Below are 106,679 nucleotides of genomic sequence, written 5' to 3'. Positions count from 1 at the left end.
CCTTCTGGGATGTGCTGGATGTTCTGGTTCCTTCCGTGGCCTTGGGGCAGGCCATCGGGCGCTGGGGGAATTTCTTCAATTCAGAGGCCTTCGGGGTTCCAACGGATCTGCCGTGGAAGCTGTTCATCCAGGCGCAGAGCCGCCCGGTGATCTACGGCACATTGGAGTTCTTCCACCCGACGTTCCTCTACGAATCGATCTGGAACCTGCTGCTCTTCGGACTGCTGGTGCTGCTCTTTCGCCGCGGACTGAAAGCTCCAGGGATGCTCCCATCTGGGGCCATGAGTTGTGTGTATTTGGTGGGGTACAGCCTCGGCCGCGTCTGGATCGAAGGTCTGCGCATTGATCCCCTCTGCATCGGATCGCTTCCACCGGCATGCGATGGGGGAATCCGCATTGCACAGTTGATGAGTTGCACCTTGGTGGCGCTGGGCATGATCGGGCTTTGGTGGCTATACGGACGAAAGCAACCCTTGCCTGATCCATCAGGCCAACGCAGTTGAGTCACGTTGTCAGTTTCGTCGGAGCAGGCCCGGGTGCTCCAGACCTGCTCACCCTTCGCGCGGCTGAACGTCTGAACAAGGCCGATGTGCTGGTCTGGACGGATTCCCTGGTCTGTCCTGCCATCGCAGATCTGGCTCCGGCTTCTTGCGAAAGGATCCGTACCAGCACGACCACGCTCGAAGACCTGATCCCGTTGCTGATCGATCGACAGCGCCAAGGCAAACGGGTGGTGCGGCTCCATGACGGAGACACGGCGCTCTACAGCGCCATTAACGAGCAGATCTGCGCCTTGAGTGACGCCGAAATCCCTGTGGAAGTGATCCCTGGGATCAGCGCTTATCAAGCAGCAGCCGCCGGACTTGCCAGCGAACTCACCCTTCCAGGCGTGGTGCAGACCATTGTTCTCAGTCGCGCTGGAGGTCGCACCGGCGTGCCGGAACGGGAACAGCTGGATCGGCTGGCAGCCCTGCGCGCCAGCCTTTGCATCTATCTAAGTGCACGACACGTTGAAGAGGTGCAAACCACTCTTCTGCAGCACTACCCCGCCGACACGCCCGTCGCCATCGGACATCGAGTGAGCTGGCCCGATCAGATGCTGACCGTGGTCCCTCTCAGGGAGATGGCTGCTGTTAGCCGGGAACGCAATCTGATTCGAACAACGCTCTACGTGGTGAGTCCGGCCCTCGCCGGTGGTCCTCAGCGCTCACGTCTTTACTCGCCTGACCATGACCATCTCTTCCGTCCGATGGCCCAATAGGCAGTGGTTTAAGATCGATTTGTGCGGGCGATTAGCACAGTGGTAGCGCACTTCCTTCACACGGAAGGGGTCACTGGTTCGAATCCAGTATCGCCCATGTTTTTTGGTGGCATTTAGCCACACACAGTGTTCACCAAGTGCTGACTGCACTGTGGAATGGGCTTAGGTTCAGACCTGAATTAGGTCGACCTACCCATTGATGAACGAGCCGAGTCTTGTGGACGACCAAGGCAAAGCCACGGGGCTGGTCGAAGCAGGACGACAATTGGCCGAAGCACGAGCTGCGGCGGGCCTGACCCAGAACCAGCTCGCCAGCCAGATGCACATGGGCGAAGAGCAACTGGCGGCACTGGAACGCGGCGATCAAGCCGAACTGCCTGAACCCGTGTTCATCAAGGCCATGGTGCGCCGGCTCAGCTCCCACCTGGGTTTGGATGCTGATGCCATGGTTCAGGCCCTCGGCCCGCTCAACACCAGCGAGCCCAAACGGCCAGATCCCAGGGCAACAACGCGGGGCATCACTCCACAACTCCAGAGAGCAGTCAATCCGCTTCCCCTTGTGGCCCTCGCCGGGCTTGCTGGGCTTGGGTTTGTTGTGTGGAGCAACGCCTCCGAGTTCAAACGCTTCGCCCAGAGCTTGAGACCTGCCAATCCAACCCTCGAGCCAAGCGAAGCCAATCTCGAGCCAAGCGAAGCCAATCTCGAGCCAAGCGAAGCCAATCTCGAGGTGGCCGAGGTTTCAGATGAAAGCGATGCCCTCATCGTTCCGGCGCCACCGACTGCAGAACTGGGGCTCACAATCAGCAGCAGGGAACCCAGCTGGATCGCCTTACGGCGTGAGGGAATTGTGGAATTCGAAGGACTCCTGAACGGCGAACGCAGGGTTGAGAATCCTGAACTGGTGGAGATCTACGCCGGCCGGCCTGATCTGGTTCAGCTGAGTTCACCCAACGCCGAGACACGAACCCTGGGCGCTGTTAATGACATCCGCTGGATCCCCCTCAACCCTGAACGCTGACGCGCAGCTCCACCCCGACCGCCTCTTTCACCACCTCAGCGCAGCTCTCCAAGCTCCACTGTTCAAGGCTGACGTTCTGATTGATCCGCTCAGGGACGATCTCCAGATCCAGAGTTCCATTCACCGCGTGAATGCGCAGTGCTGAGATCACAGGCTCAGGCCTGCGATCCAATGCCGCGGCCAAGCGCAGCAGCAGGGCCATCTGCTGAACACAACGGCGGTTGTCTCGGGTGGCCACAAGCTGCCAGGACTCATGGCGTTTCTTCGGCAGGCTGCGGCGGTGATAGCGAGCAATCGCCGCCACCATCAGATGCTCCGCCTCGGAATAACCCAGCAGCTCACCATGACGAATCAAGTACCAGGTGTGCTTGTGGTAAGCGCTGATGTTGATGTGCTGGCCACAGGAATGGAGCATGGCTGCAGCCCAAAGCAGTTCGCGCCCTTCGCCACTGTCGTCATGCATCACGCCTCGCGTGGCGTCGTAGAGGCTGAGGGCATGGCTGGCGACCCGTTCAGCCCTGCTCTGGTTCACCGCAAAGCGCTGCACCTGATGGATCACGGTGCGTTGCCTGATGCTGCTTTGAAAGCTGAAGCGGTCTTCCAGAAGACCCTGACGAAGCATCCAATCAACGATCAGACCCTCCCTGAGCGCCCGCTCACTGAGCACGAAATCCTCCACCCCCAGCATCTTCATGGTGGTTTGCAGGATCAGCGCGCCGGGAACAATGATTTCGGCCCGACGATCATTGATGGACGCCAACTCCCGTCGCTGAGCAGGGGTCATCGTGATCAACCGATCAACCACCTTGTCCAGGCACTGCCGTGTGACGCGGTAGCCATGCAATTTGCGGGGTGGGCGCTCCTCCTCACTCGCGGCAAGGGAGCCAATGGCCATCGCTGTGCCACTGGTGGCCACCAAAACTGGGATTTCACCGGGTTTAATCCTGCGACGGACTTTGTCGACCGCAGGTTCAAGAGACCCCTGAATGAAGGCCCGCAGGAACGATCGCCGTTGGGGGGGCATCGGATCATCCCGAACAAAGTCCCGCTGAAGTCGCACAGCCCCCACACGGGTGCTGGTCAGGGCGCGGGCATCACGACCATCGGCCAGGATCAGTTCCGTGGAGCCACCGCCGATGTCGAGCAGAAGATGCGGACGATCTCCAAACGGCATTCCTGAGAGGACGCCCAGGTAGATCAGCCGGGCCTCCTCAGGGCCACTGACCAAATCCACCTCCATCCCCAGATCGTCAAGGATGGTCTGGAGGAAATCGCGACCATTGGGTGCTTCCCGAACGGCACTCGTTGCCGCTGTGACGATCTGCTCAACCCGGTGACTGGCGGCGAGATCTCGGAACTGGCGAAGGGTTTCCAGCCCCCGTTGCATCGCCGCCTCGGTCAGCTCACCGGTCTCAGGATCACGCTCCCCCAGACGCGTGGTGGCCTTTTCGGCCTGGATGATCCGAAACGTGCGCAGTTTCGGATCAACGGCTGCCACTAGAAGGTGAAAGGAATTGGTCCCGATATCGATGGCGGCGATCCGACGCAGATCGGCGTTCACTGCCTGAGGCACACCGTTGGTCTGTTCCGTTGGCTGGGCTGGGGCCTTGGCATCCAGCATCAACGTCAGAGCGGCAATGAAATCCACTCTGCCACTGATGGCCGGGGCCATCAGACCCTGACTAGGGTTCTTCAAATCCCGTTGATTGTGATCAGCAGCTCTGCCCGTCTTCAGCCCTGGATCGAACTGCTCCGCTGGAACAAACCCACCGGCCGGCTGATCCTGCTGATCCCAGCAGGCTGGGCCCTCTGGCTGAATCCAACCGCTCCCCCCAGTCTTGTGCTGATCCTGCAGATTCTGCTGGGGGGGCTGGCGGTGAGCGGAGCGGGTTGCATCGCCAATGATCTCTGGGACCAGCGCTTCGACGGCAAGGTGGAACGCACAAAACGTCGGCCTCTAGCCCGGGGTGCTCTGCAGCGAGGCCCAGCCTTCGCTCTGCTGCTGACCCTGTTGGGCCTCAGCCTGGCTGTCGTGCTGAGTCTTCCAGCCGACAGCCTCAGGCTCTGTCTCGCCTTGGCCTGCACGGCCGTGCTGCCGATCCTCGGCTATCCATCAGCAAAGCGGTGGTTCGCCTTCCCCCAGGTGATCTTGGCGCTGTGCTGGGGCTTCGCAGTGCTGATCCCATGGGCCGCTGCAACGGCCTCCTTGAGCTGGAGTCCTGTCCTGGTGTGCAGTTGGGTGGCAACCGTGGTGTGGACCTTCGGCTTCGACACCGTCTATGCCATGGCCGACCGACGTGACGATGCAAGCCTCGGCCTGCGCAGCAGCGCCCTGAGCCTCGGATCCAGTGTGGTGCCTGTGGTGCGGGGCTGCTACCTCGTGACAGCCATCACCCTTGCCATGGCGGCCTGGTCGGCTCAGATCCCGGCTCCGTTCTGGCTTCTCTGGTTGCTTGCCACCGTCTTCATGCAGCTCAGCTGCAACCCGTTGAACCAACAGGATGCACCCATGAGCACCTACGGGAAGCATTTTGCCCAGCAAGTGCAGGCGGGAACGCTGCTCTGGCTCGGCCTAGTTCTGGCCAGGGGATGGGGAGCCTGATGCGGATCACCCCGGCTCCACCGCTCAAAACTGGAGACCGTGTGGCCTGTGTGGCCGCCAGCTCAGCCCTGCAGGACGACATCAAGCTGCAGGAGGGCATTGCGGTTCTGCAGAGCTGGGGCCTCGATGTTCAGCCCCAGACCTTGGCCAGCCGACGTTGGGGCTACTTCGCTGGGGGCGATGACACGCGCCATGCCGATCTGCATCCGGCCGAACCCGCAGCCCTGCTGGCCTGTGCCCGCGGTGGATGGGGGGCTGCTCGACTGCTGGAGCAGCCCATCCGCTGGCAGAGCGGCTGGCTGCTGGGCTTTTCCGACGTGACAGCTCTGCTCTGGGCCCGCCAGGCAGCAGGGTTCGCAGGGGGCATCCATGGCCCCTTGCTCACAACGCTTGCGGAGGAGCCGCATTGGAGCCGTGACCGTTTGCGCAACCTGCTCTTCGGCAACGCCGTCCCTGACCTGCAAGGTCGTAGTGGCGGCGGCGGTGTGGGGAGCGGTCCTCTGCTTGTGGCCAATCTGACCGTGGCCACCCACCTGTTGGGCAGCCCTTTCGTGCCCCCCCTCAAAGGAGCCGTTCTGGTGCTGGAGGACGTGGGCGAAGCCCCCTACCGCCTTGATCGGATGCTCACTCAATGGAGGCTGAATGGCAGTTTGCAGGGGTTGGCGGGTCTGGCGTTTGGCAATTTCGAGGGATGCGCCGACGAAACCAGAGACGCCTCCGAATGCTTCAACCTTGAGCAGGTTCTTGAAGAACGCACGGCCGATCTCGGCATTCCCAGAGTGATGGACCTGCCCGTTGGTCACCGATCCGGCAACGCAGCCCTACCCATGGGGGCGATGGCACGCCTCGACGGGCAGAGCGGCAGGCTCAGCCTGCTGACCTGAGGGCGAGAACCGCTTCCGCAACGGTGAGGTCAAACGGTGTGGTGACCTTGATGTTGGCCGGGCCGGCATCCAAGACCTGCACAGGCCAACCCAGACGCTCATACAACGACGCATCGTCGGTGACCGTCCAGCCCTGGGCAACCGCCTCAGCGTGGCCGCGACGCAGCTGATCAACAGCAAAGCCCTGCGGCGTCTGCGCCGCCCAGAGCTCCGATCGATCCGGCGTATCGCGAATCACACCGTCGGATCCCACACGCTTGATCGTGTCGCTCACCGGCGTTGCAGCAATCAGCGCCGTGCCGTCCTCCACCACAGCTGCACAGCGATCAAACAACTTCGGTTCAGCCAGACAACGGGCGCCGTCATGAATCAAGACGTGGCGAGCCTGCTCAGGCAACCCGGCCAGACCACACAGAACCGACTCCTGCCGCGTGCTGCCGCCCTGGATCCAGTGCACCGGCTTGCTGGGCTCATCCAGCACCGCAAGGATGGCCTCTCGATCAACCTCCTGGCCAACGATCCCGATCCATTCAATCCGCTCAGACCGCAGGGCCGCCTCAATGGTCCAGGCAATGACGGGGCGTCCGGCCAACGGCAGCAGCAGCTTGTTGCGATCCGCACCCATACGCCGACCGCTTCCCGCCGCAGCAATCAACAGATGCACAAGCGACTCCTGCCCCGGACAGGCTTAAACGACCTCCATACAATCAGCTCGCACCATAGAAGGCGGCGCTGCATGCGAGTTCTTGCCCTGAGCCCGGGTTCGCTCGAAGAGCAGCTGGACCGCCTACCGGCTCTGGCCGATACCTGTCAGAAACTCAACGCCACCCTGCAGGTGGCCTGTGACCCCCAGCAGGCAGCCCCATGGAAGCTTCTGCCGTGCCTGGAGAAGCTGGTGCCATTCAGCTTCAAGGCCAACCCCACGCTGGCGGATTGGGCCAACCTGCTCGGCTGCGTGCGCGAACCCGACTTTCAGATCTGCATCAACTTCGCTGAAGGGCAACAGGTGAACCTGATGCTGTCGATGAGCCACATCCCCAAACGCTTGGCCGTTGAGGGATTTGCCTGCACCGACCAGGTCAGCTTTGGCCCCGGCTGGAGGCCCCAGCGTCTCAACCCTTTTCTCCAGGCCCTGGGGCTTGAACTCGAGGCCGATCAGTTCCGCCTGCCCCTGGCGGCAGAGGCTCTTGAGGAAGCCCGTGAAGCACTGCCTAGCGGTGACGGCCCCCTTCTGCTGCTGTCTCCATCCGGCCAGGGGGATGACTGGCCTGCCGCGGAGTGGCACAAGCTGCCTGAGACGATCAAAAGCCGCCTGCCAGCGCTGCGCAGCATGGTGCTGCCAACGGGGCTCAGCCTGACCAAGCGGGCGGCCTTGGTGGCCAATGCCGATGTGGTTCTCAGCAGCTGCCCGGTATCCCAGCGCCTGGCGACCTACTGCGGCACCCCCCTGGTTGCCCTCGGAGCCGAGGCCGAAGACCTTCCGGAGCGCCAGGAGATCCGCTGCCTCGGCCGCTCGCAGGAGCTCGCCACGCTGCAGAGCAGTGATGTGCTGACGGCTCTCGGTTTCTGAGGAGACGTCCGATGAGGCGGCGCCGAGCCAGGGGACAGCTGAAGCTGATCACGGCCCCATGGCGGGGGCCCATCAGTGCCCTCAGTGCTGTGATCTTCGCGGGTGCCCTCGGTTATCGGATCACGGAGGGATGGGACTGGGGCGATTGCCTCTGGATGGTGCTGATCACCATCAGCACCATCGGTTTTGGAGAAGTCGCCCCGCTTTCACCACCAGGCCGCCTGGTCACCGTCTTGATCGTGGTGGGTGGCTTGGTGGTTGTGCAACTGGCCATCCAACGCGTTCTCGGGCTGAAGGAGTCGGGATATTTCCGCAGACTGCGGGAGTTCCGCTTTCTCCGCATGCTGGAAGGCCTTCACGACCACGTGATTCTTTGCGGCTACGGCCGGATCGGACAGGAGATTGCAGCCCAACTGCAACGGGACGCGGTGCCCCTCGTGGTGATCGAAACCGATCCAGAACGAAAGGCCGTGGCAGACGAGAATGGCTTCTGGGTGCTTCAGGCCGATGCAACCCTCGATGAAACCCTGCTGGACGCAGGTCTGGAACGCTGCTGCAGCCTCGTGGCCGCCCTACCCAGCGATGCCTCAAATCTGTACGTGATCCTCAGCGCCAAGGATTTACGACCGGATTGCCGCTTGATTGCCCGCGCCAACAGTGATGAGGCTGCGTCTAAATTGCGGCTGGCCGGCGCCACTGTGGTGGTCAGTCCCTACGTAGCCGGTGGACGGGTGATGGCGGCTTCGGCGCTGCGACCACTGGCCCTCAACTTCATGGATTTGCTGGCGGGCTCCGACTATGAAATCGAGGAATTCCAGCTGAGTCAGAACCCCCTGCTTCTCAAGGAGATCGAAGGAAAAAGCCTGTCTGAACTTGAGCTGGGCCGTCGCAGTGGAGCCATTGTGCTGGCGATCAGGGACAACGGAAAGCTGATCGCCAATCCAGGCGGCGCCACCCAGATGGCAGCGGGGCAGCTCCTGATCGTGCTGGGGAGCAAGACCCAACTCACCACCTTTCAGAGGTTGCTCGGTGAGGCGGTCGACACGATTGAAAGCATGCCGGGTTGAGCGGGATGTCGATGGCTCCGTACGATCCTGCGATCAACGGTGCCCTCATGTCTCCCAGCGCTTCTCTTGCCGGACAGACCGCCCTGGTGACGGGAGGAGGGCGTGGCATCGGCCGTGCCATCGCTCTCGCCCTGGGTGAAGCGGGTGCAGAAGTGGTTGTGAACTACTCCAGCTCCGCCGCGGCAGCAGATGAAGTGGTCGCTGCCATCACCACGGCAGGGGGCAAGGCCTACGCCCTGCAAGCCAGTGTTTCGGTCGAGACCGAGGTGGATGGCCTCATCAAGACAGTGTTGGAGCGCAGCGGCCGTCTTGATGTTCTGGTCAACAATGCCGGCATCACCCGTGACGGCCTGCTGATGCGGATGAAAACCGACGATTGGCAATCGGTAATCGACCTCAACCTGAGTGGTGTGTTCCTCTGCACGCGAGCGGTGTCACGCCCAATGCTGAAGCAGAAGAGCGGTCGGATCATCAACATCACCTCCGTCGTGGGGCTGATGGGCAATGCGGGACAGGCCAACTACGCCGCCGCCAAAGCCGGCGTCATCGGTCTCACCCGCAGCACCGCCAAAGAGCTTGCCAGCCGTGGCATCACCGTGAACGCCGTGGCTCCGGGTTTCATCGCCACGGACATGACCAAAGACCTCGATGCGGAGGCCATCCTCAAAGACATCCCTCTGGGGACCTTTGGCACCCAGGAGCAGGTGGCCGGCGCTGTGCGCTTCCTTGCGGCCGACCCAGCAGCGGCCTACATCACAGGCCAGGTGCTGCAGGTGGATGGCGGCATGGTGATGGCCTGAGCCCCAGGATCAGGAATCAAGGGGTTGCGCCAATTCATCCCGCAGGCGGCGGATGCGCTGGAGCAGGCGTAACCGTCGGCTGCGGGCAGTGGCGGTGAGAAAGATGCGCAGGGGCACGTAAACCAAGGCCATCGAACCGGCCAGGCCTGCCATCAGAACAAAGAAGAGTGCTCCGGATTCACCCATTACCGGACCCTAATCAGTTCATTTGGGGGCGGCATCCAGGCAGCCTCCAACCATTCGGCTTTCCCCACCACATCGCCTCTCCACGAGCACCACATCGCTATGGGACAGTGACCAACGGCGTGCCCGCGACTATGGCCAAACTCCTTTCCTTCTCTGACGAATCCCGCAGCGCCCTCGAGCGGGGTGTAGATGCACTCGCCGATGCGGTGCGCGTCACGATCGGCCCGCGCGGTCGCAACGTCGTGCTCGAAAAGAAATTCGGCGCACCCGACATCGTCAATGACGGCGACTCAATCGCCCGTGAAATCGAACTGGACGACCCGTTCGAAAACCTTGGCGCCAAGCTGATGCAGCAGGTGGCCTCGAAGACCAAAGACAAAGCCGGAGACGGCACCACGACGGCAACCGTGTTGGCTCAGGCCATGGTGCGGGAAGGTCTGCGCAACACCGCTGCTGGAGCGAGTCCTGTGGAACTCCGCCGAGGCATGGAGAAGGCCGCTGCACATATCGTGGCGGGCCTGAGCGAGCGGAGCCAGGCCATCGCCGGCGATGCCATTCGTCAGGTAGCCACCGTGAGCTCCGGGGGTGATGAAGAAGTCGGTCGGATGATTGCGGAGGCGATGGACAAGGTGAGCACCGATGGGGTGATCACGGTTGAGGAATCGAAGTCTCTGGCAACGGAACTGGAAATCACCGAAGGCATGGCCTTCGACCGGGGCTACAGCTCCCCCTACTTCGTCACGGATGCTGACCGTCAGGTCTGTGAATTCGACAATCCTCTGATCCTGCTGACGGACCGCAAGATCAGCACGATCACCGATCTTGTCCCCGTGCTGGAAACCGTTCAGAAGAGCGGCTCTCCCCTGCTCATCCTTTCTGAAGAAGTGGAAGGTGAGGCCCTGGCCACCCTGGTGATGAACAAGAGCCGTGGGGTTCTGCAAGTGGCCGCTGTTCGCGCACCCTCCTTCGGCGAACGTCGCAAGGCAGCCCTGGCCGACATCGCCATCCTCACGGGCGGAACGCTGATCAGCGAAGACAAGGCGATGACCCTCGACAAAGTGACCCTCGAGGATCTCGGCAAAGCACGCCGCGTCACCATCAGCAAGGAGAACACCACGATCGTCGCCAACGACGACCATCGCCAGGCAGTGAGCGAGCGCGTCAGCGCGATCCGACGTGAACTGGAGGCCACTGAATCCGACTACGACAGGGAAAAGCTCCAGGAGCGGATCGCCAAACTGGCCGGCGGCGTGGCTGTGATCAAGGTCGGTGCACCGACGGAAACGGAACTGAAGAACCGCAAACTGCGGATCGAGGATGCCCTGAATGCCACCCGTGCCGCCGTCGAGGAGGGTATCGTTGCGGGAGGCGGCAGCACCTTGCTGCAACTCGCCGACAGCCTTGACGCCCTGGCTTCATCCCTGAACGGTGACCAGCGCACCGGCGTGGAGATCGTGCAGCGGGCACTGACGGCGCCGATTCATCAGATCGCCACCAATGCCGGTCAGAACGGTGACGTTGTGATCGCGGGCATGCGCAGCAGCGGCCAGGGATTCAATGCCCTAAGTGGTGTCTATGAAGACCTCATGGCTGCTGGCATCGTTGATGCCGCCAAGGTGGTGCGCTTGGCCGTGCAGGATTCAATTTCGATCGCTTCTCTCCTGATCACCACTGAAGTTGTGATTGCCGACAAGCCGGAACCCCCTGCACCGGCTCCCGCCGGAGACGGAGACCCCATGGGTGGCATGGGCGGAATGGGTGGCATGGGCATGCCCGGAATGGGCGGCATGGGCATGCCCGGGATGATGTGATCAGCTGACCATTCCCTGGCGATAGGCGGTCACTTGGAGATCCACCCCAGTGATCGCCGTCCCCACCACAACGGTGTCGGCTCCGGCCTGTAGTGCCAAACGTGCATCCGCTGGAGAAGCAATTCCCCCCTCACAGATCAGACGAACCGAGCTGGGAAGCTCAGCGCGAAGTTGGGGAAGCAGATCAAACGCAGGGGGGTGCTGCTGCGCGGTGTCTTCCGTGTAGCCGTAGAGCGTGGTCCCAACCCAGTCACAGCCCAGTTCTGCTGCCCGCACACCATTCGCGAGCGAATCCACATCAGCCATCAGCGGAGCCCTCAGCTCATCACGGCTGCGCTGGATTAACGCGGCCAAATCCTGACCTTCAGGCCGCGGACGGGCTGTGGCATCGATCGCGATCACGTCGGCCCCCGCCGACCAGACAGCCTGAATTTCTTTCCAGCCCGGGGTGATGTACACCGAGCTTTCCGGGAACGTGCATTTCCAGAGGCCGATGATCAAGGCATCCTGACAACGCCGACGCACGGCACCGATGTGTTCAGGGCTTTCCAAGCGCACACCCACAGCCCCATTGCGCAGGGAGGCATCCGCCATGGCAGCGATCACATCGGGATCGCGCATCGGCGAACCCTGGGGGGCCTGCACCGAAACGATCAGCCCCTGATCCAGGGATTCAGGGTTGGGAATCATGGTGATCAGGACGCCTTGGGGAAAGCGTCATCCTCGCGGCGGGGGAGCCAACGCCGCAGCGAACGGGGCGTGCTAATCGGTGGGGCCGGCACAGGAACAGCAGGGAAGCTGCGTTGAAGCGGCGTTTCTTCAGCTGCGATCTCATCCTGTTCGACGATCGTTTCTTCTTCAGCGACCAACCCGTTCTCCATCACCTCGCTCTCAGTCAAAAGGTCGTCTTCAGCCACAATCTGGACCTCTTCTTCAACGACCATCTCGTCCTCAGCAGCCACCTCGTCCTGAACAACCACCTCGTTTTCAACCAAAACATCGTCTTCAGGAGCAATCTCTTCCTCGATGACAGACATCGGCGCAGAACTGAACCCATGCTTCGAAGCTGAAGGCTCCGGCAAGCTCAGATCAAGCTCAGCTGCTCCTTCAAAGCCGTAACGGTGAACCCACTGACTGATCAGACCCACCAGCAAGGCCTCATCACCAGAGGTTCTGGCCTCCTGGATCTGAAGGGCCAGAGCGTTCTGTCGGGGTGACGGCTGCTGGAACGGAGAAGAAAGCACGGATTCAGGAAAGTTTGCGGTTGAGCAGAGGCCGAATCGCAAGAAACAGCGCGATGGTGAGGAGCAGAAGGATCAGCAGGCAACTGGTGCCGGTGACATCCCCATAGGGGGCCTCCAGCAGAACGGCCGAAAGATCCAATGGACCCTGGTAAGCGGCTCGAATGGGTTCTATCGCGAAGGTAAGGGGATTCAAGGCCGCAAGCCAGCCCAGCCAGGTCGGCATGAACGACAGCGGAGCCAAGGCCGTGCTGGCAAACAGCAACGGCAAGTTGGCCACGAAAATCACAGCGATTAACTCGATGTGCCCCGGCAAAGCGAAGGCCAGTCCGAGGCTGAGGGCCGTCACAGCAAAAACCAGCAGCAGCAACGTCACCAGAACCAGGGCCAGACCGCTGATGCCGGGCCATCCGTAACCGAGCAGAGCTGCCGTGGCCATGATGGCCAGGCTCTGCAACAGACTCAGCGCCGTGATGTAGATCACCGACGCCAGCACGATGGAACTGCGGCTTCGCAGCGGTGCCACCAGCAGCCGATTGAGGAAACCGAATTCGCGGTCAAACATCACCGGCAGGCCGGCATTCAAAGCACCGCTGAAGGCCGTGAAGACAATCACTCCGGCACCAAGAAAACGTCCGTAGCTCATGCCCCCTGGCAACAGACCCTCAGGGGCATTGGCGAACAGTGCACCAAAGAGAATCAACCAGATCAGGGGTTGCAGAACCCCGGCGATCAAGGTTGAAGGGCGACGCATCAACTGAAGAAACAAGCGCCGTGTGAGGGCCAACGTCTCCTGGCTGAGCTCGGCGAAAGCTCCGGATTGCTGCTGCTGAAGGGCAACAGATGCTGTTGGGGAAGTCATCGTTGGCACTCAACGCATGGATTGACGCTTTTCCTGTTTGACGTCGCGCTGGCCTGCGATGGCCAGTTCAGCGTCCATCAGGGTGCGTCCTGTGGCTTGAAGGTAGACATCATCCAGGCTGGGACGACTCTGGGCCAGGGCAAACACAGGCAAACCTGCAGCCTCGAGGGTCTGACGCAGCTGATCGATCACGGCCCCACCCTCAATCACAAGGTTGAGGGAAAACCCCTGGGAGCGGTTCACCACCACCTGACGCACCCCATCCAAGGGTTCGAGAAGGGCACGCACCTGGGTCGCCTCATCGGCACTGCTGAACTCTCGGATTCGCAAAGTCACGCGATCACCCCCAAGCCGTTGTTTGAGCTGGTCGGGGCTGCCTTCGGCAATCACACGACCGGCATCAATGATCGCCATCTGATCCGCAAGAGCCTCCACCTCTTCGAGGTAGTGACTGCTCAGCAGAACAGTGGTGCCCTCTTCAACCAGCTGACGCAGCAGCTGCCAGATGGCACTGCGGCTCTCGATATCCAGCCCCACCGTGGGTTCATCGAGCACGAGCAACCGGGGGCGGTGCAGCAGTCCGGCGGCTAGATCCAGACGCCGCCTCATGCCACCGGAGTAGGTACCGCAGCGGCGATCAATCCAGTCGCCCATGGCGAGGCGATCAATCAGATCAGCGATGCGGCTATCGCGATCATTCCGCGGCAAGTGATAGAGATCACCTTGCAATTGCAGCAGTTCCCGGCCACTCAGGATCTTGTCAATGGCCACCTCCTGGGCCACATAGCCCATGAGCTGGCGCACGTCTCGTGGCTGGGCCAGACCGTCAACACCGCCAACGACAACTGAGCCGCTGTCGGGGGCTAGCAGGGTGGCCAGGATGCGCATGGCCGTTGTTTTGCCGGCACCATTCGGTCCAAGAAGCCCGTAAAGGCACCCTTCCGGAACGGTGAGATCAAGCTCACGCAGGGCCGGTACCGCGCCGTAGGCCTTGGAGATCTTCCGCAGTTGAATCAACGCCATCAGGCACCGTCAGGGACTTGCTCGGCCAATTCAGTGAATCTAGAGAGTGCTCAATGCACCCCCGTTGGCAGGGAGAGAAGCTGAATCACCTGGTGGGTGAAGCCTGAGGCCAGATCCGTCCGGCTGAGAATCAGCAGCAGGCAGACACCAAAGAGATAAAGGATCGACCAACGGAACAGAGCCTTGGCATTCACAAGGCTGTCGGGATCCAGCGAAAGCCGATCGACGAGCTGCAGCAACCGAGCGTTGTAAGGAAGCAGCATCACGCCATAGAAGGCGCCACCTGAAGGCAAGGCAAACACGCCCAAACTACTGAGAAGAACGGTGATCCAGCCGTAGGTCTTGATCGCCCGTGCCGTCACCACAGGACCCTTCACCACGGGCAGCATGGGGATCCCGACAGCGCGATAGTCCTCACGCAACAACAGGGCCAAAGCCCAGAAATGGGCGGGCGTCCAAACCATCACCAGAGCGAACAGCCACCAGCCCCCGAGGCCAACATGGCCCGTGGCGGCAGCCGCCCCAACAAGGGGGGGGATGGCCCCGGCGACCCCACCGATGACGATGTTCTGGGACGTGCGCGGCTTGAGCAACGCTGTGTAGAGCAGCACGTAACTGCAGAGGCCGAGCAGGGACAACCCAGCAGCGAGACAGTTCACACCGCTCACCAGAAGCATCGCCGCCGCCAGGGTGCAGGCGATGGCGCCGATGAATGCACTGGTGGGCGACAGCCGACCGGAGGGGAGTGCGCGACCGCTGGTGCGGGCCATCCGGCCATCGAGATCCTGCTCCCACAAGCAGTTCAGAACCCCTGCAGCAGCGGAGGCAAGCGCGCCTCCCCCCAGGGTGCAGACGAGCCGAGGCGATGAGAGAGGCCAGCCTTCACTGAGAGCCATTCCACCGAGGGTGGTGGCCAGCAGCAGAGGGATGAGGCGGGGTTTGGCAACTTCCAGCCAGGCCGGAAGTTTCACCCGCTTGCGGGAGGGCACCACCTCCTCACGGGTCGGACGAACGGTTGCAGTGATTTCAGCCATGACAGGCCTCCAACGAGGTGTCGTCGAGGACGACGGAACGGGACGGTGAGGGGCGGTCGGGCGAGCGGACCAGAAGCGCCGACAACAGAGCGATCAACAGGGCCGCCACGAGCTGATGGGCAACGGTCACTACCGGTTGCGACAAGCCAAGACGAAGGGTGAAAACGCCAAGGGCCACCTGAATCAGCACCAGGAGCACGGCCCCACCCAGCCAGGGCCACTGCTGGCGCGCCCAACCACCCGCCAGGACTGCTGCCCCGGCGAAGCCGAGCACAACAACGACCACCGGCATCGCCGTCAGGCGATGGGAGAGAACCAGCTGGCAGGCCTCTCCTCCAGCCAGGCAACGCTGCCCTGCCCAGGCGGTGGCCATGCGACCTCCGAGCAGGCACTGCACGAACACCGACATCAGGCCAAGCGATGCCCCGATGCGCCACCAGAGCGGCGCGACGACGGCATTGGGATGAAGCAAGCGTTGGGTCAGCCCACTCAGAAGCGCCACAAGGGTGAGAGCGAGTGCCAGGTGGGCTGTCACCACACCGGAAGGCAGCAACCGGGTCACCGTCAGCGCACCCAAACCTCCCTGCATCGCCACCAGAGCCATCAGACCGACGGCCAGCCAGGGCAGCCATCGCGGCAGCTGACGCCGCTGAAGCGTCGTCGCCACGGCCATCACCACCAGGGCAATGCCGATGACGAATGCATCGAGGCGGTGAAACCATTCAAGGAACACCTGAACATTCATCTGGCGCCCCGGTAACAACGAGCCGAAGCACAGGGGCCAGTCCGGGCAAGCCAAGCCGGCCTCCATCACACGGGTTGCCCCACCGATCACTACCAAAGCGATCACGGCAACCACAAGGTGAGCCGATAACAACCCAAGACGTCGACGCAATGTCGACATTGAAGAAAGCATCATCGAACAAGCTCCATCCGATGCACCCAAAAGGGATTGCTTGGACCGTAGCGATGCAGAAGATGACGTCACGCTGTGTGGATGTCTGCAACACAAATGAGAAAAAAATCATCCCCTTTTCCTGACAGAAATAAGGCCTTAACAATCACTTCATGGAGAACCGCAGCCAGACCCATACGCTGTTGAAAACCTGGGATTGATCAGGTGCAGATCCCATCCGCCATTCTCACGTTGGTGATCGGGATGGTCCTTGCTCTGGGCGGTCTTTGGATCGGCCAGAACATCAACCTTCTCCCCATCGATGCGAGCGCCAACGCGCCGATTTACGACGAACTTTTTAAGGTTCTATTCACGATTGGCAGCATTCTGTTTATCGGGATCGTTGGTCTTCTCGTCTTCAGCTTGATTCGCTTTCGGCGACGCAACGGTCAGCTTGGCGACGGCGTGGCCATCGAGGGAAATCTGCCCCTTGAAATTTTCTGGACAGCTGTTCCTGCTGTTGTAGTGCTGTTTGTTGGCTTGTACAGCTACGACATTTACGACCGCATGGGTGGCATGGTGCCTCTGGCCCACGACCACATGGGAGAAGCCCATGAAGAACAGATCTGGGGAGGCATCAGTTCAGGCTCAATTGAATCAGCGGCAGCAACAAATGTTTTGCCCGTTGAAGTGACAGCCATGCAATTCGCTTTCCTCTTTCATTACCCAGAGGGAGACATCACATCAGGTGAGCTTCATGTTCCAGCCGACCGGCCTATCACCCTGCGGATGGAAGCAAAAGATGTGATTCACGCCTTCTGGGTTCCTGAATTTCGCTTGAAGCAGGACGTCATTCCAGGCCAGCCAACCCAGCTGAGCTTCACCCCCACACGCACCGGCCGTTATCCAATTGTGTGTGCCGAACTCTGTGGGCCCTACCACGGTGGAATGCGCTCCACCGTTGTGGTGGAAAGCCCGGAGGACTGGGATAGCTGGTACAGGGACAACGCCAAAGCCACACCTGAAGACGAAACGCTCACCATCGCGAACGCCTGACATGACCATCAGCTTGCCCCCGGAAACATCCAGCCCTCCACGGCTTCAACCCAGTAGCTGGTTGCGGTATTTCAGCTTCAGCGTTGATCACAAGGTGATCGGGCTGCAGTACCTCGTCTGCGGCTTTGTTTTTTATCTGATTGGCGGCGCGCTAGCCGGTGCCATTCGTACGGAACTCACCAGTCCCGTGTCCGACTTCATGGCACGAGATGTCTACAACCAGGTGCTGACCCTCCACGGCACGGTGATGATCTTTCTCTGGATCGTTCCCGTGGTGAATGGTGCTTTTGGGAACTATTTGATCCCCTTTTATGTGGGTGCTCGTGACATGGCCTTCCCACGCCTCAATGCCGTGGCGTTCTGGCTGATCCCACCAGCAGGTTTGATGCTGATCACCAGCTATTTCCTCACAGGAGCTGCGCAATCGGGCTGGACGGCCTATCCACCTCTCAGCATCACAACACCAGCAACTGGCCAGATCATCTGGATCCTGAGCGTGCTGCTCCTGGGCGGAAGTTCGATCTTCGGAGGCATCAACTTCATCGCAACCATTCTCAAACTGCGTCGCCCCGGTTTGAAATTGATGCAACTCCCCATGTATTGCTGGGCGATGCTGGGCACCAGCATTCTTGTAGTTCTCTCAACACCTGTTCTGGCGGGAACGTTGGTGTTACTGAGTTTCGATATCGTTGCCCATACAGGCTTCTTCAACCCCACCCTTGGGGGAAATGTGGTGGTTTACCAGCATCTGTTCTGGTTCTATTCCCACCCAGCCGTTTACATCATGGTCTTGCCGGCCTTCGGCTTGGTGAGCGAAATCCTGCCGGTTCATGCCCGCAAGCCGCTGTTTGGCTACGTGACGATGGTCTATTCGATTATGGCCATCGTTGTGTTGGGCCTGATTGTGTGGGCGCACCACATGTTCACCAGCGGGACACCTCCCTGGATGCGCCTGTTCTTCACCATTGCAACTGCATTCATCGCCGTTCCCACCGGAATCAAATTCTTCAACTGGTTGGCAACACTCTGGGGCGGACGCATCAGCCTCAACAGCGCCATGCTGTTTTCCTGCGGCTTCATTGTGAACTTCGTGCTCGGAGGCATCACAGGGGTCGCCTTGGCGCAGGTGCCATTCGACATTCATGTGCACGACACCTACTTCGTCGTCGCCCACTTCCACTACATCGTCTTCGGTGGATCGGTGTTCGTGATCTTCGCCTCGATCTACCACTGGTATCCCAAGTTCACCGGCCGGATGCTCAACGAAGATCTCGGCCGCCTGCACTGTGCCCTCACCTTCATCGGCTTCAACATGTGCTTCGGCCCTCAGCACTGGCTGGGCCTCAATGGGATGCCGCGACGCGTTGCTGAATACGACCCCCAATTCACCCTGATCAATCAGATCAGCTCCGTTGGAGCCCTGCTGATGGCCATCAGCACCCTGCCGTTCCTGTGGAATGTGATCCACAGCGCCCTCAGTGGCCCAGTCGCAGGCGACAACCCCTGGAAAGCACTGACGCCCGAATGGCTGACCAGTTCTCCGCCACCAGTCGAGAACTGGATTGGTGAGGCCCCTCTGGTGGAAGAGCCCTACGGCTACGGCGTCCCGCCGGACGAGCTGGACCTGACCGCTGCCAGCGGTCGTGATCTCTGGAGCAGCGGCAAATGACCACCACAGTTCCCACGAAGGATCAGGATCAGAACCACAGCCACGGGGAGCATGCCGAGCATCCCGATCACCGCATGTTCGGCCTGGCCACGTTTCTGGTGGCGGACGCCATGACCTTCGCTGGCTTCTTTGCGGCTTACCTCACCTTTAAAGCGGTGAACCCCCTCCCGGATGGAGCCATCTATGAACTGGAGCTGCCCCTGCCCATCCTCAACACCATTTTGCTCCTGGTGAGCAGTGCCACCTTCCACCGGGCCGGCCAGGCGATCCGACAGAACGACCACGGCCGCTGTCGACGCTGGCTGCTGATCACCGCAGGGCTCGGCCTGGCCTTTCTGGTGAGCCAAATGGTGGAGTACTTCACACTCCCCTTCGGCCTCACCGACAACCTTTATGCCAGCACCTTCTTTGCCGCCACGGGATTTCATGGTCTCCACGTGACCCTCGGTGCCCTGATGACCCTGATCGTCTGGTGGCAGGCGAGGCAGCCACAGGGCCGTGTGACTGCAGCCGACCACTTCCCACTGGAAGCAGCTGAGTTGTACTGGCACTTTGTAGATGGGATCTGGGTGATTCTTTTCGTGATCCTTTATCTGCTCTGATCCCTTGCCTTGATTGGCGAGCGTGGCCAGAATTCAGTTGAATCAACTCCTGAAATGCTGGTCGGCAAGGAACTGCTGGACAAGGCCAGATCGCTCAGCAATCGGCCGGAAGATGACATCGCCCGCGGCTGCGGCTATGTGGGCCCGAGTGGTCGTCTGCTCAAGAAGAGTTTTTATCGGGCCCTGGTGGAGGCCAAAGCGGCGGCCCAAGGATGGCAACTGCCGAAAAGCAGCAGCAGTTCCTCGGGCGGCAGCCGCGGTCGCCAGGCCGAATTCCGCACCCGTGTGCATGGCAACGGCAACCTGCTGATCGGCCACGCCTACACCCGTCGGCTCGGCCTGGAACCGGGCCAGGAGTTCAAGATCGAGCTTCAGCGGGACTCCGGAATGATCGTTCTTCAACAGATGGATCAAGACCAGCCATGAGCCGCCAGCCAGCTGGCTGACAGAGTCTCATTCTTGTATTGGCCATCGGCGTTTCCGGCATCGGCAGCAGTGGCATGCAACAGCCGCTCGGCATAGCGGGCCAGTTGATCGGCCTCCAGGTTCACAGTGTCCCCGACCGCCAGTTGTTTCAGGGTCGTCTCCTCCCAGGTGTGGGGGATGACGGCGAGGCTGAACGTCGTTCCATCGGCCGAACATTCGGCCACCGTGAGGCTGATTCCATCCACCGCGATGCTGGCCTTCTCACAGACGTAACGGCCGAATCGGGGATCCGACCAGCGGATCGACACGGCCCAGGAGTGAGGGAGGCTCTCCAGGTGGGTGACTTCACCGGTGGCATCCACGTGACCGCTCACCAGATGACCACCAAGGCGGTCGCTCAGCCGAAGCGCCGGCTCGAGGTTCACCGCTCCCCCACGGTCCGCCTTGCGTCCCAACGTGGTACGGCGCAGGGTCTCCTCACTCACATCGGCGCGGAAACCATCCGCCATCAGCTCTGCCGCCGTGAGGCAGACGCCATCCACAGCAACACTGTCGCCGAGGGCTAGGGGGGCAAAGGGAGCACAACCCCAAACCACCACCGCGCCGGCACGGCGCTCGATTCTTCCCACTGACTGCACCAGCCCCGTGAACATCGCTCGCAGCAGCTCTCTGGCCATAATCGGATAAAGCTGCGCCGCCGACATGGTCGAAATGAGCGTCGCCGGAATTGCCCTCGATGCCGCCAGCCGCACACCCATGGTGCTGCTGCGGGATCCCAGCGGTCGACGTCAGGTGCCGATCTGGATCGATCAGGCGCAAGCCCACAACATCATGGCCGGACTGCAGGGGGGAGCACCACCACGCCCCCTCAGTCATGACCTGATGGCAGCACTGTTGGTGGCTGGGGGGCTCGAACTGGAGCGCGTGATCGTCCACGCGATTGAGGACAGCACCTTTCATGCGGTGTTGAAGCTGCGACCCGATCTGGACGAAGCGGAGTTGGCCGAGAACGAAGTGCTGGAACTGATCGAAGTGGATGCCCGACCCAGCGATGCCATTGCCCTGGCGATCCGTACGGGCAGCGGCATCTGGATGCTGGAAGAGGTGGTGGCGGAAGCCTCGATTCCAGTGGATGCGGAGGCGGATGCTGAAGATCAAAGTGCCTTCAGCCGTTTCGTTGACGACCTCAGCCCTGCCGCCTTGGTGCGCCATTTGCGCAACGAAGACAGCGAGGCGCCCTCGGAGGAGTGAACACCCGCTCCTTCGGCAGCGGCCGCCCCGTCAGCCTGTTCACCCTCGGCACGATGCGCGCCCTGAACTCAGCGGCGCAGATGGCCGAGGTGCTGGATGCAGCAGCGGAAGCTGGGATCAATCATCTGGAAACCGCCCCGGCCTACGGACCTGCGGAACGATTTCTGGGAGAGGCCCTTCGCCAGAACAGCAGCACAGGATCAGACAACTGGGTGATCACCAGCAAACTGCTGCCAGTGCTGAGTTTCGAGGAGGGACAACGCCGCCTTGATCAGATTCTGGAGCGGCTGGGCTGTCCACAGCTCGACAACCTCGCCATCCATGGCATCAACCGGGAGGAGCATCTGGACTGGGCCCTGGGGGGCGATGGATCAAAGCTTCTGGACTGGGCCCTCAGCAGTGGCCGTGTCAGCCAGGTGGGCTTCAGCAGCCATGGCAGCAACCCGCTGATCGATCGGGCGCTGCGCAGCCAACGCTTCAGTTTCTGCAGCCTGCACCTGCATTGGCTGGATCCCCAGCGCCTGCCCCTGGCCCGTTGGGCCCTGGAACACGGCCTCGGTGTGATGGCGATCTCCCCTGCCGACAAAGGCGGTCGCCTGCAGGCTCCCAGCCCCACACTGATGGACGACTGCACCCCCTTTGTCCCCCTCGAGCTGGCCTACCGGTTCCTGCTGGCACAGGGCATCAGCACCCTGACCGTTGGTGCCGCAGTTGCAGGCGATCTTCAACTCGCCGCAACCCTGGCGCAGGCGGATGGCCCCCTCAGTCAGGCCGAGCAACAGGCTCTGATCACGGCAGAAAGGCGGCAGCAGGAACGGCTCGGCCAGGAGCATTGCAAACAGTGTCAGGCCTGCATTCCCTGTCCGAACGAGGTTCCGATCCCCGAACTCTTGCGCCTGCGCAATCTGGCCATCGGGCATGGGCTCAACGAATTTGCACAGGAGCGCTACAACCTCATCGGCCGTGCTGGCCACTGGTGGGAAGAGCACGATGCCTCCGACTGTGAACGCTGTGGGGCGTGCCTTCCCCGTTGCCCGCATCACTTGCCCATTCCTGATCTGTTGGCGGACACCCACCAACGCTTGAAGGCTTCACCGCGACGGCGGCTCTGGAGCTGAATCACGCCAGCGCTCTTCCAATCCACTCCGGTCTTCGGGCAACAGCGGGGGCAGCGACCAGCAACGCAACCAGGTGTCTGCGGACGGAAAGAGCAGAGGCCGCAGGCGCGCCGAAAGGGCGTTCTGATCCACGATCGCCCCTGACGATGCAATCGGCGCCCGCCATCCCTGCTGCACCAAGCGGCGACGCAGGGGATCCCGCCATCCCTGCTCAACCCAGCTCTGGGGAACCGGTTCACGACTGGCCTCTGGCCTGAGCAGAACAGTCCAGTGCAAGGGGGCACCGGAGGCAGGCAGGATCGCCCGAAGACGGGGGTCCCGCCCCAACAAAGCGATACAGCGGCTCAGCGGAAGCACCACCACCTTGGCCTCACCCTTGAGCAGCCAGTTGGTGACTTGACGATCGTCATAGGTGAGGGCCTGGCGACGCAACGCAGGCAAAGCCTGGCCTCCGCCCAAATGGTCCGCCAGGCTCATGACCAGGCGTGGGCTGGCAGGAAGCACCACACGCCCTGCCAAGGAGGAATCCAGCAACAGGGGCCACCCCTGCTGGGTCATGGCCGGGTCATCCCGCAACAGCATCACCCAGGGGCTGACGGCCAGCGGCAACACCCGATCCTGCAGGGCACCGAGGCTGGCCAGCAGAGCCTTGGCCTGACCATCCAACTGGCTGACGAGCGGTTCAGAGGCAATGGGCTGGAGCGTGTCCGCTGGATGGGAATCGAGCCATCCATCACCAATCACCAAAACATCGGCACGCGCCTGATCCGCCGGCGTCCAATCCTGCTGGGCTGGAGCCAGTGTTAGGCGCCAGGGCTTGGGCAAGGCATCAGCCCACGGTTTCGGCAAAACCCCAGCCGGAGCCATCAGGGTTGGGGCGGAAGTCGTCGGACGACAGCCCGCCAGCAGCGCGGTACCCGTCGCCCCGATCATCTGGAGCACATGGCGCCGGCTCAGGGGACCCAACCGCTCACTCCAGAGGTTCATGGGCTTGACGTTACGGGGCGACTGAGCAGCTGCTCCAGGGCATGCTCACAATCCAGCACCAGCTCGGCACAAGAGCATCCACGCAGCTGGGCAAGCAGCAAAAGAGCGCCCGCCCCCACCCCCTCTTTCACATAGCCGCGTTCGTAGTCCCGTAAGGGTTGATGGGTGCTGCCATGAAAACGCACCCCACAGGCCAGAACCGACAGTGCGGCAGCCAGGTGGCTCGCGGTGGCATCCACCAACCCGCCGAAAGGGGACTGACCTGCAGCATCCGCTCCCTCATCAGCGAGCCAGCCGGTGGTGCCGATCAACACCTGTGCCGCCAGGTGGTCCCGCTGAGCGGCCGGCAAAGCCTGCATCGCCAAAGCCAGAACAGCCAGCATCTGGCAACCGCCCCCCAGCAACAACGGTTGTCCCGTGGACACCGAACCCACCAACACCCCTGCAGTGAAGGCCTGAAAAGGGTCACCCAGAGCGGCCAGGATCTGTTCGGCCGAAGGATGCGCACCAAGGGAGGCCCGCTGAAGCCCTTCGATCACAAGCTCCTGCTTGAGCTGCTGCGGCGGATGAAGGGCGCTACCGCTGATCAGATGGCCCACCTCCACACCGAGGGCTGTCAACACCGCTTGAGCGGTTGTGGTGCCTCCTGGAACGCACTCCGCCACCACCAGGGGGCGTTTCAACCGCCTCCCCAGCCGTTCTCCCTGTCGCCACAACTGCTGCACCCGCGGCAATGGCATTGCCGCACCACTGGACAGACAAGCCGAGGGGCCTTGATCCAGGGGCTCAATGTCCAGGTGGGGAAAATCGGGTTTCTGGACCAAGCCGAGGGCCGCCACCTGCGGCGTCAAATTCAGACGTCGCGCCGCAACATGGCTGAGCAGAGCAGGGGAGACTCCAGCGGGCAGAGGCGGCAGAGGCCAACGACGCTTCCGGGCCGGCCCTTGGATCAGGAGCTCCGCATCAGCCAGGGCGGTGTAGCGCCGCGAAGCCACGGTTGAGCCAGCGGCGGAAATCCCCTCATGCTCGGCCGTTCGTGTGGCCGCCAGAACGAGCAACAGATCCAGGGGTTGAGCGCTGGAGGTCCAGGGACGCAGTGCCGCTGCATCCAGAACGCTTGCGCCGAGACGTCCCAGCTGCTGACAGCCCTCAGGAAACATCGAGGCTTCAGAGGGGATCGAGGGCAACGAGTCCATGCAGCAGCCTCGGGGGCTCCGGAATCGGTGATTTCAGGCGGGGAAAGATCCAATACGCCAACGCATGAAGGGACAGGACATAAATGACCTCCTGAACCACCACCAACAGCAGCGCCATCAACTGCACCTGGGTGAGATCTGGTGTGATCGGCAGATGCAGGGCCGCGATCAAGCGGTCCAGGAGAGCGGAACCGGCCCGGGTGATCACCACCCAGAGGTTTTCTCCCACCAGCAACGAGAGCACGAGAACCCGCACCAAGAACCCTGCAGTACCAAGAACGACGCCCCCTGACCAGCTCAGCCACCAGCTGATCCCCCGGCACCAGCTCCAGCCCAGCCAAAGCGACAAAAGCCCGTAGGGAAACAGCAGCAGCGGCCCACGCAAGGGGCCCATCAAGGCCGTGAGCAGCAGCACAGAGAGCAGGAGTCCCTCGACACCGGAACGGCTGCCGCGACGCAACTGCAGAAGAATCAGGGGCAGGGGGAGGGCCAGACGGAACAGCGCCCCACCCACCGGTAAGTAGTAGAGAGCCAACCAGATCAGCCCCGTCGCGGCCGCCAGATACGCCCCCTCAATCAGCCTCAGAGCCTGCTGGCGGCTCAACCGGGGGTTCGCGTCGGTCATGGTTCGACCCGCTCAATCCGTTCCACCGCGAATCCAACATCCGCCTCACGCAGAGCGCGGGTGACGGCTTCAGCAGGAGCGGCAGGGTCGGCTCCGGCCAAACGGATGGTGATCCGGTAAGGCTCCTGGGGCTGACGCTGGGATGACACCGTCTGCGGTTTCGGCTGCGGATCAGGCTCAGGAGCATCCGTTGCCTCAGGCAAGGAAACAGGTTCGGCCTCCGGCGTGGAGGGGCGCTCAGCAATGGGGCTGGCAACCGATGGGCTGACAACTCTTGGGCTGGTCTTCACAGCCGGCATGGGCTCAGCGGCTTGGGCGGGCCTGGCTTCAGGCACCGCGAAGGATCGCTCCAACTGCTCGGCGACCGGTGTACCGGCACAGGCCTGCAGGAGCCCCACAGGCAGCAGCCAAAGCAAACGGACCATCAATTGTCAGCCGGCTTGATCACCCGCACCGCACTGGCCCTGAGCCGACCGGTCTTGGTGGTGGCAGGAGGTTTCTTGGCGGCTGGTTTTTTGGCAGCTGGCTTCTTGGCCGCCGGTTTTTTCGCAGCGGTTTTACGACCGCCCTTCTTCGATGCTGCCTTGGCGACAAGAAGTTCCACCGCCTCCTCAAGGGTCACATCGTCAGCACCCTTGCCTTCCGGCAGGGAGGCATTCACCTTGCCCTGTTTGACGTACAGGCCGTAGGGGCCGTCATAGACCTGAATCGTTTCATCACTGCCCTCCGGCTTACCGAGATCCTTTAGGGCGGTGCGTCCACCCCGACCCCGTTTGGGCATGGCCAGCAGCTCGATGGCTCGGCTCAGCCCCACCGCCAGAACATCGTCATCCCCCTTGAGCGATCGGTAATCCTTATCGCCCTTGCCCTTGTCCCAGACGACATAGGGGCCAAAGCGACCCAGCCCCGCCTGAATGCGACCACCTTCGGGATGTTCGCCGAGAAGACGCGGCAAGCGGAGCAGTCCGAGGGCATCCTCCAGGGTGAGATCTTCGGGCTTCTGCCCCTTGGGCAGAGACGCGCGTTTGGGCTTGGGATTCTCATCACTCACCTGCCCCCGCTGCACATAAGGGCCGTACTGACCGGAGAGCAGGTAGACCAAATCCCCCGTTTCCGGATCCTCACCGATGGCTTCGGGGCCGTCGGCCTTCTGTTTGAGAATCAGTTCGGCCTGCTCTTCATCCAGATCAGCCGGAGTGATCTCCCGGGGCAAGGTGGCCTTGATCAGCTCTTCCTCACCGTCGTCGCTGACCCGTTTGGCCTCCAGGTAAGCGCCAAACCGGCCGATACGAACCACGGAGGACAAGCCCTCCAGATCGATGGTGCGGGATGCACCGGGATCGATGTCTCCCTCCCGCTGCTGCACCTGGTTTTCAAGACCCTCGTCACCCTTGTAGAAGCCCTCGAGGTACGGCAGCCACTGCACCTTGCCGTGGGAGATCTCATCAAGGGTGTTCTCCATCCGGGCGGTGAAGCTGGTGTCAACCAGTTCAGGGAAATGCTCCTCGAGCAGCGCCGTCACCGCAAAGGCGGTGAAGCTGGGGGTCAGGGCATTACCCAGCAGCGTGGCGTAGCCGCGATCCACGATCGTTCCAATGATCGAGGCGTAGGTCGACGGCCGGCCGATTCCTTCCTTTTCCAGCATCTTCACCAGCGATGCCTCACTGAAGCGTGCCGGGGGCTGGGTTTGATGGCCGAGGGGCTCAACGGTCTTCGGCTCCGGTGCATCGCCAACGCTCAACGCCGGCAGCAGCACTTCCTGACCCTCGAGGGCCGCGTCGGGATCATCACTGCCCTCCACGTAGGCGCGGAAGAAACCGGGGAAGTCGATGCGCTTGCCGCTGGCCCGGAAACTGGCCTCACCTGAGCTGAGATCTACCGACAGCATGGTGAGCCTGGCTTCAGCCATCTGGCTGGCCACGGTGCGCTTCCAAATCAGCTCGTAGACCGCCAGATCTCGCCCATCAAGTCCGGTCTCACCGGGGGTTCGGAAGCTTTCGCCCGATGGACGAATCGCTTCATGGGCCTCCTGGGCATTGCGGGCTTTGGTGCTGAACTGCCGCGGCCCTTTGCTCAGATACTCCTTGCCGTAGAGGGTCTCCACGCAGTTGCGGGATGCGTTGATCGCCTGATCCGACAAGTGAACCGAGTCGGTCCGCATGTAGGTGATGAAACCGCGTTCATAGAGCCCCTGGGCACAGCGCATGGTTTCCCGGGCTGAGAGGCGCAGCTTGCGATTCGCCTCCTGTTGGAGGGTGCTGGTGGTGAAGGGAGGCACCGGCTTGCGCACGGTGGGCTTCTCCTCCACCGCATCCACAGTCCAGGCGCTGGATCGCACGGATTCAGCCAACGCCTTGGCCTCGCTCTCGCTGAGCAGCCGCACAGCACTGCCCGCCTTCAGCCCGCCGGTGCTCTCGTCGAAATCGTTGCCGGTGGCGATTCGCTGGCCACCCACATGGGTGAGCTTGGCCTCAAAGGCACTGCCCGACTGTTCAAGCTGGGCCTTGAGGTCCCAGTAGCTGCCGCTGCGGAAGGCGCGGCGGGCCCGTTCCCGTTGAACCAGGAGACGAACCGCAACGGACTGCACCCGCCCGGCGGAGAGTCCCCAGGCCACCTTTTTCCAGAGGAGAGGGGACAGGGTGTACCCCACAAGGCGATCCAAAACGCGCCGGGTTTCCTGGGCATGGACCAGCTCCATGTCCAGATCGCGGGTCTGATCCAGGGCCTTGCCGATGGCCTCCTTGGTGATCTCGTGAAACACCATGCGCTTCACCGGCACCTTCGGCGCCAGCAGCTGGAGCAGATGCCAACTGATGCTTTCACCCTCCCGGTCTTCGTCCGTCGCCAACAGCAACTGATCAGCACCCTTGAGGGCGTCCTTGAGTTCGCGAACCGTTTTCTTCTTGTCCTTCGGGACTACGTAAAGCGGCTCGAAATCCGCTTCGATGTTCACACCGAGGTTGGCCCATTTCTGCCCCTTGGCTGATGCCGGAATCTCGCTGGCGTTGTTGGGAAGGTCACGGACATGCCCCATGGAGGCTTCGACCTTGAATCCCTTGGGAAGGAAGCCACGGATGGTCTTGGCCTTCGTGGGGCTCTCAACGATGACGAGGGTGTGCGCCACTAGCGGCAGGTAAACCGTTCCCCTTCTTTATCGCACCGAGCAGCGCTCTGCATGACCGTCGGCGCGTCAAGCGCCGCTACAGTCACCCCAGCTCAACGGTTCCAGGCTGCCATGCCCGACATGGGTGCTTTCCTTCTCGCCACCCAGGCCACGGCTGCCCCTGGTGAGCTGCTGAATCTCTCTCTCAACGCCTCCGCCGTACTGCCAGAAGGGGCAGTTCTGCTGGCGATGATCGCCACCCTCTTGGTGGACCTGGCCGGCGAAAAGGTCGCAACACGTTGGGTGCCGCCGATTTGCTATGCGGGCCTGGGCACCTCCCTGGTGCTACTCGCCCTGCAGTGGAACGCACCTCTGGAGCCCTCGTTCCTTGGAGCCTTCCTCGCCGACAACTTGGCAGTGGCGTTCCGGGCTGTGATTGCACTCTCCACGCTTCTGTCGCTGCTGATCAGCTGGCGTTACGCGGTGAAGAGCGGCACACCCGTTGGCGAGTACGCAGCCATCCTTCTCGCAGCAACACTCGGCGCCATGCTCCTCTGCGGGGCAACGGATCTGGTGAGTGTATTTATCTCGCTGGAGACGCTCTCCGTCGCCAGCTATCTGCTGTCGGGCTACATGAAGCGGGATGCCCGCAGCTCGGAAGCAGCACTCAAATATCTGCTCGTGGGATCGGCAGCCGCTGCTGTTTTCCTCTATGGCTCCTCCCTGCTGTACGGCCTAAGCGGCAGCACCAGCCTCGACACCATCGGCCTGGCTCTCCAAACCAGCACCACACCTCTGGCTGCTTTGGCCCTGGTGTTCGTCTTGGCCACCGTTGCATTCAAGATCGCAGCCGTTCCCTTCCACCAGTGGACGCCTGACGTCTACGAAGGCTCACCAACCCCTGTGGTGGCGTTCCTTTCAGTGGGTTCCAAAGCAGCCGGATTCGCTCTGGCTCTTCGCATCCTGGTGGGTTGCTTTGGTGCCTTCGACGATCAATGGAAATTGCTGTTCACCGTTCTGGCGGTGTTGAGCATGACCCTGGGCAACGTTGTTGCCCTCGCCCAGACCTCGATGAAGCGCATGCTGGCCTACAGCTCGATCGGCCAGGCCGGCTTCGTGATGATCGGCATGGTCTGCGGCACCGAGGACGGTTTCGCGGCCATGGTTCTGTACATGGCGGCCTACCTATTCATGAACCTGGGGGCCTTCGCCTGCATCATCCTCTTCTCGATCCGCACAGGAAGCGATCGAATCTCTGATTACGCCGGGCTTTACCAGAAGGATCCCCTGATCACCCTAGGCCTGAGTCTTTGCCTGCTTTCTCTGGGTGGCATTCCGCCAATGCTGGGTTTCTTCGGAAAGATCTACCTGTTCTTTGCCGGTTGGGCGAACCACGAATATCTGCTGGTAGTGGTTGGCCTGGTCACCTCCGTGGTGTCGATCTATTACTACATCTCCGTTATCAAGATGATGGTGGTGAAGGAGCCTCAGGAAGCCTCCGATGTGGTCAAGGCCTATCCGGACGTGAACTGGTCGTTGATGGGCATGCAGCCGCTTCGGGTTGCCCTGATTGGATGTGTAGCGATTACCGCAGTTGGCGGAATCCTTTCCAATCCCCTGTTCCAGTGGGCCAATACAGCTGTTGCAGGAACGCCATTGCTTCAGCAGGCCATAGCCCTGTCCAGCCTGAAGGGTCTTGGCTGAGGCTGTGCAGCAGCCGGTTGCTGAGCTCAAGGGGATCAGCAAGATCTATGGGTCTGGTGATCTCGAAGTCAAAGCCCTTGACCAACTGAATCTCACCGTCCAAGAGGGGGATTACCTGGCGGTGATGGGGGCCAGCGGCTCAGGCAAGAGCACGGCAATGAACATCCTTGGCTGCCTCGACCGGCCCACCAGCGGGACATACCGGCTCAATGGCATGGCCGTTGAACAGTTGGATGACGATGCCTTAGCCGACGTGCGCAACCGCTCGCTCGGATTTGTCTTTCAGCAGTTCCATCTGCTCGGCCACGCCAGCGCCATGGAGAACGTGATGCTCCCGATGATCTATGCGGGAGTGCCCAGAGAGGAACGGATCGAGCGGGCCCAATCGGCCCTGCGCCGCGTTGGTCTGGCGCAGCGTTTGGAGAACAAGCCCAATCAGCTCTCCGGAGGCCAGCAACAACGGGTGGCCATCGCCCGGGCCATCATCAACCGCCCCAGTCTGCTGCTGGCGGACGAACCCACAGGGGCCCTGGATTCCAACACCACCGCCGAAGTGCTGGAACTGTTTGATGAACTCCACCAACAGGGCATCACCCTGGTGATGGTGACCCATGAAGACGATGTGGCGGCCCGAGCTCAACGCATTGCTCGCTTCCAGGATGGTCGAGCGCTCACAGGATGCCCACAATGAGTGCAGTGCCCCTGCGCTAATGGAGGAGACCCCCAAGGCTCTTCGTGTTGCAGTCGTGGAGGATGACCCGCGCATCCAGCAGCTGATCAGTGCTGAGATCACCGATGAGGGGCACACCTGCATCCGCTTCGGATCCGCAGAAGACTTTCTCGACGAAGCCGGCTCTGATCGTTTCGATCTGCTGCTGCTGGACTTGATGCTGCCCGGCATGGACGGCTTGGCCTGCCTGAAACAGCTGCAGCTCCAGGCCGCTTCCCAGCCTGCGTTGAGGGTGGTCATCGTGACGGCTCTCAATGACGCCGACAAGAAACACGAAGCTCTGGCGAATGGAGCGGAGGCCTACGTGCTCAAGCCGGATCTGTTCGAACAGTTGCCACAACTGCTCCAGACCCGTTCGATGTTCTGACTTTCAGTCGCAACCGAACAATCGTGGTGGTTCCTTCCGATGAGGGCTTCTGGTGGAGCTCCAGCGTTCCTCCACACCCCCTCACCAGTTCGCGCGCCAAGGCGAGCCCCAAACCAGGGCCCTCCACCCTTTCGCCATCCCGTTCGGGCTTGCCCCGGACAAACGGCGCAGACCAGCGTTCCAGATCCTCCGAAGCCACAGGAGCGTCAAGGCTCTCGAAGCCGGCGTTGATGATTACCTGATCAAGCCATTTTCCATCGACGAATTAATGGCGCGCCTGCGGGCAATGCACCGCCGCGCTGAAACATTCTCAGGCCTCGTAGGCGGCCCAGACGTCAACGAAATTCTCAAGGTCGCCGACCTCAGCATGAACACGCGAACCCGGGATGTGATGCGGGGAGATCGTGCGATCCGACTGTCGGTGAAAGAATACGACCTGCTGAATTTCCTGATGCGGGGCGCAGGCCGCGTGCTTGAACGCCAGGAAATCATGCACGGTGTTTGGGGAGAAAATTTTTGTGGGGACGACAATCTTCTCGACGTCTATATCAGCTACCTGCGTCAAAAAGTCGAACTGGATGATGCGCCCACCCTCATCCACACCGTGCGCGGTGTTGGATTCATCCTCAGGGAACAGACGAACTGACGTCTCTGTTTCGCTCGACGTAGCTGTGGGCTAGGGCTGATCCCGTTCAAGGCTGCGCAACACCTGGCCCAGCAGCAGCGAAACAGGATCGTTGTTGGCACGCATCACGGCGGAAAGATCCAGATCCCCTGGATCAACGGCCTGCCAACCGGCCCGCAATGGTGTGCGCAACTCGAAATGCAGGTGTGGCCCTGTGCTGAGACCTGTGCTGCCGACGCGGCCAATCACCTCTCCCTGGCGCACCGGCTGACCGGGTCGCACATAGATCTCCGAGAGATGGCCATAGAGCGTGCGGCGCAAAGGCTGGGTGTGTTCCAGTTCGATGGCGACGCCATAGCCACCGGCAAGACCACTGCTTAAGACCTGCCCTGAAAGAGCAGCCACCACCGGCGTGCCCTCCGGTGCTGCAAAGTCCCGCCCGGCATGCATCAGCCAGCTCCCCAGGATCGGATGCAGACGCCAACCAAACCCACTGCTTTTAAAAGCGTCTCCAACCACCGGGAAGAGCAGTTGACGGTCACCATTGCCGGGGGCGGGCAGCGGACGGGGCGTGACCGCAAAGACGGATTCGAGCCGAAAGGTGCCGCCATCGCGGGCGAGAAGCGCTGACACGGGAACACGCAACGGTTGGCGGGAGGGGATCAAGCGAACCCGTGCTGAAGCCGGTGCCCCCGGCGAACGCCTGGCCACCCTGGAAGCGCAGTCCTGCCGGGACAGAGCACCGGTGCGACAGGCCTCCTCGAAACGGCTCCGTTCCATGGGAACCGCCACGCCACCGCCCCGGAGCAGCTTGCGCTCCTGGGACGTGATCACCCGTTGGCGAACCAGACCATCGAGCGACTGATCAAAACCCTGCGCAGCCGCGGCTGGAACCAACATCCAGATCAGCGCGAACCAAGCCAGCAAGGGACAAGACGGTTGTGCCAAGAAATCCTATGGATGGGACACCAACTCAGGGCCAGCGGCGCCAGGTTTCAGTCCTTGAACCCTGACGCAACCGCAGCCCTCCATCGCGTTCAAGGCCAGCAATTCTCCAAATCTGACCGTCTTGAGGATGGACGAGCTGATCGGACCAGAGCCGGGCCTGAACGCCATCGAGGCACCAGGCCCCATCGCCTCCGATGCCGTGACAGTGATCGAAGGCCAGCAAAACCTCCGCCGTCCACCGGATCGGATCCGCAGCCAGCTGCCCTTCAAGCCTTCTCAGGGCAATGGCATGGCCAGGAACTGCATTCCGCACATTCAGGCCCAGGCCGATGCGCAGCAAACGCAGCTGAGAGCCCCGCTGCACCACCCCTGGCAGAAGGCCCGCCAATTTGCGGCCGTTCACGAACAGGTCGTTGGGCCATTTGATCTGAACCGAAAGGCCCCGCTGCTCAAGCCGTTGCAGCACCGACAGGGCCAGCGCCAAGCCAAGCAAGCCGGCCTGACCAGACCCATGGCCCCGCCAGGGCAAGGCAGCACTGATCCAGACACCACCTGGCGGAGAAACCCAGGCGCGCCCCGACTGGCCGACTCCCCGGCGTTGGTGGGTGGCAATGACGGCGCGAGGCCCCATCAACGACGGCTGATCGCGCAACCAGGTCCCCAGCAGCTCCTCCGTGCTGCTGCACACAGGCACGTGTCGGATGGCCCAACAGCGTGCCGAGGCACCAGCGAGGCGGCGATACATCGCCACCAACCGGCCACCACCACGGTGTGGGCCTCGATATTGCGGCAGCCGTGGATCAGTCATCCATTGCATCCGCCAGACGCTCTGCAACCTCTACCAACTCATTCACCGGCCGCACCAGCGCCATGCGCAGCCACTGACGACCGCCGTCACCAAACCCAGACCCAGGGGTCAAGGCGACACCACTGCGCTGAAGCAGTTCCCTAGCGGCATCTTCATCACTCCACCCCCGACGATGGGCCGCATCAGGCAAGGGGAACCAGAGGTACATCGCCATCTCTGGACAAGGGACTGACCAACCGCGTGCCCTGAGGGTCTCAACCACTCGATCCCGTCGTTCGCGATAGGTCGGATGCAGTTGCCGCGGCCAATCGGGGAAGGATTGCAAGGCCTGGATCGCACCCTGCTGCAGTGCCAGGCTCTGGTTGAAATCGATGACGGCCTTGGCGCGACGCAGGGCGGCAATCAGCGGTGCAGCACCAACCGCGAAACCGAGCCTGAATCCCCCAAGGCACCAGCCCTTCGAGAGGGAAAAGAATTCAATGCCGCACTCCCTCCAGCTCGGAGCCTTCAGAAGAGCGGGAGGCTCTCCATCCAGGGCGAGATCCACATAGGGATTGTCGTGAGCGATCACCACGTCGTGCCGAGCCGCGATCGCCGTGATGCGATTGAGATCCTCCTGATCCCCCACCCGGGCTGAAGGGTTGTGGGGGTACCCCAAAACAAACAGCTTCAGTTGATCCCAGAGCTGGGGGCTGATGGTCGACAGATCCGGCCGCCAGTCGTTATCGGGGGAGAGGGCCAAGGCCTTGGTCCGGGCTCCTGCAAGGTGCAATCCACCGGTGTGGGACGGATAACAGGGGTCCAAATGCAGAGCAGCATCACCGGAATCAAGCAACGCCAGCGGCAGGTGGGCGGTTCCTTCCTGGGATCCCACCAACAACTGGACCTCATGATCAGGATCCACCGCGACGTCGAAGCGATGGCGACACCAGTCCGCGACTGCGGCATGGAAAGGCCTCAGTCCGGCCTGAAGGCAATAGGAGCTGCTGTCGAACGCCATGACCGCTGAGGCCATGGTGTCCAACAATGTCGTGGGCGGACGGAGATCAGACGATCCAATGGAGAGATCCACCAGACCCGGTCGCTCTAAAGAAGAGGCCTCGAGCCGATAAGCCTGCTTGGCAGCGTCAACACGGGCAAAAACAGCGTTGCCCAGCGAGGCAAGCCGCTTAGAGGTTGGCATCCAAGAAGGACTGCAGCTGCGGTTTGGCGATGGCACCTTCATGCCGCGCCACCACTTCACCGTTGCGGAAGAGGATGAGCGTGGGAATGCCCTGCACCTCATAGGCATCACGGGTCTGGGGATTGGCATCCACCTCAAGCTTGCCAACGCTGACACGATCGCCGTAATCACTGGCGACCCAATCCATCAAAGGGGCGATCAGTCGGCAGGGACCACACCAGGCAGCCCAGAAATCAACAAGGACCGTGCCGGAAGCCTTGAGGACTTCACGTTTAAAACCAGCATCGGTGAAATCGGCAACAGCTCCAGCCAAGGCACTCAAATGACTGAACCGATCCTATGGAAAGCCGGATGACTTTCCCCGCTTGTTCAGAGCTTGTCGATGGATCGCTTCAAGTCTTCGAGTTCGGCATCCACCTCTTCCACCTGCACGGGCTTCACGGCCTCAGAGGCCTCGGATGCGGGGAGAGCAACGGCTTCCGGGCCTCCCTTCAGCTGAGCACGCAACGCCTCGAGATCATCATCAACGCCGCCACCGCTTTCCAAAGCCGCGAACTGACTCTCCAGATCAGATCCAGCCAGCTCAGCCGCAGCCTGACCGGTGGCTTCCAGGGCCTCAACCTTTTCCTCCATCCGCTCGAAGGCCGCCATGGCGGAATCGGTGCCGATGCTGCCGACGGTGCTCTGCAACTGCTGCTGAGCCTTGGCCGCCTGGGCCCTGGCCTTGAGCATGTCCTTCTTGGTCTTGGCCTCAGCGATCTTTCCTTCGAGGGCTACCAGACTCTTCTTGAGCGACTCCACTTGGCCGTCTTGGGCCTGCACCTGGGCTGTCAGCGAGGTCGCCGTCTCCTGGAACGTCTTGCGACGGGTCAATGCTTCCCGAGCCAGGGATTCCTCACCCTTTTTCAGAGCCAACTCGGCACGCTCGTACCAGGTCTTGGATTGAGCTGCAGCCTGCTCAGCCTGGCTGGTCAGACGCTTCTGACTCGCAATCGCCAGGGCGACGGCCTGACGCAACTTGACCAGGTCCGCCTGCATGTCTGCGACGGATTGATCGAGGATCTTGGCTGGGTCCTCCATGCTGCTAACAGCAGCGTTGGCGTTGGCACGAACCAACCTGCTCAGCCGATCAAAGAAACCCATGACTTGGCCTTAGACGCGCTGAGATTAGCGAGGTTCCCGCAGCAGTTCTGCCTAAGATTGATTGATGGGCGTTGCACCTGAGTCACAACGTCGTCGCCTACCGGGCCTGGAGCTGCTCCAGTCAGCTGCACCAGCGCCAGCGGAACCCTTGCAAACCTGCCTGAACGCGCTGCAGAAAGAGTGGCGCAAGGATGACCACTTGGCGGCGCTTTGGCAGGACTGGCCGAGAGTTGCGGGAGCCCAACTGGCACCGCACTGCCGCCCCCTATCGCTGCAACGCGGGGTACTGACCGTGGGAGCAAGTCATCCCCAATGGCGCCAGGCTCTCCTTTACAACAAGCCTCAACTGATCAGCGCCCTGCATCAAGCCGGCCACGCGGTGCGTGATCTGCGCATTCAGCAACACCACCCCCTTCAATCAGCAGTATTGGAGAGCGAAGCCAGCATTTGGGCCCAGCATCCGAGCCGCACCGATGTGCATGGCATGGGGACATGCCCGGACTGCAGCAGACCAGCGCCCAACGGAGAAATCAAGCTCTGGGGGCAATGCGGTTTTTGCCATCGACAGACCTTGTCACGGTCTTAAGGCTCAGTACCGCTCCGGACGCGGCTCCCGCCAGTCGGCATCCACGCCATCGGCCTTGAGGTTTTGTGCCCGTTGCTCAAGGCGACTGCGGTCCAGACGCCACACGTCGTAGATCCCGATCTGGCCGAGGAGCAAAGGCTGTAGGTCGCTCCAGTGATCCCGAGCGGCCGTGCCGCGATCGATCAGCACCAGCACAGTGCTTGATGCACCAGGACTCCCGAGGGGGTATCCACTCCAGCCGCGTCGCTGTTCATGGGCCAGGCGATCCGCAATGTTGACCAACGCCCCATCGGATTGGCCTTCGTAGAGAATCACCTGCCCTGTGTAGAAGTGCAGCGAAGGCTTCATGGCGCCAACCATGACCATGGGCTCTCCACTGCGCTGTTGCAACAGCATCAGTGAGGACGCGTCGCGCACCGGTTGCTGACGCAGACGATCGGCGAGTTCGGCGATGGGGATCAGTGCCGTGAGATGAAATCCGAGCAGACAGCCCTGCAGGGCCAGCAAGGCCTGAGCGGCAGCACGGCGCTGAAGCAAGAGAACGGCTCCAAGGGCGGCGGCAGCGCTGAACCAGACCGCAGCCCACTTCAACAAACCACTGGCCAGCAAATCCACCGACAGCGTCGGCATCTCCGGATCGTCGATCAGGGGAACCCAAAGCGATCCCAGCCAAAACCCAGCGGCCAGGACCGCGATCAGCATCAGGCAGGCGCCCCAGGCCATCCGTTGCCAGCGCGATGAGCCCACCGTGGAGCTCACAGTGGCCTGGGCCACCAACAGAGCCGCCGCGGGGGTGGCGGGCAACCAATAACTGGGGAGCTTGGTGGCTGCGGTGGTGAACAGAAGCAGCACCGCCAACAGCCAGCAAGCTGCGAATTGATGCAACGAATGCTCAGGAGCGATCCGTGATTGGGGTACCCGCGCCAGCCCCAACAGCAGATAAGGCGTGAAGGGCAGGGCAGCCAAGAGCATCACCGGCCCGAAAAACCACCAGGGCTGGAGGTGATCGTTCACAACGGAGGTGAAGCGTTGAAGGTTGTGATAGCCGAAAAAGCTGTCCCAGAAGGGCTGTCCTTCCACCAGCAACTCCAGTGCGTACCAGGGAAGGCTGATCAGAGCGGTGAGCAGCAACCCGGGCAGCGGGCGCAGCCTCAGCCAAGGCTGAACGAGATCCCGTCGCAACGCTCCGAACATCAGCAGAGCGAGTCCTGACAGCACTACAGCGACAGGCCCCTTGGCCAGTACTGCAAATCCGAGGATCACCCAGGCCGGCCACCAGGCCACCTCTTGGGGGGCAGCAAAACGCCGCCACTGCAACAACAGGCTGAGACCCAGCAGGCCGCACAGCAGAGCATCACTCACTGCGGTGCGGCTCCAGACGAGCACCAGGGGCGAGAAGGCAAACGCCAGCGGCGCAATTAGTGCCGTTAAACGCGGACGCGCATCGCCGGAAAACGGCCAACGCAGCACGGTATCGGCGAGGCCAAGCATCAGCCCGACCGTGGCCAGGGCGGAAGGAAACCGTGCCGCCCAACTGCCGAGAGGATCCCAAACCTCGCGTCCGGGCAAGGCATAGCCGAACCCCATCAGCCAGTACACCAGGGGCGGTTTGTCGTAACGGGGCAAGCCGTTCACCCGAGGCGTCAGCCAGTCGCCGGTGTCAGCCATGGCCCGCCCGGCTGCGGCAAACAACGGCGGAGTTTCATCCACCACGCCGGTGGATCCCAAACGCCAGCAGGTGATGACGAGTCCCAGGGTCAGCACAAGCGCCAGAACCTGGCGTCGCTGGCGTCCTGAAACATTGACCGACAAGGGACCCTCAGCTCCTGGGGTTGATGCTGACATCTGCCATCAGTCCTGTTCGAACCCACGATTCAACTCGCTGACTGAAGACCTCACAGGAGGCATACTCCTCAGCCCAGCTGCGGCAGTAGGAACGCTCGATGCTGTCAACGCGACGAAGAGCCTCCGTGAGAGCAGCGACATCGTCGGGCGGCACCAACCAGCCTGTGCGCCCCGAACAGATCAGCTCCCCCGGTCCACCGCGGTCATAGGCGACTACCGGAACACCACAGGCGAGGGCTTCAACCACAACATTGCCGTAGGCCTCGTTCCATTTGGGTGTGTTGATCAGAGCGCGGCAGTGGCCCATCTCCTGCTGCAGCTCCTGGGTGGATAGAAATCCACGCCAGTCGATCGTGCCCTTGGGAACACTCGACTCCACCTGGCGCGCATAGGCGTCGTCCTCACGCAACCCCCAAACCAGAAGCTGTTCTCCCAACGCTGCTGCTGCTGCTGCTGCATCCTCCAGACCCTTTTCCGGAGCGATGCGGCCTGCCCAACCCAGGGGGCCATCGGTCGGGCGCTGAAAGGTGTAAATGCTGAGATCAAATCCGTTACCCACAACGTTGGCGGGGGAAGGGAGCTGGAAATCAGCGGCCTGGCGGTGCGTGTGAAAAGCAAGACGACGGGAATCCCAAGCGGCGACGGCTTCAATCACGTCACGCATAACCGCAGCCACATCCCCCATGCTCACGAGGTGAAAGAGCCTGGCGCTTACCTGCTGCGTTAGCCACAGGGGCAACCAGTCGTACCCACCGTTAATCACGGCGTCGGCGGACTGACCTACATCGAGCGCGGCTTCCCAGAGAGCCGGCAGAAGACCGTTGCGGGGAATTTCGACCGGCGCATGCTCGTCGGCGTGCTGCCAGCTGGGCTGGTTCACACCCTCCACCTCCAGCAACTCAACTCCGCTGCAGTCGGCGGGAAGCGTGGAGCCCTTGGCGGCCACAACCGTGAGCCTGTGGCCGCGCCGCACCAACCCCTGCACCAAGGATCGGAGGGTGAGCTCCACACCTCCACCCTCGCCACTGCCGAGGGCCCCGATGGGCGTGTTGACGATGACGAGATGAAGCGGTGACAGCGTCATGAAGAGGGGTCCGCAAGAGACAGTGGCTCCCAGAACCGTCGACGTTGACTCACAAAAATCACCGACACAAGCACCATCACGACACCGATCCACTGGAGCAGATCAAGGCGCTCTCCCAGCAACCACCCACCGGTGGCCAAGGCAAACACAGGGGTGAGAAATCCAAGGCTGCTGAAACTGGTGAGATCGCGCTGATTGGCGAACCAGAAGAACAATCCGTAGGCCAGGGCACTTCCAAGCAGGCTTGCGTACCCCATCCGCGCCCAGTCAGTTGCCGTCCAGCCCAAGCCGGCATCGGTGCGCTGCAGGGCATGAACCCCGAGCAGGGGAAGTCCCCCCAGCACCATGTGCCATGCCGTGACGCTGACCGGATCGCTGTGGCGTGATGCAAAGCGGATCAACACCGTCCCAGCCGCCATGGCGACGGCCGCCAGCAACATCCAGCCCTCACCGGGCTGAAACAACTGCTGCACCACCGGAGGATCAGCCAGCAACCACCAATGTCCCAACAGCTCAGCGGGCAGACCAATGCAGACGATCCCCGCCAAACCGATGGCCAAGCCCATCCAGCCGATGGGATTGATCGACTCCATGAACAGAGCGCGTGCCATCAGGGCCACCAACAGAGGTTGGCAATCAATCAGGACGGAACCGAGACCCGCGCCTGTGCCCTCCAAGCCCAGCGCCAGAAGGCCTTGAAACAAGGTGGCATCCACCACGGTGAACAGGAGGAACCAAAGTCGATCACGGGAATCGATCGCCAGGCCACGGCCGGTGCACTGACCCCAGAGCAAGAGAGCCAAACCGGCGGGCACGAGGCGCAAGCCAGCAACCAGCCAAGGCCCTGCGCTGGCAAGCAATGGCGCCATGGCGGTCATCGCCGTGCCCCAGAGCGCAAAGGGCAACACCATCAGAAACCAGAGTCGCAATGACGGCATGGATGGACGCTTGGGTGCTCTTTTTAAGATCTGGGGCGATGCAGATGCGCAACATGATCTGGCCCTTGCGGCGAAAATCCCGACGACGGATGGCGCGCATCGTTGTTGATGGCCCCATTACCGGTGCCACACGGAAGCGGGTGCTAAATGCGCTGAGGGAGGTGAAGCAGAGGGAATTTCCAGCACTGCTGCTGCGCATTGACAGCCCCGGCGGCACGGTTGGAGACAGCCAGGAAATTCATGCAGCCCTGCTGCGGCTCCGGGAACAGGGCTGTCGCGTGGTGGCCAGCTTCGGCAACATCTCCGCATCAGGGGGGGTCTACATCGGCGTAGCTGCCGAGAAAATCGTCGCCAATCCCGGAACGATCACCGGTTCCATCGGGGTGATCCTGCGAGGGAACGACCTCTCGCGGGTGTTCGAAAAGATCGGGATTCGCTTCGACACGGTGAAGAGCGGTCCGTTCAAGGACATCCTGTCCCCGGATCGTCCGCTGAGCGATGCCGAACGTGCATTGCTTCAGGAGCTGATCGACAGCAGCTACGGCCAATTCGTTGGTGTTGTGGCGCAGGGGCGAAATCTTGAGCTGGAAACGGTGAAGCGCTTCGCCGATGGACGGGTGTTCAGCGGAGAACAGGCACAGGCATTGGGCTTGGTGGATGAACTCGGCGACGAAGACCATGCCCGTCGTCTCGCAGCGCAGCTGGCCGACCTCGACACGGACGACATCCGTCCCGTCACTCTGGGCAAGCAACGCCGCAAGCTCAGTGGCTTGCTGCCGGGATCCCAGCTCTTGCATCAACTGCAGCAGCGCCTCTCGATTGAATTGATGGGAAGCGGCCAGGTGCTTTGGCTGTACCGCCCATGACCAGCTCACCCCTTGTTCTGAGAGGCCTGCGCGGGGCTACCACCTGCACAGAGAACAGCACGGAGGCCATCGAAGCGGCGGTCAGCGCGCTGATGGATGCCCTCGTCGATAGCAATGATCTGAGCTCCGACCATCTGGTGTCGGTGACCTTCTCGGTCACCGCCGATCTCGACGCCTGTTTTCCAGCTGCCATTGCCCGGCGGCGGCCCGGCTGGGACACGGTGGCCTTGCTGGATTGCCAGCAAATGGCTGTTCAAGGCGACCTCCCCCGCTGCATCCGTGTGCTGGCCCACGCCTGGATCCCGCAGGAGCAGCAACCTGTGCATCCCTACCAAGGCGACGCGCAGCGGCTGCGTCCAGACCGATCTGGTCACAACTGACAGATCAGCCTCCGACCCCTGAGATCACCGCCCCGTGGTTGGACTCAGGAGAATCCCATCATCAAGATTCTTCCTATGGCCCGTTCCACCATCAGACGCTTGCTTGCTGGAGCCGGCACCGCTGCAGCTCTGTTGCTTGGCTCAGCATTCAGCGGAGCTCCCGAGCAGATCGCACACGCCCAGGGCACACCAGGACTGATGGAATTCCGGTGGGACAACGATCGTGACTACCGGAAGCTGTATTACTACCAGACCTCCAGCATCGAGAACGACCGCTCGGAGTGGTATCTCACCCTGCGCGAAAAGGACCGCAAGACCGCGATTCTCAAACTCACCGTCACCGTGCCGGACTACTTCGACTCCAAGCTCAAGCCTCACCGCATGCGCATTTGCCGCACCAGCGTTGGCAGCATGATGAGCCGGACCAAGTGCCTCGAAGAGATCCCGTCGTTGATCGAAGTCAACAAAGACCAAACAGAAATCGTGGTCTTCCCCGACACGCCGCTGCCTTCAGACGGGGATTACTCGCTCCACATCAAGCTGTTTAACCCCCAGGGGAAGCGCATGTATCAGTTCAATGCCCTGGTGCAGGCCCCCGGTGATGTGCCGATGTCCGGCTACCGCGGCAGCTGGCTAATCGATGTGGACTGACTGATAAAATCCCAGATTCAGATCGGCCGGTAGCCAGGAGACGTCCATGACCAAGCGCACCCTCGGGGGAACAAACCGCAAGAGGAAGCGCGTTTCGGGTTTCCGAGTACGGATGCGCTCGCACACCGGCCGTCGCGTGATCCGCACGCGCCGCAAGCGCGGCCGCGCCCGCCTGGCCGCTTGATGGTGCGGCATGAATCCAGAGGATTTATCCCCTCCTCATAACTTCCAAACAGGATTGGTTGATGGTCCTTCCCGCCTCCATGAGATTGCGCGGGCATCGATGCTTCAACCGCTTGCACCGATCTTCCAAGCGCCAGCACGGAACCTTGATGGTCCTGCGAGTTGCAGCAGGGGACTCGAACTTGCTTCGCCGGGAGTTGCGGGGCATACAGGAGAGAACCTGCCGTTGCGCCCTGGTGATCAGCAACAAGGTGAGCAAGCGTTCTGTTAAGCGGAACCGGCTCAGACGGCTTCTGCATGACCACCTGCGTCGACGTTTTGAACAGCGAAACGACTTGGCGGGCCGGTGGTTGTTGATCAGCCTTCGCCCGGAAGCCGCGGAAGCCGAACCCACACAGTTGCTCGAAGAATGCGACAGTCTTCTGAGAAGCGCCGGACTGGATCCATGACCAGCATTCAGGAAGATGTCCACTACGACGGCGGCCCAGCCCGCGGGGATCTGATCTTCAACATCCTGCTTGGCTTCACGCTGGTCGGCCTTCCCTTCACCATCGGGGCCGTTGTTCGGGCCCTTTGGCTGCGCTTCCGCATCACCAGTCGTCGCATTTCGGTGACGGGTGGCTGGATGGGCAAAGACAAAACCCAGGTGGTGTATTCGCAGATCAGCGAGGTGCGCACCGTGCCCCGGGGCTTCGGTGCCTGGGGAGACATGGTGTTGGTGCTCAAGGACGGGGCCAGGCTCGAACTGCGCTCGATGCCTCGATTCCGGGAAGTGGAGGCCTACATCCTCGAACGCATCAGCACCCGTGCGGCCAAAGCCCAACAGAAAACCACTGAAGGTTTCGCCGCCTGAGTGCAGCTGTTCATGCACACTGGCCTCACAACGTCCCGCCCCCCCGTTTCTTCAACGTGATCGGATACATCTCCGACAACCTGCTGATTCCAATCCTGGACTTCTTCTATGGATTGGTTCCGAGCTATGGCCTGGCCATCGTCGCCCTCACCCTCGTGATCCGGATCGCGCTCTACCCCCTGAGCGCAGGATCAATTCGCAGCGCTCGGCGCATGCGCATTGCCCAACCGGTGATCCAGAAACGCCAGGCTGAGATCAGAAGCCGTTACGCCAACAATCCTCAGAAACTTCAGGAGGAGCTGGGCAATGTGATGAAGGAATTCGGCAGTCCCTTGGCGGGATGCCTGCCGCTGCTGGTGCAGATGCCGATCCTCTTTGCTCTGTTTGCAACCCTGCGGGGATCACCGTTCGCCGACGTCCCCTACACCTTGAACATGAAGGTGTTGCCTGCGGACCAGATCGCCGCCGTTGAACCCAAACCGTTCAACAGCGCCAGCCATTCCATCTTCATCGGTGAAACCGACCATGTGCCGGTGATCGCCAGCCTGCCGCGGGGTACAAAGATCGGCGTCGGTGACAGCGCCACTGTGAACCTTCACACGAAGGACGGCCGCGTTTTCAGCGACGTGCTCACGGATGTTGAAAACCCTGGACGCTTTGCCCCCACATGGGCAGTGACCAAGGGCGATGACATTGTCAGCGTCAGTGAGGACGGCACGATCACGGCCCTCGCCACTGGTGATGCCACCGTTGAAGCCAAGATTCCTGGCTTGGCAGCCCGCAGCGGCTTCCTGTTCATCAAGGCCCTGGGCCAGGTGGGCTTCTACGCCGATGGCGCCATCAACTGGGACATCGCCATTCTCGTTGCCGGATTCGGCATCACCTTGTTCATTTCCCAACTGCTGTCGGGCATGGGCATGCCTGCCAACCCTCAGCAGGCTACGGCCAACAAAATCACTCCGGTGATGATCACAGGGATGTTTTTGTTCTTCCCACTCCCTGCCGGCGTTCTGCTCTACATGCTGATCGCCAACATTTTCCAAGGGCTGCAGACTTTCATCCTCACCAAAGAGGCACTTCCCGACAATCTCCAGAAAATTCTGGACCAGCAAATGGCCCAGAAAACGGTGACGGTCTCCGCCACTTCAGGCGGCTCACGGCTGCCCTTTGAACCGAAGGGCAAGTGATCGAGGCACTGGAGCCTGTCCCCCTCCAGGAGCTCCGGGCCCTCGGCACCGCGAAAGTCTGGGACGTTGAGGGTGAGCTCTATGAGCTCCCCTCGCTCACACCCGTGCGAGGCCATGTCTCCGCAGAGCATCGCGGCAACGTCTTGGCGGTTGAGGGGAAGCTCAGCACGATCGTGACGCTCTGCTGCGATCGCTGCCTGAATCAGTTCAATCAGAGCCTCAGCTGCACGCCTGCGGAACTGATCTGGCTGGGAGAGGAGCAACCGACGGCCGACGAGCTGGAGCTGTCCGGAGAGGTTGCCGAGATGGAAGGCCTGGCGGATGTTCTCGATCCACGCGGTCAATTTGACCCCCAGCAATGGGCCTTCGAACAGCTCAACCTGCTGTTGCCTGTCGTTAACCACTGCGGTGACCACTGCCCAGGCCCACCAGGCCTCCAGCAGCAGCCTGTGACCTCAGACGCCAAGCCGAAGGACGTCGATCCCCGCTGGCAGGCCCTGCAACAGCTCCAGCAGCAGATCGACCAGCCATGAGCAGTGCAGCCTGGGGACACCAGCTCGACCTTCTGGTGCGTGCTCGCACACCTTTGATCTGGGTGCGCAGCAATGAGGAAGCTCGGGTGGAAAGCCTGCTCGGAGAGGCCGCTCAACGGCTTGCACGCCAGCTGGTCTGCTGGAATTTCATCGATGGCATCAGCGGGCCGGTGAATGCCGATGGCCAGGGAAGCCGTCAACCGATGGCCATGCTGCAGTGGCTCCAGCAACGGGATGCAGGCAGCCCAACCCTGCTGCTTGCCAAGGATTTTCATCGTTTCTGCGATGACCCCGGTGTGGCCCGGATGCTGCGCAATCTCGAGGCATCCCTGCGCAGCACCCCACACACCCTGGTGCTGTGTTGCGGGCAATGGACACCCCCCGGTGATCTGGAAGAGAGCCTGACGTTGCTGGATCTCCCCCTTCCCGACAACAACGACCTGCGCCGGCTGATCAGCAGCATCGGCACCAGCAGCGGCAGCCCCCTGCCAGCTCCTGTCCTGGATGAATTGGCTCAGGCCTGCAGCGGGCTCAGCGAGATGCGGGTGCGCCAGGTGGCCGCGCGGGCCCTGGCCCGCCGCGGCCAGTTGGGATCAGATGATCTGCAGGACGTTCTGGACGAAAAACGCCAGACGATTGCCCGCAGCGAGGTGCTGGAGTTCTGCCGCTGCGATGCGGGCACGGAAGCCATTGGAGGCCTCGACGGTCTCAAGACCTGGCTGAACCAACGGCACCGAGCCTTCTCGGAAGATGCACGCCGTTTCGGACTGCCTCTGCCCCGTGGCGTTTTGCTCGTGGGGCCTCAAGGCACAGGCAAATCACTCACCGCCAAGGCCATCGCCTGCAGTTGGTCGATGCCCCTGCTGCGGCTGGATGTGGGGCGTCTGTTTGCGGGCTTGGTGGGGGCCAGCGAGGCACGCACCCGCGAGATGATCCAACGGGCTGAAGCCATGGCCCCCTGCGTGCTCTGGATCGATGAGATCGACAAGGGCTTCGGGGGGGATGGCCGCAGTGACGGCGGCACCACCCAGCGGGTTCTGGCCAACGTGCTCACCTGGATGGCTGAGAAGCAGTCCCCGGTGTTCGTCGTGGCGACCGCCAACGGCGTTGAGAAGCTGCCACCTGAGCTGCTGCGCAAGGGACGTTTCGATGAGATCTTCATGCTCGATCTGCCCAGCAGCTCTGAGCGCCACAGCATTCTTGAGCTGCATCTGGAACGGAGACGCCCGGGGCTGAAGCTTCCCCTGGACACGGTGGTGAGCCGCAGTGAGGGCTTCTCCGGAGCAGAGCTGGAGCAGACCGTGATCGAAGCGATGCACTTGGCCTTCGCCGACAACCGTGAGTTGACGGAGCCGGATCTGATTGGAGCGGCCTCCCAGCTCATCCCCCTCTCCCGCACCGCAAGCGAACAGCTCGAGCGGCTAAAGCAGTGGGCTGCCGGCGGCCGCGCCCGCCCCGCCTCTGTTGCTGCAGGTAACGAAGCCTGACGCGGCGTAACGAACGCCAGCCTTGGGCAAGTCGCTGGCCGGCGCGCTCCCTACGGTCCCATCAACAGCAGGACCAATGTGGAGAGCCGCAACGACATCGCCACTCAGCTCTGCGTGGCCTGCCTTGGTGCCGGTGTGATCACGACCATGGCCGTGGCCCAGGGGCAAAGCCCCCTCACTGCCCTTGGCATCACCCTGTTCTCAGGCATTGCTGCGGTGATGGTTGGCCAAGTGCTCTGAAACGGACTGCCATAGGCTGCCGGCGCTGACGCCCCTGAAACCGTGCTCGATCAGCGCCTTGTGCGTGACAACCCCGAAACGATCGCCCAGCAACTGGGGCGTCGAGGTAAGGCAGTTGATCTCACCAAACTGCAGCTGATTGCCCAGCAGCAGCGCGATCTAGAGCAACAACGCAGCGGCCTGCAGGCGGAAGGCAACCGGATCGGCAAGGAGGTTGGCCAACGCATTAAGTCGGGCGCCGATCCCAAAGGCGACGAGGTCGCCGAACTCCGCCAGCAGGGCAATGCCATCAAGCAGAAGGTGGCGGTGCTGGAGGAGGAGGAAAAGCAGCTTTCCAGTGAGCTCAAGCAGCAGCTGCTGGGGTTCCCCAACCTGCCTTCAGAAGCCTGCCCGGATGGGCGGAGTGAAGACGACAACGTTGAAGTGCGCCGCTGGGGAACCCCCCGGGTTGATGACGGCCTCTACGAGCACTGGCAGATCGCCGAGAGGCTGCAGCTGTTCGACACCGAACGCTCCGTCCGCATTGCGCAGAGCCGTTTCGTCACGCTGATGGGGCAAGGGGCACGGCTGGAGCGTGCCCTGATCAATTTCATGCTCGACCTCCACACGAGCAAGGGTTACCGCGAGGTGCTGCCCCCGGTGCTGGTGAACAGCGCCAGCCTCACCGGATCAGGGCAGCTGCCCAAGTTCGCCGAGGAAAGCTTCCGGTGCGCGGAGGACGACCTCTGGCTAACTCCAACCGCTGAGGTGCCGGTGACCTCCCTGCACCGGGACGAAATCATCCCGGCAGACCAACTGCCCCTCCGTTATGCCGCCTACAGCCCCTGCTTCCGCCGTGAGGCCGGCAGCTACGGCCGCGACACCCGTGGCTTGATCCGCCTGCACCAGTTCAACAAGGTGGAGCTGTACTGGTTTGTGCACCCCGATCACTCCGACGAGGCGCACCAACGGATCACGGCCGATGCAGAAGCCGTGCTTCAGGCGCTGGAGCTTCCTTATCGGGTCTTGGACCTTTGCACCGCCGACCTCGGCTTTTCCGCCCGCCGGACCTACGACCTCGAGGTGTGGCTGCCGGGAGCAGGGGCTTACCGGGAAATCTCCAGTTGCAGCGTCTGTGGCGATTTTCAGGCACGACGGTCCTCAATCCGCACCAAAGAAGGCAAGGCCACGAAATTGGTGCACACCCTGAATGGAAGTGGCCTGGCCGTCGGCAGAACCATGGCGGCTCTGTTGGAGAACGGCCAACAGTCCGACGGCAGCGTCCTGCTGCCCAAAGCTCTGGTGCCCTACGTCGGCCGCGAGCGACTCCAGCCAGAATGACCCGACTGGATTCCTGATGGACATATGAACGTGTTGGCCGCCCTTTTGGTGCTAGCCCTGCTGATCGTGGTGCATGAGGCCGGCCATTTCCTCGCTGCGACACTCCAGGGAATTCACGTCAGCGGCTTTTCCATTGGCTTTGGCCCAGCCCTGATCAAGAAACAACGGCGTGGGGTGACCTACGCCCTGCGGCTGCTGCCCCTGGGTGGTTTCGTTGCCTTCCCCGACGACGACGAGGAGAGCACGATCCCTGCTGATGATCCGGATCTGCTGCGCAACCGGCCGATCCCCCAGCAGGCCTTGGTGGTTGCTGCAGGCGTGTTGGCCAACCTGGCCTTGGCACTGGTGGTGCTGTTCGCTCAGGCAGCGATTGTCGGCGTGCCCGCCGCGCCAGATCCCGGGGTCCTCGTGGTTCAGGTGCAACCGGGTGGTGCTGCCGCCCGCTCCGGGCTTCGTGCAGGCGACCAGATCCTCAGTCTGAATGACCAACCCCTCGCCGCAGGACAACGGGGCGTTGCCGCGATGGTGCGGGATGTGAAAGCAGCACCCGAGCAACCCATTCGTGTGGAGCGAAAGCGGGGCGACGCGACCTCAACCGTTGAACTGATCCCCGAGGATCAACAGGGCACAGGAAAAATCGGTGCCCAGCTGCAGGCCAACATCAGTGGGGAGATGCGCCCCGTGCACAATCCCGGTGAACTGGTGCTCACCACCGGCTCGCAATTCAGCCAAATGCTGGAGCAAACCGTGCGCGGCTACGCCGGGCTCCTGACCAACTTCCGAGCCACGGCAGGCCAGGTGAGTGGTCCCGTGAAGATCGTTGAGATGGGCGCTCAGCTCAGCCAGCAGGGGGGATCCGGGTTGGCGCTGTTCTCAGCCCTGATCTCAATCAATTTGGCCGTGCTCAATTCCCTGCCGCTGCCGCTGCTTGATGGCTGGCAGATGATGATGCTCGCGATTCAGTCCGTTCGGGGTCGTCCGGTGTCGGAACGGATCCAAATGGCCTTCGTGCAATCCGGTTTTCTTCTTCTGGTGGGGCTCACGCTTGTGCTGATCGTGCGTGACACCACACAACTGCCGGTGGTCCAGCAATTGATGGGTCGCTGAGCGGGCGAAGACGCCCGTGTATCGTTGACGATTCGTTCACTCGCTGCCCTCAGCTGCATGGCCAAGAAGTCGATGATCGCTCGCGATGTGAAGCGCAAGAAAACGGTTGAGCGCTATGCGGCCAAGCGCGCAGCACTGATGGCAGCCTTCAACGCAGCCGAAGATCCGATGGATCGCCTGGAGATCCATCGCAAGATTCAGGCTCTGCCTCGCAACAGCGCACGCATCCGTGTGCGCAACCGCTGCTGGGCCACCGGCAAACCCCGCGGCGTTTATCGCGATTTCGGTCTTTGCCGTAACCAGCTGCGTGAGCGCGCCCACAAAGGAGAGCTGCCCGGCGTGGTCAAGTCCAGCTGGTGATCAGCTCGTCGCCATAGCGTCGTGAGGGGAGGCTTGGCCTCCCCTTTCTTGTGAAGGGCAGCCATGAAATGTCAGACTTGGGATTGACAAAAGGACATAAGACGTCGTGCAAGGACAAACCCAGTCGATCTCCTTTGACGGACGCGAGATTCGACTGACCACCGGGCGCTTCGCCCCTCAGGCGGGAGGATCCGTCTTGGTGGAGTGTGGCGACACCGCCGTGCTTGTGACCGCAACCCGTTCGGGCGGTCGTGAAGGCATTGATTTTCTGCCGCTGATCTGCGACTACGAAGAGCGGCTTTATGCAGCCGGCCGCATTCCCGGCAGCTACATGCGTCGTGAGAGCCGCCCACCTGAACGCGCCACTCTCACCGCTCGACTGATTGACCGCCCCATGCGGCCGCTCTTCCCCAGCTGGCTGCGCGACGACCTGCAGGTGGTGGCCACCTGCCTGTCCCTCGATGAGCGGGTCCCCGCCGATGTTCTGGCGGTGACGGGCGCCTCGATTGCCACGCTTCTGGCGGGCATCCCCTTCAACGGCCCGATGGCAGCCGTTCGGGTGGGCCTGCTGGGCGATGACTTCGTCCTCAACCCGAGTTACCGGGAGATCGAACGGGGTGATCTGGACCTGGTGGTTGCCGGCACCCCCGACGGCGTGGTGATGGTCGAGGCCGGCGCCAACCAGCTGCCCGAGCAGGACGTGATCGAGGCGATCGATTTCGGTTACGAAGCCATTTGCGAACTAATCAAGGCTCAGGAACAACTGCTGAAGGATCTGGGCATCACTCAGGTGAAGCCGGAGAAACCGGACGAAGACAGCACCGTTCCCGCCTACCTGGAGAAGCAGTGCAGCAAAGCGATCAGCGCCGTCCTCAGCAAATTTGATCAGAGCAAGGACGAGCGGGACACAGCCCTGGAAACCGTGAAGGGCGAGGTGTCCGAGACCATCGCAGGTCTGAAGGAAGACCATGCCGTTCGCCAGGCTCTGGCCAGCAGCCCCAAACTCCTTGGCAACAGCTTCAAGGCGCTGACCAAGAAGCTGATGCGTCAGCAGATTCTCAAGGACGGCAAGCGTGTGGACGGACGCGGCCTCGACGAGGTGCGTCAGATCAGCGCCATGGCCGGCGTGCTGCCGCGCCGGGTGCATGGCTCCGGTCTGTTCCAGCGCGGACTCACCCAGGTGCTCTCCACCGCAACGCTGGGCACCCCCAGCGATGCCCAGGAGATGGACGATCTCCATCCCAACACCGAGAAGCTGTACCTGCACCACTACAACTTCCCTCCTTACTCCGTCGGTGAAACGCGGCCGATGCGCTCCCCCGGTCGTCGTGAGATCGGCCATGGCGCACTGGCCGAACGCGCCATTCTTCCGGTGCTTCCCGAGAAAGACACCTTCCCCTACGTAGTGCGTGTGGTGAGCGAAGTGCTCAGCTCCAATGGCTCCACCTCGATGGGTTCCGTCTGCGGCAGCACCCTGTCGCTGATGGATGCCGGTGTGCCGCTAAAGGCCCCGGTGAGTGGCGCTGCCATGGGTCTGATCAAAGAGGGCGATGAGGTGCGGATCCTCACCGACATCCAAGGCATCGAGGACTTCCTTGGTGATATGGACTTCAAGGTGGCCGGTAGCGAGAAGGGCATCACAGCCCTGCAGATGGACATGAAGATCACCGGCCTCTCGGTGAAGACGGTGGCCGAAGCCGTCAACCAGGCACGTCCGGCACGGCTCCACATCCTCGAAAAGATGCTCGAGGCGATTGACACCCCTCGGGACAACCTGTCTCCCCATGCCCCACGTCTGCTCAGCTTCCGCATTGATCCTGAGTTGATCGGCACCGTGATCGGCCCAGGTGGACGCACGATCAAAGGCATCACCGAGCGCACCAACACCAAGATCGACATCGAGGACGGCGGCATCGTGACCATCGCCTCCCACGATGGTGCTGCAGCTGAAGAAGCCCAGAAGATCATCGAAGGCCTGACCCGCAAGGTGAACGAGGGCGAGGTGTTCTCCGGCTCGATCACCCGGATCATCCCGATCGGCGCCTTCGTGGAGATCCTCCCTGGCAAGGAAGGCATGATCCACATCTCGCAGCTCTCCGAAGCTCGCGTTGAGAAGGTCGAAGACGTTGTGAAGGTGGGCGACGAGGTGACCGTGCGGGTGCGCGAAATCGACAACCGCGGCCGCATCAACCTCACCCTGAGAGGCGTGCCCCAGGCCGGCGACGCTGCCGATGTGGAGCCTCAGCCCACCCCGGTGGCACCGCTCAGCTGATCAGGCCTCAGACCTGAAAGCCGGGATCTATCTCGGCCATGGCCCGCGTCGCACGCTCTCCGAGCTCGGCGTGGGCTTTTCCGTGGCTGGCGATCAGACAGCCGGCCTGACGTACATCGCCGGTGTTGTAGGTGAGGTCGGCCTGATCCGCATGGGTGAAACGACCACCGGCCGCGAGCAGCACCGCCTCCGGAGCAGCCATGTCCCAATCCTTGGGAGCGCTCTTGCCGGAGAGGGAGACGTAAAGGTCGGTTTCGCCCCTCAGGATCGTGGCCACCTTGAAGCCAACGCTGCCGACGGCTTTGGAACCGCCGAGGTCAAGGGCATCAATGAGCTTGACCAAACGGTCGTCGCGGTGGCTACGGCTGGCCACCAGGATCAGGTCTGAAACCTCAGTTCTGTCGCTGAAGCGAACCGGCGACCGCTCACCCTGACGGTCTTCACACCAGGCACCCTCGCCAACGATGCCGATCCAAAGTTCATCGGCTTCCGGCAGGAGCACAACACCGATCACCGGCCGCTTGTCGCGCACGAGGGCCAGATGAACGGCGTATTCGCCTGTGCCCTGCAGAAAATCCTTGGTGCCATCCAGGGGATCGAGAATCCACAGCCACTCCGCCGACAGCGGTTGACCTTCCGTGAGCTGCTCCTTGGCGGTCTCCTCGCTCAGCAGAGTCCAGTTGGCCTTGGGGAACGCGGCGGACAGACCATCCAGCAACCACTTGTTCACAGCCAGATCAGCCGCAGACACCGGGCCCTCTCCGCCTTCATCAACACTCAAGGCCTTGGGGAAACCATGCGGGGGCTGCTCGCCGCGGGCATAGGCCCGCAGGATGTCGGCGGCTACCCAACTGAGGCGACGCAGTTCAGTCAGCAGAGCCTCCTTGTTCACGCCAGCGGGGAGGACGGCAGAGCTGGGCATCATGATCAACAGAGGCGCTCGCCATTGTGATGCAGCGGGATGAACCAAGCGGCGGCAGCCTTTATCTGGTGGGCACGCCCATTGGTCATCTGGGGGATCTGTCGCCACGAGCCCGCGACTTGCTCCGCAGCGTGGATGTGATCGCCTGTGAAGACACCCGCCACAGCGGACAGCTGCTCAGCAGCCTTGGAGCAGGCGGCCACAAACTGTCCTTTCATCAGCACAACACCCGCACCCGCGTGCCCCAAATGCTGAATCTGCTGGCGGAGGGGCAAAGCCTGGCGGTGATCAGTGATGCCGGGCTGCCGGGCATCAGCGACCCCGGGGAAGAGCTGGTGGCCGCCGCGCACCAGGCCGGCCATCCCGTGATCTGCATCCCTGGCCCTTGCGCCGCCACCACTGCTCTGGTAAGCAGCGGCCTGCCCAGCGGACGCTTTTGCTTCGAAGGATTTCTGCCGGCCAAAGGCAAGGAACGGCGGGCCCGCCTGGACGCCATCAGCCATGAACCCCGCACAACGGTGTTGTACGAAGCGCCGCACCGCCTGATCACATTGCTCGAGGAACTCCAGCACCACTGCGGAGGAGACCGTCCCCTGAAGGTGGCACGGGAACTGACCAAACGCCATGAAGAGCAGGTGGGGCCGACCGTGGATCGTGCCCTGCTGCACTTCCAGCAGCACCCTCCCCAAGGGGAATGCACGGTTGTGATTGGAGGAGCACCACTGGAAGATGCAAAAGAACCTGATGACGATGACCTGCTCAGGCAGCTTCAGGCGCTGCAGGACGCGGGTGCAAGTGCCAGCGACGCTGCGCGGCAATTGGCCCAGTCCACAGGGCTGTCCAAACGACGGTTGTATGCCCTTCTGCACCAGGGCACGTCAAACTGAGCCCGTCGACGGTTGTGCTGTGTTGATTCGCCTTCGTCTTCTGCTGATCAGCTTTGGCGGCAGCCTGCTGCTGCTGCTGCTGCTCTGCCTTGGAGCACAGAACCTTCAGGATCGCCACACGCTCCAACTCGGAGGGCAGCGTTCGGTGCCTCTTCCCACGGGTTTTCTCGTGGGCGTTGCTCTTGTGATCGGTGTGATCAGTGGCGGAACCGTAACGGCCGTCTTGCTTCCCGATCAGCGCGATCGCTTCGATTAAGAGCAATCAGCTGAGAATAATCAACTCCGGTGATCAGGTATCCAGCGCAATCAAGGTTCCGTCCAACACCAAGCGAGTGATGCCTCGAGCCAGCAGGTAGCTGCTGGTGCGCTGAAACACAGCCGTGTCGGGAACCTTGATCACCCGCTGACTCCGCCCGCACTGGCGCTTGGCCGCGCGAGGGCTGGCAAACAGGCACAACCCCTGGCGTTCCTGCTCGGCATCGTCAAGGAGGCCCAACTCGGGAAACTCCTTAAGAGGGCGCGCGTCCAGCTCAACCACCTTGTCAACCAGCATATAAGCGCTGTCGGGCAACAGGTCGACACTGAACGGTTGGGCTTGATTGAGCGGACGATCATTGAGGTCTCCCACGCCCAGAAGGGGAACAAGCTCCGTGAACGTTTCAACGCTGGCGTTGTCATCGTCTTCAGCGAGCTCCTCCTCAGAGTCTTCGCCGAAGTCATCCGCGTCATCCAGGGCCAGGCTGCTGTCGTCTTCCTTGAGGGAGTCAACCTCGTCAACCTCAGGTTGTTCAGCCTCCGTGACGGTTGAGGGAGGAGGGGAGACCAACCCTTTTTGCCGGCTGGCCTTCAGTGCGGCATAAGCGTCAGCGGGCAACAGCGCTTTCACCGTGCGACTCACAGTATTGGGACTGCAGCTAAAGGCCTCAGCCAAAGCAGCTGTTGACTCGCCGGCCTTGTAACGACCGACCAGATCCTGCTTCTCGCTGTCGCTGAGACGACGCGGGGCCATGGATGCCGATCAAGAGCTCATCACCTTAGGCGGCGCAAGGCTTCTAAAACCAGCCTGCCTTGAAGCAGCCTGCCAAGATGTGGACGCTTGCTCCCTTAGCTCAGCTGGATAGAGCAACTGCCTTCTAAGCAGTCGGTCGATGGTTCGAATCCATCAGGGGGCGTTACTAAAAGCCAAGCAGCAGCAGGGCTTCTCACACCGAGACGAGCCCTGCCAGCTTCCGTGCATTTTGAGGATGTTTGAGCATCTTCCGTGCTGTTTCCGTGCAATCTTCCGTGCAGCTCGGTAGTTTCCGTGCACGGGAGAGACGCACATGCCAAAGGAGCGCGCTGACGCACAGCCTTGGGAGGCGGCACTTAAGCGTGCGATCAAGACGCAGCACAAATGGGGCTATTCGGTACGACCTATGCGCGGGAAGGTGCAGGTCGAGCGGTATTGGAAAGACACCGGAAAACGCCAAGCCGCGACCTTGCCCATTGAGTGGCGGCGTGGCTGCGAGCGAGAAGTCCTCAATGCCCTGCACGGCATCAATGCCGCAATCGCCAAGGGGCTTTCGCTTAAGGACGCAGTGCGGCTGACTTTCGACCTCACCGCAGGGCCGAAGGTGCAAACGAACTGGCGGGAGATTTACAGCCGCTTCTACGACTTCAAAGTGCCGGCGAAGGTCAAGGAGACCACCTGGGAAAAGGAGTACGCACCTCGGCTGCTTTGGCTGATTGACGTACTAACTGGAGCAGACGTACCAAACAACGCCGAACTTGCTTTGGCCGCCATGCGCGCAGGGCGAAACGGGCAAGGCGATGCGCCGGGAAGTCGCAGCCGGAAGCTGCGTATCCAGTACGCCGTGCAGATGCTCAGGTTTGCGGTGTCGAAGTGCGGTGCTTCAGGTCGCTGGCTTCCCCCAGACGAAGACACCATCCGGGACTTAATAGGTGAGCCAGCACCCAACAGCAGCAAGGCCAGCCAATCGGGGCAAGCGTTAGCCCTGTCTGACGAACAGTTTTTGCGTTTGTTCGACTCGATTGCCAACGCACGCTGGAAGCTGGCAGTGGGGTTGATCGGTGTCTTCGGCCTGCGGGGGGTGGAACTGAAGTACGCCACCGCTCACCGCGACCACCTGCACGTCAACTACGGGAAACGGACTGCCAAAGGGTCAACAGAAGCAAGAGACGTACCAATCCTTGACCCCGCAGGGCGAGCAGGGCTTGGGCAACAGCTGCTGATGACACTGAGCAGCGGCATCACTGAACTGCCTCCATTGGGAAGCACCGATAAGGCCGCGTCGGGAGCCATTGACACTTTCCTGCGGCGAAACGACGTCTGGATGGAATACAAGTCAGACGCAAAGGCATTGGGGCAGCGGGTGAGCCTCTACAGCCTTCGCCATTGCTTTGCCGATCGATGCGCGATGGCCACGCCGCCAATCCCACCAAAAGCGGCTGCAGTAGCGATGGGGCACAGCCTGCAAGTTCACCTTCAGACGTACCAGCGGCAACACAGCCTGAAACTCGTGAAAGAAGCGTTTGAAACATCCAATACTTCTAAAGTAGCAATCTAGAAACTCAAACAAGCAGCGAATAGACAGCAAGCAGAACGAAATCGATGGTCTGATGTACTAGCCAAGAAAGTAACATTTTCACGGGACACTATGGATGGTGGTAAATAGCCCTGTGCGCGCAAATTCAGGGGCTACGTTGAACTGACTAGATCTTTAAAGCAGCATGTTCCTAACAGTCCCAAAGGGTGAAACCTGGTTGTCAACTCGACAAGCAGCCAGGGTGCTGGGAATCAGTGAATGGTCGCTACGGCGTTATGCAAACGCAGAATCAGGATTTCTCCTTGAAGGCAAACACTTCAAGAAAGGTCCTTACAGAACATCGAAGACTGCTTGGCACATGGAGGAGGTGAAAGAAGCCATGGAGCAACAGGGCTTTCCGTTCTTTTCTGAGCACAAATAGTTGGCATAAAAAAGGCCACCGTGCCCCTCGGTGACCTCCGGAAACAGATGTTGTCGTTCACCCCTTGATTCTAGATGGGTACTCCCTGCAAGCAGACTTCTGAAGTTGTCGATGTTCAGGCTTCTATTGTATTAGAAGAAGAGCCTCTCGAACTCACAGACATCGATGAGAAAGAAGCGCAACGGCACTTGGAGGCTGTTGGCTTTGGTGAAGACGACCCCTGCATCCTTGCTTGCTATGGCGACACCTCCCGGTACGTTCCGGCACGTGATCTGAAAAATGATCTGCCTTACGACTGGGACCAGGTAGTTGCCAAGTTCAACGGTGATCGTCGCTTCGACTTAGTACGCCACCACCTTCAAAATCCGAAGACTCCAAACCTCGGGTTCCTCTCTGCCATTGGTGGCACGAGTAAGCGCCGCGACACGATCACCGGTGTGGTGTGCATGTCGTATGAGATCGATGAGGGTCTCGATCTTGAGGGTCAAAAGGTTGCTTGGAAGAAAGCGAATCTGCCGACTCCAACCATTGGTGTCTTCACAGGAAACAAGTCCATCCACTGGAGTTGGGTCTTCAGAACACCGGTTTCTCTTACTGCTGCTGAGTTCTGTCGAGAGCGACTGAGCAAAGCGATTGAAGATGCCAACCCTGGTGTCCAAACCGATCACAACTTGCACAGCGCTGTTCAGGTACAGCGTCTTGCTGGCTCAGTGCATCCCAAAACCGGCCGCAGGGCTGAAATCATCCACCTGTCACCTCACACCTATGAGCTAGATGAGGTGCTGTCGTTCTTGCCTGAACTGGATGAACCAGTTGATGACGTCACTGACAGCGGTGGTGACTTCAGGCCAGCAGATGGTCCTGAACCTGATGACCATGAGCAGTTTCCCGACTTTTCAACCCTGCCCCCGGGTCATCTGATTCAGGCACTTGCTCCAAAGACGCTAGGTCTGTTGAAAGGCTTGGATCCTGACTCTGATGACCGTTGGCGTAAGTGCTGGCAACTAAGCAAGCACCTGCGTGCTGGTCGCCTGCACCTTGAGTCACTCGGTTGCACCGTTGTGGATGCCGACAGCATCGAAATGACGTTGATGTCGGATTTCATCCGCGCTAGCGGCATGAAAGGTGGTGATGTCGAAGCAGCTCTTGAAGAGCATTACCGGCCTGAACCTTGCGGCACGTCCGATTACTGCGACACCTATCTCAAACGGAAGTTGCGGGCGCACTTTGAACACGAAGGTTTGTGGCGTCATTCGTATGGCTGGCACAAGCGTTTAGTCCCCGCATCCAATCCAGCCGATTGGACCGCAAACATCGATGACTCGTTTTGGACGGTCTGCCGCATCAAGACCTGCGAGGTGGTCATTGAGAACGCCATTGGATTGAAAGGCGATCTGACCAATCAACCGTTGGCCCACAGTCGGGGGCGCTTTGTCCGTTACAACCCGGACCAGGGCTGTTGGTTGCACGTTTCGCGTGATGCGATGAAGCGTGAGGTCGCAGACCTGCTGCTCAAGTGCTTCTCGTACAACAAGGACGAGGAAAAGGTGTTTCGGTTCTCAACCGCATCACGGGTGAAGTCCTCGATTGAGTGGCTCGAAACCATGACTGCTGATGCAGAGATGGATCAAACCCCCGCCATTGCCTTCGCTAATGGCACCTACTTGATCGATAAGGGTGAGCTGGTTCCTCATAAGCCTGAGTACCGGCTCACTTATTCGATCCAAGGTGACTTCATTCCGGACTGTGTTGAGTGTCCGCCGCACCTGCATGACTTCATCGTCAGCAGCTTTGGCGATCACTACGTCGAACCGGTGCAGCAGTTGCTGCGCTACATGGTTGATCCGACGCTGCCTAACCGAAAGATCGTGATGGTCATCGGTCCATCTGGCAGCGGTAAAGGCGTCTTGGAACGACTGATTGAGAAGTTGTTCCCGCCTAGCTGCGTCAGCTCCATCACCAGCAGCATCAAAGAGATCAACTCACCGGAAAAGATCCGGCAGTACGTCTCGGGTAAGCAACTGGTCGCGTTCCCGGATGTGCAGGGTTTGCAAACCGGGGTGACCACCATCTATTCGATGGTTGATGGCGGCTTGATGGCTCAACGCAACCTATTTACCGATGACACCGAAGGCGTCGTCTTCACTGGTCGCGTCGTCATTTGCAGCAGCCAAGCGCCTCAGTTTGAGAACGCTGGTAGCGGCATGGCACGCAGGGCTTTGATCCTCGAAACTCAGCGACCTGCTGAAAAGCCGGATGCTGACTTGGATCAGAAGCTTGCTGGTGAACTTGGCTCAATCGTTAGTTGGGCGCTTCAGGCCAAACACGCTGATGTGAAGCGTGTGCTTGTCAGCGGTAACCAGACCTTTATCGACGCTCAACACAACGTTGAGGCCGACATGGATGTGGTTCGCCAATTCCTCGACAACTGCTGTGAGCCCTGCGGGGGCGATTACATGCCGAAGTTGGGGGTGCTGTACGAAACGTTCAAGCAATTCTGCGAGGACTTTGGATACACCAAGGTGCTCAACAGGAGGACGCTGCTGACTCGGATCAAACAGGCGTTACCCAACCTGCACACCCAACGTCGTTCCGTACCTGGCACCAACTCAACCAAGAAGGTGAACCCTCAGTTGTTTGGTTTCCGGATACGCCCAGAGGTTGATTGCGCTCGGTGGGAGAAACGCAATTACCGCGAAGGCAACTGGGCTGCTTTGGTCAGTCATAAGGCTGAAGCACCTACGCCTGAACAGGTGTTTGAGCACCAACGGCTACCCAACTAGTTGGTCATCGGTATCTAAGAGTGCCTTCCCTTTCGAAACTCTCAGCACCTCTCCTGTAATGGAGGGGCTACTGAACAGAACTCGATAGGTGTTCCCTGTTGCCAGCGATTTTGTGCGGGCATGAACGAACGCCTTGAATTCAGTTTGAAAGCAAGTTTCTCTGGCCCACTGGTCGGGGCCATTGTCACGTTCAACGCAGTACATCGCTCGAGTACAGAGGACCCGCAGCTTGATGAGGCTGCGAGTAGACGCTCTCTAACTACAAGCCAGCTTCGGGATCATGTCTTCAATTAGCGACCGGACATGTCCGGAATAGCCCGGACATTTACGACCATTTCGCTGAAAAGCCCTGCGGTGGCTGCCTCTGGACATACCGGACACTATTGACTCTCCTTTCTATGAGAAAGAAAAAGTGAAAGGGATAAGCAGCGGTTTAAGCACCACCGCCACCCAGGGTTGAACGAACACCGAAATGATGATGTCCGGGCTGTCCGGAACGTCCGGGCGTAGTTATTGCAGGGGATTTCGGCGACAATGGAATTGACTCGCGTGATGTCCGGGACACCTTTGACGCAAAAAGCCGTTCCAAAAGCCGCGTATCTCCACAGGGAAAAATCCCGCCGTAAGCGCTTGCTTCAATTATTGGGATTCCAATAGTTAAATGCCGGTAGAACAAGAGCAGCAGGGCTCAAATAACCATGGACAATTCACGCGAACTGGCGCGATTGCTGCGCAAAGCACAACAAGTGCATCTGGAGAAAACACGACCACCCTTGTGGGTGGCCACCGGAGTCTTTCGCGGTGAGGAAGTGCCAGAGCCACCGGATGGTGTGGAGACATTCCAACCGTGGATCGTTGTTCGAGTCGATGGCGATAGGCCAGCCAATGACAACGGCCAACCCATCGGCAAACTTTGCCCTCTTAGTTGAGGTTCTGACAAATTGTCAGAACTTCGACGAATCCCAAACATCCGATTTTCGGAGGGTTCGGACAAATTGTCAGAAATTCGACCAAAAATCCGTTATCGGTTTTCCGATATCGATTAGCGTGGCACACGCTAACTACTCAAGCAAAGGCAGCAGCGGCAGCTTCACGTTGAGCAGGCGTCACTTCGAGATAACGCTGCAGGGCTGACATCGATTTGTGCCCAGACAGGGCCATAAGCACCCTCAACGGCACGCCAGCATTGTGCGCCGAAGTTAAAGCCGAACGCCGAAAAGAGTGGCTAGAAACGCCTTCTAGGCCCGATTCAGCCGCGGCCCTTTCAAGGGCATCCATAAAGCTGCGCGTACTCAGGCAAGAACCTGCAAATCTGCCTGGCACGAGATGGTCACCAGCCGCAGGTTCACGACCCTGCCGCACCACCCAAGCACCTCTCCAGGAGCGCAGGGCTTCCCACAACGCTGGCGTAACTGGCACCGACCGACTCGCCAGCTTTCCTTTGGTGATTCCTTTCTGGAACGTAACGGCAGATTCCGAAACCATCCCCCAGGTGAGCTGCGTTGCCTCACCAATACGGCAGCCAGTACGGCGACAAATCTCGGCAACGATCTTGTGATGCTGCTCAGGCAGCTTTGAAATCAATAAATCGAGCTCGTCGGTGCTCAACACACGCGACTGCCCGTGTCGATTGGACTTCATTTTTTTAGTTTTAATTAGCCAAGAACGCAGTGCTGGTCTGCCACCGCGTCTTATTAGTATTTTACGCGGTGTTCATTCCTTGGGATCACAAGGAATGACGCATCTTTGCTGACTATTTCTTATGCAATTGGTCTATTAGATGACACTTACTGTTATTAGCTTTGCTGATTACTTAGGGGGGTGAGGTTCGGATTTCTGATGTTATCAGCGACCCCCAGAGAACCTTTTAAAATAGCACCAATTCTCGATAGGTTTAATGTAGCACAGCCGCTAGATAAAAACACTAGGTAGTATTTAAGAAAGCGCATCTGGTCGAGATGAGTACACCCTGGAACACAACAATGGATGAGTGGCTAGTCCTCTCACGTTGCAACCGGGTGGCAGAACAACTGTTCAGCAGAGATCGACATGCAGCAGATGAATTTGCAAGGCTTGCATATCAGCGCTGGATGCTCGAAGGTGTCACGCCTGAGCAACTACGGGACCGCAGGGCTCCTGGGATGAGCGACCAGCGCAGGCTTCGCAAATGGAAGCAGCTGAAATCCAAAGGTTTCCCTGGAGCGATGTCATGAGTGAGAATCAGCTCGTCAACAGATTTGACGCAATACCGCCGCACATCATCAAAGCCCTGACGCTTTGTGCCAATGGTTCCACTTGGGCTGATGCGGCAGCTGCTGTTGGTATCAAGGCACCATGCCTACGCAAGTGGTATCGAGACCGCAGGGCTGAAGAGTTCATCGAAACGTTGGTACGTGAAAACCTCAACGTCGCCAACAACTTGTTGACTTCAGCTGCACCACGCCTCGCGGACGAGCTGATCCAGATCGCGCTGGATCCCAATGTGAAGGCCTATGCCAGAACGCAGGCCATCAGCGAGAGCTTCAAGATCCTGCGCGAGAACGTCTTGGAGGCTGAGCAGCGGCGGCAGCTGCAAGAGATCCGGCAGACATTACAATCCCTCGAGGACAGCAAGACTGTCACTGTCTAAGGATTTGGTTTTGGTATCGCCTCTCAGATCAGGTGATAGTACGTAATGCGTATTGAGACTGTTTAGTTCAAGGCCAACGAATTAATTTTTTTCGCATAAGTTATATCCACTTTTAACTCTTTGTTTATCAGCTAGCTGAGGGTTATTGTTCGCCCACACCGCCATTGCAGGATTCGAGTTGAGGAAGTCCTCCCAGCACTTATCTTTTTTAGCAGCTGTCTTCGTTTGACCAAGCCTTGAAGGAAGATTTTCTTTGGCGTTTGTACTTTTGCTTTGTCCTGAAAATGCGGCTTCTATCTCGCTAAGATCCCGTTCCTCTCCTAAGGCAAGACCAGTTATAAGTGGCAACTCAGAGAGTAATCTTTTGACAGGCTTGCGATTAATGAAGAAGAAATTATGAGCAATCTTTTCTCCTTTTTTATTGTATCCAACGATTGTAAAATAACCCTCAAATTCTTTGCCTGCATCAGCTCCTGCAATTGCTCCACCAATTAGTCCGCCTAAGAGGCCTATAGGGCCGAGTAACACCGCTCCTCCTATTGCTCCTGCAGTGGCTCCGCCAAGGCCGCCTGCAACACCTTTGCCTGCGTTGTAATCAGATGCCTTGCCGACATTCCACTGTGATATCAGATCTATGGGTGTAAAACCTGCAGGGCTACTTACCCCCTTCCCGCTTACTGAGATCTGGCATTCCATGTCTCCGCATAGAGCGTCATAAGTTCCTGCTAATGCGCTTCCCGATCCAAGAAGAAGAAGGGTAGTGGCGGCAAGAATTTGTTTTTTCACTCGCTTAAGTCTTCTCTTGGTTGTTTGAGTATATAACAAGCAACCCTTCTGTCAAGTTTTGTTTCTTTGGTTTGATATTACGACCTGTTTGTGATCTTGGTTTTTACTTTACTGTGCTTTGAGATGCGACTTGATTGACATTTGTCGTTCGGGTTCTCAATTCCGATTTCTTGCCTTCCGTAAAACAGCTTGCGACCATCTCGGGCCAGCTCATATGCCCTGGAATTAGATCACCCTGCAGTCGTACATGTTTAGGAACATGCCCCAAGGGGCCCAGCTTATTTCAAGTGTTCCACGGACCTTACTCTGCTGTCTTCCCTAAGAGCAAGAACTTTATTCAAATCTTGACTGCCGTATCTGCAGAATAAGCGCCCAAATTCGCTGTCTCCCTCAATTATCACGTTTTCGTCGTCAACTTTATCTACTCTCCCGAATACAAGAGCTTTTTTGTTGTGATAGATCTTTTTAGCAGCTATTTCGTTTTCACTAAAAAGCTCGTGAATTGCATTGACGTTATAAACAGTTATCTCGGCGAGTGCTTTGGGGGTGTGAAACCCTGCAGCAAGTACCAAGAGGATCCCAGTTTTTTTGAGGATTTCACTGGTTTAACACGTCATCATGTGGTGGCTGTACTTTAATCAATGATCGTTAGGGCCTCTGTACTTGACGTAATGCTTGTTGCGACCGTTTGCCTGGCACAAATCCGTCATACGACCGGAAAGTATTTACTGAATAACATCCCAATGATCGCGGTTAACTAATGCAACACCTGTGATCTTGATCACAGGCTGCTGAGATCCAAATCATATCCATACAATACGAAAAGGCTGATGCTTAATTTGTTGATGTCTTCTGGTTAAATGAAATTCATTTCTTTGCTCATCTATATCTCTGTTCTCGCTTGGTTTGAATCGTTGCATCATTCCCAGGCTGTTGCTGACCAGTTATTGCTATCGGAAGAAAAACCTAGCAAGCCTGAGCAAATTGAGTTATCAAGCTGTTCCTGGGGAGCGGAAAAATGGCAGCGAGTTAGTAATAGTCTTGACTAATGAATGATAAAAGCTTTGGAGATGATTGTCGTTTGTTATGTCGCTGCTTAGTGCATGGCCGAATATGCACTCGCGTTTGCGACTGGCATTTGACGCAAAATTGATGACTCAATTGGAGCTTCAGATTCCTTGATCTAATTGCTAGCCGACTTCGCCGCAACTGGGTCATGTCCCACTGCTGGTGCATATCAGTGACCTTTGAGTAGACTAATGAACGTCTTGCTGCTGGCTGGCACGTCCACCTGCCTGAGCCAGGGCCTATGTGCTCAGCCCAGCGGAAGCGCTACCTACGTCTGGAACGGGAGCGGTTGCTGCCATCGGTCGTGATTCCGACTGATGAGCCTTTGGTGGAACGTCCAACTTGATTGACGTTTGAAAATCAGTCCATATCGAAGCGCTCGCCTGGATTGGCAAGCCTCTCTCGGATCCGCTTCACAGTGATCGACCCGATGCCTTTGACCTGCAGCAACTCTGCATCGGAAGCATCCCTGACCTTTTGGGGGCTGGTGTAGCCAGCGTCGATAAGACACCTGGCATGTTTTTTCGAGCCACCAATGTTGAAGCGAAGTTGCTCAGCGAAATAGTGCATGGGGAACTCGGGGAACAGGTCTGTGTACCTCTCCCAGACGCGTTGATGAGACTGCGACTGACGTGAGAAGTCTTGAAGATGATCAAGGGCCTCCATGACGTCATCGGTGCTTTCGACAATGCGCCGAAACCCCTTCAAAAATTCCAGGAGCTCTGCGTATTCAGGATCGTTTTCCCTGTAATGACCAAGCTGCGTCCAAATCAGCGAAGGCGCTGGAGGAATGAAACCCTGTGCTTCGTAGTCGATTTCGTGGAACCACATCCCATAGGCGCCGAAAGGATCCTCTGAGCTGCCAGCACCGGGCATCACCTTTGGCAATGGCTCACCTTGCGGGACGAGCAAACCGTGCTGCTCCAATACCGCCAAGGGAGTAGTGAGCTTGAAGGTTGCATGAAAGACCATCCCCTTGAGCGGGATCCCATCGAGCAGGGACTCTGCGTCCTTTTCAACCCAAGATTCGGCTTCATTTACTGCTGAATGGCTTACAGCTCGTGAGTTATTCGGAGAGGGACCAGCCTGCTGCTTGAAAAGCACTTTGGCGATAACAAAGGCAACCGCCAGGGCTGCCAACAGAAAGCCAAGAAGCTCCATCTCTGAAGAGCCCGACAGTCACCACAGTCTGGCCCTGGCAGCTTCGTGCAACTACGAAGAACAACGAGCAGGGCTGAGATCAATCTTCCGTGCAAACACGAAAAATTGGCTGAAATCGATTGCTGCAAAGCAGCGAGCAACTGCCTTCTAAGCAGTCGGTCGATGGTTCGAATCCATCAGGGGGCGTCCAGTTACACCAGGGCTTTTCAGCCAATCCTCACCCGCCACCCAGCGGGATTCCCTGCACCAGATCAACCGGTGCGGTTCTACCGCGAGGACACGGCCAGCAGCACCGTTTACATCGGCTCGAACATTGCGGCCAACCCGCACCTCGACTTCGAACAGACCAGGCGTCAGATCGAGATTGCGGCTGGCGGTGATCCAGAGCTGCTGCGTGCCTGGCTGGAGAGCAGCTTCGAGGGTGATGTAACCGGATCGTTCTTCGGTGATGCGATGTCTAGCCGGCGCAACCTGCTGGAGCTGAATGGCGGTGATCGGCCTGAGATCCCTACTGGGTCACGACTGCTGGTGAGCTTCGACTGGGGCATTGCGGCACCAAGCTGCGCCACGTTGTTCATCACCAATCACCCGCTGTTGCCAAGGGGCAGCCCGTTCGCGATTGATGAGTGCGATTTGGCGAAGGCGACCAGGGCTGGTGAACCGGACTGGAATGCAGGGTTAGAGGCTAGCAACCTGCAGCAGGCGCAGATTTTGCAGGAGTGGATCAGCCGTTGGGGGCTGGAGCCACAGGACTTGGGCTGGATCATGGATGACCTGCTGGAACCGGACTGGTCACGCGATGACCATCGGGGATGAGTTTCGGAAGGGGGGCATTCCGTTTAAGCGAGCGGGCAAGGCGCAGATGACAGAAGAGGCGGGTCTGGCGCGGTTGCGAACGATGTTGTGGGCGACTGATCGGGACGAAAGTCAGCCGTGGCTGAAGGCGAGTAGGCGCTGCAGAGCGTTCTGGGAGTTAACGCCGCTATTGGCGAGGGACACGAAGAAAAGGGAGCTGCTGGATCCCACAGCGATCACCCACAGCATTGATACCTGGCGATACGCCGTTAATTACTGCCAGAAGCCTTATTCAGTTGGTCGTGGTCCGAGGGTGTGGTGATGGATGTTGTTGTTAAGGAGGGAATTGTTGCTGGTGATTGTGTCCTCCTCAGTTGCGGAGACAGCGCCCAGCTATTGAAGGTCAGCGATGTGGATGGCTGTCAGATCCAACTTGATGGTGAGGTGACGAGTGTTGATGGTGAATGGTGCAAGGTGCGGGTGCAGCTGGAGAGCAAACACGGGATATTTGGGAGGCAGCCAATTACTACGGTGCTGACGACGCGGTTGAAGACAGTGGAGCTAACTGATCGGGTGCATGTATGGAATCAGCTGAAGGCGAAGAGTATTGATCGAGTGCGGCGGACTGGAACTGATGAATGTGAGTTTTGGGCACCGCTGTCCTGAGCCCCCCTACCCAGATGGGGGATGAACCCCGCTGAATAAATCACTCAGTTGGGGGAGTTGATTCCCAGCTGGAACGAAGCTTGCGCTTAGCGGATATGACTAGTCAACAAAGAAGCAGTGATTATTGATTTTTAGGCTCATACTGAGGGACTTCCCAAGAACCATTGAAATAGTCTTTAGTAGGTGAATAGATTCGGATTACGGCATTCCACCCTGGGAATATATTCAAGAAATTATCTTCATTTTCGGATCCGCCAAGATTGATTATGTATTCGCCGGGGTTGCTTTCCTTCGCAAATGCGCTGTTAATATTGTAATACTTACCCGTAGAAAAACCGTTTTCATCATAAACGGTGACGGACCAAAAAGAACCTTTCTCCATAGGCACATTTTTCATGATTAGCCTTTGTGGATCGGTCGATTCTGTAAGTTTTGGCATTGGATATACGGCCCCTTGCTTTGGAAGTCCCCCCCAGCCAATAGCGACTCCAAAGTTCCGCATTTCAGGGCTAATTTCTCCTTCCTTTCCAAAAATCATTTCGGATGTTATGCCCTCGGGCTGTCTTCTTTGATTATATTCAGCTCGAAGTGACAGTATTTCACTCCTATTGAATTCTTTGTCTTGCTCATAAACTCCTTGAGAAGCCTGAACTAGTTCTAATTTATCTTGAGCTTCTCTAGCATTTTTGAGATCGTTTTCATCCTGCATGTTGACCTGTGTTCTTACCATCGCGAAAGCATATCTACTTCCTGTCAGCTCTTGGGTTATCTGATAAGTGCCAGGCTTGTCACTAACAAGGGGTATCCAGTGCTCACCAGTAACAATTTCTAGTATTTGGTATCGAGTGATTTCGGGTAAATTAATTGTTGCAGGATTTTTAAGGTCTAGCACTGCAAATGAATAAAGAGTGTCAAAATTGGGTCTTAATATTGTCCTATCTGCAGGATCCATAGCAGATCTCTGATGCATGAACACTCCCACCCCTGTAGTGCATGTGCCCTTTGATATTTTCTTTATGTAATCTTTTAAAACATCCGTTGTTTCTGCTTTTGCATAATTGGATTTGTCGACACTAACCTTGTTTGAGGTGCTTGACAAATTCGTGATGCCTGGATCAGGGCAAGATGCTGAAGACGTCTTCTTGTGTGCGTTTACGTCAAGTGCTGATGACGCAACAATGAGACTTAGAGCGAATACAGCAAAGCCTTTGTGATGCATGAGACTTCATTCGTACATTTTTTAAATTAATGTATTTTGTTTTAGTAGTGATTAAAATATAGGTTTTTTTAATCCCATCGAATGGTTGTATTTGAGCATCTTCGCTATCTGCGCTGAAAGCCATACAAGACCCGCAAGGGAAAAGCAAGGGGCGTTGTTGTCGCTATCCATCTCCCGACAAAACATTCACCCCGTCAGCAATGGCGGGGTTTTTGCTGGGAAGTTGTTGTTTAGCGCCAACTAAAATTGAAGGGTCTATCAGGGACATTGAAGCCCGCAAAAAGGATGACCAAAACTGAAATTGAGTTATTGGCAAAAGCCTGTCAGGTGGCGGGAATTGATGCCAGCAAGATTGCTCCAGCTAACCCATTCGAGAAGTCTGGGAAGGTGGCTGACATGCTGCAGGTTGCAGTAGCTGAGATTGATCCAAAACAAGCTGCTGAGTGCTATTCCCTTCCTTGGTGAACTTACTTATCCTTGTATCATAGAGAGCGACAAGAGAAACCAAAGCCTCGGGGACGCCGAAATTTTATTTTTTACTATTATATTGGTCCAAGTTAATCAAGCCTTTGAGGCGATGAATTCCCTCCACGGCTAGGAGAGTAAATGTTCGGTCCAAGAGTAATTTTCCAGAGTACTTACCATGGTTATTGCTACTCAACAGAAACCCAATGCTTGAAGAAAATTGGGCCGTTGCCTCGCGATTAAGCAGCCATCAATAAGATGCCAATAATGAGGTTCCGCCGACTCCGTTCCATGCAATCGCTCGACCAACGTATGCAGCGTGTTGTAGTCCGGCGTCAGGAACTGGCACAGCGATGGGATGCTTTGCGGAACAACGATCTGTTCCAGCTGCTGGTCGTGACGTTGCCAGATTTGTTGCGGGCTGAGCGGTGCGGAGTGTTTGTGCTCGATCCCGATGCTGATGAGCTTTGGCTAGAGGCCGGCACGAAGGTTGTGCAACGACAGATCTGTGCTGACGTTGAGGGTTCGATGGTGGGTGAGTGCGTAAGCACCGGCAGCTGTGTCAACCGCTCAGGGCTGGAGATTTTGGAGGGAGCACACCAAAAAGTTGGTGAAGCTCTTTCTTACAAGGTGTCCACCGCGATCACTGTGCCTATCAACGGAGATGCGTTGGAGGTTGTCGGAGCGCTTCAAGTCTTGAACCGCATCGATGGAAAGCCCTTTTCTGCTGCTGACCAAACCCAACTGGAAGCGGTGGCCAATGCAATCCAGCCATCGGTGCAGGTCATGTACGCAAGTCGGGCACTGCAGCAGCGATCGCTCAAGCTTGATCACACCATCGAAGTGCTGCGTGATCGCCTCGAGGCGCTGCGTCCTGGCCACAGCTTCCGCACCTTTGAACCAGCACTTCTGGCCCATGAAGAAGGCTTCTTGCATCACCGCTGGAATGGTCGTTGCTATCCACCATTCATCGACTATCGAGCTACCGAGCACCTCACAAAGACTTGGGACACTCAGCCGAATGACGTGTTTTTAGCGACCCATCAGAAAGTTGGTACCCATCTGGCGAAAAAATTTCTGGTGGAACTGGTGCGAGCCAATGTTGAGCTGCCCGGCAGACATCCGATGGTGGATGGTGATATCGGTCACGGAGCGATGCCCTGGCCTGAGGTTCTGTTGTCCCAAGAGACCCCCGGCGATTGGCAACGGTTCCAGGCAGCCACCTCGGATTGCCCACGGCTTTGGTATCTGCATTGCGCCGTTGACGATTTGCCATGCCGACGCATTCATCCTCAAACGCGTTTCGTTGTGGCCATTCGCGATCCGCGAGCCGCGCTGGTTTCCCAGTACTTTTTCTGGGTGCGCCACCCACTTCTGCAAGTGGATCCCGAACTCGAACTGGATCGTTTCGCTGAGCTGTTTGTGCAGGGAGATCTCTACTTCGGTAGTTATTTCCGTCATATCCGCGGTTGGTTAACACCCGAACCCCGACTGCAGGCATCCCAGATCTGTGCGCTTCGTTATGAGGACATGGTGGAGCGCAAAGCTGAAACCGTTGAGCAGCTTCAGCAGTTCCTTTTCCCCTCAGCGACTTTGGAACCAGAGCGGGCTGCAGCAATTGCCGCTGGAACAGAGTTTCAGGCCATGAAACAAGGCATTACGGAGAATCCAGGCAGTTTTCATCTCAATCCCAAGCTGTATTTTCGAGCGGGAACCACAGACAATTGGCGTCAGCATCTGTCTCCTCGAGCCGAGGCGTTGGTGGCGACGGCCGCTCGGGAGCAGTGGGCAGGTATAGAGACGCATCCTCTGCTGGCAGGCTATCTCGAGGAGCTTTCTGATCTTTAGCGTGGGAGCCCCTTTGCTCAGCCGCTCAAACGGTTCGGTGCATCAGGTTGCTGATCCGGTGCTGCCATTGCGAAAGCTTCCAAGCTTTGACAATGCCTATGCAGGGCTACAAGCCGCTCAAACGGGCTGAGATCCAGCCCCAGGCGCATCACCGCGTCGAGCTGAGGGACCACGCAGGCGTCGGCCATTGTTGGTGAGGAATCGAGGCAAAAGGGTCCAGGCAACGACGCCAGCCAGGTGTTGAGGGAGTTGAGTGCATTGAGCTGATGCTGTCGAATGCCCGCATGGAGGGCAGGCTCCAGTGGCGCGGCAGCCGTTTGACCACCCGCCTCGATGATGGGTTTGCGCAAACGTGCCGGGAGAAGCAGTGGTTGCATTGAACTGTTGATTTGTTCAGCAATCGCACGGCAGATTCGTCGTTCGCGATGCGTGTTCGGCAGCAGGGAGTGCCCCTGTTCGGGGAAGGTCTCTTCCAGCGTCTCGAGGATCGCCAGTGTTTGAACCCAAGGCTCGCCATCAACCACCAGGGTTGGCAGCTCAGCTCGGGGATTGATGGTCCGGTACCAATCGCGATGTTGCTCGCCTCGATCCAAGGAGACAGGGGTGTAACTGAATGGCAGCTTTTTCAGTCGCAAACCAATCTGCAGACGTTGGGAGGCGCTGGAGCGCCAGCATCCATACAGCTCTAGGGATGGCATCAGGGAGATCGACGTTTCTAACTCAAGATGACGCTGGTTAGCCCTTTGTCCCCATCGTCTCTCGAACGAGCCAAGCGGAAGCGCTACCTACGGCTGGAACGGGAGCGGTTGCTGCCATCGGTCGTGATTCCGACTGATGAGCCTTTGGTGGAACGCTCAACATGATCGACGTTTGACGGTTCGCTATAGCCGATGACCCACATCATCCGAACTTGTAAGAAGTCAGTCACATGCAGCGATCTGGCGGATAGGAGACTTCTGTCGGTGTCGTGGCACACCAAGTACACAGGTCTTCACGGGTGATTTTTTTGGAATCAAAAAATGACCAAAAGAGGTGTTGCAGAACACGCTGGTTACCCCCATATTTGCTGTGCGCGGAAATGGGGAGTTCTTCCACACGCGACGACCTCGGAAGAGCGATCCGAGTGTTGGCAGAACCCCTGTCTCCTGCGTGAGCGATCGCGGGAGACACCGTTCTGTGCAACGGAATTCTGAAGACACTTGGTGTGTTCGTAGGGAAACTACGTAACACGGCGAACGTATGTTCACCGATGCCGCATCGCTCGGGAAGGACAGAGTTCTTCTCGCGGCCTCAGTAGCCTCCCTCCCTCAGGAGCCGTTAGGCCCTGGAGGGTGCTGCCTGTTTTAGAGCAGAGTCAGATATCAAAGCGTTGTTCGCCTAGAACCCCCAACGTGTCCGACATCAGCAACTGAGTTGCCAAAAAGAAACCCCGGAGACATCTCCGAGGTCAAAATCCTTATGGCTGATCCCCATCACCCAACCGGACAAGACAAATCTAGCCTCATTGGACTTATTTGTGCCACAAGGAACGTTTTATTGAATTGTGTAGTGAGACTCTTGGGTGACACCATATGTGGGGCTGGTCAGCACGTAGTAGCTGGGCCATATTTAGGTTTCCCCCATCACCCGGCCCGTTGTGCGAGTCACACGGGTTTTTTTGTGCTCTGAAGCGCTAGGGGTAGTGCTCCGAGCAGCTGTTGCGATCCAAAGACACGGTATGGATCCACGACCCTGTGGATAACTGAGGTCAAAAAGAAACCCCCGCCAAAGGCAGAGGTTTCGAAAACTCGCGGGGTTGTGTCCTTGTTTCCAACCCGCAAGGTTTTTCCTCACTGCCACAAACTAGCCACGCGCTTGATTCAAAGGCAAGCAAAAAGAAGAGCGCGCCTGCTTCAAACCCTGGGGACGATGTGAGTCACGAGGTCTGCGTTGATCCAGTTGATGACGCCGGTGTCGACATCAGCCACCTGGAACAAAATTGGAACCTTCGGGTTTCTGGCACCGCCATCGACCCAAATCACATCCGCCATGCGCCAGGCAACTTCCGTGTCGGTGACGATCACAGCCGTGGGCGCAGTTCTGCTGAGCAGGGTTCTGCTGAAGCGGGTCGGTTGACGGAAGGATCGTTATGTCAACGACAAAACGGCCCGAGTGGCAAGAGCTTCCCCGAGGGTGTTGTACCGAAAATTTCTCCCGTTCGACGATCAAGGCTGATGTCGGTAACCCCGTGGGACTCTCGGGTTCTCCAGCCCAACCATCTCCAGACCCCTTCTTTAAATGTGGCCGGGCTGGTTTCCTCGTAACCGGTGGAATCCCAAATTTGGGTGATTTGACCATTCACTTCATCGATATACAAAGTCGAACTGGCGGACGGGACTAGAGGGCTTTCGCAGCGGAGCTTCAACTTCTCGGCGTTGGCGGGACTAACAACAGTTGCAAGCACCGCAGCTGTAAGAACAGCAATGGACCTCATAGCTCGGGCACGGATGTGTAATGAGTCAACTTCATCTGACGTTGAAGCCGAAGGCAAGCGCGGTGTTCGCCGATCCGGCGACGTCCAGGATCGCCACCTGCGGCCGTCGCTTCGGCAAGTCTTATCTCTCGGTCGCCAAGGCGCTGCAACGGCGCTTGCATGATCAACCGGCATACTCCTCTTGTCAGTACATCTGTATTAGTGCAGAATGGCGGCTTCGTGCAACTACTGGAAACAACGAGCAGGGCTGAGATCAATCTTCCGTGCAGACACGAAAAATTGGCTGAGATCACCTGCTGCAAAGCAGCGAGCGACTGCCTTCTTAGCAGTCGGTCGATGGTTCGAATCCATCAGGGGGCGTCACCACTAAAAGCCTGTTCAGCACTGGCATCCCAAAGAAGACAAGCTCCTCTCGCAGGGGCCTTTTTCATGCCCAGCAGACCCCCTGGGGTCAGTCAATCAATGAGGCGCTGCTTAGTAAGCAATTTGAGGCCAATCAGGGCGCTGCCTGATCACCGCACCGGTGGCCGGCACCTAACCCAGCCGGTCTTCTGCATCGTTCCCCAGGCCTCGATGGCGTTGTGGCGAAGCATCCGTCGCTGGGTCATCGGCGCCGGGTGCAGGAGCAGAACCGACGGATGCGGCTGCAGGAGGTCAGCTAATGACTCCCACCGACGAACCACCGGTGCCAAAAAGAGCGCTGGGATGTTCAGCGGGTTGCTGCGAATCCGTTTTGGCGGAGATACATCAACCCTCGATGCTTCTGTGAGGGAATGGCATCGGCACCCATGAAAGCTGCTTCCAGACGCAATAAGGCGGCCTCTTTTTTGGCGGCGGTCTTATTCACTGGTGCAAATGCTGAACCGTTCCAATACAACGTGGTCATCACAGCTCCTGCAGAGTCCAAGCCCCCGTTCCATGGCTTGGATTGAGCTGCGCCCCACAGAAGCGAGGTGAACGTTTGGTAGCGGTCGCTACACGTACTTGATAGCCCTCCTGGCGGTCGCTGCGCAACTCTGGCCAGGGATTGCACACAAGGAGAGAAATGCAGCGACAGCAGTAGTCAACAATTGGTGCCAGATCACACTTCAATTGCCGCGAACCAAGGCCAGCGTTAAGTCAGTTCTCTGAACTGACCAAATGGATCACAAAAGCAAGAGCTGCCAAGACCTGAACACTCAATTGGCTGTCTACCAAGCATTCCGCAACGCTCATGGAGTCGCTGCGGTCTTACGACAGATGGCGAATGAACACTGCCCTGTTCAGAAGATGGTTATTCGCTAATCACCGCACGGGTGGCCGGCATCGGAGCCAGCACTCTTAAACCCTGCTGTAGCCGAGCTTGGTTTCAAAGATCTTGAGCGGAAGTCCAAACGACTCCATTAACTGGCGGCATTCATCACCAATCGTGCCGTAGACCTCAACGCTGAACCCATCTCCAAGCTCCACATGCTTTTGCAGATACTCCTGAACTGGAGGGTTAGAAACATGGGCACTGAACGCCTCATCGTTGGCGTAGACCTCTGACCACACGAATGCCTGGGGATCTTCTGGATCCTGATCAAAGGTGTGGTGAATCATTCCTGGCTCAGATGTCTGAACGGCCTCGTCGGTGACGCGGGCGAGCTCGAGGTACTGGTCAACACAACCTGGCTTGACGTGGATTCGCGCCAGCAACATGAACGGTGTGGACTTATCAAAGCTGGCCATCTGATCTCAAGCGATGGCTGAGTGTTCCATGGATTTAGGCAGGTGTCTGCTCACCTGATAGGAAGTGGGCAGCGCCTCCAGCGTGTCTTACCCCTTAAGACAGCGGGCATCATTGCTGTTTGCAAAGTCGGTGCTCTTGGATACGTCAGAACGAGCTGAGCTGAGCCATCACATGTATGTCGAGGCTTCATCCATGGCGAAATCAAACCTCATCGTTGAGACACCTCACGGCGCCTCGATCCAAAAGACCGAGGACGGCCAATTCATTGTTTGCGACGGTGAAAACAACTGCCGCATCACAAGAACTCTTTACTCGGCAGAACAAGAGCTAAGTGTTATGGAGACGGGGTTTTCGTTCCCTTACTCAACCGCCTTTCATCTAGCGAGGGTGGGTTGAGCCCTTGAAGTCGGAGGTCGAAACCTCCATTCAATCCCTGGTATGCGCGAGTTAACGCACAGGCGGCGGGCAGCGCCTCCAGCCCGTCTTCTGCATCGTCTGCCAAGCCTTAATCGCGTTGTGCCGCAGCAACCGCCGCTGGGTCATCGGGACGGGTGAGCGTGGCGGGATCCAGCTGAAGGTGCGGACCTCTACCCACTGCGCGTGGACCGTGGCCATGGAGAGTTTGAAGTGACAGAGCTTCTGATGCTGTTCGGAGTAGAGCCGACCCTCACCACCGGGCTTTTCTGGCGCTTCGTGAAAGCTGCGGTCCTTATTCGCCATGGAGCGAAGTCTGGCGAGCGGGGAACACTCACGGCAGATAGAAAAAGACCCACCTGGCAAAAGGAAGTGGGCTGGGCTCCTGAAGCGGGATGACCCAGTTCTCTCTCTTGGCTATCGGTGGAGATGAGACGAGTCGGCCAGATGTGGGGCGGACTACGGCTCGGGTGATCTGTTCCGACGGCTGGCCGGATCACCCTGTCTGCGATTAGCCAAGCGAAGCCACCCCCTGCACAGAGGTGACGACGCCGCTCTCAGAGGCTGCAAATCAACTGCGAGCGGTGCAATCGTGACCCTGGTACCAATGGCCTGACGCATCACTTGCTACTGAGGCGGGTTGGCCTGCGAGTTGGACCTGGTCATGAACCCCGTGCCTGCCGATCGCAGCTTGGTCACACAGGTGCATCAACTTGGAGTCGGCGAGGAGAGCTCAGCCTCTGGAGTTGAGAGCTGCACCAGGGGTCTTTCTTGCCGTAGCGGAGGGGAGGCTTAGGGCTGCCTCCTTCTCCCTGACAACTGTCAGAATTGCCACACGATGTTGGGTTGCAACCTCAGGCAGAAGCAGCTGCAGCAGGGGCAGCATTAAAGAAGCGCTGCAAGCTCTGGGCCCCCACCTGGAAGAAGGAAGTGGGCTGGGCACCTGAAGCTGGTTAAAACAGTTCTATTGCGAACTAGAACCACTCAAACCATGACTGAGACAACTGTTCTGGACTTCAAGCTCAGCAACACGTTTGAGGAATATCGCGCACATATGAATGCTCCTGAGCAGCAAGCGATGTTTGGCGAGATGGGGGTCAAGACCTTCTTTATTGGCGTCTGCAAGGACGACCCCCAAAGAGCGACAGTAATGTTTCAAGGACCCGAGGACGTCCTCTACAACATCTTCACGAACCCAGAGACCAAGCCAATTGTTGAAGCTTCGGGTCACGTCTATGAAGGCACCGTGATCACTCGTTGGCTTGCATAAGACCCTCAACTCCCCTGTGTCATTTGCCATAATTTTGCCTTAGTTGGGGGAAGCCCTCGGCCAGGTTTCGTTGTTCGAGGGCTTTTTTCTAGGCAAGCGAAGCCACCCTTTCGCTAGGTGACCTCGCCGCTCCCAAGTGCAAATCAACGCGAGCAATTCATTTTTAGCTATTGAATATCGGTAGCAATTGCATCAACCAATACAAATGCTTTGCAATATACATAGATTCAATAAATCGGCTCCATGAAACGCTTTCTATTCGTCGCAGCGAGTCTCCTGCTTGCTTTTACTGCAGAAGCGGAGGTGCGGGGATATGGAGCGCTAACTCTTGATTTCACGCGGGCAAGAAAGATGGGCCAGTCAATCGTAATTCCAGCCGAAAGGGATCAAAAACAAAAACTGCATGTGGCAGTTGTATGCGAGGGCAGAGTTTTTAACTCTACCGACGACGAAATGAAATGGGGTGAATGGAGGGAGCCAAATAACATTTTTGAATCTAGGATTGTAGCTGATGTATGTAATTTTATTTGAAATAAGCTAAATCACCCCGTCGCAAATCGGGGTCTTCGCGTCCCAGGCAAGCAAAAAGCGAATAAGCGTAAATACCTATTTAATTTTGTAATCAGTTGCTAAGCTTTACACGCTCTCTGTTTCGGATTGTTGAGGCTTTAATAGCTTCCTCGGCAATTTTCTCATGGAACTCAACACCATTTTGTTTGCAGTTGTGATGGTCGGTGTCGCAGGTTTCATTATTTTTGAGGCTGTGAAGTCAATATCAGAAGAATTTAATTTTGAAATTCCCTCGATTGGATTCCCAAGGTTAGCTCTTCCCAAGTTCTCTTCAGCGAAAGCAGACGTCTCTACTCCAAAGGGATCCTTCCGCCACAATTTTTGACATTGAGTTTGCGTATCTAAGTCAACATTGAGAAGGCTATAGATGCGCAATATGCTTTATCCCGTCGCAAGGCGGGGTTTTTTGTTGCCATAAAGCTGCAATTTGCGCTGGCCAGACTGGTGCATGGCAGTAACACCGACGCAAGCCCCAGCAACAGCCGCAGGGCCTGAAATCAAGGATCCGACGCTGACGCAGCAGCTGATGCTCGACGCCCCGTTCGGGGATGACCTGTGCGTCATCTCGGCCAGGGGCACGGGTAAGAGCTGGGAGATCGTGATGCTGGTGGCGCGGGACGCTGCACATTGGAAGGAGCGTTATTCCTGTCTGATCACCAGAACGACGTATCAGGCCTGACTGAACTGCAGTGATTGCTGTGGCGTTATCTCCCGGTGGCGTTCCCGGGGAAGACGTATTCCGGCAGCGACATGACCTTCCGGGTTGGCGGGAAGGAAATGCCGTTCGGGCGGGTGGAGTTGGCGTATACCGGCGCGGGGCCGGCAGAGCAGGTGCGAGCGCTGGCGAGGCTGCAGGGCCGGAGCTTCATTTGTGCCATCCACGATGAGGTGGGAAACCACTTCGACGCCGGGTTCATTGACTCATCAGCGGCGACGTTGAGGGGTCCGGCTGGGGTCCCGACAAGAACGATCCTGCTGGGCAACCCCGGGGGTCCGTTTCACCCGGTGCTGCAAGCCCGGTATGGAATCCCCGCTGGCTATCCGGAGGCGGGGAAGGCCTCCCGGTTCTTAGAGGATCTGGGCAAGCACTGCATCTTCGCCAGCTTCACGGCGGCCAGTAACCAGCACCTGGATCTGGATCAATACATCCGGAACATCAAGGTTGCGTGCGCCGATGACTCGGCGTTGCTCGATGCCTGGCTCCATGGCCGCCTCGATGTCGACATCGCTGGAGCGTTCTTCGGGAGCAGTTACGGGATGCGCCGCAGCCTGCGGGATGTGCGGCCTGGTGGGGTGCCACCGGAGGAGCTGAAGCGGGCGTTTGTGGCGATGGCGCCCCGACCGTGGCGTATCTCTGCCTACCGGAACCAGCCGGCACCCCCAGGGGTTCGATCTGGTTGTTGGATGAGTTCTATGTGGCGGCCAGCACTGTTGGTGGGCAACGGGACTGGAGCCGTGGGCAATACCTGAGCAACGCCGAGCAGGCGACGGGAATCATCGAGTGGCTGGCCCGTTGGAACCTGCGGCCGGGCACCACGAAGGTGATTGCGGACGATGCCGTGTTCAACGCCACCGGCAGTGCTCGCGGTTCAACAGCTGGTGACTTCAAAGCTGCGGGCTGCCCCCTGCGCCGCGCCGGGAAGATGAACGCCCGTGAGGCCAATGGATTGGCCTTGGTGCGGACGATGCTTCATGCCGCTGGGTGCGATGCGGAGACGCCATGGCTGTTGTGGACCCGGGCGTGCGAGGGATTGATGGCGACCTGGCCGACGCTGCCCCGCCACCCGCGTGATGTGGAGCGGATTGCCGATGGCTGCGCCAACCACTCGCTCGATGCGGTTCGGTATTGGGTGCAGTGGTATCGAACCAAGTGGAAGATGGGCAGTTCCCAAAGCCGCTTGGGACAGGTTTGGTGAACGCCATACAAATCAACCTTGGCGCGCATGTGCGATTGAGCAGTGAGATGACCCAGCGGGAGTTCTGGCTGCCGTTGGTTGTGTTTATGGGTAGTGATCAGCAGTCGTCGTATTTCTTGGACTTCACCTTCTCAGCTGCTTCTGGGTTGGAGTCAGCCCAGACCTTCATTGAAGGGTTGGCTTCGAGATGTACAGACCAGCAGGCTTTGAGCTGGGGCTTTGGTGTTTTGCGGTAGCGCTTTGCAGGCACGCTTCCCTGCCCAAGGTTGTGAGCACCCTTGTTTTGAGCGTTAGGGCTGGTGGTTACGTCTTCAAAGGGTTTGACAGTGCCTGGGTCTTTTACAGCTGTTCGCTTGTCTGCAGTGATAGTGGTTCTGAGGTTCTCAGATTCCAGACCAGACCAGAGGCCCATCATGTTGATGAAGCTTCGAGCGGGCTTGTGATTTAGGAAAGCAACTTGGACCAATTGGCGAGTGCCGTCGTCGCCCATGTACTTGATGAAGAAGCGCTGGTCTTCGTTAGGGCTATAAAAGCTCTTGGCGCCAAACCAGCCGTGGTAACTGCGTTGTATCGTGTTGTCGGACATGTTCCAGGCGACAACGTCTTCGGCGTAGATGACGACACCAGGCATGGTCATCTTCTCGCCGTCAAATTTGACTTGGCACTTGGTGCGTGAGCTACCGCATAGGCCGTCGAATGTTTCCCATTGGGCTTGAGCAGGTGCTGCAACAGCAAGAGTTGCGGGGGTGATTGCGGTGATGATTTTGATTGGTTGTTCCTTGGTTGGGTTTAGCGAGCAGTGATGATCTGAGGCGCGCTTTGGTCGTACCAGAAGCGAAGGAGCTGTTCGTAGCTCGGGAGCATTGGCGCCTTGTGATCCAGTAACAGCTGGATGCGGTCAGCTTTCTTCATGCCCTTGGCACCACGGCCAGGGATTTTCTGGGCCGTAAGCATTTGCCGCAGGCGCTTGTCAGTGAGTGCGTTCAGCTCGTCAAAAGAGGCAGGCCCTAAAGCAGTGCCAACCAGCTGATAGGTCTCAGCGGCTTCTTCTTTGGTGCTGATGTCTTTCAGCTCACGAAGCCCTTTTGCGCTGTCGTCAATGTGCTGACCAACAAGCCGAGCAAGGGTGCGATCTGCTTCAACAGAACGCTCGATGACGCTACGCAGATTCATTGGTTCCCTCCAGTTCACGCTTGGCTTTTTTGGCTGCAAGCCACTGATGGATGAAGCGGGTCACGGACTCGAGCAACTGACCGATGGCATTGCCACGCCAGACGCGTCCCTGATAGTTGTTCCATGCGTCCTCCAGCTCATCACCGGCGATCTCAAAGCCTTCAAAGACGTCGTGGTATTGAGAAGCAGGTTGTCGAGTTCTGCTTTTTGACGGAGAGTCATCTCAGCAGCTGATGCGAACTGACGCAGCTCACACTCCATCTCGGTGATGCGGGTGGTGAGGCGTGTCACTTGGCCTTTGTACTGACCCCGGCTGCGGCTGAGGAACTGCGCAGCTTCACGAAGCTCTCCGTATTTTTTGCGGAGTTCGCCTGAAGAAGGAGTTGCGGGGAATTGGGCTTCTTTGATGCTGGTCATTGGTCAATGCCGGTGAGGACGATGAAGAGAACGGCGACGTGAGCGAAAGGGCTGACGGCAGCACGGAGTAGTTGGCCCAGTAGATCTTTTTGTGGTTCAGCTGGGATGAGGTTTTGTTGAGGCTCAAGCCAGGCCTCATTGGAATGAGACGGCAGAGCGACGTAGGCGAAATCTGAATTCGTCATTAATCAGTCACGTGATTGGTCTTGTTTTCTCTGCGTTCACAGTCACAGGGATACCCGTCACCCCACATCCCTCAGTTGAGGGATATTTGTGGCGAATTCCCAGGCTCTGAATCTCTTAGGCAACTGATTACATAAGCTCGCCTGAACCTCTTTAGGAATCCTTCCCTGTCCTGAAGCTCAAATCATCCCCAGCATCTGAAGAGCCCCCCACCAACCAAGGGATGCCCATCAGCGTTGAGCTGAGCTGTCAGCAGGCGTTCGCCGATCTTGAAGCCCTCTCTGGGCCATGGCAGGACGCCTGGGAAACATCAGATCCAGACCTGGCCGCACTGCTTTTGCGGCTCTTCGGCACTCATCTGCAGGTCCATAGCGACCGGATCATGAAGGCGATGATCCTGGAGCGTCTTGATGCCTTAGAGCTGCCGCCGAGACTGCGTTAATCCTTCGAGGCACGGCCTAAGCAGCGGGCACTATCACTAAGGAAGATGATCATCCGGGTGATCAGCCAAGCCAGGGCAACCCCAAGCAGGATCGAGACCAGTAACTCCACGGCAGGACTATTAAGGACACCGGCGTGTGGCGGATGTCCATAAATATGCCGATCTGATCAAGGAATGCGTGGGTACAGTTGCTATTAGTCGCTTGTCTTTGCGTCCTTGTCTTTGACGAGGCGTGTTGTCGCCTGAGGGATGGGTGCTGGCTTGCAGGCCAGGGAGGCTTCGATGCGCTGCAGCTGCGCTTCGCGCAGTGCAGCGGAAATGCTGTAAGTGCGGTCAGTCATGAAATGGCGTTCTCGACAGCTGCAGGCTCAGGGCCTTGCGCGATCGAAAGAGGGCCGACAGATCTGAGTACCAGCTGAAACTAAGGGACCAGCAGCAATCGACCAGGGAGCATAAATATCTATGGTCATCATCCTCGGACCAAAGGCCAAAAACTGCCTGCAGGGATCAGGCCAGCAAAAACCTCGCTACGCCAACAAGCGAAAACGAGTGAAGGCTCTACTGCCACCCAAGCATTCGGTCGATCGGATTTGGCGTCATCAAACTGGCCCCAGCCCTCAAAACGGGGCCAGTTTCGCGGGTTTCATTGACGGCATTGCACATCGTTGAAAGCCACGATCCCAGTCATAGCTTGAAAAAGTCAAAAGCCAACTGAGATTTTTTTTGCCTTCTAAGCAGTCGGTCGATGGTTCGAATCCATCAGGGGGCGTCGCCAAAACCCAAGTCACAGCAGGGGCTTAAGCGATTCACCGCTTAAGCAGGCTTGCTGCGGAAGCAATGCCAGGCGACCTGCACGTCGATCACATGCTCCCGCTCAAGCTTGGAGGCCCAAGAGCACCCAGGCAACCTTCAGATCATTACGGAAGCCGCCAACCTCTTCTGGGGAGACCGCTTGAAGGCTTGCCCTTGGCCCAAGCCAGACAACTGGAAAGAGCCGCTATGGGAGCCTGACTGATCGACAAGCCGTTGTCGTCTCTCTGCTGCCGACGATCGAAGGCGTCCTCCTGGACGAGTCAGCAGCTGTCCACTTTTGTAGTCGCAATTCCAGTGGCGTTGCCAACTTGATCTTGTGAGGAGGCGCCTCACGGGAGTGGAAACAAGGTGACACTCCTGAAACGCGTTCTGTGGCCCCTGCCTTTGGCGGGGGCTTCTCATTGGGATGTGGCTCTCAATGGCACATCTAGCTATCTGTTGAGTTCGACCAATCGATCTCCATGAGCGCCGGTTTTCCAGAAGTGACCGAACAAGATCCTTCGCTGCCTGAGCAGCTTGGTGATCGAAAGGAGCGGCTCGCGAAGTTCGTGGTGAAGTTGTGGGCACAACATCGCCACGTTGTAGAGACTCGGCGCCGGATAGATAAAAAGTTCGCGGACGAGAGCGATTGGCTTGTCCGTAAGGACACGGAACTAGTCGACTAGAAAGTCGGGAAGAAGTAGTTCGGCAGAACTTATACCTCGAATGGGGGATGTGCGGCTTGAGAGCCTGACAAAAGACGAACGCTGGCTGGACTGGACGCCAGAGCCCTCGCTAGAGAGTTTTTCTCAAAGGACAATCAGACGAATAACGATGGCGACTGAGGGGCGAAGGCCCCCTGAAGAAAACTGGGGGCTTCGTTAGACCGACTAGATGGCAAGCGCATCTTGACCCTGCAGGCCAAGAGGGGTCTGCACCTGGGAGTCGAGGACCACTTGGCCTCCTTCCTGACAACAGGGGAATCGAGGGCCGCAAGGACTCTTCCCCGCACCATTCAGGCAAACGTGGTCGAGCAACGGGGCTAGCGGTCCCAGCGACACCTCAGCTACGGGATCACCAGAAAATCCATCACCGCAAAGCTGATCAGGCAGGGCAGGAACCCCTTCTCTACGACACCGCACACCAGCCGACGCGGATCCAACACGCAGACCATCAACTGAGCAATCCAAAAAATCGCAACCTTCACGGCAAAGGAAGTGAGGGCGAAACGCCTTTCCGCTGCACTGAGACGAAACACAGTCAGCATTCAGCACGCCGGTTCCAAAATCGACCGATTCGGCCCAGAAGGCAATGAGCACGACAGCTGATTGCCTGATGCTCCACCGCTTCCGAGAGTGTGTGCATCGAGATCGGAGGAGCCCATGACGGCCGAACCCCACCTGAGCAAATCGCAGAAGCAGCCTGACTTTTCTGGCCCCTGCTCCAACTTTTCAACCCAACCGTGAGCGCCTCGTCTGTGACGACACTGATGTGCGTCTGATCAGTCGACACTCCTCTGCACCGTTCGTCTAGGTGCCCCGTAGGAGTCCCGCTTCACACCTGGTCCAAATGGCCCCAGGGTTGCCACAAGCCAGACGCTTCGACCTTCCTCTCTCAGGCCCATTGCCAAGGAGATCCCCAAAGGCAACACGTACTGACTAGGTCGACTGCAATGCATAAACGAGCGAGTTAGGCCGTCTCTTCCATCTGGAAGGGGCGGCCTTCCTCTTTGGGGCGGATTTAGGCGTTAAGCCTTAGCCATCGGCCAGAGGAAAAACAGCAGACTCACTGAATCCGCAATTGCTGAATGAAAGGACTCCACACGAACGTTGCCTACTTCGGTGGCACTGTCGCGATTGCAGTCCTTGTCATGACTTTTGTTGTTAAGGCAACGGCATAACAAGGGATTGATACCTCTTGGCGCAGTCGTTAAGACAACCAAGGATTTGTAACGAGACTAACGTTCTGTCTCGAGTTACTCAGCCAGGTCCCGCCCTGCTGCCTACTTATTGGATTAGCAGGGATAACGATCATGAGAGCAACCAAACTCACCACCGCTCCACAGGGCTTCGAGTACTACAGGGTCTGCGATCAAGAAGGTGTCTGCCGCGTAGTCAGGGGTATGTGGGCCGCACAGCAGCTCATTGAGGACACCCCTGGCCTCAGCGCGACTAAGACACGGCTCTATCCAGCGGAATGGAGTTAGTGCCCTCACTTGGGCAAACGGTCATTGGCTCGAATATCGACAACCCCGAAAAGCTCGCTGCCGCCGACCGGCATATGCCAGTCAGCACCACGTGATTTAGGCAATGAGAAAAACCGCATAATTCTCGCCAGCACTGACGACAGAGGAGCAATCACTAGTCTTCAGGGGTAGCCAGATGTTTTTAGCTACCGATTACGAACTGGCGCTTTCGCTACCGCCCTCGAGCGATTTCTCCAGCTGATCAACGTCCTTCTGCAGGGCATCTACCCGCTGCTTCAGCTGTTGCTCGCGGGCGTGCTCAGCCTCGTCCATCTGCTGGCGGCCGCCGTTCATCATTTCGGTGTAGGTCAGAGCCCTGGGTTTCATCGGCTCAGCCATCAGCTCTGCACTGCCAGGGCTTCCTGCTCCAGCTCATCCAGCATCAGGTTGAAGAACCGCTGATGCAGCACCATCACGGTGAAGCCACGACGCACCCCCTCGGCTGCATGGATGCCGATCGTTTCGCGATCCGAAGCATCCAGCTCAGGGTTGGAGAGGTGCTGAAAATGCACCTGCAGCTTTTTGTTCACCTCAGTCATTGCGTGAATGATCGGCTGAGGTGAGGGCATCGGAAGCCTGCTGCGGCTTCCAATATCGGGCCGAAATCGGCCGCAGACAATGGCCAAAATCGAAAAATCTGAATGAGCAAGCGCAGCCCAGGCAGCTGCTCGCGCTGGATCTAGAGCTGCTTGATCAGGGCTAATCACATTGGTTCTAATTCTGGCTCTAAGCGACCAGCTGCCACCCCATAAATCCCAGTCACTGCAATGGGTTTAGGCACCAGGACTTACTGCCTTCTTAGCAGTCGGTCGATGGTTCGAATCCATCAGGGGGCGTCGACGAAGAAGCCACTCCAACGAAAACGTCTTGGAATGGTTCAAACGGGTTATGAAGCCCCTCGGATTGTTGAGGGGCATCGCTCCCATCAGATGCTCAGCTGTAGGCCTTGGCAATCAGGGGGCCAGCCTGCTCATCTGACAGCACTGGGGTGACCTCCCAGTCAAGGCACTCGGCCCACTCGGCGGCATGCTCGTAACAGGCATCGGCGGTGTCGGCCTCCACGAGGATCCAGCCTTCAACCGAGCCAGGGGCATGCCAACGCTTCCAGGACTTGCACTCAGGGAAAGGCGCACCCGTTGACAGGAACTTCTTGGCAGCAATTTCGTGGTAGCCGGTCTTGAACGACCAGTGCATCAAAAAGGTCATGGAAGGTGTTGAAGCCAACGAACATTCCCACAGACCAGACAGCTTGTCTGTGAGGGCGAACACGGAGGGATGGAACGCTGCAGGCCCATCCCTCAATCGTCATCGGCAGTCGTCTTGCATCCAGCGTCAAGCGCGGTTACTTGGGAGCCATACAGCCAGATGGCGGAATGCCGGAGCTTCTCAAGCGTCAGATCGACCGCCTGGAAACCGCCATTGACCTGTCGACAGACTGGCTTGAAATTCAATATCTGATGGTTGAGCTCGATCAACTCAAAGTTCTGTTTAAGGAGGCGGAATCAGAGGCTGCTTAAGCGGGTTTTGACATCAGCCTCAGATCAAAACTCCATCGAAATCAGCCGCACGTCGGGCCAGCTTGTTCAGCGTTATGGATCCAACCCTGCCAGCGTGGGCAGTGACTGATGTTCCATGGGATGAATAACGAGCAGCAGGCGGAACTGGAACGCCTCGAACGGGTGCTTGCGGTGGCCAAGCGGAACGGAAACGAGCTGTTCATTCAGAACATCGAACGGGAGATCGCCGCCGTTCAGCGGGGTGAAAGCTCCCCCCTCATCGAGGAGTACCTCACCGAGGAAGAACGAGCCTCAAGAGATGTCGACCACCAGACCGGGGTCTGATGAGATCGCTTGCCCCCGGATCCACGCAAGATCAAGCGCCCGCTTCAGTCGACTGAAAGGCATGCCATCCCAACAATCGATCGTTCAGGCCCTCGAGGCAATGCGCCTTAATGCTGATGACTTTGTGCCCAGAAGGCACAAAACTATGGGCATCGAGATCGGAGGAGCCCATGACGGACGACACTCCACCCCAGCAGACCAAAGAAGCAGACTGACTTTCTGGCCCCTGCTCCAACAGTCTCAACAATGATCTGGGTTGGTCCTTTAGTGGGCACGCAATGGTCCGCCACGCCAATCGACGCTCCACTTGCACCGTCTCAGGTGCAAGTGGAGAAAACGACCCAACACCTCGAGCCCATGGCCCCAGGGCGCCTCGAGCCAGACGCTTCGACCCTTTCTTTTCTTCGCTGAAGTGATGGGTTGAACGATGCACAAACGAGCGAGTTAGGCCGTCTTTCCACCGGGAAGGGCGGCCTTCCTCTTTGGCTGATCACCCTGAAACAGCAACAGCCTGGTCTCATCTCAGGCTCACGTTCAACACTTCAGGAAAAGCCATGCAGACAAGCATCAAGCATCTGCATCTTCAACATCGGCCCCAGAACCAACACCCTCAGCCACGGGATCTTGCCCAGGCCGCCAACCACTTTCCCAGATTTCCCGCGTCTTAAGATTCAACTCGTCGCGCGATAATCCCCATAGCGTGAGACATTTTTGAAGATCATCGCGAATATCTTCAGCGCCAGGAAAATCCGCATAGCGAGAAAACAATGCAGCAATCGTTGTCAACTGCTGCGGACCTGGCGTGCCCTCGTGACCCAAAACAGCATCGATCTGGTCGCGATCGATGGCGTAAAGCGGATGGGTTTGTTGCGTGTCGTCGCTCATCAACCAATCATGCCTGAACAGGACGACCAGAGCAGCGGATCAGTCGAGCTCCCAGCACTCAGAACCACGACTGGTGAGCAGGCACACAACATGGTTCTCCTCGCTGATCAGGCGATATGTATGCCCATCAGCATCACTGCGGGCACGGGCATGCCAGAACGCGTTGTCTTTTGAAGCGTGCTCGGCACGGTTGGACCAACCTTCAACAGTTAGCTCTTGAACCGCAAACATGCGCTTGACTCGAACTGAACAAAGGCTCGAGGGGCACACGGGTTCTGTGCAGGATCAACAGAAACTCGTTGGGATCACTTGATCAGCTGTTGTAATCAGCGTAAAGCCGAGATTTTGTCGACGCTTGAACCAACTTCCTCTATGGAAAGACGCTCAGCTGTGGCGTCATTCTGAAGACGAAAGAGAAAGCCATTCACCCAAGCTGTCTCTTTGTTGTTGACCTCATGGCCCCGGTCAACAAACCCGGGCTGCTGCTGGAACAGATGCAGAAGAATGGTCAGAACGTCCTGCGGTGAAAGATTTTCAGGGTCAATCGATGGCAATTGATCCCTGACATCCAGATACGACATTGATCCAGTGGTCGCAACATCAAAGGCCACTGTCGACTTGCACACACGATCAGTCCATCCAAACAAAAAGCCCCACCGAAGTGGGGCGTCATCCCTTGAATGAAACAGGGGTCAGAGCCAATTGGCACGCATGGCCTCGTAGGTCACGCCTCGGTATTTCAACTGAGTTGGAGCAACCTTCTCTTTCGCCAGCTTGACGGGAGAGAGATGGGCAGAGGTGTAGTCGCTAGATTCGGATCCGCGAGCTACGGCCTTTTTGGAGCTGTTGCGGAGCTGCACGCGCAGCTCACGCTGCTTCAGAAGCTGAAGAGCATTCATAGTGTTCCTCGTAGAAAGCTCAGGCCCCGTTCCATGCCCTGAGTCGAACTGCGCTTCGCTGTGTAGCGAAGTGAACGTTTGTAGCAGTTGCTACAAACTAAATATAGGGCACCCAAGCCCGGTTGCGCTGTTCATCACGCAACAGCGAGAGGCAATTAAATCAAGTTCAACCGCAAAAGCTGCGGCAATGCGAGCGAATTATGGTCGTCTTCATTGGTCGTTCTCAATTCAAGGTTGAAAAACAGCGCTGATTGCTCCTGAACAAAAGGGCCTGCATGCCACGTCCCGGGATGCAGCTTGAAGGCTTCACCTGCTTGAAACTTGATCAGAGCGATGGAGGATACGGCAGGCGGACAGCCTGAATCCGTTGAAGGAGCCATGGCCAGCCACCAGGGCTGTGCATCGGCAGACCCCAAACATTGGCTCACGCGATAGTGCCGCGTCATCGACTTGAGCACGGGAGGCCGGCGGCGGATCCGCATCACGTAGAAGCGTGGCAGGCCATCTGCAGCGAAATACAGATCTGCATCAGCGGGACCGAACATTGCAGGGTCGCCCTGCGGACGCAACAAGGTGCCGCAGCGCTCCAACCAGGGCGAATCCGATGAAATCGGCCTCAGGCTCTGGGCTTCCTCGTGTTCCATCCCGTCAGGATATGAAAACCAGGCCATGCACCAGTCCAACAAATGGTGCCTTGAGCCACTGACGCCAGGGTCGCGACTCCCTATCACCTGAAAAAGGTGAACCGATCATGCTGACCACATCAACACGCTTGAAACTGCAAAACATCTGCAGCCGTCTGGCCCAGGGTGAGTTCGTATCCCTCCAGGAACGCGTCTACCTTCAAAAATTTGCCGAACGCGATCGCAGCGTCAGCACGTGGGTGAGCAGAGCGCAGCGTTTTCAACGGGAAGGCACGCAACAAGGGCTCGACGGCTTAATGGCCAATCTCGATCTGGGGCGACGCAATCCAGACGACCCTGAACATCCAGAGGATGATCTCGGCGACTGGTTCAGCAATGCCTCGCCCTGGCTGCGTCGCGACTGACGCCCCTTAGCTGGGATCTTCGAGGGGGCCGAAATGGTTGACGGCAACCTCTTGCAAGGTCTTCAACGATTCCAGAACAGCCAGGCGTTGCTGCGCCTGGGCAAGCATTGGCTTGCCATGAGGAACACATGACTCGATCAGGGATGCCGCCTCAGAGGCTTCAGCCTTCACCCAACCGGTGCATCGTTCGAGGCGGGTGGTGAGATCACCATCGCGCAACGCACCCGAGTAGTTCGGCCCTGCGAAAACCTCGAGAAGTGTCGCCAGTGCATCCCTGGCCTGCTCCCGATTCACCGTCATAGGGCTTGTGGAATACGGGCCCACACTGGCAGCACGGGCACAAAAAAGCCGCCATATATGGGCGGCCGGGTGATGGGGATATCCACAACCTACCTGAACGATCCAGTGATTGCAGGCCTTTTGAAGAAACGGCGACAACGCAGTTCGTCAAAGTTATCCACCTTCCTGTGGATAAAACGCCGCCAAGCGATGTCTTGTGAAATTCAATCCACCAGATGTGGTGGCTCTGCTGCGCAAACTTGACGAGAAGCACTACACTTATTGGAATGCCAGGTGATGGGGATTACTTGGCCTAATCCTCCGTTCAACGGAGGTTTTTTTATGGCTTGTTCCTCAACAAGGCAGACCTGTCTGGAGAGCCTTTGCATCCAAGGAGCGCGTCTGCACAGCGGAGCTGAGCCAAAGGAGCACAACTTTGTTCATTGATCTGAGTGGACTGGAGCTTTCTTTGGTTCTGACCCAGCCCAGTGGGATCAGACAACAACTCCGTGAGAAACGAGTCAGATCCCTACAGACCCACACCATAAGCTCCGTGCATCCATCACAGGATCCCGGCTGATGCGTTCCCTCAACGGACTGCTGCCTCTCTCGATTGCTCTAAGTCTGCTCTCGTCTGCGGCAGGAGCTCTGGAGATGGGTCCTTGTGAGCCCGCCAAAGCGGTGAAGATCATCGACACCAGCATCAAAGAAGGAAAAACGCTTCAGCAAGCCATGGAGATGATGATCAAAGAGAAGGTCTTTGACGGATCCAAAGCCTGCATCACCTTCATCCGCGAGACCTCGATGACCATGCGAGATCCCCACCCAAGCGCTTTCAAAGCGCTCTGGTTGAACTGAACATCCGTCTGATCCTGATGATGTCGGTTTGGCGGAGAAGCAGTCACTGAGCCAACGGCGTAAGAACAAAACCGACATCATCAAGTCAGGATAAAGCCGAATCATGCAGACCCCACGACGGATCAACGATCCCGCCAACAGCCTCGCCGTCGTGGTTGCCATCGTTCTCAGCGCACTGCTGTTGTTGGGGCAGGCTCTGTTCATCGTTCCAGCCGGCAAGGTTGCCGTGGTCACCACCTTGGGCAAGGTGAGCGGAGGATCTCGACTGCCCGGCCTCAATCTCAAGGTGCCTTTCGTTCAATCGGTGTATCCCTTTGATGTCCGCACCCAGGTCAAACCGGAGGAATTTGCCACCCTCACCAAAGACCTCCAAGTGATTGAAGCCACCGCAACTGTGAAATACGCGGTTCGTCTCAACGAAGCCGGACGGATCTACCGAACGATCGCCGGCAATGACCGTGAGATCTATCCCCGCATCATTCAGCCGTCATTGCTGAAAGCCCTGAAGTCGGTCTTCTCCCAGTACGAGCTGGTCACCATTGCCACCGAATGGAACGACATCTCCGCCCTGGTGGAGCGCACGGTTGCCGAAGAGCTGGACAAGTTTGATTATGTGGAAGTGCGCGGTCTGGACCTCACAGGCCTGCAGATCGCCGAGGAATATCGCGCCGCCATTGAACAGAAACAGATCGCCGAGCAACAACTGCTCCGCGCCCAGACCGAAGTGAAGATCGCTGAACAGGAAGCCCTGCGTTACGACACCCTGAATCGCAGTCTTGATGATCAGGTGCTCTACAAGCTGTTCCTCGACAAGTGGGATGGGCAAACGGAGGTGGTACCGGCCCTTCCGGGCAGCAATGGCAGCACACCTCCAGTAATTGTGGGGCGACGCAGCTGAATCAACGCCAGCCGTGGTTGTTGATCAACAATCGCTTCTCGAAAAACAAGATCGTCTTGAAGAACTGCAGCGCAGTTACGACGGCGAAGAACGGCTGAACGAATCGTTCATCGTTCTGACGATTGGCGCCAGCCTGATCGCCAGCCTGGGTCTAGTAGCCGACAACAATGCTGTGATCATCGGTGCCATGGTTGTGGCGCCATGGATTCTGCCGCTGCGGGTGGCGGTGTTCGCGATTTTGATCGGGCAGGCCAGGTTGTTGTCCCGATCACTGATCACCCTTGTTGCCGGAGCAGGGATCACCTTGATCCTGTCGATGGGATTGGGCCTCATCGCACGCACTCAAGGCGTGCTTGTGGTCGAAGCCTTGCCAGGACAGATCATCGCCCGACTAGAGCCCAACACGTTTGATCTGGGAATCGCCCTGGCGGCAGGTGCGATCGCGACCTACGCGAAGGTCAACCCCGGTGCCGTGAGCTCCATGGCTGGCATGGCAATTGCCGTGGCCTTGGTGCCGCCGGTGTGCGTGATGGGATTGATGCTCTCGGGGCCAGACATCAGCAGTGCCCAGGGTCCTGCACTGCTCTATGCCGCCAACCTGCTTGGAATTCTGATTGGGGGGATCACAGTGCTGGCGATTCGTGAGCCGTACTTCCGCGACAAACTCAGGCGCCGACGACGCTCACGCTTACCCGTGCTGTTGGCATTGGGTTTGGCCGTAATTGTCGGTCAGAAACTGTATGGAAGGTATGACCAATACCGATTCAAGCTGAATACGGAGGTTGCCCAAAAACAGATTGAATCCGAGATCCGCTACTACCTCAAGAATGAAACGTTGACCTTTGGCGCCAACGACGCCGTGGAACTGGAAAAGGTTGTCTTCGACTGGCCCAACTACTGGGAACAAAATCAAGCCCCAAGCTTCCAAGTGGTGGTGCGATCACTCGACCCCAAGCTGCCGAGTTACAAGTAGCTTCAGAACATTCAAGACACGATCAACAGCAGACTTTCAGGGCATTTCCCTGGCCTTGAACTGCAGATGCAAGTGCAACGCATCAATGTGAGCGTTGTGGAAGGCACTGAAGTGGATATCGAGGTTGACCTCGAGCAAATCTTCAACGACGCGGATACAAGCCTCGTTCAGGCGCAAGTGCTTGAAGATGAACCCAAAGATAGAGCAAAAAACTTTATCGAAAGGGAAGTCTGTTCACAGACAGACTGCTAAAGAGCGTTTTATTTGCGGGACAGGATGACACATAGATCTTTAATCACAGTGGCTGGCCACACGCCTAAAATAGAGCCCATTCACGGCAAAGGGATAGATTACAAGGCTGATCCAAAAAAAGTCCTGAGACAATCCCACCTTGGAGAAGAAGCCTAAAGGTGGAATGCACAAGGCAATGATGAGCCGATGGATGTCTCCACAGCTCATTGAGGCACACCCAAAAAATTTTTCTTCGGCAAGATCGCTAGAAGGGGTATTGTAAAAATTGCGAAGGGGATTTGGCGTAAAAGATTCTCAGCACTAAACAACACATCAAGCCACCAACTGCTGCTCTTTCGGGAAAGACTTGGCACAGATGTGTGTTGATTCACGAACGGATAAACAATCTACTTCTTGCTTATTTGGCTAATCTTGCTATAAATGTGGAATAAATCTTAGGCGCCAATGGCATCCGCTGAGTATATAAACGGCATGAACGAAATGCGATCTCACTTTGGAGATGCAGCTGACGATTGGATTGCCGCAATTCATGATATTTATCCAGAATTTGCCAAAGTCAATGTTGAGTTTCCCTTTGGCGAGCTTTACCGAAGAGATGTCCTGGACGACAAAACGCGTGAGCTTTGCACAGTAGCTGCTCTAACAGTTCAAGGATTCGCCTTACCAGAACTCAAGGTTCACGTCAAAGGGGCCCTTAATACCGGAAGCAGTCGAGCTGAGATTCTTGAAATCATCACGCAGATGATTGCGTATTGTGGATTTCCCGCTGCAACCAACGCTTTACTCGCCACGAAGGAAGTATTTGATGAGATCGATTCGACAAAATGAACGCAAATTTTGTTCAGCTATACTTTGACTAACGAAGTCTCTGATTAGTTCAAAAAACTCGTGTAATAGGGTAATTTCTGATTCAACCGAAACTTGAACTCTTGGAGGTTTCAGCCTCAGCTGACAACTTGAGTTTGCCAAACTATACGAATGGACTCAACAAGCAAGTGGCAGCTTGCTTGTTGAGTCCTCACCGCAATCTTAATGAATGAATTCTTGATGGACATTTTGCATCAGCTGAATGTTGTCGGTGTAATCCACCGGCACGTTGATCAAGGCTGGCACCGGTTGCTTCAGGGCATCCCTAAGCACGGGGCCGAGCTCGTCGGCATGATTAATCGTATAGCCCTTCGCGCCAAAGGATTCCGCAAATTTGACCACGTCGTAGTCACCCAGGTGGATGCCGGAGACCCTCCCGTAGTGGGCTTGCTCCTGGAACTCCACCATGTTGTACGAATTACTGTTCCAGATCACGTGCACAAAGCGGCTGCCCATGCGCATGGCCGTTTCCAGTTCGGTTGCAGTGAACAGAAAGCCCCCGTCGCCCGACACGGAGATCACTGGCGAGCCATGCCTCACCATGCCAGCTGCAATCGCCCAGGGAAGAGCAACCCCCAGGGTCTGCTGTCCATTGCTGACCAGTACCTGACGGGCCCGCTCGGCCTGTGCATAGCGGTTCATCCAGATGTAGTGGGAGCCCACATCAAGGCATAGCGTTGTGTCCTCTGTTGTCACAATGCTGATTTCGTGTACCAATCGCAATGGATGCACGGGAGCAGCACCTCCCATAGAGAGGCCTTCTGCGGCTGTTGCCTGAAGTTCAGATGCGTAGGCTTGTTCCAGCTGTAGGAAGTCATCTGAAACACTCATCTTGGGCAACGTGGCCAAAGCGATGAGGGTTTGCTGGAGATCACCAATCAGTTCCACCCGGGGCAGAAAAGCCCTGTCCTGATCCGCAGGCTGCACATCTACATTGACAATCGGACGCTGTTGATCGCTGTTCCAGATGCTCGGGTCATATTCGACCGGGTCGAAGCCGATGCAGATCACCCCGTCGGCTGCATCTAGAAGAGCATCGGCAGGTTGATTGCGGAACAGTCCAAGTCTGCCCACGTACTGCTCCGGAGCGACCCAGCATCCCGGGCCCTGGAATGTGGCGCAATATGGAATGCCACTTCGCTGCACATAAGTTTGCAGCGCCTCGCTGATGCACGGATCAGAGGCCTGCATGCCCAGCAACAGCAAGGGACGTTGCAAATCTTTGAGAATATCTACAGCTGTTTTCAGATCTTCTGGGTGACTCGGCCCTTGACGAACTTGTTGACCCCAGCCCGCAGCAGGGTCGGCATCAATCTTGGCGAGGCCGACATCCTTGGGTAAACCCAAAAATGCGGCCCCGAGACGCCCTTTCTCTGCAGCCCGAATCGCATTGCCCAAAACCTCTGGCAGATCGTGAGCATTTAGGGCCGATTGTGAGAAGCGAGTCACCGGTCGCATGAGCGCGACAGCGTCTAATGATTGATGGGTGTGTTTGTAGCGATCGTCTAGGGGCACCTCACCTCCGATCGCCAGCACGGGGTCGCCCTCGGTAGTGGCGGTGGCCAGTCCAGTGACCAGGTTGGTTACCCCTGGCCCTGAGGTGGCAAGGCACACGCCAATGCGACCGGTGAGCCGTCCAAAGGCCTGGGCCATAAACGCCGCGTTTTGCTCATGCCGGCAGAGCACCAGTTCGATGGGTGAATCCAGCAAAGCCGTGAACACGCTGTCGACTTTGGCGCCGGGAATACCAAACACGTGGGTGACACCATGGGCTTCTAAGGCCTTCACCAAGAATTCCGCGCCATTCATATTTGTTTTGAAGAAATGGTGTAGTCCCAGGACAGCTTTACCAGTAGGCCTCAACCTCGAATCAAAGTTTTGGAGACTCCGGCACGGAACCTGAGAGCAGTTTTAGTTGAGCCTTTTTTCAGAATAGATTAATTCTGTAGTCTTAATAATAGAGACATTCAAAGTGTTTTAGATCCATATCTCTTCTTATTTAGCACCGCTTTTGGGTAGCAAAAGTTAAAACAAAAAGCCCCCTCCGAGGAGGGGGCTTTCCGATTCAGTTGATCTGAATCGTTTGTTGATTCCAGATCAACCGATGGCAGGAGCCTGCAGAGCCACAGGAGTGGACTCAGCAGCAGCCAGGTCGAGGGGGAAGTTGTGAGCGTTGCGCTCGTGCATCACTTCCATGCCGAGGCCGGCACGGTTCAGCACATCAGCCCAGGTGTTCAGGACGCGGCCCTGACCATCAAGGATGGACTGGTTGAAGTTGAAGCCGTTCAGGTTGAAGGCCATGGTTGACACGCCGAGGGCGGTGAACCAGATGCCGACAACAGGCCAGGCAGCCAGGAAGAAGTGAAGGCTACGGCTGTTGTTGAAGGAGGCGTATTGGAAGATCAGGCGACCGAAGTAACCGTGGGCAGCCACGATGTTGTAGGTCTCTTCCTCTTGGCCAAACTTGTAGCCGTAGTTCTGAGACTCGCTCTCGGTGGTTTCACGCACCAGGGAGGAAGTCACCAGGGAGCCGTGCATGGCGGAGAACAAGCTGCCGCCGAAAACACCTGCGACGCCCAGCATGTGGAAGGGGTGCATCAGGATGTTGTGCTCGGCCTGGAACACCAACATGTAGTTGAAGGTGCCAGAGATGCCCAGGGGCATTGCGTCAGAGAAAGAACCCTGACCGAAGGGGTAAACCAGGAAGACAGCGGAGGCTGCAGCGACAGGTGCGCTGTAGGCAACGCAGATCCAGGGGCGCATGCCCAGGCGGTAGGAGAGTTCCCACTCACGACCCATGTAGGCGTAGATGCCGATGAGGAAGTGGAAAACAACCAGCTGGAAGGGGCCGCCGTTGTACAGCCACTCATCGAGGGAAGCAGCTTCCCAGATGGGGTAGAAGTGCAGGCCGATGGCGTTGCTGGAAGGAACAACAGCACCAGAGATGATGTTGTTGCCGTAGATCAGGGAGCCAGCGACGGGCTCACGGATGCCATCGATGTCGACCGGAGGAGCGGCGACGAAAGCGATGACGAAGCAGATGGTGGCAGCCAGCAGTGTGGGGATCATCAGCACACCGAACCAACCGACGTACAGACGGTTGTTGGTGGAGGTGACCCACTCACAGAAGGCCTGCCAGCTGGAAGCGCCGGAGCGCTGCTGGAGGGTGGTGGTCATGAGAACGGAAAGAAATGTCCCCGAAGGAACGGTTTAAGGAAGGGCAGGAGAGCCCTGCCTGGTGGGGAGTGTAAAGGAAGTTTGCGCTGTGTGTCCACAGATTGCGAAACCAACGCTTAGCCGCCCCAAGCGGGGAAAGCGAGACTTCCAAAAGGCTTAAGATTCATGAGACTCACCAGGGCACTTTTTGGTTCTGATCCGCTGGATGCAAGCCGGCCTTCGCTTGGAGGAAACCGTTCCTCTGAACCAGGCTCGTCACAGGCGACTGGAGCTGGAGGCTCAAGGTGCCACGGTGTATTGGAGTGAGCGACTGGCCCAAGGCCAGATCTGCTGAGAGGCTGGGACCAATCGGGACTGGCCCATGCGGCGTTTGATTCCTCTGATTTGCCTTGGGATGACCTCAGTTGGGCTGAGCAGCTGTGGAGTGGTTCCCTCCAGCAACGACAAGCCAAGCGCTAGCGCTTCGATCGAACAGCTGGAACGAAGGATCAACCAGCTGGAGCAGAAGCTGCAAGAACTCAGGTCACCTGCCGGCGCCCCCGACAGCAAGACACCAACCGGCCCGCTGCGATCCCTCACCCTGCGGATCGGCACCGAGGACGACCGATTGCGGATGTACTGGGCTGATGGTCAGACGAGCAATCTGATCTGCTCAGAAGAAGGGAAGGGTGTGTGGGCCTGCGGTTAAGCCGCAGCGAGCAGCTGTTTGAGGGCCAGTAGCCAGTTGGGCTCCACAGGCCAAACCTCCCGGCGGGTGAGGGAGAAAGCAATGCTTTTCTCCGCGTAGGCCGCTTCGTTCACAAACACCGGAATTTCCCCTCCAACCCAAGCTTCACAACGGTCGGTCCCATCAGCAGCACGAAACATGGCCTGGGTTGAGGCGATGTTCTGCCAATCGCGGCCCTGCAGTTCGGGATGCACAAGGGCCTGTGGCTCTCCGTTCTCCGCCTTCGGAAGATCCCGACTCCCCAAGTGACGGTGCACCACCAGAGCATCCGGCAGCCGGGCTAACTCCTGACGTACCTGATACAAGGCCCTGAGGCAGCTTTCCAAGCCAAGACGGGTCTGTTCAACGACCCCGGCATTGAGCAGACCTTGCGGCACAGGCCCCACCTCGATCACCAGTCCGCAGGGCCAGGATTCAACAAGGAAGCCAGTCTGCTGAGCATCGGCTTCGTGCAGATAAATCGGCAGGCCGAGCGCTCCCTGCACCAAAGCCGCGAGGGCGAGATCAGCGGGACGCCGGCCGTACACCACAAGGGAATTGCCCATGGCCGCAGTGGTGCTGTGCAGATCGATGGCCACAGCACAGGGCTGCTCGCCACTGGGGCCATGCAAACGCAGGAGTTCCCCAGCACGCTGGAACTCCAATCCGGAGGCACCCTGCTCCAGCTGTTCCGGGAGGAAGCAGCGGTTGAGATCACGATCGACGTATCGGCAGCGGCGGCGCAACGCTTCTGGGTTGCCGATCACCTTCTGGACCGCCAAGCCAGCCGCGTCGATCAGATCAGGGTTGGCCTGCCACTGCTGCAGCAACCAAGGGGCATTCACCTCATTCCCATGGGTACCGGCCACCACAAGAACGCCACAGCTACTCATGGACCACAGCGAACCAAGTTCTGACTGAAGCACGAGTCACAGCGAGGATGAAAGCGATCCAAACCGAGCTATGTCGATCCCACCTGTCGTGGTCACGGCCGCCCGTCGCAGCTGGCGATGGCAATGGCAACGGCTCATGGGTGGGCTGGGCCCAGCCGATGCGGCCGGCAGTTACACCCGCCCAAGCAGCAATCCGCTCACCCCGCCGGCCTTAAAACCCCCGGACCTGCTCCAGCGCAGCGCAGGTCAACGGCCGATGCTGGTGATCGGGCGCAGCTGCCCCTGGGCCCACCGCACCTGGCTGGTGCATCAGCTGCGCCATCTACACGACAGCGTCACCCTCGTGATGGCACGGGCGGATCATAACGCTGGACGCTGGGCCCTCGATCCTGCCTGGGAGGGGTGCAAAACGCTGCTGGAGTTGTACCAGCTCTGCGACGCCCCCCCCAGCTACCGGGCCACCGTGCCTGTGCTGGTGGATCCCAAGACGCGCACCCTGCTGGGAAATGACAGTGCACCACTGGTGGACCTACTGAACCGCTGGCCCCATCACGACGAGGTTGTGGACCTGGCACCAGCAGAAGCAACCGACAGGATCCAGGCCTGGCAGCATCGGCTGCAACCGGCCATCAACGATGGGGTTTACCGCTGCGGTTTCGCCCGCAACCAAGCGGCCTACGACCACGCTGAAGCCGATCTCTTCACCGCCCTCGATGCGGTGGAGCAGAGCCTCGAAAGCAACGGTCCATGGCTGTGCGGGGAAGCACTGACCCTGGCGGATGTGCGGCTGTTCCCCACCTTGATCCGCTGGGAGCTGGTGTATGCCCCCCTGTTCGGCTGCAGTCGGCAGCCGCTCTGGCACTACCCGAACCTCTGGAAGTGGCGACAGCGCTTTTATCGCCTGCCAGGCGTGGCGGACACCTGCGACGGCACCGCCTGGCGACACGATTACTTCGGTGCCCTGTTCCCCCTCAATCCCAGCGGCATCGTTCCAGCCGGTCCTGACCTGAGCACACTGGTGAACAGCACTGCAGCGTCGGGATGACCAGCGCAGATCCAACCTTCGAAGGTGTCTACGGCACCTACTCGATCACCGCTGCCGATCGCCAGGAGGTGCGTTTTTATCGAATCGCCCTGTTGATCACCGGCCTCAGCCTGGCCGCAGGGGTGCTGCAGTGGTGGCAGACCGATAGCCCCTGGGCATGGCTCTGGGTGCTGCCGATGGCCACAGCCCTGGGCCTCGCGCTGCGCTGGATTCACATTTATCTCCGTCCCTTGCACCGGGCCCTTCAACTGTTCTGGCTCAGCGGTTGCATCGGTTGGGGGGCCCTGCTGCTGCAGGCCGGCCCCACCGAAGTGCTCTCCGTCCTCAGGGATCAGCCGCTTTGGATCCTGGCCATCGGGCCGCTGTTTGCCGCCTTGGCAGGAATCGGCTTCAAGGAGTTTTTCTGCTTCCAACGGCCCGAAGCCATTGGTCTCACCTTGCTGCTGCCGGCAGCGCTGCTGGGGCATCTGGTGGGGCTGATCAATGGTCCCCTCTGCCTGGCTCTACTGGAAGCTGCAGCGTTGCTGCTGGTGCTGCTGGCCCTGCGCAAATTCGGCATGGAGGCAGCAGCGGATGTGGGCGATAAGAGCGTGTTTGCTTATCTGGACGGTCAATTGCCCGCTGGCACGCCGTGAGTCTGATCAGCCTGGTGGGTGCGGCCAAGGATTTCGGCATCCGCACCCTCTTTTCCGATCTCGATCTCCACATCGCTGAAGGAGAACGGCTCGGGCTGATCGGTCCCAATGGCGCCGGCAAATCCACCCTGTTGAAGGTTCTGGCGGGGAAAGAGCCGCTCGGTGAGGGGGAACGCCGCTGTTCGCCGCGGCTTCGGGTGGAGCTGGTGGGTCAGGAGAGCCGAATCACTCCGGGGCTCACGGTGCTGGAACAGGTGCTGGAGGGCTGTGGCGCAAAACGGGATCTGCTAGTGCGCTTCAGCGCCCTCAGCGACGCCATTGCGGCAGACCCCAGCAATGAAGCACTGATGGCGGAGCTGGGTCAGCTCAGCCAACGGATGGATGAAGAAGAAGCCTGGAGCCTGGAGCAGCAATGCCGGGAAGTGCTGCAGAAATTGGGCATCAGCGATCTCCAGCGCCCGGTCGACGACCTCTCCGGCGGATACCGCAAACGGGTGGGTCTGGCATCAGCTCTGGTGGCCTGCCCCGACGTGCTGCTGCTGGATGAGCCCACCAACCATCTCGATGCAGCTGCCGTGGAATGGCTGCAGAGCTGGTTGGATCGCTACCCCGGGGCTCTGGTGCTGGTCACCCATGACCGTTACGTACTCGATCGGGTGACGCGACGGATGGTGGAGGTGGACCGAGGCCAGGCCCGCACCTATCAGGGGAACTACAGCACCTTTCTGCAGCACAAAGCGGAAGAAGAAGCCTCTGAAGCAGCCTCAGTGGCCAAATTCAAAAGCGTACTTCGCCGCGAATTGGCCTGGCTACGCCAGGGCCCCAAGGCGCGCAGCACCAAACAGAAGGCGCGACTGCAACGCATCGAAGCGATGCGCGAGCAGAAACCCAATCAGGCCAAAGCGAAGCTGGAGATGACTGGCATCAGCCGGCGCATCGGCAAACAGGTGATTGAAGCGGAAGACGTTGGGGTCACAGCCGATGGCAGCCAAGGCGGTCGCCCACTCCTTGATGGCTTCAGCTACAGCTTCAGCCCTGAAGACCGAATCGGCATCATCGGCCCCAACGGCAGCGGCAAATCCACCCTGCTTGATCTCATTGCCAGACGGCGCGAGCCAACCCAAGGCAGCCTGCTGCTTGGGGAGACCGTGCACATCGGCTACTTGGACCAGCACACCGAAGACTTCAACAAAGGCAAAGGGCTCGATCGCAAAGTGATCGAGTTCGTGGAAGAAGCCGCCAGCCGGATCGATCTGGGGGGAGAACAGGTCACCGCATCGCAGCTTCTGGAACGCTTTTTGTTTCCACCGGCCCAGCAGCACAGCCCATTGGCCAAGCTCTCGGGAGGCGAGCGCCGCCGCCTCACCCTCTGCCGGATGCTGATCCAGGCGCCCAACGTGTTGCTGTTGGACGAACCCACCAACGATCTGGATGTTCAGACCCTCAGCGTTCTCGAAGACTTACTTGAAGACTTCCGGGGCTGCGTGATCGTTGTTTCCCACGACCGTTATTTCCTCGATCGCACCGTTGATCGCCTGTTCTGCTTCGACCAAGGACGGCTTAATCGATTTGAAGGGAACTACAGCGCGTTTCTGGAGCAGCAGCGCCAGGAGGAACGCAGCCAGACCCAGGCGAGCAAACCCTCCTCACCAAAACCGGAGCGCAGCAGCGAAACCAAGCGCGATGGTCCGCGGCGTCGAAACTTCAAGGAAAACAAGGAGCTAGCGGCTCTCGATCAACAGCTGCCTGACCTGGAGTTGCAGAAGGAGGAGCTGGAACAGCAGATGACGCAGGAGGGCGCCGACATGGCCAAGCTGAGCCTTGATCTGGCTGATCTGATCTCCCGCATCGAACAGGCCGAAGAACGCTGGCTGGAACTCAGCGAATTGGCCCCCTGAGCAAGCAGCGGTAGCCATGGTTGTAGCCACGGCTACCGCCACCTCAGATCAAGATTGACGGATGGTCATGGGGGGGGATTCCACCACTCCAAAACCGATGAATCGCCGTAATGTGCAGCCAGGCCACGGTCTGAATTCATGAAGTCCATCGACGAACACATCCAGAAGGATCAATCGGAAATTGAAGCTGCCAAAGCAGCTGGAGACGACGCCAAGGTTCGTCACCTCACCGATGAGTTGAAGTCGCTGGAGGAATACAAAGAACACCACCCCGGCGACAGCCACGACCCCACCTCGCTCGAGCTGCATTGCGAGGCCAATCCCGATGCCGATGAGTGCCGCGTCTACGACGACTGAGCCAACAAACGCGATTTATTCAACGAGGGCTCAATAGTCCTCGTTGTAATCGGAGGGGCTGCCGGTCAGGCTGCAGACGACAGCCTCCTCCTTACGCATTGCCTTCACTTCAGCGATCGGGCGTCCCATGCGTTGAAGCACAGCAACATCCTCTTTCGTTTGGCACCGGGCAATCACGCCGCCCTTGTTGTCCAGACAGGTGTAAAAGGTCATGTCATGGGAGAGACATTCCAGTTATGGCTCTCCTGCGATCAGCCCACAAGCATCGGTATGGCTGATTACATGAAGATTGTCTGGAGCATCAGCTCACACCCCGAGCTCGACCCAGGTTTCTGCCAGCAACTGGTCGAGGTTGGTTCCCATGGCGGCTGAAATGCACAGCACGGGCCGACCGCTCGCCTCCTTAAGCTCCTGCTGCAACTTGGGGAGATCGTCCTCTGACACCAACTCCTGCTTGTTGATCACCAGCAGACGGGGCCGATCAACCAAACCATGGCCATAGGCCTCCAGCTCCTGCTGGACGACGTTCAGGTCAGCCACGGGATCCTCGGATCCAGCGTCCACCAGGTGAATCAGCAGACGGGTGCGTTCGATATGACGCAGAAAGTCGTGGCCAAGACCAGAGCCCTGGGCGGCCCCTTCAATCAAGCCTGGGATGTCTGCAAAAACAGTGCCATCACCACTTGGCCGGCGCACCACACCAAGGTTGGGGACCAAGGTAGTGAAGGGGTAATCGGCAATCTTGGGTCGCGCTGCCGACAACACGGCGATCAAGGTGCTTTTGCCGGCATTGGGAAGTCCAATGATGCCCACCTCAGCCAGCAACTTGAGTTCCAGCTGAAGGGGCCATTCCTCACCCTCACGCCCCTCGGTGAATTTCTCCGGCGCACGGTTGCGATTACTCAGGTAATGGGCATTGCCCAGACCACCTCGCCCACCGAAGGCAACGGTGAGCCGTTCACCCGGCGCTGTGAGGTCACCCAGAAGAATGCCGGTGCGCAGATGGCGTACCTCCGTGCCGCAAGGCACCTTGATCACCAGGTCTTTCCCTGATGCACCGGTGCATTTGTTCGGGCCACCGCGTCGCCCGTCGTCAGCAGCGAACAGGCGCTTGTATTTGAAGTCGAGCAGGGTTTGCAGGTTGCTGTCGGCCTCCAGAACCACAGGAGCCCCACACCCGCCGTCACCTCCGGAGGGGCCTCCAGCAGGCACATACTTTTCACGGCGAAATGCAGCGATGCCGTCGCCGCCGCGCCCGCCTCGGACCGTGATCCGTGCCTGATCGATGAACTGCACGGTGCTGCCGACTCAATCCAATCCATAACCCTAAGATTCAGCCGCTGCAGCTCTGCCGTTGGCCGGCGTCCGTTTCGAAGACCTCAGCAAGACGTTCCCAGGACGCGGCGGCGGTGATCCCGTTGATGTGATTCGTCAGTTGAATCTGACGATCAACGATGGCGAGTTTTTGGTGCTGGTCGGTCCCTCGGGGTGCGGCAAAAGCACCTTGCTGCGACTGCTAGCCGGTCTCGACCATCCCAGCAGCGGTGAAATCAGAATCGGGACTCGGCCCATCAGCGATGTGCCGCCAGCGCGCCGCAACGTCGCCATGGTGTTCCAGAGCTACGCGCTTTACCCGCATCTCAGCGTGAGGGACAACCTCAGCTTCGGGCTGCGCAGAAGCCAGGCAAGATCGACTTTTCAGAGAATCCAAGATCAAGCCTTTCGATCCACGCGCATGTTGCCCAAACCACTGCGGGTGCGGTCAGTCAGAGAAGAACAAATCGAAGCCCGGGTGAACACCGTTGCCAGATCTCTGGAACTAACGGAATTGCTCGATCGAAGGCCAAAGGAACTGTCCGGTGGACAGAAACAACGGGTCGCCCTCGGACGCGCCATGGCGCGCAATCCTGAGGTGTTCTTGATGGATGAACCGCTCAGCAATCTCGACGCCAAACTCAGAACGAGCACGCGCCAAAAAATCGTCGAGCTGCAGCGAGAACTCGGAACAACAACGGTTTATGTGACCCACGACCAGGTGGAAGCGATGACCATGGGCGACCGCATCGCGTTGTTGAACCAAGGGCGCTTGCAACAACTAGGAACTCCGATGGAGTTGTACCGGTGGCCCTCCAACATCTTTGTGGCCCAGTTCATCGGCAGCCCAGCGATGAGCCTGTTGCCCATCACGGTGGGACCCAATGCAACCCTCATTTTGGGAAGCAAGCGCATTCAGGTTGAAGGTGACATGGTTGAGCCCTTACTTCAACGAGAAGGCCAACACCTCACCGCAGGATTGAGGCCTGAACACTGGCATCTGGCACCAGCAACGAACAGAAATCTGCAAGCCGAGGTAAACCATTGCGAGCGTCTGGGCAATGAGCAGATCCTCACCTGTCGGCTCGTGGATGGTGATCAACTCATCCAAGTCAGAGGTTCAGCGGACATCAACATCAAGGCCGGTGATGCCATCCATCTCGACCCTGACCCCACAGGCTGGCGGTTGTTCGAGGCGGATGGAGAAGCGATCCGTTGATCACTGCAACGGCTGAGGCAACTCAGCGCACCCAGACAACGCTGCAGCCCGGTCCGCCGTCCCCCTGCTCCGCATCAGTCACCCGTTCCACGTAGGGCACCGTGTCCAGCCAGGCGCGCAGGCCGCGCTTGAGCTTGCCCGTGCCAATGCCATGGATCACCCAAACCGGGCCATTGGCACTGCGCAAGCATTCCTCAACCGCTGCTTCGGCCTCATGCACCCGCATGCCCCGCACATCAAGGGTATTGCGACTGGTGCGCACCTGTGTACCACCGCCACCGGCTGAACGGGCATGCACCTTCACCACCGGCTTTGGAGGCGGCTCGGGCTTACGCCCATCCAGACTTTCCACCGCCGTCAGATCCACCGTGGTGCGCATCACCCCGCAACGGACTGTCAGCTGAAGGCCGTCATCGGTGATGGCCAACACATCTGCAGCCTTACCGAGGGCCAGCAAGCGCACGTGATCGCCCACGGCCGGACGCCAGCCTGGCTTGGGTGCACGCCGTTCTGGGGTGGGGCGGTGATGGTCCTCCAGGCTGCGTAACCGTTGCCCAGCCCGCCGCGCGGTTTCCCCATCCGCGCGTTCATCCCGCAGACGGCGAATCAGGGTGCGAACTTCCTTCTGGCCCTGACGGATCGACTGCTCCAGGCGTTGACGACCCTGCTCCTGACGTTGCGCGGTCTGCTGCTTTTGCTTCTGCCAGCGCTGCAGCAACTCCTCGTGCAGCAGCTCAGTGCGTGCCAGGAGTGCTGCAGCATCTTCTGCCGCGGCCTGCTGGCGCTGCCGTTGCTCCTCCAAGCCACGGATCACACTGTTCACCTCACCATCACCTCCTGGGGCCAGAAGCTGCTGGGCCTGGTGAAGCACATCCGAATCGAGCCCCAGGCGCGTCGCGATCGCCAGCGCATTGCTGCGTCCCGGAATTCCCCAAAGCAACTCGTAGGTGGGGGATAACGTCTCAGGGTTAAAGGCCACAGAGGCATTCTCAAAACGAGCGTCGTCGTATTTGAGGGCCTTGAGTTCGCCGAAATGGGTGGTGGCAATCGTGAGCCGGGCTCGATCGGCAAGAGCCTTGAGCAGAGCCGTGGCCAGGGCCGTTCCCTCACTGGGATCTGTTCCAGCACCCACCTCATCCAGCAGCACCAGGGCAGGGGCACTGCCGCGCTGGAGCGCCTCAAGGATGCGCCCGATGCGCTTCACGTGGCCGCTGAAAGTGGACAGGCTCTGCTGAAGGGATTGCTCATCGCCGATGTCCGCCAGCACCTGGGCACACCAGGGGAGGGAGGGTTGGCCCGAGCAGGGCAAGAGCATCCCGGCGCGCGCCATCAGTGCAGCGAGGCCGATGCTTTTCAGGGTGACCGTTTTGCCACCGGTGTTGGGCCCGGTAATCGCCACAACCCGCAGCTCCGGAGAAACCTCCACCGAAATGGGAACCACGGGTGGCCCATCCGCGCGCTTGTGCTGCCACACCAACAGCGGGTGCCGCAGACCTGAAAAGCGAAACGGAGCCTCCGCTGCCGGCTCAAGCTGCGGCTCGACGCCGCCAAGCCAGCGGCCGTAACGCCCACGGGCAAGAGCAAGATCAAGCGTGCGCAGCACGGCCACCACCTGGTTGAGGGCAGACGCCTCTTCAGCCACCAGAGCACTCAGCTCCGCCAACACCTTGCGTTCCTCATCCCGGATGCGGGACTCCAGCTCCGCCAGCTTATTGCCCATGGTGAGCACCGAGCGGGGTTCCACGAAGATGGTGCTGCCTGAAGCCGAACTGTCGTGCACCTGCCCTGGCACCTGGCTTACGGCACCGGCCTTCACCGCCAGAACAGGACGGCCATGACGCTCGGCGATCACACTGTCCTGCAGAGATGGCGCCAGGCGACGCAGCAACTCCTGAAGTTTGTCGCGACGCTCCTGGCGCAGTCCGTTCCATTGATGCCGAAGCGCCGATAAGGCCGAGCTGGCGCGATCAGCGACGCGGCCGCCCTCTTCGAGGGCAAATTTGAGCCGCTGCTCCAACTCCGGCAGCGTCACCATCGTTTCAATCAACGCGGTGCAAACCGGGCGCAGCTCGGGGTCGTCGATCTGACGGCGCAGGCGACGGGCCGCTGCCAACGTTTCCGCCACGGCCAGCAGCTCTTCGCCGGAGGCCACTCCTCCCTTGCTGCAACGCAGCACCACGGGCTCGAGGTTCTGCACGCCGCGGAAGCTGAGCCCGCCCTCGGTGAGGTCATTAAGCACCGCCATTTCAACGGTCTCGGCCAGGCGTTGTTTCGACTCATCCAGGCTGGCCGGAAGCGGTTGCACCCGGGCCGCATCACGGCCCATGCCGGTGCTGGCAAAGCCGCTGAGATGGTCACAGACCCGATGCCACTCCAGCAGTTCGAGGGTTTCCTTCTGAGCCCGATCCGCCTCTTGACTCAAGTCAATCGCAGTTGGAGGGGATGCCACCGGGGGGTTCATAGAGCATTTCGAGCCAGTTGCCTTCCGGGTCTTTTAGGTAGAAAGACGCCGTGCCGTCGCGGTGGTCATGGACGGCACCAACGTGCACACCCTGCGCTTTGAGACGGTCGTGAATCACATCCACCTCCGCACGATCGCGGAAATGGAAGGCGAAATGTGGGCCAGCGGCCTTGTAATCCGGGCCTAACAAGGCGAGTCCGTCGCGACCTTCCCCAGCTTCCAGATAGCACCAGTCGTCGGCACGCCATACCAGACGCATGCCCAGATCGGTGTAGAAGGCAACAGCCCGGTCGACGTTCTCAACACGGATCGCAACGTGACCGAGACGATCCACACCCCTGGGTTGATCGGCTGTTGCCATCTGATCAGGCCTCCTTCAACCAAGCCGCTGCATCGCAGGCGTGGTACGTGAGGATCAGATCAGCACCGGCGCGCTTGAAGCTCAGCAACGTCTCAAGCACTACGGCCTTTTCATCGATCCAGCCCCGCTCAGCCGCGGCCTTAACCATCGAATATTCACCACTCACGTTGTAAGCAGCGATGGGGAGTTCCGACTCCTCACGCAGAAGGTGAATGATATCGAGATAGGCCAGACCGGGTTTCACCATCATAATGTCTGCGCCCTCCTGCTCATCGAGCTGGGCTTCGGTGATGGCTTCCCGAGCATTGGCGGGATCCATCTGAT

128 protein-coding genes, 2 tRNA genes and 1 pseudogene (2 of these 131 running past the window's edge) are annotated in these 106,679 nt (G+C 58.8%); 71 read left to right on the top strand and 60 right to left on the bottom strand.

The features are described 5' to 3' along the window. From lgt to SYNCC9605_RS03170, 4 genes are all read left to right on the top strand, one after another. Window positions 1-503 carry the 3' portion of a prolipoprotein diacylglyceryl transferase gene (gene lgt, locus SYNCC9605_RS03185; RefSeq protein WP_011363629.1) on the top strand. The gene continues 376 nt to the left of window position 1, outside the view, so the window shows 503 of its 879 coding nt (coding positions 377-879); its start codon lies off the left edge, out of view; its stop codon occupies window positions 501-503. Beyond that, the gene (cobM, locus tag SYNCC9605_RS03180) at window positions 500-1,261 is read left to right on the top strand and encodes a precorrin-4 C(11)-methyltransferase (protein ID WP_011363628.1); all 762 of its coding nucleotides are present in this window, start codon (window positions 500-502) and stop codon (window positions 1,259-1,261) included. The genes lgt and cobM overlap by 4 nt, the downstream gene beginning before the upstream one ends. Before the next feature lie 25 nt (window positions 1,262-1,286). Next, window positions 1,287-1,358 (top strand) — tRNA-Val (locus tag SYNCC9605_RS03175). Window positions 1,359-1,460: 102 nt separating this feature from the next. Continuing rightward, entirely contained in the window at window positions 1,461-2,279 is an 819-nt protein-coding gene (locus SYNCC9605_RS03170) for a helix-turn-helix domain-containing protein (RefSeq protein WP_011363627.1), read from the top strand. On the opposite strand, the gene SYNCC9605_RS03165 is transcribed toward SYNCC9605_RS03170, so the two are convergent. Next, complete coding sequence (locus tag SYNCC9605_RS03165) at window positions 2,263-3,900, bottom strand: Ppx/GppA phosphatase family protein (RefSeq protein ID WP_011363626.1); 1,638 nt, start codon at window positions 3,898-3,900, stop codon at window positions 2,263-2,265. The two genes, SYNCC9605_RS03170 and SYNCC9605_RS03165, sit on opposite strands and share 17 nt — an antisense overlap. An 87-nt stretch (window positions 3,901-3,987) precedes the next feature. On the opposite strand from SYNCC9605_RS03165, the gene SYNCC9605_RS03160 reads away from it, so the two are divergent. Both SYNCC9605_RS03160 and SYNCC9605_RS03155 read left to right on the top strand, forming a co-directional pair. Next, on the top strand, window positions 3,988-4,881 hold the full coding sequence (locus SYNCC9605_RS03160) for a 4-hydroxybenzoate polyprenyltransferase (RefSeq protein WP_041435449.1): 894 nt from the start codon (window positions 3,988-3,990) through the stop codon (window positions 4,879-4,881). Beyond that, a complete protein-coding gene (locus tag SYNCC9605_RS03155; RefSeq protein ID WP_011363624.1) occupies window positions 4,881-5,765 on the top strand; it encodes a S66 peptidase family protein in 885 nt (294 codons plus the stop codon). Before SYNCC9605_RS03160 ends, SYNCC9605_RS03155 begins: the two co-directional genes overlap by 1 nt. Here the strand turns inward: SYNCC9605_RS03155 and ispD are convergent. Next, a complete protein-coding gene (ispD, locus tag SYNCC9605_RS03150; RefSeq protein ID WP_041434422.1) occupies window positions 5,749-6,429 on the bottom strand; it encodes a 2-C-methyl-D-erythritol 4-phosphate cytidylyltransferase in 681 nt (226 codons plus the stop codon). The two genes, SYNCC9605_RS03155 and ispD, sit on opposite strands and share 17 nt — an antisense overlap. Before the next feature lie 72 nt (window positions 6,430-6,501). Here ispD and SYNCC9605_RS03145 point away from each other — a divergent pair, with 72 nt between their 5' ends. The 3 genes from SYNCC9605_RS03145 to fabG are packed head-to-tail and all read left to right on the top strand — an operon-like array spanning window position 6,502 to window position 9,202. Next, entirely contained in the window at window positions 6,502-7,335 is an 834-nt protein-coding gene (locus tag SYNCC9605_RS03145) for a glycosyltransferase family 9 protein (protein ID WP_011363622.1), read from the top strand. An 11-nt stretch (window positions 7,336-7,346) separates the two neighbouring features. Continuing rightward, a complete protein-coding gene (locus SYNCC9605_RS03140) occupies window positions 7,347-8,402 on the top strand; it encodes a potassium channel family protein (protein WP_011363621.1) in 1,056 nt (351 codons plus the stop codon). A 47-nt stretch (window positions 8,403-8,449) separates the two neighbouring features. After that, the gene (fabG, locus tag SYNCC9605_RS03135) at window positions 8,450-9,202 is read left to right on the top strand and encodes a 3-oxoacyl-[acyl-carrier-protein] reductase (protein WP_041435445.1); all 753 of its coding nucleotides are present in this window, start codon (window positions 8,450-8,452) and stop codon (window positions 9,200-9,202) included. Window positions 9,203-9,211: 9 nt separating this feature from the next. Here fabG and SYNCC9605_RS14470 read toward each other — a convergent pair whose 3' ends face one another. Continuing rightward, complete coding sequence (locus SYNCC9605_RS14470; protein WP_006850012.1) at window positions 9,212-9,388, bottom strand: hypothetical protein; 177 nt, start codon at window positions 9,386-9,388, stop codon at window positions 9,212-9,214. Window positions 9,389-9,519: 131 nt separating this feature from the next. On the opposite strand from SYNCC9605_RS14470, the gene groL reads away from it, so the two are divergent. After that, window positions 9,520-11,199: a chaperonin GroEL gene (groL, locus tag SYNCC9605_RS03130; protein WP_011363619.1), complete on the top strand. Its 1,680-nt coding sequence runs from the start codon at window positions 9,520-9,522 to the stop codon at window positions 11,197-11,199. Here groL and SYNCC9605_RS03125 read toward each other — a convergent pair whose 3' ends face one another. From SYNCC9605_RS03125 to SYNCC9605_RS03100, 6 genes are read right to left on the bottom strand one after another with little or no spacing between them, the layout of a single operon-like run. Next, on the bottom strand, window positions 11,200-11,889 hold the full coding sequence (locus tag SYNCC9605_RS03125) for an N-acetylmannosamine-6-phosphate 2-epimerase (RefSeq protein WP_011363618.1): 690 nt from the start codon (window positions 11,887-11,889) through the stop codon (window positions 11,200-11,202). 5 nt (window positions 11,890-11,894) lie between these two features. Beyond that, complete coding sequence (locus tag SYNCC9605_RS03120; RefSeq protein ID WP_011363617.1) at window positions 11,895-12,443, bottom strand: hypothetical protein; 549 nt, start codon at window positions 12,441-12,443, stop codon at window positions 11,895-11,897. Window positions 12,444-12,447: 4 nt separating this feature from the next. After that, on the bottom strand, window positions 12,448-13,302 hold the full coding sequence (locus tag SYNCC9605_RS03115) for an ABC transporter permease (RefSeq protein WP_011363616.1): 855 nt from the start codon (window positions 13,300-13,302) through the stop codon (window positions 12,448-12,450). 9 nt (window positions 13,303-13,311) lie between these two features. Continuing rightward, a complete protein-coding gene (locus tag SYNCC9605_RS03110; protein WP_011363615.1) occupies window positions 13,312-14,325 on the bottom strand; it encodes an ABC transporter ATP-binding protein in 1,014 nt (337 codons plus the stop codon). Between the two features lie 50 nt (window positions 14,326-14,375). Then, the gene (locus SYNCC9605_RS03105; RefSeq protein WP_011363614.1) at window positions 14,376-15,359 is read right to left on the bottom strand and encodes a heme o synthase; all 984 of its coding nucleotides are present in this window, start codon (window positions 15,357-15,359) and stop codon (window positions 14,376-14,378) included. After that, the gene (locus SYNCC9605_RS03100) at window positions 15,352-16,278 is read right to left on the bottom strand and encodes a COX15/CtaA family protein (RefSeq protein ID WP_011363613.1); all 927 of its coding nucleotides are present in this window, start codon (window positions 16,276-16,278) and stop codon (window positions 15,352-15,354) included. Before SYNCC9605_RS03100 ends, SYNCC9605_RS03105 begins: the two co-directional genes overlap by 8 nt. Window positions 16,279-16,479: 201 nt before the next feature. Here SYNCC9605_RS03100 and SYNCC9605_RS03095 point away from each other — a divergent pair, with 201 nt between their 5' ends. Genes SYNCC9605_RS03095 through SYNCC9605_RS03080 form a run of 4 tightly spaced genes read left to right on the top strand, consistent with a single transcriptional unit; the run spans window position 16,480 to window position 20,007 of the window. After that, window positions 16,480-17,310: a cytochrome c oxidase subunit II gene (locus SYNCC9605_RS03095; protein WP_011363612.1), complete on the top strand. Its 831-nt coding sequence runs from the start codon at window positions 16,480-16,482 to the stop codon at window positions 17,308-17,310. Window position 17,311: 1 nt separating this feature from the next. After that, window positions 17,312-18,979: a cytochrome c oxidase subunit I gene (gene ctaD, locus SYNCC9605_RS03090; protein ID WP_011363611.1), complete on the top strand. Its 1,668-nt coding sequence runs from the start codon at window positions 17,312-17,314 to the stop codon at window positions 18,977-18,979. Beyond that, window positions 18,976-19,581 carry a cytochrome c oxidase subunit 3 gene (locus SYNCC9605_RS03085; RefSeq protein ID WP_011363610.1) on the top strand — a complete coding sequence of 202 codons (606 nt, stop codon included), beginning with the start codon at window positions 18,976-18,978 and terminating at the stop codon, window positions 19,579-19,581. The genes ctaD and SYNCC9605_RS03085 overlap by 4 nt, the downstream gene beginning before the upstream one ends. 54 nt (window positions 19,582-19,635) lie before the next feature. Beyond that, complete coding sequence (locus SYNCC9605_RS03080) at window positions 19,636-20,007, top strand: AbrB-like transcriptional regulator (RefSeq protein ID WP_011363609.1); 372 nt, start codon at window positions 19,636-19,638, stop codon at window positions 20,005-20,007. Here SYNCC9605_RS03080 and SYNCC9605_RS03075 read toward each other — a convergent pair. Then, window positions 19,992-20,660 (bottom strand): riboflavin synthase, encoded by a 669-nt coding sequence (locus SYNCC9605_RS03075; RefSeq protein ID WP_011363608.1) that lies wholly within the window; start codon window positions 20,658-20,660, stop codon window positions 19,992-19,994. The two genes, SYNCC9605_RS03080 and SYNCC9605_RS03075, sit on opposite strands and share 16 nt — an antisense overlap. A gap of 49 nt (window positions 20,661-20,709) precedes the next feature. On the opposite strand from SYNCC9605_RS03075, the gene SYNCC9605_RS03070 reads away from it, so the two are divergent. Continuing rightward, on the top strand, window positions 20,710-21,258 hold the full coding sequence (locus tag SYNCC9605_RS03070) for a bifunctional nuclease family protein (protein WP_011363607.1): 549 nt from the start codon (window positions 20,710-20,712) through the stop codon (window positions 21,256-21,258). Next, window positions 21,255-22,376: an aldo/keto reductase gene (locus SYNCC9605_RS03065; RefSeq protein WP_011363606.1), complete on the top strand. Its 1,122-nt coding sequence runs from the start codon at window positions 21,255-21,257 to the stop codon at window positions 22,374-22,376. Before SYNCC9605_RS03070 ends, SYNCC9605_RS03065 begins: the two co-directional genes overlap by 4 nt. Here the strand turns inward: SYNCC9605_RS03065 and SYNCC9605_RS03060 are convergent. Genes SYNCC9605_RS03060 through topA form a run of 5 tightly spaced genes read right to left on the bottom strand, consistent with a single transcriptional unit; the run spans window position 22,350 to window position 28,308 of the window. After that, window positions 22,350-23,363, bottom strand: a complete 1,014-nt coding sequence (locus tag SYNCC9605_RS03060; RefSeq protein ID WP_011363605.1) for a substrate-binding domain-containing protein — start codon at window positions 23,361-23,363, stop codon at window positions 22,350-22,352. The two genes, SYNCC9605_RS03065 and SYNCC9605_RS03060, sit on opposite strands and share 27 nt — an antisense overlap. Further along, the gene (locus SYNCC9605_RS03055; protein ID WP_011363604.1) at window positions 23,360-24,559 is read right to left on the bottom strand and encodes a nicotinate-nucleotide--dimethylbenzimidazole phosphoribosyltransferase; all 1,200 of its coding nucleotides are present in this window, start codon (window positions 24,557-24,559) and stop codon (window positions 23,360-23,362) included. The genes SYNCC9605_RS03060 and SYNCC9605_RS03055 overlap by 4 nt, the downstream gene beginning before the upstream one ends. After that, window positions 24,531-25,184, bottom strand: a complete 654-nt coding sequence (locus tag SYNCC9605_RS03050) for a DUF2232 domain-containing protein (protein ID WP_011363603.1) — start codon at window positions 25,182-25,184, stop codon at window positions 24,531-24,533. Before SYNCC9605_RS03050 ends, SYNCC9605_RS03055 begins: the two co-directional genes overlap by 29 nt. Then, window positions 25,181-25,609, bottom strand: coding sequence for a hypothetical protein (locus tag SYNCC9605_RS03045; protein ID WP_011363602.1), 429 nt, complete (start codon window positions 25,607-25,609; stop codon window positions 25,181-25,183). Before SYNCC9605_RS03045 ends, SYNCC9605_RS03050 begins: the two co-directional genes overlap by 4 nt. Then, window positions 25,609-28,308 (bottom strand): type I DNA topoisomerase, encoded by a 2,700-nt coding sequence (topA, locus tag SYNCC9605_RS03040; protein ID WP_011363601.1) that lies wholly within the window; start codon window positions 28,306-28,308, stop codon window positions 25,609-25,611. Before topA ends, SYNCC9605_RS03045 begins: the two co-directional genes overlap by 1 nt. Before the next feature lie 111 nt (window positions 28,309-28,419). Between topA and SYNCC9605_RS03035 the strand changes: the two genes are divergently transcribed. From SYNCC9605_RS03035 to SYNCC9605_RS03025, 3 genes are read left to right on the top strand one after another with little or no spacing between them, the layout of a single operon-like run. Further along, window positions 28,420-29,991 (top strand): NAD(P)H-quinone oxidoreductase subunit N, encoded by a 1,572-nt coding sequence (locus SYNCC9605_RS03035; RefSeq protein WP_041434418.1) that lies wholly within the window; start codon window positions 28,420-28,422, stop codon window positions 29,989-29,991. Beyond that, a complete protein-coding gene (locus tag SYNCC9605_RS03030; protein ID WP_041434414.1) occupies window positions 29,984-30,682 on the top strand; it encodes an ABC transporter ATP-binding protein in 699 nt (232 codons plus the stop codon). Before SYNCC9605_RS03035 ends, SYNCC9605_RS03030 begins: the two co-directional genes overlap by 8 nt. 19 nt (window positions 30,683-30,701) lie before the next feature. Continuing rightward, window positions 30,702-31,088 (top strand): response regulator, encoded by a 387-nt coding sequence (locus SYNCC9605_RS03025; protein WP_011363598.1) that lies wholly within the window; start codon window positions 30,702-30,704, stop codon window positions 31,086-31,088. On the opposite strand, the pseudogene SYNCC9605_RS15760 reads toward SYNCC9605_RS03025, so the two are convergent. Then, a pseudogene (locus SYNCC9605_RS15760) lies at window positions 31,030-31,224 on the bottom strand (hypothetical protein); the annotation flags it as partial. The gene SYNCC9605_RS03025 and the pseudogene SYNCC9605_RS15760 overlap by 59 nt on opposite strands. On the opposite strand from SYNCC9605_RS15760, the gene SYNCC9605_RS14460 reads away from it, so the two are divergent. Then, entirely contained in the window at window positions 31,141-31,734 is a 594-nt protein-coding gene (locus SYNCC9605_RS14460; RefSeq protein ID WP_011363597.1) for a winged helix-turn-helix domain-containing protein, read from the top strand. The pseudogene SYNCC9605_RS15760 and the gene SYNCC9605_RS14460 overlap by 84 nt on opposite strands. A 30-nt stretch (window positions 31,735-31,764) precedes the next feature. On the opposite strand, the gene SYNCC9605_RS03015 is transcribed toward SYNCC9605_RS14460, so the two are convergent. The 5 genes from SYNCC9605_RS03015 to SYNCC9605_RS02995 all read right to left on the bottom strand — a co-directional run bounded on the left by SYNCC9605_RS03015 (window position 31,765) and on the right by SYNCC9605_RS02995 (window position 35,795). Beyond that, the gene (locus tag SYNCC9605_RS03015; protein ID WP_011363596.1) at window positions 31,765-32,613 is read right to left on the bottom strand and encodes a M23 family metallopeptidase; all 849 of its coding nucleotides are present in this window, start codon (window positions 32,611-32,613) and stop codon (window positions 31,765-31,767) included. A 73-nt stretch (window positions 32,614-32,686) separates the two neighbouring features. After that, entirely contained in the window at window positions 32,687-33,478 is a 792-nt protein-coding gene (locus tag SYNCC9605_RS03010) for a biotin--[acetyl-CoA-carboxylase] ligase (RefSeq protein ID WP_011363595.1), read from the bottom strand. After that, window positions 33,462-34,652 carry an aminotransferase class I/II-fold pyridoxal phosphate-dependent enzyme gene (locus SYNCC9605_RS03005; protein WP_011363594.1) on the bottom strand — a complete coding sequence of 397 codons (1,191 nt, stop codon included), beginning with the start codon at window positions 34,650-34,652 and terminating at the stop codon, window positions 33,462-33,464. Before SYNCC9605_RS03005 ends, SYNCC9605_RS03010 begins: the two co-directional genes overlap by 17 nt. Next, on the bottom strand, window positions 34,639-34,965 hold the full coding sequence (trxA, locus tag SYNCC9605_RS03000; RefSeq protein ID WP_041435440.1) for a thioredoxin: 327 nt from the start codon (window positions 34,963-34,965) through the stop codon (window positions 34,639-34,641). Before trxA ends, SYNCC9605_RS03005 begins: the two co-directional genes overlap by 14 nt. A 56-nt stretch (window positions 34,966-35,021) precedes the next feature. Further along, complete coding sequence (locus SYNCC9605_RS02995) at window positions 35,022-35,795, bottom strand: PspA/IM30 family protein (protein ID WP_011363592.1); 774 nt, start codon at window positions 35,793-35,795, stop codon at window positions 35,022-35,024. Between the two features lie 64 nt (window positions 35,796-35,859). Between SYNCC9605_RS02995 and SYNCC9605_RS02990 the strand changes: the two genes are divergently transcribed. After that, window positions 35,860-36,381: a DUF721 domain-containing protein gene (locus SYNCC9605_RS02990; RefSeq protein ID WP_011363591.1), complete on the top strand. Its 522-nt coding sequence runs from the start codon at window positions 35,860-35,862 to the stop codon at window positions 36,379-36,381. A gap of 3 nt (window positions 36,382-36,384) precedes the next feature. Here the strand turns inward: SYNCC9605_RS02990 and SYNCC9605_RS02985 are convergent, their stop codons facing one another. From SYNCC9605_RS02985 to SYNCC9605_RS02975, 3 genes are read right to left on the bottom strand one after another with little or no spacing between them, the layout of a single operon-like run. Further along, window positions 36,385-38,226, bottom strand: coding sequence for an ArnT family glycosyltransferase (locus SYNCC9605_RS02985; RefSeq protein WP_011363590.1), 1,842 nt, complete (start codon window positions 38,224-38,226; stop codon window positions 36,385-36,387). Further along, complete coding sequence (locus SYNCC9605_RS02980; protein ID WP_011363589.1) at window positions 38,201-39,310, bottom strand: glycosyltransferase; 1,110 nt, start codon at window positions 39,308-39,310, stop codon at window positions 38,201-38,203. The genes SYNCC9605_RS02985 and SYNCC9605_RS02980 overlap by 26 nt, the downstream gene beginning before the upstream one ends. Then, a complete protein-coding gene (locus SYNCC9605_RS02975) occupies window positions 39,307-40,248 on the bottom strand; it encodes a DMT family transporter (protein WP_011363588.1) in 942 nt (313 codons plus the stop codon). The genes SYNCC9605_RS02980 and SYNCC9605_RS02975 overlap by 4 nt, the downstream gene beginning before the upstream one ends. On the opposite strand from SYNCC9605_RS02975, the gene SYNCC9605_RS15025 reads away from it, so the two are divergent. From SYNCC9605_RS15025 to SYNCC9605_RS02915, 15 genes are all read left to right on the top strand, one after another. Then, window positions 40,178-40,357, top strand: coding sequence for a hypothetical protein (locus tag SYNCC9605_RS15025; RefSeq protein ID WP_198002515.1), 180 nt, complete (start codon window positions 40,178-40,180; stop codon window positions 40,355-40,357). The genes SYNCC9605_RS02975 and SYNCC9605_RS15025 overlap by 71 nt on opposite strands. Next, window positions 40,302-41,114 (top strand): signal peptide peptidase SppA, encoded by an 813-nt coding sequence (sppA, locus tag SYNCC9605_RS02970; RefSeq protein WP_041435434.1) that lies wholly within the window; start codon window positions 40,302-40,304, stop codon window positions 41,112-41,114. The genes SYNCC9605_RS15025 and sppA overlap by 56 nt, the downstream gene beginning before the upstream one ends. Then, entirely contained in the window at window positions 41,111-41,494 is a 384-nt protein-coding gene (gene aroH / locus SYNCC9605_RS02965; RefSeq protein WP_011363586.1) for a chorismate mutase, read from the top strand. Before sppA ends, aroH begins: the two co-directional genes overlap by 4 nt. 75 nt (window positions 41,495-41,569) lie before the next feature. Next, window positions 41,570-42,145 (top strand): DUF2808 domain-containing protein, encoded by a 576-nt coding sequence (locus tag SYNCC9605_RS02960; RefSeq protein WP_011363585.1) that lies wholly within the window; start codon window positions 41,570-41,572, stop codon window positions 42,143-42,145. Between the two features lie 46 nt (window positions 42,146-42,191). After that, window positions 42,192-42,329 carry a 50S ribosomal protein L34 gene (rpmH, locus tag SYNCC9605_RS13630; protein ID WP_011363584.1) on the top strand — a complete coding sequence of 46 codons (138 nt, stop codon included), beginning with the start codon at window positions 42,192-42,194 and terminating at the stop codon, window positions 42,327-42,329. Between the two features lie 61 nt (window positions 42,330-42,390). Next, the gene (locus SYNCC9605_RS02955; protein WP_011363583.1) at window positions 42,391-42,777 is read left to right on the top strand and encodes a ribonuclease P protein component; all 387 of its coding nucleotides are present in this window, start codon (window positions 42,391-42,393) and stop codon (window positions 42,775-42,777) included. Beyond that, window positions 42,774-43,181, top strand: coding sequence for a PH domain-containing protein (locus SYNCC9605_RS02950; RefSeq protein WP_011363582.1), 408 nt, complete (start codon window positions 42,774-42,776; stop codon window positions 43,179-43,181). Before SYNCC9605_RS02955 ends, SYNCC9605_RS02950 begins: the two co-directional genes overlap by 4 nt. Window positions 43,182-43,237: 56 nt before the next feature. Then, complete coding sequence (gene yidC / locus SYNCC9605_RS02945; RefSeq protein ID WP_011363581.1) at window positions 43,238-44,368, top strand: membrane protein insertase YidC; 1,131 nt, start codon at window positions 43,238-43,240, stop codon at window positions 44,366-44,368. Beyond that, window positions 44,365-44,901 carry a YceD family protein gene (locus SYNCC9605_RS02940; RefSeq protein WP_011363580.1) on the top strand — a complete coding sequence of 179 codons (537 nt, stop codon included), beginning with the start codon at window positions 44,365-44,367 and terminating at the stop codon, window positions 44,899-44,901. The genes yidC and SYNCC9605_RS02940 overlap by 4 nt, the downstream gene beginning before the upstream one ends. Further along, window positions 44,898-46,388 carry an AAA family ATPase gene (locus SYNCC9605_RS02935; protein WP_011363579.1) on the top strand — a complete coding sequence of 497 codons (1,491 nt, stop codon included), beginning with the start codon at window positions 44,898-44,900 and terminating at the stop codon, window positions 46,386-46,388. Before SYNCC9605_RS02940 ends, SYNCC9605_RS02935 begins: the two co-directional genes overlap by 4 nt. 78 nt (window positions 46,389-46,466) lie before the next feature. Continuing rightward, on the top strand, window positions 46,467-46,628 hold the full coding sequence (locus SYNCC9605_RS15020) for a hypothetical protein (RefSeq protein ID WP_006852120.1): 162 nt from the start codon (window positions 46,467-46,469) through the stop codon (window positions 46,626-46,628). Window positions 46,629-46,670: 42 nt separating this feature from the next. Further along, on the top strand, window positions 46,671-47,948 hold the full coding sequence (serS, locus tag SYNCC9605_RS02930; RefSeq protein WP_011363578.1) for a serine--tRNA ligase: 1,278 nt from the start codon (window positions 46,671-46,673) through the stop codon (window positions 47,946-47,948). Window positions 47,949-47,972: 24 nt separating this feature from the next. After that, window positions 47,973-49,055: a M50 family metallopeptidase gene (locus tag SYNCC9605_RS02925; protein ID WP_011363577.1), complete on the top strand. Its 1,083-nt coding sequence runs from the start codon at window positions 47,973-47,975 to the stop codon at window positions 49,053-49,055. Between the two features lie 57 nt (window positions 49,056-49,112). Then, window positions 49,113-49,415 (top strand): 30S ribosomal protein S14, encoded by a 303-nt coding sequence (rpsN, locus tag SYNCC9605_RS02920; protein ID WP_011363576.1) that lies wholly within the window; start codon window positions 49,113-49,115, stop codon window positions 49,413-49,415. A gap of 106 nt (window positions 49,416-49,521) precedes the next feature. Continuing rightward, window positions 49,522-51,687, top strand: a complete 2,166-nt coding sequence (locus SYNCC9605_RS02915) for a polyribonucleotide nucleotidyltransferase (RefSeq protein ID WP_011363575.1) — start codon at window positions 49,522-49,524, stop codon at window positions 51,685-51,687. Between the two features lie 7 nt (window positions 51,688-51,694). Here the strand turns inward: SYNCC9605_RS02915 and SYNCC9605_RS02910 are convergent, their stop codons facing one another. Further along, window positions 51,695-52,612, bottom strand: a complete 918-nt coding sequence (locus SYNCC9605_RS02910; RefSeq protein WP_011363574.1) for a 3'(2'),5'-bisphosphate nucleotidase CysQ family protein — start codon at window positions 52,610-52,612, stop codon at window positions 51,695-51,697. A 26-nt stretch (window positions 52,613-52,638) separates the two neighbouring features. Between SYNCC9605_RS02910 and rsmI the strand changes: the two genes are divergently transcribed. Together rsmI and SYNCC9605_RS02900 are read left to right on the top strand one after the other, a co-directional pair. Next, window positions 52,639-53,496, top strand: coding sequence for a 16S rRNA (cytidine(1402)-2'-O)-methyltransferase (gene rsmI, locus SYNCC9605_RS02905; RefSeq protein ID WP_011363573.1), 858 nt, complete (start codon window positions 52,639-52,641; stop codon window positions 53,494-53,496). A gap of 19 nt (window positions 53,497-53,515) precedes the next feature. Further along, on the top strand, window positions 53,516-53,752 hold the full coding sequence (locus SYNCC9605_RS02900) for a hypothetical protein (RefSeq protein WP_011363572.1): 237 nt from the start codon (window positions 53,516-53,518) through the stop codon (window positions 53,750-53,752). Window positions 53,753-53,785: 33 nt separating this feature from the next. Here SYNCC9605_RS02900 and SYNCC9605_RS02895 read toward each other — a convergent pair whose 3' ends face one another. Beyond that, a complete protein-coding gene (locus SYNCC9605_RS02895; RefSeq protein WP_011363571.1) occupies window positions 53,786-54,505 on the bottom strand; it encodes a helix-turn-helix domain-containing protein in 720 nt (239 codons plus the stop codon). Between the two features lie 89 nt (window positions 54,506-54,594). Here SYNCC9605_RS02895 and SYNCC9605_RS02890 point away from each other — a divergent pair. The 4 genes from SYNCC9605_RS02890 (at window position 54,595) to SYNCC9605_RS14455 (ending at window position 60,175) form a co-directional block, all read left to right on the top strand. Next, window positions 54,595-54,668 (top strand) — tRNA-Arg (locus tag SYNCC9605_RS02890). A gap of 150 nt (window positions 54,669-54,818) precedes the next feature. Further along, a complete protein-coding gene (locus tag SYNCC9605_RS02885) occupies window positions 54,819-56,063 on the top strand; it encodes a hypothetical protein (RefSeq protein ID WP_011363570.1) in 1,245 nt (414 codons plus the stop codon). Window positions 56,064-56,651: 588 nt separating this feature from the next. Beyond that, a complete protein-coding gene (locus SYNCC9605_RS02875; RefSeq protein WP_041434405.1) occupies window positions 56,652-59,246 on the top strand; it encodes a primase-like DNA-binding domain-containing protein in 2,595 nt (864 codons plus the stop codon). 698 nt (window positions 59,247-59,944) lie between these two features. Beyond that, entirely contained in the window at window positions 59,945-60,175 is a 231-nt protein-coding gene (locus SYNCC9605_RS14455) for a hypothetical protein (protein ID WP_156782964.1), read from the top strand. Window positions 60,176-60,311: 136 nt separating this feature from the next. Here the strand turns inward: SYNCC9605_RS14455 and SYNCC9605_RS02865 are convergent, their stop codons facing one another. Further along, window positions 60,312-60,857 carry a tyrosine-type recombinase/integrase gene (locus SYNCC9605_RS02865; protein WP_257929996.1) on the bottom strand — a complete coding sequence of 182 codons (546 nt, stop codon included), beginning with the start codon at window positions 60,855-60,857 and terminating at the stop codon, window positions 60,312-60,314. 556 nt (window positions 60,858-61,413) lie between these two features. On the opposite strand from SYNCC9605_RS02865, the gene SYNCC9605_RS02860 reads away from it, so the two are divergent. Beyond that, window positions 61,414-61,875, top strand: a complete 462-nt coding sequence (locus SYNCC9605_RS02860; RefSeq protein ID WP_257929901.1) for a hypothetical protein — start codon at window positions 61,414-61,416, stop codon at window positions 61,873-61,875. 81 nt (window positions 61,876-61,956) lie between these two features. Here the strand turns inward: SYNCC9605_RS02860 and SYNCC9605_RS14450 are convergent, their stop codons facing one another. Together SYNCC9605_RS14450 and SYNCC9605_RS02850 are read right to left on the bottom strand one after the other, a co-directional pair. Beyond that, window positions 61,957-62,661 carry a hypothetical protein gene (locus SYNCC9605_RS14450; protein WP_156782963.1) on the bottom strand — a complete coding sequence of 235 codons (705 nt, stop codon included), beginning with the start codon at window positions 62,659-62,661 and terminating at the stop codon, window positions 61,957-61,959. Window positions 62,662-64,089: 1,428 nt separating this feature from the next. Further along, window positions 64,090-64,890 carry a helix-hairpin-helix domain-containing protein gene (locus SYNCC9605_RS02850; protein ID WP_011363563.1) on the bottom strand — a complete coding sequence of 267 codons (801 nt, stop codon included), beginning with the start codon at window positions 64,888-64,890 and terminating at the stop codon, window positions 64,090-64,092. A 162-nt stretch (window positions 64,891-65,052) separates the two neighbouring features. On the opposite strand from SYNCC9605_RS02850, the gene SYNCC9605_RS02840 reads away from it, so the two are divergent. The 3 genes from SYNCC9605_RS02840 to SYNCC9605_RS02830 are packed head-to-tail and all read left to right on the top strand — an operon-like array spanning window position 65,053 to window position 66,351. After that, a complete protein-coding gene (locus tag SYNCC9605_RS02840) occupies window positions 65,053-65,706 on the top strand; it encodes a hypothetical protein (protein ID WP_011363562.1) in 654 nt (217 codons plus the stop codon). Further along, complete coding sequence (locus tag SYNCC9605_RS02835) at window positions 65,690-66,007, top strand: hypothetical protein (protein ID WP_041434400.1); 318 nt, start codon at window positions 65,690-65,692, stop codon at window positions 66,005-66,007. Before SYNCC9605_RS02840 ends, SYNCC9605_RS02835 begins: the two co-directional genes overlap by 17 nt. Next, entirely contained in the window at window positions 66,007-66,351 is a 345-nt protein-coding gene (locus SYNCC9605_RS02830; RefSeq protein ID WP_041434398.1) for a hypothetical protein, read from the top strand. Before SYNCC9605_RS02835 ends, SYNCC9605_RS02830 begins: the two co-directional genes overlap by 1 nt. 121 nt (window positions 66,352-66,472) lie before the next feature. Here SYNCC9605_RS02830 and SYNCC9605_RS02825 read toward each other — a convergent pair whose 3' ends face one another. Beyond that, on the bottom strand, window positions 66,473-67,450 hold the full coding sequence (locus tag SYNCC9605_RS02825) for a DUF1254 domain-containing protein (protein ID WP_011363560.1): 978 nt from the start codon (window positions 67,448-67,450) through the stop codon (window positions 66,473-66,475). Between the two features lie 405 nt (window positions 67,451-67,855). On the opposite strand from SYNCC9605_RS02825, the gene SYNCC9605_RS02820 reads away from it, so the two are divergent. Together SYNCC9605_RS02820 and SYNCC9605_RS02815 are read left to right on the top strand one after the other, a co-directional pair. Continuing rightward, a complete protein-coding gene (locus tag SYNCC9605_RS02820) occupies window positions 67,856-68,035 on the top strand; it encodes a hypothetical protein (RefSeq protein ID WP_041434392.1) in 180 nt (59 codons plus the stop codon). Window positions 68,036-68,326: 291 nt separating this feature from the next. Continuing rightward, window positions 68,327-69,883, top strand: coding sequence for a sulfotransferase domain-containing protein (locus tag SYNCC9605_RS02815; protein WP_156782962.1), 1,557 nt, complete (start codon window positions 68,327-68,329; stop codon window positions 69,881-69,883). Between the two features lie 17 nt (window positions 69,884-69,900). Here SYNCC9605_RS02815 and SYNCC9605_RS02810 read toward each other — a convergent pair whose 3' ends face one another. Both SYNCC9605_RS02810 and SYNCC9605_RS13420 read right to left on the bottom strand, forming a co-directional pair. Beyond that, window positions 69,901-70,581 carry a glutathione S-transferase N-terminal domain-containing protein gene (locus tag SYNCC9605_RS02810; RefSeq protein ID WP_011363558.1) on the bottom strand — a complete coding sequence of 227 codons (681 nt, stop codon included), beginning with the start codon at window positions 70,579-70,581 and terminating at the stop codon, window positions 69,901-69,903. A 1,194-nt stretch (window positions 70,582-71,775) separates the two neighbouring features. Next, window positions 71,776-71,973, bottom strand: coding sequence for a DUF3104 domain-containing protein (locus tag SYNCC9605_RS13420; RefSeq protein ID WP_049749414.1), 198 nt, complete (start codon window positions 71,971-71,973; stop codon window positions 71,776-71,778). A 403-nt stretch (window positions 71,974-72,376) separates the two neighbouring features. On the opposite strand from SYNCC9605_RS13420, the gene SYNCC9605_RS14445 reads away from it, so the two are divergent. Beyond that, window positions 72,377-72,607: a hypothetical protein gene (locus tag SYNCC9605_RS14445; RefSeq protein WP_156782961.1), complete on the top strand. Its 231-nt coding sequence runs from the start codon at window positions 72,377-72,379 to the stop codon at window positions 72,605-72,607. A 261-nt stretch (window positions 72,608-72,868) separates the two neighbouring features. Here SYNCC9605_RS14445 and SYNCC9605_RS15755 read toward each other — a convergent pair whose 3' ends face one another. The 4 genes from SYNCC9605_RS15755 to SYNCC9605_RS02790 form a co-directional block, all read right to left on the bottom strand. Beyond that, window positions 72,869-73,039, bottom strand: coding sequence for a DUF1651 domain-containing protein (locus tag SYNCC9605_RS15755; protein WP_374699857.1), 171 nt, complete (start codon window positions 73,037-73,039; stop codon window positions 72,869-72,871). Window positions 73,040-73,065: 26 nt separating this feature from the next. Beyond that, window positions 73,066-73,242, bottom strand: coding sequence for a hypothetical protein (locus SYNCC9605_RS14435; RefSeq protein WP_156782960.1), 177 nt, complete (start codon window positions 73,240-73,242; stop codon window positions 73,066-73,068). 434 nt (window positions 73,243-73,676) lie between these two features. Beyond that, a complete protein-coding gene (locus SYNCC9605_RS02800) occupies window positions 73,677-74,066 on the bottom strand; it encodes a putative quinol monooxygenase (protein ID WP_011363554.1) in 390 nt (129 codons plus the stop codon). A 448-nt stretch (window positions 74,067-74,514) separates the two neighbouring features. After that, complete coding sequence (locus SYNCC9605_RS02790) at window positions 74,515-74,787, bottom strand: DUF1651 domain-containing protein (protein ID WP_041434390.1); 273 nt, start codon at window positions 74,785-74,787, stop codon at window positions 74,515-74,517. A 685-nt stretch (window positions 74,788-75,472) separates the two neighbouring features. Between SYNCC9605_RS02790 and SYNCC9605_RS02785 the strand changes: the two genes are divergently transcribed. From SYNCC9605_RS02785 to SYNCC9605_RS02765, 6 genes are all read left to right on the top strand, one after another. Next, entirely contained in the window at window positions 75,473-75,751 is a 279-nt protein-coding gene (locus tag SYNCC9605_RS02785; protein WP_011363552.1) for a DUF3764 family protein, read from the top strand. 243 nt (window positions 75,752-75,994) lie between these two features. Next, window positions 75,995-76,282 (top strand): hypothetical protein, encoded by a 288-nt coding sequence (locus SYNCC9605_RS02780; protein ID WP_011363551.1) that lies wholly within the window; start codon window positions 75,995-75,997, stop codon window positions 76,280-76,282. Between the two features lie 163 nt (window positions 76,283-76,445). Next, window positions 76,446-76,646 (top strand): hypothetical protein, encoded by a 201-nt coding sequence (locus tag SYNCC9605_RS14430; protein WP_156782959.1) that lies wholly within the window; start codon window positions 76,446-76,448, stop codon window positions 76,644-76,646. A 123-nt stretch (window positions 76,647-76,769) separates the two neighbouring features. Next, on the top strand, window positions 76,770-77,000 hold the full coding sequence (locus SYNCC9605_RS02775; protein ID WP_041434388.1) for a hypothetical protein: 231 nt from the start codon (window positions 76,770-76,772) through the stop codon (window positions 76,998-77,000). Window positions 77,001-77,014: 14 nt separating this feature from the next. Further along, complete coding sequence (locus tag SYNCC9605_RS02770) at window positions 77,015-77,791, top strand: hypothetical protein (RefSeq protein WP_156782958.1); 777 nt, start codon at window positions 77,015-77,017, stop codon at window positions 77,789-77,791. Continuing rightward, window positions 77,722-78,237, top strand: coding sequence for a hypothetical protein (locus SYNCC9605_RS02765; RefSeq protein WP_156782957.1), 516 nt, complete (start codon window positions 77,722-77,724; stop codon window positions 78,235-78,237). The genes SYNCC9605_RS02770 and SYNCC9605_RS02765 overlap by 70 nt, the downstream gene beginning before the upstream one ends. Before the next feature lie 97 nt (window positions 78,238-78,334). Here the strand turns inward: SYNCC9605_RS02765 and SYNCC9605_RS02760 are convergent, their stop codons facing one another. From SYNCC9605_RS02760 to SYNCC9605_RS02745, 4 genes are all read right to left on the bottom strand, one after another. After that, the gene (locus tag SYNCC9605_RS02760) at window positions 78,335-78,868 is read right to left on the bottom strand and encodes a hypothetical protein (RefSeq protein ID WP_156782956.1); all 534 of its coding nucleotides are present in this window, start codon (window positions 78,866-78,868) and stop codon (window positions 78,335-78,337) included. A 158-nt stretch (window positions 78,869-79,026) separates the two neighbouring features. Continuing rightward, a complete protein-coding gene (locus tag SYNCC9605_RS02755; RefSeq protein ID WP_011363545.1) occupies window positions 79,027-79,410 on the bottom strand; it encodes a hypothetical protein in 384 nt (127 codons plus the stop codon). A gap of 60 nt (window positions 79,411-79,470) precedes the next feature. Further along, window positions 79,471-79,827 carry a hypothetical protein gene (locus tag SYNCC9605_RS02750; protein WP_011363544.1) on the bottom strand — a complete coding sequence of 119 codons (357 nt, stop codon included), beginning with the start codon at window positions 79,825-79,827 and terminating at the stop codon, window positions 79,471-79,473. Beyond that, window positions 79,824-80,012: a hypothetical protein gene (locus SYNCC9605_RS02745; protein ID WP_041434385.1), complete on the bottom strand. Its 189-nt coding sequence runs from the start codon at window positions 80,010-80,012 to the stop codon at window positions 79,824-79,826. The genes SYNCC9605_RS02750 and SYNCC9605_RS02745 overlap by 4 nt, the downstream gene beginning before the upstream one ends. A gap of 221 nt (window positions 80,013-80,233) precedes the next feature. On the opposite strand from SYNCC9605_RS02745, the gene SYNCC9605_RS02740 reads away from it, so the two are divergent. Then, the gene (locus tag SYNCC9605_RS02740) at window positions 80,234-80,452 is read left to right on the top strand and encodes a hypothetical protein (RefSeq protein ID WP_011363543.1); all 219 of its coding nucleotides are present in this window, start codon (window positions 80,234-80,236) and stop codon (window positions 80,450-80,452) included. A 194-nt stretch (window positions 80,453-80,646) separates the two neighbouring features. Here the strand turns inward: SYNCC9605_RS02740 and SYNCC9605_RS15015 are convergent, their stop codons facing one another. From SYNCC9605_RS15015 to SYNCC9605_RS02710, 5 genes are all read right to left on the bottom strand, one after another. Continuing rightward, the gene (locus tag SYNCC9605_RS15015) at window positions 80,647-80,793 is read right to left on the bottom strand and encodes a hypothetical protein (protein ID WP_198002468.1); all 147 of its coding nucleotides are present in this window, start codon (window positions 80,791-80,793) and stop codon (window positions 80,647-80,649) included. Window positions 80,794-82,310: 1,517 nt separating this feature from the next. Further along, window positions 82,311-82,511, bottom strand: a complete 201-nt coding sequence (locus tag SYNCC9605_RS02725; RefSeq protein ID WP_011363542.1) for a hypothetical protein — start codon at window positions 82,509-82,511, stop codon at window positions 82,311-82,313. A gap of 1,131 nt (window positions 82,512-83,642) precedes the next feature. Further along, window positions 83,643-83,828 (bottom strand): hypothetical protein, encoded by a 186-nt coding sequence (locus SYNCC9605_RS02720; protein ID WP_011363541.1) that lies wholly within the window; start codon window positions 83,826-83,828, stop codon window positions 83,643-83,645. After that, the gene (locus SYNCC9605_RS02715) at window positions 83,828-84,058 is read right to left on the bottom strand and encodes a hypothetical protein (protein WP_011363540.1); all 231 of its coding nucleotides are present in this window, start codon (window positions 84,056-84,058) and stop codon (window positions 83,828-83,830) included. The genes SYNCC9605_RS02720 and SYNCC9605_RS02715 overlap by 1 nt, the downstream gene beginning before the upstream one ends. Window positions 84,059-84,422: 364 nt before the next feature. Then, on the bottom strand, window positions 84,423-84,695 hold the full coding sequence (locus SYNCC9605_RS02710) for a DUF3303 domain-containing protein (RefSeq protein ID WP_041434379.1): 273 nt from the start codon (window positions 84,693-84,695) through the stop codon (window positions 84,423-84,425). 167 nt (window positions 84,696-84,862) lie between these two features. On the opposite strand from SYNCC9605_RS02710, the gene SYNCC9605_RS15010 reads away from it, so the two are divergent. Together SYNCC9605_RS15010 and SYNCC9605_RS02705 are read left to right on the top strand one after the other, a co-directional pair. Then, entirely contained in the window at window positions 84,863-85,006 is a 144-nt protein-coding gene (locus SYNCC9605_RS15010) for a hypothetical protein (protein WP_198002467.1), read from the top strand. Window positions 85,007-85,126: 120 nt separating this feature from the next. Next, a complete protein-coding gene (locus SYNCC9605_RS02705) occupies window positions 85,127-85,330 on the top strand; it encodes a hypothetical protein (RefSeq protein WP_156782955.1) in 204 nt (67 codons plus the stop codon). Between the two features lie 567 nt (window positions 85,331-85,897). Here the strand turns inward: SYNCC9605_RS02705 and SYNCC9605_RS02700 are convergent. The 5 genes from SYNCC9605_RS02700 to SYNCC9605_RS02680 form a co-directional block, all read right to left on the bottom strand. Beyond that, complete coding sequence (locus SYNCC9605_RS02700) at window positions 85,898-86,215, bottom strand: DUF3288 family protein (RefSeq protein WP_011363536.1); 318 nt, start codon at window positions 86,213-86,215, stop codon at window positions 85,898-85,900. 39 nt (window positions 86,216-86,254) lie between these two features. Further along, window positions 86,255-86,446 (bottom strand): hypothetical protein, encoded by a 192-nt coding sequence (locus tag SYNCC9605_RS02695; protein WP_011363535.1) that lies wholly within the window; start codon window positions 86,444-86,446, stop codon window positions 86,255-86,257. A gap of 95 nt (window positions 86,447-86,541) precedes the next feature. Beyond that, a complete protein-coding gene (locus tag SYNCC9605_RS02690) occupies window positions 86,542-86,826 on the bottom strand; it encodes a hypothetical protein (protein WP_083757049.1) in 285 nt (94 codons plus the stop codon). Between the two features lie 81 nt (window positions 86,827-86,907). Next, entirely contained in the window at window positions 86,908-87,114 is a 207-nt protein-coding gene (locus SYNCC9605_RS02685; protein WP_041434375.1) for a hypothetical protein, read from the bottom strand. A gap of 155 nt (window positions 87,115-87,269) precedes the next feature. Next, entirely contained in the window at window positions 87,270-87,758 is a 489-nt protein-coding gene (locus SYNCC9605_RS02680) for a hypothetical protein (RefSeq protein WP_257929900.1), read from the bottom strand. Window positions 87,759-87,865: 107 nt separating this feature from the next. On the opposite strand from SYNCC9605_RS02680, the gene SYNCC9605_RS02675 reads away from it, so the two are divergent. After that, on the top strand, window positions 87,866-88,162 hold the full coding sequence (locus SYNCC9605_RS02675; protein WP_011363532.1) for a hypothetical protein: 297 nt from the start codon (window positions 87,866-87,868) through the stop codon (window positions 88,160-88,162). A 6-nt stretch (window positions 88,163-88,168) separates the two neighbouring features. On the opposite strand, the gene SYNCC9605_RS02670 is transcribed toward SYNCC9605_RS02675, so the two are convergent. Beyond that, window positions 88,169-88,462, bottom strand: coding sequence for a hypothetical protein (locus SYNCC9605_RS02670; RefSeq protein WP_011363531.1), 294 nt, complete (start codon window positions 88,460-88,462; stop codon window positions 88,169-88,171). A gap of 558 nt (window positions 88,463-89,020) precedes the next feature. Between SYNCC9605_RS02670 and SYNCC9605_RS02665 the strand changes: the two genes are divergently transcribed. From SYNCC9605_RS02665 to SYNCC9605_RS15335, 4 genes are all read left to right on the top strand, one after another. Next, the gene (locus tag SYNCC9605_RS02665) at window positions 89,021-89,299 is read left to right on the top strand and encodes a hypothetical protein (protein ID WP_011363530.1); all 279 of its coding nucleotides are present in this window, start codon (window positions 89,021-89,023) and stop codon (window positions 89,297-89,299) included. A gap of 103 nt (window positions 89,300-89,402) precedes the next feature. Further along, a complete protein-coding gene (locus SYNCC9605_RS02660) occupies window positions 89,403-90,197 on the top strand; it encodes a prohibitin family protein (protein WP_011363529.1) in 795 nt (264 codons plus the stop codon). A 13-nt stretch (window positions 90,198-90,210) separates the two neighbouring features. After that, a complete protein-coding gene (locus SYNCC9605_RS02655) occupies window positions 90,211-91,170 on the top strand; it encodes a DUF389 domain-containing protein (protein ID WP_257929899.1) in 960 nt (319 codons plus the stop codon). Between the two features lie 72 nt (window positions 91,171-91,242). Continuing rightward, a complete protein-coding gene (locus SYNCC9605_RS15335; protein WP_257929898.1) occupies window positions 91,243-91,422 on the top strand; it encodes a hypothetical protein in 180 nt (59 codons plus the stop codon). Window positions 91,423-91,461: 39 nt separating this feature from the next. On the opposite strand, the gene SYNCC9605_RS13615 is transcribed toward SYNCC9605_RS15335, so the two are convergent. Continuing rightward, window positions 91,462-91,629, bottom strand: a complete 168-nt coding sequence (locus tag SYNCC9605_RS13615; protein ID WP_257929897.1) for a YqaE/Pmp3 family membrane protein — start codon at window positions 91,627-91,629, stop codon at window positions 91,462-91,464. A gap of 237 nt (window positions 91,630-91,866) precedes the next feature. Between SYNCC9605_RS13615 and SYNCC9605_RS02650 the strand changes: the two genes are divergently transcribed. Beyond that, window positions 91,867-92,250, top strand: coding sequence for a carboxymuconolactone decarboxylase family protein (locus tag SYNCC9605_RS02650; RefSeq protein ID WP_011363526.1), 384 nt, complete (start codon window positions 91,867-91,869; stop codon window positions 92,248-92,250). 201 nt (window positions 92,251-92,451) lie between these two features. Here SYNCC9605_RS02650 and alsS read toward each other — a convergent pair whose 3' ends face one another. Together alsS and psbA are read right to left on the bottom strand one after the other, a co-directional pair. Continuing rightward, window positions 92,452-94,098 carry an acetolactate synthase AlsS gene (alsS, locus tag SYNCC9605_RS02645; protein ID WP_011363525.1) on the bottom strand — a complete coding sequence of 549 codons (1,647 nt, stop codon included), beginning with the start codon at window positions 94,096-94,098 and terminating at the stop codon, window positions 92,452-92,454. 288 nt (window positions 94,099-94,386) lie between these two features. Then, complete coding sequence (gene psbA / locus SYNCC9605_RS02640) at window positions 94,387-95,466, bottom strand: photosystem II q(b) protein (RefSeq protein WP_006850357.1); 1,080 nt, start codon at window positions 95,464-95,466, stop codon at window positions 94,387-94,389. Between the two features lie 205 nt (window positions 95,467-95,671). Here psbA and SYNCC9605_RS15330 point away from each other — a divergent pair, with 205 nt between their 5' ends. Both SYNCC9605_RS15330 and SYNCC9605_RS02635 read left to right on the top strand, forming a co-directional pair. Further along, a complete protein-coding gene (locus tag SYNCC9605_RS15330) occupies window positions 95,672-95,800 on the top strand; it encodes a hypothetical protein (protein WP_255606441.1) in 129 nt (42 codons plus the stop codon). A 27-nt stretch (window positions 95,801-95,827) separates the two neighbouring features. Continuing rightward, window positions 95,828-96,154: a hypothetical protein gene (locus tag SYNCC9605_RS02635; protein WP_011363524.1), complete on the top strand. Its 327-nt coding sequence runs from the start codon at window positions 95,828-95,830 to the stop codon at window positions 96,152-96,154. Here the strand turns inward: SYNCC9605_RS02635 and SYNCC9605_RS02630 are convergent. Then, window positions 96,151-97,065: an aspartoacylase gene (locus tag SYNCC9605_RS02630; protein ID WP_011363523.1), complete on the bottom strand. Its 915-nt coding sequence runs from the start codon at window positions 97,063-97,065 to the stop codon at window positions 96,151-96,153. The two genes, SYNCC9605_RS02635 and SYNCC9605_RS02630, sit on opposite strands and share 4 nt — an antisense overlap. 70 nt (window positions 97,066-97,135) lie before the next feature. Here SYNCC9605_RS02630 and SYNCC9605_RS02625 point away from each other — a divergent pair, with 70 nt between their 5' ends. The 4 genes from SYNCC9605_RS02625 (at window position 97,136) to SYNCC9605_RS02610 (ending at window position 101,000) form a co-directional block, all read left to right on the top strand. Next, on the top strand, window positions 97,136-98,110 hold the full coding sequence (locus tag SYNCC9605_RS02625; RefSeq protein ID WP_011363522.1) for a glutathione S-transferase C-terminal domain-containing protein: 975 nt from the start codon (window positions 97,136-97,138) through the stop codon (window positions 98,108-98,110). Beyond that, window positions 98,107-98,745, top strand: a complete 639-nt coding sequence (locus tag SYNCC9605_RS02620; RefSeq protein ID WP_011363521.1) for a DUF2301 domain-containing membrane protein — start codon at window positions 98,107-98,109, stop codon at window positions 98,743-98,745. Before SYNCC9605_RS02625 ends, SYNCC9605_RS02620 begins: the two co-directional genes overlap by 4 nt. Next, on the top strand, window positions 98,742-100,643 hold the full coding sequence (locus SYNCC9605_RS02615; RefSeq protein WP_011363520.1) for an ABC-F family ATP-binding cassette domain-containing protein: 1,902 nt from the start codon (window positions 98,742-98,744) through the stop codon (window positions 100,641-100,643). The genes SYNCC9605_RS02620 and SYNCC9605_RS02615 overlap by 4 nt, the downstream gene beginning before the upstream one ends. A gap of 138 nt (window positions 100,644-100,781) precedes the next feature. Beyond that, window positions 100,782-101,000, top strand: coding sequence for a CP12 domain-containing protein (locus SYNCC9605_RS02610; RefSeq protein ID WP_011363519.1), 219 nt, complete (start codon window positions 100,782-100,784; stop codon window positions 100,998-101,000). A 30-nt stretch (window positions 101,001-101,030) separates the two neighbouring features. Here SYNCC9605_RS02610 and SYNCC9605_RS02605 read toward each other — a convergent pair whose 3' ends face one another. Together SYNCC9605_RS02605 and obgE are read right to left on the bottom strand one after the other, a co-directional pair. Continuing rightward, window positions 101,031-101,213 (bottom strand): hypothetical protein, encoded by a 183-nt coding sequence (locus SYNCC9605_RS02605; RefSeq protein WP_011363518.1) that lies wholly within the window; start codon window positions 101,211-101,213, stop codon window positions 101,031-101,033. 93 nt (window positions 101,214-101,306) lie between these two features. Then, a complete protein-coding gene (obgE, locus tag SYNCC9605_RS02600; RefSeq protein WP_011363517.1) occupies window positions 101,307-102,296 on the bottom strand; it encodes an Obg family GTPase CgtA in 990 nt (329 codons plus the stop codon). A 58-nt stretch (window positions 102,297-102,354) separates the two neighbouring features. Here obgE and SYNCC9605_RS02595 point away from each other — a divergent pair, with 58 nt between their 5' ends. Beyond that, window positions 102,355-103,533, top strand: coding sequence for an ABC transporter ATP-binding protein (locus SYNCC9605_RS02595; RefSeq protein WP_011363516.1), 1,179 nt, complete (start codon window positions 102,355-102,357; stop codon window positions 103,531-103,533). A gap of 22 nt (window positions 103,534-103,555) precedes the next feature. On the opposite strand, the gene SYNCC9605_RS02590 is transcribed toward SYNCC9605_RS02595, so the two are convergent. The 3 genes in view from SYNCC9605_RS02590 to hemB are tightly spaced (at most 4 nt apart) and all read right to left on the bottom strand, a layout consistent with a single transcriptional unit that may run on beyond the window. Continuing rightward, the gene (locus SYNCC9605_RS02590; protein WP_257929896.1) at window positions 103,556-105,994 is read right to left on the bottom strand and encodes an endonuclease MutS2; all 2,439 of its coding nucleotides are present in this window, start codon (window positions 105,992-105,994) and stop codon (window positions 103,556-103,558) included. Then, on the bottom strand, window positions 105,957-106,355 hold the full coding sequence (locus tag SYNCC9605_RS02585; protein WP_011363514.1) for a VOC family protein: 399 nt from the start codon (window positions 106,353-106,355) through the stop codon (window positions 105,957-105,959). The genes SYNCC9605_RS02590 and SYNCC9605_RS02585 overlap by 38 nt, the downstream gene beginning before the upstream one ends. Window positions 106,356-106,359: 4 nt before the next feature. Beyond that, on the bottom strand, window positions 106,360-106,679 hold the end of the coding sequence (gene hemB / locus SYNCC9605_RS02580) for a porphobilinogen synthase (RefSeq protein WP_011363513.1). It continues 682 nt past the right edge of the window; the window shows 320 of its 1,002 coding nt (coding positions 683-1,002); its start codon lies off the right edge, out of view; its stop codon occupies window positions 106,360-106,362.

It is taken from the genome of Synechococcus sp. CC9605, from assembly GCF_000012625.1.
GTDB lineage: Bacteria > Cyanobacteriota > Cyanobacteriia > PCC-6307 > Cyanobiaceae > Parasynechococcus.
Note: the sequence above shows the minus strand (reverse complement) of the source record. Positions and strands in the feature narration are given on the sequence as shown.

Excerpts from the sequence above, each read along its gene's own strand:
- SYNCC9605_RS02675 (WP_011363532.1), top strand. The coding sequence starts at position 87,866 with ATGCTGACCACATCAACACGCTTGAAACTGCAAAACATCTGCAGCCGT.
- SYNCC9605_RS02830 (WP_041434398.1), top strand. The coding sequence starts at position 66,007 with ATGGATGTTGTTGTTAAGGAGGGAATTGTTGCTGGTGATTGTGTCCTC.
- SYNCC9605_RS02960 (WP_011363585.1), top strand. The coding sequence starts at position 41,570 with ATGGCCCGTTCCACCATCAGACGCTTGCTTGCTGGAGCCGGCACCGCT.
- SYNCC9605_RS02935 (WP_011363579.1), top strand. The coding sequence starts at position 44,898 with ATGAGCAGTGCAGCCTGGGGACACCAGCTCGACCTTCTGGTGCGTGCT.
- SYNCC9605_RS02725 (WP_011363542.1), bottom strand. The coding sequence starts at position 82,511 with ATGCTGACTGTGTTTCGTCTCAGTGCAGCGGAAAGGCGTTTCGCCCTC.
- SYNCC9605_RS03005 (WP_011363594.1), bottom strand. The coding sequence starts at position 34,652 with ATGCCAACCTCTAAGCGGCTTGCCTCGCTGGGCAACGCTGTTTTTGCC.
- SYNCC9605_RS03050 (WP_011363603.1), bottom strand. The coding sequence starts at position 25,184 with ATGACCGACGCGAACCCCCGGTTGAGCCGCCAGCAGGCTCTGAGGCTG.
- SYNCC9605_RS02590 (WP_257929896.1), bottom strand. The coding sequence starts at position 105,994 with ATGAACCCCCCGGTGGCATCCCCTCCAACTGCGATTGACTTGAGTCAA.
- aroH (WP_011363586.1), top strand. The coding sequence starts at position 41,111 with ATGACCAGCTCACCCCTTGTTCTGAGAGGCCTGCGCGGGGCTACCACC.
- SYNCC9605_RS14445 (WP_156782961.1), top strand. The coding sequence starts at position 72,377 with ATGAGTCAACTTCATCTGACGTTGAAGCCGAAGGCAAGCGCGGTGTTC.
- SYNCC9605_RS02800 (WP_011363554.1), bottom strand. The coding sequence starts at position 74,066 with ATGGCCAGCTTTGATAAGTCCACACCGTTCATGTTGCTGGCGCGAATC.
- alsS (WP_011363525.1), bottom strand. The coding sequence starts at position 94,098 with ATGAATGGCGCGGAATTCTTGGTGAAGGCCTTAGAAGCCCATGGTGTC.
- SYNCC9605_RS02980 (WP_011363589.1), bottom strand. The coding sequence starts at position 39,310 with ATGACGCTGTCACCGCTTCATCTCGTCATCGTCAACACGCCCATCGGG.
- SYNCC9605_RS03085 (WP_011363610.1), top strand. The coding sequence starts at position 18,976 with ATGACCACCACAGTTCCCACGAAGGATCAGGATCAGAACCACAGCCAC.
- SYNCC9605_RS02605 (WP_011363518.1), bottom strand. The coding sequence starts at position 101,213 with ATGACCTTTTACACCTGTCTGGACAACAAGGGCGGCGTGATTGCCCGG.
- SYNCC9605_RS03035 (WP_041434418.1), top strand. The coding sequence starts at position 28,420 with ATGCCCGACATGGGTGCTTTCCTTCTCGCCACCCAGGCCACGGCTGCC.
- SYNCC9605_RS02740 (WP_011363543.1), top strand. The coding sequence starts at position 80,234 with ATGCCCATCAGCGTTGAGCTGAGCTGTCAGCAGGCGTTCGCCGATCTT.
- groL (WP_011363619.1), top strand. The coding sequence starts at position 9,520 with ATGGCCAAACTCCTTTCCTTCTCTGACGAATCCCGCAGCGCCCTCGAG.
- SYNCC9605_RS03070 (WP_011363607.1), top strand. The coding sequence starts at position 20,710 with ATGGTCGAAATGAGCGTCGCCGGAATTGCCCTCGATGCCGCCAGCCGC.
- SYNCC9605_RS03045 (WP_011363602.1), bottom strand. The coding sequence starts at position 25,609 with ATGGTCCGTTTGCTTTGGCTGCTGCCTGTGGGGCTCCTGCAGGCCTGT.
- ctaD (WP_011363611.1), top strand. The coding sequence starts at position 17,312 with ATGACCATCAGCTTGCCCCCGGAAACATCCAGCCCTCCACGGCTTCAA.
- SYNCC9605_RS03100 (WP_011363613.1), bottom strand. The coding sequence starts at position 16,278 with ATGATGCTTTCTTCAATGTCGACATTGCGTCGACGTCTTGGGTTGTTA.
- SYNCC9605_RS02705 (WP_156782955.1), top strand. The coding sequence starts at position 85,127 with ATGAATAACGAGCAGCAGGCGGAACTGGAACGCCTCGAACGGGTGCTT.
- SYNCC9605_RS02700 (WP_011363536.1), bottom strand. The coding sequence starts at position 86,215 with ATGAGCGACGACACGCAACAAACCCATCCGCTTTACGCCATCGATCGC.
- SYNCC9605_RS02775 (WP_041434388.1), top strand. The coding sequence starts at position 76,770 with ATGGCAGTAACACCGACGCAAGCCCCAGCAACAGCCGCAGGGCCTGAA.
- SYNCC9605_RS02975 (WP_011363588.1), bottom strand. The coding sequence starts at position 40,248 with ATGCCGTCATTGCGACTCTGGTTTCTGATGGTGTTGCCCTTTGCGCTC.
- sppA (WP_041435434.1), top strand. The coding sequence starts at position 40,302 with ATGATCTGGCCCTTGCGGCGAAAATCCCGACGACGGATGGCGCGCATC.
- SYNCC9605_RS03125 (WP_011363618.1), bottom strand. The coding sequence starts at position 11,889 with ATGATTCCCAACCCTGAATCCCTGGATCAGGGGCTGATCGTTTCGGTG.
- SYNCC9605_RS02950 (WP_011363582.1), top strand. The coding sequence starts at position 42,774 with ATGACCAGCATTCAGGAAGATGTCCACTACGACGGCGGCCCAGCCCGC.
- SYNCC9605_RS02610 (WP_011363519.1), top strand. The coding sequence starts at position 100,782 with ATGAAGTCCATCGACGAACACATCCAGAAGGATCAATCGGAAATTGAA.
- SYNCC9605_RS14470 (WP_006850012.1), bottom strand. The coding sequence starts at position 9,388 with ATGGGTGAATCCGGAGCACTCTTCTTTGTTCTGATGGCAGGCCTGGCC.
- SYNCC9605_RS02860 (WP_257929901.1), top strand. The coding sequence starts at position 61,414 with ATGGAAGCAGCTGAAATCCAAAGGTTTCCCTGGAGCGATGTCATGAGT.
- SYNCC9605_RS02780 (WP_011363551.1), top strand. The coding sequence starts at position 75,995 with ATGAAACGCTTTCTATTCGTCGCAGCGAGTCTCCTGCTTGCTTTTACT.
- SYNCC9605_RS02850 (WP_011363563.1), bottom strand. The coding sequence starts at position 64,890 with ATGGAGCTTCTTGGCTTTCTGTTGGCAGCCCTGGCGGTTGCCTTTGTT.
- SYNCC9605_RS03060 (WP_011363605.1), bottom strand. The coding sequence starts at position 23,363 with ATGAACCTCTGGAGTGAGCGGTTGGGTCCCCTGAGCCGGCGCCATGTG.
- SYNCC9605_RS15010 (WP_198002467.1), top strand. The coding sequence starts at position 84,863 with ATGCCGGAGCTTCTCAAGCGTCAGATCGACCGCCTGGAAACCGCCATT.
- SYNCC9605_RS02910 (WP_011363574.1), bottom strand. The coding sequence starts at position 52,612 with ATGATGCCCAGCTCTGCCGTCCTCCCCGCTGGCGTGAACAAGGAGGCT.
- SYNCC9605_RS02680 (WP_257929900.1), bottom strand. The coding sequence starts at position 87,758 with ATGGAACACGAGGAAGCCCAGAGCCTGAGGCCGATTTCATCGGATTCG.
- SYNCC9605_RS13615 (WP_257929897.1), bottom strand. The coding sequence starts at position 91,629 with ATGAGCTGTGGAGACATCCATCGGCTCATCATTGCCTTGTGCATTCCA.
- SYNCC9605_RS02745 (WP_041434385.1), bottom strand. The coding sequence starts at position 80,012 with ATGACGAATTCAGATTTCGCCTACGTCGCTCTGCCGTCTCATTCCAAT.
- SYNCC9605_RS15330 (WP_255606441.1), top strand. The coding sequence starts at position 95,672 with ATGCAAGCCGGCCTTCGCTTGGAGGAAACCGTTCCTCTGAACCAGGCT.
- SYNCC9605_RS02625 (WP_011363522.1), top strand. The coding sequence starts at position 97,136 with ATGTCGATCCCACCTGTCGTGGTCACGGCCGCCCGTCGCAGCTGGCGA.
- SYNCC9605_RS03165 (WP_011363626.1), bottom strand. The coding sequence starts at position 3,900 with ATGCTGGATGCCAAGGCCCCAGCCCAGCCAACGGAACAGACCAACGGT.
- SYNCC9605_RS02715 (WP_011363540.1), bottom strand. The coding sequence starts at position 84,058 with ATGCCCTCACCTCAGCCGATCATTCACGCAATGACTGAGGTGAACAAA.
- SYNCC9605_RS03140 (WP_011363621.1), top strand. The coding sequence starts at position 7,347 with ATGAGGCGGCGCCGAGCCAGGGGACAGCTGAAGCTGATCACGGCCCCA.
- SYNCC9605_RS02635 (WP_011363524.1), top strand. The coding sequence starts at position 95,828 with ATGCGGCGTTTGATTCCTCTGATTTGCCTTGGGATGACCTCAGTTGGG.
- SYNCC9605_RS02710 (WP_041434379.1), bottom strand. The coding sequence starts at position 84,695 with ATGACCTTTTTGATGCACTGGTCGTTCAAGACCGGCTACCACGAAATT.
- SYNCC9605_RS14435 (WP_156782960.1), bottom strand. The coding sequence starts at position 73,242 with ATGACCACGTTGTATTGGAACGGTTCAGCATTTGCACCAGTGAATAAG.
- SYNCC9605_RS02895 (WP_011363571.1), bottom strand. The coding sequence starts at position 54,505 with ATGGCCCCGCGTCGTCTCAGCGACAGCGAGAAGCAGGATCTGGTCGGT.
- SYNCC9605_RS02840 (WP_011363562.1), top strand. The coding sequence starts at position 65,053 with ATGGTTCGAATCCATCAGGGGGCGTCCAGTTACACCAGGGCTTTTCAG.
- SYNCC9605_RS03055 (WP_011363604.1), bottom strand. The coding sequence starts at position 24,559 with ATGGACTCGTTGCCCTCGATCCCCTCTGAAGCCTCGATGTTTCCTGAG.
- SYNCC9605_RS02990 (WP_011363591.1), top strand. The coding sequence starts at position 35,860 with ATGGGCGTTGCACCTGAGTCACAACGTCGTCGCCTACCGGGCCTGGAG.
- SYNCC9605_RS02685 (WP_041434375.1), bottom strand. The coding sequence starts at position 87,114 with ATGAATGCTCTTCAGCTTCTGAAGCAGCGTGAGCTGCGCGTGCAGCTC.
- SYNCC9605_RS02955 (WP_011363583.1), top strand. The coding sequence starts at position 42,391 with ATGGTCCTTCCCGCCTCCATGAGATTGCGCGGGCATCGATGCTTCAAC.
- SYNCC9605_RS02810 (WP_011363558.1), bottom strand. The coding sequence starts at position 70,581 with ATGCCATCCCTAGAGCTGTATGGATGCTGGCGCTCCAGCGCCTCCCAA.
- SYNCC9605_RS02790 (WP_041434390.1), bottom strand. The coding sequence starts at position 74,787 with ATGGCGAATAAGGACCGCAGCTTTCACGAAGCGCCAGAAAAGCCCGGT.
- SYNCC9605_RS03080 (WP_011363609.1), top strand. The coding sequence starts at position 19,636 with ATGCTGGTCGGCAAGGAACTGCTGGACAAGGCCAGATCGCTCAGCAAT.
- SYNCC9605_RS02720 (WP_011363541.1), bottom strand. The coding sequence starts at position 83,828 with ATGGCTGAGCCGATGAAACCCAGGGCTCTGACCTACACCGAAATGATG.
- SYNCC9605_RS15025 (WP_198002515.1), top strand. The coding sequence starts at position 40,178 with ATGGCGGTCATCGCCGTGCCCCAGAGCGCAAAGGGCAACACCATCAGA.
- SYNCC9605_RS03010 (WP_011363595.1), bottom strand. The coding sequence starts at position 33,478 with ATGCAATGGATGACTGATCCACGGCTGCCGCAATATCGAGGCCCACAC.
- SYNCC9605_RS02585 (WP_011363514.1), bottom strand. The coding sequence starts at position 106,355 with ATGGCAACAGCCGATCAACCCAGGGGTGTGGATCGTCTCGGTCACGTT.
- SYNCC9605_RS02885 (WP_011363570.1), top strand. The coding sequence starts at position 54,819 with ATGCCAAAGGAGCGCGCTGACGCACAGCCTTGGGAGGCGGCACTTAAG.
- SYNCC9605_RS03155 (WP_011363624.1), top strand. The coding sequence starts at position 4,881 with ATGCGGATCACCCCGGCTCCACCGCTCAAAACTGGAGACCGTGTGGCC.
- SYNCC9605_RS02815 (WP_156782962.1), top strand. The coding sequence starts at position 68,327 with ATGCAATCGCTCGACCAACGTATGCAGCGTGTTGTAGTCCGGCGTCAG.
- SYNCC9605_RS02630 (WP_011363523.1), bottom strand. The coding sequence starts at position 97,065 with ATGAGTAGCTGTGGCGTTCTTGTGGTGGCCGGTACCCATGGGAATGAG.
- SYNCC9605_RS15015 (WP_198002468.1), bottom strand. The coding sequence starts at position 80,793 with ATGACTGACCGCACTTACAGCATTTCCGCTGCACTGCGCGAAGCGCAG.
- SYNCC9605_RS02835 (WP_041434400.1), top strand. The coding sequence starts at position 65,690 with ATGACCATCGGGGATGAGTTTCGGAAGGGGGGCATTCCGTTTAAGCGA.
- SYNCC9605_RS02820 (WP_041434392.1), top strand. The coding sequence starts at position 67,856 with ATGACCAAAACTGAAATTGAGTTATTGGCAAAAGCCTGTCAGGTGGCG.
- SYNCC9605_RS03015 (WP_011363596.1), bottom strand. The coding sequence starts at position 32,613 with ATGTTGGTTCCAGCCGCGGCTGCGCAGGGTTTTGATCAGTCGCTCGAT.
- SYNCC9605_RS02650 (WP_011363526.1), top strand. The coding sequence starts at position 91,867 with ATGGCATCCGCTGAGTATATAAACGGCATGAACGAAATGCGATCTCAC.
- SYNCC9605_RS03170 (WP_011363627.1), top strand. The coding sequence starts at position 1,461 with ATGAACGAGCCGAGTCTTGTGGACGACCAAGGCAAAGCCACGGGGCTG.
- SYNCC9605_RS03145 (WP_011363622.1), top strand. The coding sequence starts at position 6,502 with ATGCGAGTTCTTGCCCTGAGCCCGGGTTCGCTCGAAGAGCAGCTGGAC.
- SYNCC9605_RS14430 (WP_156782959.1), top strand. The coding sequence starts at position 76,446 with ATGGAACTCAACACCATTTTGTTTGCAGTTGTGATGGTCGGTGTCGCA.
- rsmI (WP_011363573.1), top strand. The coding sequence starts at position 52,639 with ATGCAGCGGGATGAACCAAGCGGCGGCAGCCTTTATCTGGTGGGCACG.
- SYNCC9605_RS02660 (WP_011363529.1), top strand. The coding sequence starts at position 89,403 with ATGCAGACCCCACGACGGATCAACGATCCCGCCAACAGCCTCGCCGTC.
- SYNCC9605_RS02985 (WP_011363590.1), bottom strand. The coding sequence starts at position 38,226 with ATGTCAGCATCAACCCCAGGAGCTGAGGGTCCCTTGTCGGTCAATGTT.
- SYNCC9605_RS02925 (WP_011363577.1), top strand. The coding sequence starts at position 47,973 with ATGAACGTGTTGGCCGCCCTTTTGGTGCTAGCCCTGCTGATCGTGGTG.
- rpmH (WP_011363584.1), top strand. The coding sequence starts at position 42,192 with ATGACCAAGCGCACCCTCGGGGGAACAAACCGCAAGAGGAAGCGCGTT.
- SYNCC9605_RS02755 (WP_011363545.1), bottom strand. The coding sequence starts at position 79,410 with ATGAATCTGCGTAGCGTCATCGAGCGTTCTGTTGAAGCAGATCGCACC.
- SYNCC9605_RS02785 (WP_011363552.1), top strand. The coding sequence starts at position 75,473 with ATGACTGAGACAACTGTTCTGGACTTCAAGCTCAGCAACACGTTTGAG.
- SYNCC9605_RS02750 (WP_011363544.1), bottom strand. The coding sequence starts at position 79,827 with ATGACCAGCATCAAAGAAGCCCAATTCCCCGCAACTCCTTCTTCAGGC.
- SYNCC9605_RS03115 (WP_011363616.1), bottom strand. The coding sequence starts at position 13,302 with ATGACTTCCCCAACAGCATCTGTTGCCCTTCAGCAGCAGCAATCCGGA.
- SYNCC9605_RS02760 (WP_156782956.1), bottom strand. The coding sequence starts at position 78,868 with ATGCCTGGTGTCGTCATCTACGCCGAAGACGTTGTCGCCTGGAACATG.
- SYNCC9605_RS02670 (WP_011363531.1), bottom strand. The coding sequence starts at position 88,462 with ATGACGGTGAATCGGGAGCAGGCCAGGGATGCACTGGCGACACTTCTC.
- SYNCC9605_RS02695 (WP_011363535.1), bottom strand. The coding sequence starts at position 86,446 with ATGTTTGCGGTTCAAGAGCTAACTGTTGAAGGTTGGTCCAACCGTGCC.
- SYNCC9605_RS14455 (WP_156782964.1), top strand. The coding sequence starts at position 59,945 with ATGGACAATTCACGCGAACTGGCGCGATTGCTGCGCAAAGCACAACAA.
- SYNCC9605_RS02665 (WP_011363530.1), top strand. The coding sequence starts at position 89,021 with ATGCGTTCCCTCAACGGACTGCTGCCTCTCTCGATTGCTCTAAGTCTG.
- fabG (WP_041435445.1), top strand. The coding sequence starts at position 8,450 with ATGTCTCCCAGCGCTTCTCTTGCCGGACAGACCGCCCTGGTGACGGGA.
- SYNCC9605_RS03110 (WP_011363615.1), bottom strand. The coding sequence starts at position 14,325 with ATGGCGTTGATTCAACTGCGGAAGATCTCCAAGGCCTACGGCGCGGTA.
- SYNCC9605_RS03075 (WP_011363608.1), bottom strand. The coding sequence starts at position 20,660 with ATGTTCACGGGGCTGGTGCAGTCAGTGGGAAGAATCGAGCGCCGTGCC.
- SYNCC9605_RS03025 (WP_011363598.1), top strand. The coding sequence starts at position 30,702 with ATGGAGGAGACCCCCAAGGCTCTTCGTGTTGCAGTCGTGGAGGATGAC.
- SYNCC9605_RS03105 (WP_011363614.1), bottom strand. The coding sequence starts at position 15,359 with ATGGCTGAAATCACTGCAACCGTTCGTCCGACCCGTGAGGAGGTGGTG.
- SYNCC9605_RS02620 (WP_011363521.1), top strand. The coding sequence starts at position 98,107 with ATGACCAGCGCAGATCCAACCTTCGAAGGTGTCTACGGCACCTACTCG.
- psbA (WP_006850357.1), bottom strand. The coding sequence starts at position 95,466 with ATGACCACCACCCTCCAGCAGCGCTCCGGCGCTTCCAGCTGGCAGGCC.
- rpsN (WP_011363576.1), top strand. The coding sequence starts at position 49,113 with ATGGCCAAGAAGTCGATGATCGCTCGCGATGTGAAGCGCAAGAAAACG.
- SYNCC9605_RS02995 (WP_011363592.1), bottom strand. The coding sequence starts at position 35,795 with ATGGGTTTCTTTGATCGGCTGAGCAGGTTGGTTCGTGCCAACGCCAAC.